Raw genomic sequence first — 115,343 nt, forward strand, 5'->3', positions numbered from 1 at the left:
CTATGTGGAACAGTTGCTCGACTACCACAACTATCGGATGCGCTTCGATGGCAGCCAGCCCAGGGACGAACTCCGGCATGTGCTGACCCTGCAGCTCACCAGGCTGCTCATGAACCAGAATCTGGAGCTTTCCCTTTCCGGCTACTGGTCGCCAAGCGACCAGGACGCCTACCTGCGTCCGAAAATCCTCTACAAGTGGACCGACCACATCAACCAGGAGGTTGGGGCAAATGTCTTCCTCGGGCAGCGCGACGATACCATGTTCGGCCAATACAAGGCCAATACCAATATCTACATGGCTCTGCGGTACAGTTTTTAATGCAGTCTCTTCGCGCGTTTGCCGCAATGGTGTCCATCATCACTCGTTTTCAACTCTCCAGCCCGTAAAGGAATGATCGTCATGCACCAGTGTCGTCAGGGTGATCCGATCACCGGCAAACGTCGCCATCCGTCAAGCTATGGCATGCAGGACCCGCGAACCGTCTTTGACGCCCTGGACCTCAAACCGGGCGACGTCTTTCTGGATGCCGGCTGCGGCCTGGGCGAGTACGCCCTCAAAGCAGCGCGCCTCGTCGGGCCGACGGGCATGGTCCATGCCTTTGACGTCGCCCCTGGCTGCATAGCCGATCTGTCGAGTCAGGCCGCCGCGCTCGGCCTGCCCCAACTGCGCGCCTGGGTAGCGGACATCACCCGGCCGCTGCCCTTGCCCGATGCCTCGGTCACGGTCGGTCTGCTCGGCACGGTGTTGCACATTCCGCCGGTCACCCGGGGCATGGAAGCCGTTATTACGGAGATGCGCCGGGTGCTGCGGCCGGGCGGGCGGCTGGGCGTCATCGAATGCAACCAGCATTCCTTCCATGGTCCGCCGCTCCCGTTGCGGCTGGCCGCAGTGCGGATCACCGGGGAATTGGAGTCGTGCGGCTTTCAGCCCCTCGGGATCACTGACATGGGATACAATTATCTTTCATTGTATCGAAAATCGATGCCATAATCCAAAACCGCTTGCGAAGCGAAGGCCCTGTGACATCCATGAGGAGTGGAATGGTTTTCTAGCACTGGATGACAGAAATTTTGGATAAACTCTGGAGAACAGGCCTACGTAAAGATAGATAGCTGGGTAGGGGGCCGGTGTTGCGTTTTTTTTGATCGGGCTGTGTCGCGCTGGTAAAATTCGCGGCAGCTGGTCCCTGCCTCGATGGTTGGCCGGCAAGTTCATGCCGCAATGCTCCCAACGGTACAGCGGTCGTTAATGGGGAATGATCAGATGGAATTCGACGCCGGGAGAGCGGGACTTGCTGTCCGAACGGGACGGCGTGCGGCAGAAAATGAAACCCTGGTGCGCTTCCACGACGAGCTTGCTGAAGGCGAGGCCAAGTCCGATCCCCCGCCGACCCAGGCCCTCCTCGGTCTGGACCGTGAAGAATTTTTCGAAAATGGTCTCCTGGTAAGCCTCGGGGACGCCAAATCCGGTATCAGAAATGATGATCCAGAGATAACTTCGGGCTGGCACAACCTTCTGGCGGTACGTTTCGGGCAGGCAGGGGCTGAGCCCGAGGGCTCTGCCATTGATGACAGTGGTAGAGATATCGATGCTGCCGCCTATCACGTTGTAGTTGATGGCGTTGGCAAGGATGTTGCTGATAGTCCTTTTTATTCGGAACAGGTCGCAATATAATTTGAGGAACTGTCCTCGTTGCTGGAAGGAGACTGTCAGTTCCTTCTCTTCGGCCAGGAGGGAATATTCTTCTATGCATTGGTTTATGATCTTGTGGATATCGTAATAATTTGCATGGAGTTCGAAACGGCCGCTTTCGTCACGGAAGATGTCGAGAAAGGCGTTGACCATGCTGCTCAACTGGTCGTTGGTATTGATGGCCAGCTTGAGGATTTTTTCCTGATTGCTGCTGACCGGCCCGAGGCGGCCGTTGCACAGCAGTTCCAGGGCCCGGTCGATGGCCAGGATGGGATTGCGCATGTCGTGGGTGAGCATGCCGACCAAGTCTTCCTTCATCTTGGCGATGCGTTTTTCCTCGGTGATATCGCGCAGGATGGCGACGTAGCTGACGGCCTTGCCTGATTCGTCGTTGACGCGCGAGAGGGATATCTGGGCGGGGAAAGGTTTCTTGTGTTGCGTCAGGGCCGTCAATTCAAAACGGAAGTTGTCCTGTACGCCCTGGTCGAGATTCTGCTTGTAGGCGTTGAGGATTTTGTAATCCTGGATGAAATTGAGCAGGGACTGGCCCGTAAAGGCGCTTTGCGGGCAGCCGAACACGTCCGCGCAGCGGTCGTTGTTGATGGCGATAGAGAAATCCGTGTCCACGGAGATGATGCAGTCCGAAACGCTGTTGATGAGTTTGTTCAAATATTCCTTGGATTGCAGGGTCAGCAGGATCTGCTGCAAGGCCATGTCGCTGATGGTCTGCGTGATGACCGACATGAGGTTGACGATCTTGCGAAGCCGCGAGCGTTTCACTCGGGGTATTTTTTTGAGCGCCAGCAGGTAGCCGTCCAGATCCGTGACGCCGATGCTTTTGGCGCGCAGCACGGCTTCTTCCATGGGGATGGCTTCCTCGAGAACCTGGCCGCCGTTGAGGTTCCCGATGTGCTGCCCGGCCACGATGATAGGGGTCGCACAATCGACAAGGCCGGCATTGAGGCAATCGTAGACGTAGGGTTCCTTGTCGTTGAGCGACATCTTGCCGCCATAGGCGTCGCTGGCATAGCACTTCAGCCGTCCTTCCGTGGTCGCCCGGCAGTAATCCTTGCAAAAGGTGCAGAAATTGGATTCGCTGGAAATAGGCCGGCCCTCGGTATCGGCGATGACCGATCCGATGCCGCAGGCTTCGTTGACGGCTTGCAGGATCTCATCGAGTTTTTCTTTGGATATCAGATCCAGAAGTTGGATGGACTGCTTCATGGCGTCGTGTCTCCTGGGCCTGACGCGTTTTGTGCCAGTTCGGACTGGGGATTGCGAGGACGGGTCGGTTCGCGGCCAGGAGCCATGCGGGTGCTGTCAATCGATCAGCTTGGCTTCCCGGGCCGCGATAACGGCTTCGAACCGGTTGTTGACATGGAGTTTTCTGAAAATATGCTTGATGTGCGACTTGACCGTCTCGATGCTCAAGAAAAGCAGCGTCGAGATATCCTTGTTGTTTTTCCCCGCCGCGATGGACCGCAGAATCTGCATCTCGCGATGGGTGAGCGCTTCGACGGGGAGGTCCGGCTGGACATCCTCGGGGGTCAGGTCGACGGAGAGATTGACCAGATAGGGGGAAACGACGGGCTGATCGGCATGGAAGGCCTCGATGAGGCGCGCCAAGTTGTCGATGCCGATGGTCTTGAGCACGTAGCCGTCGGCTCCGGCCTGCATGGCGTTTTTGATGTAATTGGTGTCGTTGTAGGTGGAAAGGGCCAGGATCTTCATGGCCGGCAAGACCTTGCGCAAGACGCGAATGGCCGGGATACCCGAGAGGCCGGGCATGTCGATGTCGATGAGGGCAACGTCGGGAGCAGTCTTTTGGATTTTTTCGATGGTGTCGAAACCGTTGTCCGATTCGCCGACAATCGTGATGGTCTCTATGCTCTCGAAGGCCAGGCGCAGGCCGATGCGCAGCAAGGGGTGATCATCGGCGATAAAGAGCTTGATCGGAGGGTTGCCTGACGTCGGTCCCATGAGCTTCCTCCCTGCCAACGCGTCTTGCCGAGGCGGTTTTCAAAACATGCGATATCCTGCCCTTGCTGGCAAGGGCATGCCTCCTTTGTCGTGTGTCGCCGGGCCATGCATGGAGACCGGATACCCGCCGGCCGGGGCCGGTCCTCCCGGACCGTCGTCTCGAAAGGGAAGCGACGGCCCGGGGTGGCGGTTGCGGAGGCCTCGCGTTGCGTTCAGAAAAATATGCCAGTATTTTCAAGGTATAATGTGACGGGTCTGGGGTGTGCCTCCGTGGGCGGAAGGTCCTTGGTCATGACTCGCACGCCTGTGCGCCGTCTTCGCAAAACTCGGCATCGGGGTCTTTGTTCAAGGCGCCCGTGGTCATGTCGTACACGAACGCGCCAAGCGCGCCACCGACCAGGGGACCAAGGATGGGCACAAGCACGATGCTGGTGTCCATCAGGTTGGGCTGGGTGAAGCCGGCCACCAGGGCGAAGAACCGTGGACCGAAGTCGCGGGCGGGGTTGATGGCGTAGCCGTTCATGGCTCCAAGACTCATGCCGATGGCCATGACCAGCATGGCCACGGCTACGGGGCCGATCCAGGGCACCTTGTTCTTGGCGCCGAAGTCGCCGATGGAAAGGATGCCGAAGAGCAGCACGGCGGTGCCGATGACCTGGTCGATGAAACCGGGCCAGAAGCCGGGCACGGCCGGGAAGGTGCAGAAGATGCCGGCCGTTTTGACCAGCGCGGGGTCGGCCAGAAGCCATTTGGCCGTAAAGTCCGCAAAGACGATGGCCGCGCCCAGAAAACCGCCGGCAGTCTGGGCCAGGGCGTAGGGCAGCACCTTGCCCCAGGGGAAGCGCCCCGTAGCGGCCAGAGCCAGGGTCACGGCAGGATTGATGTGCGCGCCGGAACGCAGGCTGGCGAGCACCCCGAAAAACACGCCCAACCCCCAGCCGAAGGTGATCGTATCCCAGGAGATGTTGAGCGCATCGCCAAAAAAGACCTTCATGGCCACGCTCCCGGCTCCGAAGATGATGAGGATCATGGTCCCCAGGAATTCGGAGAACATCTCTTTGCCTAATGACGGCGCACCCATGGTTCCCTCCCTTGCGGCGTTTCGTCCGTTGTTCCTTCCCTCCGGGAGGGAAGGGACTGTTTGCCCGGGCATTCCTGCGACACGGTGCCCGCCCGCCGGACTTTCGGCCCTCCTGCCCGGAAATGCGGGCATCCGGCGGCGGTCGGCACACGGTTCCTCCTTTGCGCGACGGGGCTCGCCCCCGCCGTCGCGACAACACGGCGTCAAGATCCGCCGTCATTCCCCGGCGCACGGCGCAGCGGGATTTTCGCGGTCAACCGCCGATGGTGACCGCGATGGGAAACGGCTGAAGCGACGCCGTGAGCCGCTCGATTTCATCCCGGCCGTGGGGGGCGAGTCCGTGCAGGGCATAGTCCTGGCCCAATTGCCGCCATTTCGGTTCGCCCATGCGATGGTAGGGCAGGATGTCCAGGGCAATCAGATGCTTGAGCTCGGCGGCCAGGGCGGCTGTCCGGCGCAGGTTTTCCGGCGAGTCGTTGCGCCCGGGGATCAGCGGCAGGCGCAGGCGCGTCGGGATGCCCAGGGCGTCGATGGCGCGAAGATTGGCCAGGATGCGTGTATTGGTCGATCCCGTGAGCTCCCGGTGGACCGCCGCGTCCATGTGCTTGACGTCGAAAAGGACCATATCCATGTGGCGCAGGGCCGGCGCCATGGCCTGCCAATCGGCCTGACCGCAGGTTTCGACGGCCGTGCGCAGGCCCCGTTTTTTCGCCTCTTCGGCCAACGCCTCCAGAAAGCGGGGCTGCGCGAAGGGTTCGCCGCCCGAAAAGGTCACGCCGCCGCCGGAGCGGTCGTAGAATTCCCGGTCGAGCTCCACCTCCTCCATGACCTCGGACACGCTCAGGTAGCGGCCGCAGACCGTGAGGGCGTTGGCGTAGCACACGCGCTGGCACAGCCCGCACTGCGGCAGGGCGCAACGCTCCCGGTCCAGGACGATGCCCTCCTCCGGCGTGGCCGTGAGGCAGTGGTTGGGACAGGCGTCCACGCACTTGCCGCACCGGATGCAGTTGGCGGCGATGTACATGAGTTGGGGGGCGGACCGGATGTTTTCCGGGTTCTGGCACCACAGGCAATGGAGCGGGCAGCCCTTGAGGAAGACGATGGTCCGGATGCCGGGGCCGTCGTGGATGGAAAAACGCTGGAAGTCGCTGACCACGCCGGTCGTGTCGTCGGCGTCGACGCCCCGCGGGGAGAAAAGCTGGAATTTCTTGCGCAAGGTCATGGTGGCTCCGTTTGCCATGCCGGGCCGGCCAACCGGGCATGGGTATCGCCCCGTGGCCGGTCTTCGGACGTCCGGGGAGCCGCCGCCTCCCGGGCGAGGCGGCGGCTTTCGGTTTCCGGTTGCGGACGGCTAGAACATCTGCTCGGTGCGCGAGATGATGTCGTCCTGGATGGAGCGGTCAAGGGAGGTGAAAAACGCGCTGTAGCCGGCGACGCGCACGACCAAGCCCCGGTAGTTGTCGGGGTGCATTTGCGCGTCGGTGAGCGTGTCCTTGCTGATGACGTTGTACTGGATGTGCGTGCCGCCGCCGTTAAAGAGCGTCTCGGTCACGGCGATGAGGTTGGAGATGCCCTGGCCGTCCTTGAGGGCGCTCGGGTGGAACTTCATGTTGAGCAGGGTGCCGTTGGAGGCGATGACGTGGTCGAGCTTGGTGACGGACTTGACCGAGGCCGTGGGGCCGGAGTGGTCCATGCCCGACACCGGCGAGACGCCGTCGGCCAGGGGCGTGCCGGCCTTGCGCCCGTCCGGGGTGGCCCCGACGACGGTGCCCAGGGGCACGTTGGCCGAGACCGGGTACAGGCCGGGCTGGAAGCGCCCGCCCCTGGGATTGGCGTACTTCTCGACTTCCTTGCAATAGATCAGGGCGCCTTCGTGGGCGATCTCGTCGGCATAGGGCTCGTCGTTGCCGTACTTGGGCGCGCGGTTGACGAGCATCTGGCGCAGGCTTTCCCCCTCGACGCCGGCGAAGTCCGAGGCCAGGGCCGCTTTGAGCTCGGCGAGGCTGACGGCCTTGTCCTCGTAGACGAGCTTGCGCAGGGCGGCCAGGGAGTCGGCCACGTTGGCCACGCCGACACCCTGCGGCCCGGTGAAGTTGTAGTGCGCGCCGCCTTCCTGGAGGGACTTGCCCTTGGCGATGCAGTCGTCGACCAGGGAGGACAGGAAGGGCAGCGGGGCGCGCTGGCCGTGGGCCACGTCCACGGCGTTGTCGCTGACCACGAGCAGCTTGACGCTGTATTCCATCTGCTTGCGGTAGGCGGCCATGAGGGCGTCGTAGGTGGCAAACGTGGTCAGGTCGCCGGTTTTCGGGCCGAGGCGCTCGCCGGAAAGCGGATCGACGCCGTTGTTGAGCGTCAGCTCGAGGACCTTGGCGATGTTGAAGAAAGCGGCATCGTGCCAACCCTCGGTCTTGCCGCCGACCTGCGGTTCGACGCAGCCGATGATGCCGTAGTCCCGGGCGTCCTCGCGGGTGAGCCCCCGGCTGAGCAGTCCCGGGATGATGAAGCGGTCGTTGTAGTAGGCCGGCATGCCAAGGCCAAGGCGCGTCACTTCGGCCGCTTTCTCGTACAGGGCCCGGGGCGTTTCGCTGTGCACCCGGATGGAGATGGAGGGCTGGTAGAGCCGGGTGTTGGCCGTGGCCTGGAGGCACATGTAGGACAGGGGGTTGGTGGCGTCCTCGCCTTCCCGGTCCACGCCGCCGACGATGAGGTTTTGGAACATGGGGTAGCCGCCAAAGGCCTTGGTCGAGCCTTCGTCGCGCACCTTGTTGATTTCGTTGAACTTGATAAAGAGCAGGTCCAGCAGTTCCTGGGCTTTTTCAATGCCGAGGTCCTTGTCGCGCAGCAGATAGGGGAACAGGTACTGGTCGAAGCGCATGGGCGAGATGGAGTGGCCGTTGGATTCGATCTGCAAGACGAGCTGGATGAACCAGAAGGACTGGAGCGCCTCGGCGAAGGTTTGGGCCGGGGAGGCCGGCACCGCGGCGCAGACCCGGGCGATCTCCAGCAGTTCGGCCTTGCGGGACGGATCGGCTTCCTTTTCGGCCATCCCGGCGGCCAGATCGGAAAAGCGCTTGGCAAAGGCGATGACCGCCTGGTTGGTGATGATCACGGCGTTGAGGAAGGTGATCTTGGCCAGATGCTCGGGGTTGGTCATGTCGAGTTCGGCCAGTTCGGAGCGGGCTTCGGCGATGATGCCGTTGAGCCCCTTGCCCAGGACCTTGGCATAGTCGACGGAGATGTGCCCCACGCCGTTGAAATAGTAGTTGCCGACGGTGAACACGCCGTATTTCTGGGCGTCCTTGGCGGCTTGGGGCATGAGCGCCGTGGCCAGCTCGTTGGTCGTCTTGCCGTTCCAGTAGGGAAAGAGTGCGCGCAGGGCGGCTTTCTTGGCTTCGGAGATCAAAAAGACGTCGCCGGTGCGTTTTTCCAGGCGATCGAGTTCGTCCTCCAGCCATTTGCAGGAAAACTCGGGAAAGACCGGCGCGGCGCGTGGCTTGGTGCACTGGTTGCCGACGATGATTTCGTCGGGCTGGATGAAGATGGTCATCTGGCCGAGGATCTTTTTCAGGGCCTTGGCCCGGCGGATGTGGATGGGCTGGTCCTCTGTCTCCTTGTACGACTCGGTGATGTATTGCGCCCGTTCCACGCAGATTTCAGGAGTCAGGGAGATGAAGCGTTCCCGTATGGCCTCGACACGCGGCGTCGGACCGGGCAAATGCAGTACGTCGATCTTGTTCAACAGCTCTTTCTCAATACTGCTGGTCATGACGCAAGCCTCCTGGCGGTTGAGGTTGACGAAGCGGCCAAGTCTTCATGGCAATGCTACATGCGTATTTTCCCTTTGCTTCCCGTTCAAAATGTCCGTATCGTTGTGCCGTCGCGTTGATGCATCCCCGGCTTTCCCTGGACCGCATCCTTCCTCTACGTTTTCCATGAAAAGCGTGACCTGAAAGATCTTCCCTTGACAATCCCTCAAAGGGGGGATTTGCACCCCCCCTTTGAGGGATAGGCCGGCGTCGGGCGCGCCCGCAGATACAGGCCCGTTCCGCCACCGGGGCGCTCGGGGGCAGGGCGAAGGATTTGTCCGAGGAGAGGGGGACGGCAGGGAGTGGACACGTTGCCCACGTCGCCGTAGGCCATGCTATCAACTCAAACCCGTAAGGGGCCACCATGAAGCGGATCGTCCTGACCCTGGCTTTTTTGTCCCTGGCGGCAGTTGCCTTCGCCCAACAAGACCGGCCCGGGACCGTGTTCATTCCGAACGGCAGCGGCGGCATGGTGGACAACGACGGCCGCACCTACACGGGGCCGGCGATCCTTCAAGGGCCTATCGTTGAGCCGCAAACGGGCACAGCCTACGTCCCGGCAGGGCCTAACGCCCACGTGAACACCAGGACCGGCCAGGTCATCCCGAGGACGGGAGAATGATTTCGTAGAGCAGCGAGGCCATTTGACGCGGCTCCCCTTTTCTGGCGGGAAACCGTCGTCCGCTCCTCCACGATCCTGAGCTTTCCACTCGCCAAGAGCTGATAGACCGACCGGGGCCGCGTCCCGGGTCCCGCGTCCAGTTGCAGCAGCAGCACGGGCGGATACCAGCGCTCCATGACCCGGCAGATGCGTTTCCGGTCCTCCTGTCGGACAAACTGACCGCACCTGAAACCGAACTACGCAGCCCTGACCCCGGACAAGGCCAACTGGTCACGTGCAGCCACCTGTCCCGCGTCCGACATGGCCAGGATGGCTGCGGCGGTCTTGCCGTGAAGGCCAGTGCGGGAACGAGACTGCGGCGTGCAATTCTCGCAAGTCGCTGTTCAGCCTGTTTCTCCGGACCGCGAAGCGGCAGTCGTCGCCGGTTTTTCCCCACGTCCTGGATGTTCGCCCGGCTGGCGGCATTTGCCAGCCAACGCAGGCATGTCTCCCAGGGCGGTGTTCCAAGCTCAACGCGCGTTGAAACGCTGGGAAACCGCCGACGTCAGGTCGTCGATGGCGACCGTTCTCCGAAACCGTATCCCCTCGGGGCTATTGAGAAAGCGCAACACCGTCGCATCAACCCCCACAAGGGAAAAGGCTTGTGGCCCAAGCGGGCCTTGCTGCCGGAACGGCATTTCCCCGCCCACGGGAAGCACGACCCCATATCCATGCTCCCGGGCATAACGGCTTACGAGAGCGCGCACGGCCGTCACCATGGGGACAACCATTGCCTCCATCTGCTGTTCGCGTTCCTGCCTGGAGATCCCCTCCATCTTTGCCAGCCTGCCGACCAGTTCCGGCAACCGATTGCTGTCGAGCACGATTTTTTTGATATCAACTTTTCCGATGCGCGGCGCGCTGTCCCCAGGCGTCGTCATGCGGGCCGGCGGCGGAGCCGTCCGCCCCTCGCCCGAAGGCGAGGTCCCCCGAGCGGCCAGATTTCGGCAGGTTTCAAGCGCACGTGCCGCGGCTCGTTGCACGCACACCTCGCCGTACTTGTCCTTTTCCCGATCCAGGAAGCCAAGGGTGGTTTCCCTGTTGCGGGTGAACAGGCAGGTGTTGACGAAGCTGGCGTAGGCGTAGTCCTCCTGCTTGAGATAGCCGAAAATCTGTCCCAGGACGAACCACGCGGCGCCATAGCCCGGTTTTATCTCGAGGGACTCGACCTCCCTGTCGCGAGCCTGTGCGAACTGCCCGTTGCGAAACAGCGCATAGCCGTAGCTGCCGGTTATTTCGGAGCTCGATTTGTCCTTTGCGTACGCAGCCGCGTAGGCTTCGAGCGCGCCGGCCATATCCCCCTGTTGGTTGAGCAGCATATTGCCCTTGCGGCTGAGCTCGTTGGCCGCGGCCCGATCGTACGCCTCATGGAACACCTTCTTCGGCATCCGCTCCTTCAGAGCGATCGTCGCGTCATAACGCCCATGGAGCGTGTTTTCGAGCATGGCCATGATCGGAGAGGAGGGGCTTGCGGGCGGTGCATGGTCGGATACGGCCCTCCCGGATGGCGCGTCCTGCCGGGGAAGTGGCGGCGCGGCGTTTTTTTCGCCCTGTAGTGGCTGGGAAGGCGCCGTGGCGCGAGGCGGCGTGACGGGAGCCGTTTCGGGTTCGGGTGGCAGGCTTTCGAGCCGGTCGAGGGTTATGGATATTTCCGGCTTGGTATCCCGGACCGCGCTTTCGGAAGCCGCCTTCGTCGAGGATTCTGCCCGGGGCGGGCCGGACGTCGCAGGCTCGTCCGTTCCCGTGGAATAGCCGACCTCGCCTTGTCCCCCGTCCGCAGGGCCTGCATGACAAGGAACTCCCCCGGCCAGCATCAGGGCCACAACGATCGCCAGATGAAGGATCCAGTGGACGCGCATGCCGCCTCCCTTGCCAGGTATTGGCCGTGCCTGGCGTCCTCCCCCTTTTGCCAATCGCCGAAGGAAGCGCAAGGCACCGGCCGTTGCTGTCGTATTCTACGAGTAATCGTCGCTGGGCGTCTTGGGCGTTTTGGGGGCAGGCGTCTTCGCCGGAGCGTCGGACGAAGGCGTCGGCGCATCGGGTTTGAGATCAGGCATATTGATGCGGACCTTGTCCTGGACCGGAATCTTGTCTTCAGGCGCAGTCACGGCTGGCGTCGTCCGGGCCGGGGCACGCGCGGAAGCGGCTTCGACGGGGATGTCCCGGACGGGTTCCAGGGGGGTGGGTTGCATCGCTTCAGGGGATGGTCCGGCCGCAGTGGGTTTGGCGGCAGTCTGCGTTTTTTCCTGCCTGGACGGCTGATTCTTCTGCCGCGCAGCCTGCTGTCGCGCTTGGTGCCTGGTCTTTCGCGCCTGATCCTCTTCCTGCTGCCGCTGCAGCGCCTCCATGCGTGCCTGCGCCACGGCCTGAGTCTGGAGGATGTTGCGTACGCTGGCGATGCGGGCGGGCAACGCCCGGCGCAAATTGATGGGACAACCGCTGAAGCTGATCAAGTCTCGACAGTGGTGGTCATAGACATTGTCATTGTACAGATCGACAGCCCTGTCGTAATATGTCAAAGCAGCTTCATAATAGCCGAGTTGTTCTGCGGCAGCGCCAAGAAAGTAATAGGCTACATCGATCTCATGACCTGTGGTCATGACCAAAATTGCCAGTTGCTTCCATTGGTGGGAGTTGTAAGCAGCCGCCATGCCACGCCAACTTCCAATAAAATAGAAGCTTGCATTGAGATTGTTGCTCACTAGAACCATTTTTCCTTCTTGCAGATCCCGCAGCATCTGTGCTTCAAGATCAGGCGTGACGACCTTGTGCACCGGAGCGCCGCACCCGCCAAGGAAAAGCGTCAAGGATAGAAAAAAACTGGCGAATGCGGCGCAAACAACATGGTTATTCTTTTTGTCCGACATGGGTTCTCCTTGCTGCAATCGACTGCTTCTTGCGTCTCAAACGGATCCTCACCCTTTTCTGGCGACGATCAGGCCGTTTCCGTCTTTTCCTCGAGAACAGGCGACTGTGTACCGAGCGCGGCAACGCACTCTTCAAGGGATGGCGTCATGGTCTCTGTTGCCAACAGACCGCGCAGAAACTGCGTGCCTACTTTGAGGAAGAACCCCGGCACAAGCACGATGAGTGTTGCCATAAGGTAACAGGCAAATGACTCCGCCCAATGCAATATTCCGTTGACAAGGCTGAGATTCTTCCCCGGCAGCAGAACATTGCAGGCATAGAGCAGTGAAAGCGCAGCACCGAAAAAGAGATAGAGTGCGATCATTCCGCTATAAATTGTCGATACGATCTCCAGGCGTTTTACGCTTTTCTTGAGAGAAACGGCTTTTTGCAACACGGACAAAGCCTCTTCTCTCTCCGCCACAGCTTGCCGCAACATGGCGGTCCCGTTCGCAACGACCCCGGAAAAATAGTCCTGCGCAAGCTTGTTGAGGACGAAGTGCTCCTCCTTGAAGGCCGCACCACCGGGTTCCCCCACAATGGACAGCAGGATAAGCGTTTCGATGGCTTGTTCCTCGGTCAGGCTCTTCGGCTCGTTCGTGAGGAAATCGCGAAACAGGCGATCGAGCTCAGGAATCAGCGCTCGCCGTACCAGTTTGACATCCGGTTCCGGACCGGCCAGTTCATGTTGTGCAAAAAGGACTGGCGCCGGAATGGTTTCGAAGCCCTTGAGGGCCTGCGCGGAAAAAGCCGTCGCCACGCCGTGCAGGTCAAAGGATTCGTTGGGCAGGCGCAGATCGGCGATGCTTTGCGGCGCGTTGGCGAAAACATGTCCAAGGAGCTTGTAAAACGCCGGCTTATCTTTCTGAAAAAGGACGATGAGCAGGCCATTGGCCAGGGAGGTTTTCTTGGCGAAATAGTCCTCGAAGGCCTTTATCTGTTGCGGTGTCAATACCGTGACCAGCGACAGGAACAACTTGTCATTCCGATTATATTTGAAATCAGTGCCCATGTCGTATGTAAATACGGATTCCGCGAAGGCTTCGGGCTTTTCTCCCATCAGGCCGGCGGCCTCGAGAACATCACCTTTTATATAAGGGACATTGGACTCCACGACGGCGCGAGCAAGCGCATTTACAATATCGCCATTGCCATTTTTGTTGTATTTTGCAGTTAATTCGGCAAAGAGTCGCAACACAGTTGAATCGCGAAAAACAAGATCTCCGGCATCGTGCCCGATGCTGTTGTAGGCAACGCCGGCCAATGCGGTGTCAACGCTGTCAAGAAGACTCGTAATCTGGACACGAAGCGAATTTGGCAGTTGTTGAAGAGATTTATACAGGCTGTCGGTATCGTAAATCGGTCGAAACGCCGCGACGCCGGATAACTCCTGCATCAACTCGACCAATTTTTGCGTCAAAATGGGCTGCTCCATGAATTTGCGGAAATCAAATCGAATATCGTTGAACAATTTCCGTGACATATCCTTGTCGATGCGGAAGTAGACCCGGGCGGCATACACCGTGTCGGAAAAAGAAAGACGGCTGGGAATGGTTTTCAGGACCTTGGCCGTGGGTTCGCGCAAGGTTTCAAAGGCGTCGTTGGCTACGGCCAGTCCGACAAGGGCATCGAGCCCTTCCAGGTCACGGATCTGGCTGACGGCCTTTGCCAAAAAGGTTTTGACCAAGCCATTGGCAAAAAGCCGGTTGTCGCTTCCAGCCAAGGCGGCAAGCAGCATCTTGAAACGATCGATGGACACCATCACCTGCCGGCGCCCTTGATCGCAAATGCTATCGATTACTTTTTCGGCGGCGGCCTGAACCGCATCCTTGGGCAATTGAACCAACAACTCGAAAACCATCCGTCGCTGCGCCTCGTTGTCTGCCCTGTCGTAGAGCCAAGCGAATTCGCCTGCGGAAGCGGAAAGATGCAGCCCGATCAGATGGGCAATCATGTCATACGCACGCTCAAAGCCGGGACCGGGCTGCTTGATGACCGGAGTATTGTTTACGGCCGTATAGTCAAGGGTGAATGGTTCTTTTGAATACTTGCACAGTAAATATCCTTTTTCGAACTGATTTCCTGTATAGTACATGTTCATGTCTTGTAATACATTTGTCTTTGCCTTGGCAGTTGTGGCCGATCCCAGAAGAAGAGCTATGACAAGCAACGGCAGCACGCCATTTTGGCGCAATATCTTTTTCTTGAGAAAAGAGAATGTCCTAAACGATGTTGAAAGAATCCATCTGTTGGGATGATATTTTTTCAAATAAACGATATACAATATTGAGACAAGCAAGCTGATTGCCATGGCTATATATATAACTGTTTCACCCCCGAGAAAGACTAAGGCGTATTCTTTTAATATGTTGATTACTTCATTGCCAAGATTCCCATTATACAGAGACGGCCCAAGTCTCTCTAGCATGTTAACTGCTTCACCTGCGAGTTCCTTTTTCTGGCTTTCTATATTGCTGTTCGTGATGGAAATTTTGTCCTCAAGGGTTTTTCGTTCATTAACGTACTGCTTAAATACATCAGTTTGCATCAAGGATTGTCCGACTACTTCCGCGTGCGCGACCAGGCTGCAGCAAAGAAACTCTGTCGCAATACAAAGGACATAAAAAATTTTTTTCATTTTTAAAATTACCACCATTTTGCTGTTGCGCTTTGAAGTACGCCCCGCTTCTTCAAAGCAGACAAGCGAAGTCAACTTTATCGTCACAAAAAGATGCTATCGTAGGTGAGGTTCAAGGTAAAGAGCAGTTTCTCAATGCGCGTTATCGTGTGGCCGTCATTTCGTGTATCATTACCATTTTGCGATTCCCATTGCAGACAACCAGAATCGAGACCGGTGCGCGCTTCTTGTCGGCAGGCGATTTTTCCTTCTCCAAGCAGCCACCAAGAGAGTCGGGACAACACGCAAGGTCTTCCGGCACAAGCCGCAAGGCACATTTCATCACACTGAATCTTCTGGGCTGTCCGGCTAAAACGACCCAAGCCCGGTCCCTGGCGGTTATGCAGAGGTGAGCCACTGGGCGGTAATCCAGCCCTGGAGAACCAGATTTTCAGCAGGCCGCGGTGGGATCTTGTCGCAGAGGGGAGGGCGCGGAGGGACGCATCATTTCTGATGAAGAAAGGCACGGGACATGGCCCCGCAAGAGCAGCAAGAGTAATTCCTCAAAGTACTCACCGCCCTTGGCGGTCCCGCCGCTATTGTGCGACTTCTCAAGAGCTTCGCTCGCCACGGCGTGGATGTTCCTGTGGCCTCCAACCGGCATATTCGGGAATTTTCCCCATCCCGCAGGACCTATTGCGGCAGCTTGAACTTGCACATCTTGCGATACAGGGTCTTGCGGCCGATACCGAGCATCTTGGCGGCCACGGTCCGGTTGCCGCCCACATGGTTGAGAACCCGCATGATGAGCTGGCGTTCGCTTTGTTCGAGAGTCGGGAGAATCCCTCTTTTTTCGGCGCCGTCCAGGGCTCCGACGATCTCTTGCGGCAGCGTCCCCGCCGTGACCAGGTCGTTTTCGGACAGGATGATGGCCCGCTCGAGAACGTTGCGCATCTCCCGGACGTTGCCCGGCCAGTGGTAGGACAGGAAGCAGGCCTCGGCCGTGGGAGCGATCTTGTAGGGCGGTCGGTCCGGATAGATATGGCCGAGGAAATGGGTCGTGAGGGCCGGGATGTCCTCTATTCTTTCCCGCAACGGCGGCACCTCGATGCGAAAGATGTTCAGACGATGGAAAAGGGCCTCGTGAAAACGTCCGGCCTCGACCTCCTTGGCCAGATCGCGGTTGGTGGCGAACAGAAAACGGATGTTGACCTTGCGCTCTTCGGTCTCGCCCACCCGCCGGTAGGTCTGGGACTCCAAAAGACGCAGCAGCATGGACTGGAGTTCCAGGGACAGTTCGCCGACCTCGTCGAGGAAAAGCGTTCCGTTGTTGGCCAGGGCCAGCAAGCCATCCCGGGATTCGGTCGCCCCCGTGAAAGCCCCCTTGCGGTAGCCGAAAAGCTCGCTGCGCAACAACTCCTTGTTGAAGGTGCCGCAGTTCTTAATGACCAGCGGCCTGTCCGCGCAGGCGCTCTGGTTGTGGATGTTGTGGGCCACCACATCCTTGCCCACGCCTGATTCGCCGGTAATCAGTACCGGTGTCCGGGTCGGCGCCACCTTGCTGATGAGAAACAGGATCTGTTTGATGGCCAGGGAATGGCCAACGAGCTTGCAGTCGGGCCTGGGCGTCCCCGTCCGGCGCAAAATCCGGTTTTCCCGTTGCAGCACGGAACGCTGGTAGGCCTTCTCGATCACCAACTTGATCCGTTCCAGGGAAAACGGCTTGGTGATGTAGTCGTAGGCCCCGATCTTCATGGCCTCGACCGCGCTCGCCACCTCGGCGTAGGCGGTGATCATGATCACCTCCACGTCGGGAAGGCGCTCCCGGAACCGTTCGAGCAGGCCGAGGCCATTGCTGTCGGGCAGGCGGATGTCCAGGAGGACGACGTCGAAGTCCTGTTCGAGGGTGAGACGGATGGCCTTTTCGGCCGACTCGGCCGTGGTCACCACCCGGTCGGGCGCGGCCAGGGCCTTTTGGGCCAGGCGGCGGATGGACTGCTCGTCATCGACCACCAAAAGGTTGATGGCTCCGGTTTTATACATGCGTTGCGGCCTATTGCGACAGGTAGGGCAGGATGACCTCGAAGACCGCGCCCTTGCCCGGCTCGCTTTCCACGCTGATCTCCCCGCCATGCTTGCGGATGATGTTGTAACAGGTGGACAGGCCGATGCCGATGCCCTGTCCCGGGGGCTTGGTGGTGAAAAAGGGTTCGAAGAGCTTGCCGATATGCTCCGGCGCGATGCCGTCCCCGGTGTCGGCCACTTCGAGCGCCACCATGTTGTCCCTGACCCCGGTCCTGATCCTGATCCTGCCCGAGGCCCGTACGGCGTACAGGGCGTTGCCCACGAGATTGAGCATGACCTGCATCAGTTCCCCGGGATGCCCGAGCACCACGGGGGCGTCCTCCCCCCCGGTCTCCAGGGCGATGATGTCCTTGGGCAGGCGGCTGAGCCTGGGGCCGAGCAGCTTGAGGCAATTGGCCACGACGTCGTTAAGGTCGACGGTGGTCAGTTGCCGGACCTCGCGGTGGCCGAAGGTCAGGAGGTTCTGGACGATGCCCGAACAACGGCTGCATTCCATGAGGATGGTGTCCAGAAACTCGTGAAAGTCCTCGAAAAGGGCCGCCGCCTTTTCGCTCGCCGGCGTCAGGGCCTCGAGTTCGCCCAGGTGCAGGGCCAGGGTTTCGGCGAAGCCGCTGATGCTCGTGAGGGGGTTGTTGATCTCGTGGGCCACGCCCTCGGCCAAGACGCCCACCGTGGCCATGCGCTCGGCCAGGAAATACTTGGCCTGGAACTGCTTCTCCAGGGTGACGTCGCGCTGCAGCAGCAAGATCCGGTTCGGCTTGCTTGTGCCGTCCAGCATGACCGAGGCCGTGCACTCGATTTGCCGGTTCTCGCCGCCACGGTTCAGGATTTGCAGACTGCGCGAAACCCGGGTCGGGCTTTCCATGGCCAGTTCGATGGAACAGGGGGAGCATGGCGCGTCGCACCCCTTGAAGATCTTGTGGCAGGTCAGGCCCGCCGGCGCGAGCCCGGGGTAGGTGTCGTCAAAGGACTTGTTGACCGACAGCACTTTTTTCTCCCGGGAAATCACGGCCATGACGTCGGGAATACCGTCCAGGATGGCCTGGATGTCCCGGCGTTTCTGTTCGAGCTCCTGGTTCGATGCCTCAAGTTCGCGGATCTTGCGTTTGACCTCCTTGAAAAACCCCAGCTTGACGGTCTCGATGCCGCTGATGTCCGCGAGCTTGGTGTCGCGCGTCATCACCACGCTCCGTAGTAGATGTTCAGGATGTCCTTCCATCCGGCCGGCCGGGGGTTGGTGAGCAGGCAGATGTCCTTGGCGGCGTTGCGGCTCATCTTGGGCAGCATGGTGTTGTCGGGCAGGACCTCGCGCAGCCGCGCCGGCAGGCCGATCTCCTCGCGAAAGCGCTCCAGGGCCGCGATGCCGCCCGCGGCCGTGGCCGCGTCGCTCTCCAGGCGCTCGCCGAGGAGGATGCGACCGATCACGGCCATCTTCGCCTCGCATTCCGGCTGATTGTACCGCATGACGCTCGGCAGGAGCAGGGCGTGGGAAACGCCGTGCACCACGTCGTACATGCCGCCCAGGGCATGGGCCAGGGCGTGTCCCAGCCCCACGCTGGCGTTGGTGAAGGCGATGCCGGAGGAAAGTCCGGCCACGGCCAGTTGCTCCAGTTCGTCGAGGGCCAGGGTCGCCAAGGCCGGCCGGCTGTGACGCCAGAGCAGGTCGAGTCCCTTGAGGCTTTGCACCTCGGTCAGGGGATTGGCCAGGGGCGACAGGTAGGACTCCACCGCATGGGCCAGGGCGTCGAACAGGGGGGCCAGGAGCAGTTCGCGGCTCAGCGTGCCGAGCAGGTTCGGGTCGGTGATGGAGATATTGGGAACAAGAGTCCGGCTGATGATGGTCATCTTGATGCGCCGCGCCACGTCGGTGATCACCGCGAACTGGGAAATGTTGGATTCGCTGCCCATGGTCGTGGGGATGAAGACCATGGGCGGCAGGGGATCCTTGACCTGATTGGCTCCCTCGTAGTCCTTGATTTCCCCGCCGTTGCTGGCCACCAGGGCAATGCCCTTGGCCGCGTCCATGACGCTGCCCCCGCCAAGGGCCAAAACCACATCCGCACCGCTTTGGCGGTACAGCTCCACTCCCTTTTTGACCTGATGGTCCTTGGGATTTTGGGCCACGTCGTTGCAATAGACGGACTCCAGGCCCTCGCGCCTGAGGATGGCTATGAGCCTGTCCAGCCAGCCGGCCGCCTCCACCCCCGGATCGGATACGACGAAAATCTTCGAGGCCCCGAGCTGTTTGGCGCACACGCCGGCATAGTCGAAGCTGCCGCGGCCGAAAATGATTTCCGGAATGGTGAACTTGTGAATGCCCATGGCTCTCGCGCCCCCGGTCTTGAAGCGGCTCCCCGCGTGTGACCGTCCGCGGCGGCGGGCGGTCTGCGGCCAGGCGTCGCCGGCGGCAGACACCCGTTTGAGAATCCTTTTGATCTTGCCTAGTTGTTCACCCCATTTCTGTCAATGCCGGGCAACCATAAGCACATGGATCCGCTCCGATTTCGCCCTTCGGGGCAGTGTGACCCGAATCCTACGCCTCCCTTCTTCCAACCGTGATAACGCCGCCGCAGGATGGCGGCATAGCCGACGAAGCCCCCTGGCCGACCCTTTATAGGTGCTCTTGGTCTCACTGGCCGTATCTTTAGCCAACGCCCCGCTCAGGCCGTGCGGGCATGCCTGTCCCCCAGCAGGCGCCTGAGGCGGAAATAGTCGTCGTCCAGGCCGATGGCGCACATCTGTTCGTAGACCTCGGGGCAGACCCCCCTGGCCAGTCGGATTTGCAGCTGGATCAGGTCGTCCACGTCGTATTCGCCGGTGTACAGCGGAGGCGCCGCGTCCGACCGCCAATAGGCGTCGCTGATGAGTCCCTGTCGCTTGGAAAGTTCGTACTGCCTGGTCCCCGGCAGGATGGTGGTGATGCCGACGATGGGGGAGGTGGCCGGCCGGATCTCCCGGATGAGCGCGATGGTCTCGTCTATGGTCTCCGGGGTCTCGCCGGGGTTGCCGACCATGAGGAAGCAGCTGGGCTCGATGCCGGCCCTATGCGTCAGGGCGAAAGCCCTGGCCACCTGCTCCACGGTGAAGCCCTTGTTGACGGACTTGAGGATGCGCGGGCTGCCGGACTCCACGCCGTAGTAGACCCGGTAGCACCCGGCCTTGCGCATCCAGGCCAGCATCTCCTCGTTGACGCAGTCCACCCGGGTCTCGGCCATCCAGACGAGGTTCAGCTTTCGGTCCAGGATCTCCCTGCAGATGCCGATGGTCCGCTGGTGGTTCAGGGAGAACAGGTCGTCCGAGAAATACACGTGGCGCACGCCGCGGTCGGCCACCAGCTTCTCCAGTTCGTCGGCCACGTTGCCCGGCGAGCGGAAGGCCCACTTGCCGTTGAAAAACTTGTTCACCGAGCAGAATTCGCAGTGGAACGGGCAGCCCCTGGAGGTCATGACATGGGTTCCGGTCAGCTCCTGGTATTGAGGCGGGATCTCCGGGGACTTGTACTGGGTCAGGTCGAAGGCGTCGTAGGCCGGGAAGGGGAACACGTCCAGGTCGGTGACGCTCTCCCGGGGCGGGGTCAGGCGCACGTGGCCGTCCCTGAGAAAGGCGATGCCCCGGACGTCGTCCGGGGCCCGGCCCTGGGCCAGACGTCGGGCCAGTTGCACGATGGTGTTCTCCCCCTCGCCCAGGACCACCACGTCCACGTTGCCGGAAGCGAGCACCTGGTCCGGGAAGAAGGTGGCGTGGGGGCCGCCCATGACCACCGGTACCTCCGGGAAGAGGCGCTTGGACAGCTCGGCCAGGCGCATGGCGTTGGCCCGGCCGAAGGTGAAGCAGCTGATGCCCACCAGGCCGGGTGCGCTTTCGGAGAGCATGGCCTCGACCAGGGGCCAGTCGCGGTCGTGCAGGTCGTGGAACTCCACGTCGAAGTTGCCGGAGCGCAGGGCCGAGGCCAGGGAGGCTATGCCCAGGGGAACCCAGGTCTTGGGCGGCAGCAGGTCCGCGCTGAAGGTGACCGGATTCATGAGCCGCACCGCGGGAGGGGTCAGGAGCACGATTTTTTTCATGATGCTGGTCAGCACGCAGGCCGCGACGGCGCGGCCCGCCATGCGCGTTGCGTGCTCCCCCCCTCCCGGAGGGCTGGCGTCTCCAGGAGGGCGGAGAGCACTGTTCTTGAGGGGTGGCAGCCTTGCTCAAGAACCATTGTCGACTAGCTGGGCAACTGGAACGCCTGGGCCTCGAAGGAGGCGAGCACGTCGTCCATGTGCAGCTTCTTGAGCAAGCTGCGGGTCGGCAGTCCGGTTTTCACGTCCCACCCCATGAGCTTGTAGTACTCTGTCTTGGTGGCCTCGAAGTGCTCGCGAACCAGGGGCGGGTGCGGCGGGTCGGACGGGGGGAAGGAGGGCAGGAGCCGGGTATCCACCGGAGCGAAGAAGTGGTCCGGGATCTGGTCGTGCTCCTCGCGCATGTTCACCGGCTTGCCGTCGTTCCACTCCAAGACCGTCAGGAGCCGGTGCAGCGTCCAGGTCCTGGCGGCCTGCTCGTTGAGCTTTTCCTGGGTCATGTTTTCTCCGGTGACATACCCCAAGAGCTTGTACTCCACCGAGATGTCTCCGGCGTAGCCCCGGTCCTCGCGGCCGCTGACCATGACGGGATAGACCCAGTCACAGCCCGTCATGCTGTCCTTGATGCAGCCCCGATAATGAATGAATTGGCTCAGATAGGCGTTGGCCTTGGCAGACTTCTCGCCGTTCCAGGTCAGGGGGGTGTCGCGGCTGCGGTGGATGTCGTTGAGCCCGTTTTCCGCGACGTCCTTTCCCCAGTGCTTGACGGCCACGGGCATGGCCTGCTTGAAGGAAAGCCCTGTCCATTCGATCAGGTTGGTCATGGAGTGGCGCATGGGGTCGCAGTTCTCCATGGCGAAGTTCACGGCCCAGTAGTAGCCGAAAGTCCTGGGGTCGTAGTGGGCGGACATGCCCCAGCCGCCGTTGCCGCCGACCACGCCGCCCATGATGCCTTCCATTTTTATGAATTTCATGACCGCCTTGGCGACCTCGGGCATCTTGCGCTTCGTAAACTCGTCCGAGATGATGTCCATGGCCCGGCGGAAGCCCTCGCCCAAGGCGTCGCCCAGGAAATCTTCACGATAGGCCATCAGCGACAACATACCCTCCAGGCCGGCGGAGCCCAGGTTCCCGCCCTCGCGGGGATAGTGGGCGGCCTCCAGGGCCTCGAGGTTCTTCTTGCTGACCAGCTTCTGGTCGTACATGTGCCGGAGCACGCTCTTGCCATCCACTTTTTCGTCTTGCAGATGCCAGATGAACTGGATCATGGGGAACATCTCGAAAGAGTCCAGACCCAGCTTGTTGACCAACTGGCTGGCCTGGAAGGTGCCCTCGTCCTTGTTTCCCATCCATGCGTAAAACCACTGGGTGCAGCTCACCGCGCCAGTGCCCATCTTGGGCACCTTCATGTACGTGTAGCAGCCCTGGGGACAGGAGTAACAGGACTGGGTCTTGAGGTGGTATTTCTTCAGCCAGGGCGCATTGCTCTCGGTCTGGTCGAAGCGCTGGGCCTGATGGTTGATGTCTTTCGGATCCAGATGCTTCCCGGTCCAGCTCAGGGGACCCTTGGACAGCGGGGTGGCGCCCAGGGGGGCCGGCTGGAACTCGCGGACGCTCTGGACGTATTCGATCAGGCCCTTCTTGTCCGCCACGTCGACGCCCTTGGTGCCCCGCACGGCAATGGCCTTGAGGTTCTTGGAGCCCATGACGGCGCCGAAGCCGCCCTGTCTGGCCACGTTGCCGAGCCGGTGGATGATGGGCGCGATGCGGACCATCCTTTCGCCGGCGGGACCGATGGCGGCGATCTGGATATCGTTGTCCTTCTGCTTCTCCTTGATGGCTTCCTGGGCGGCGATGCCGTCCAGGCCCCACACTCCCGAGGCGTCCTCGATGGTCACCTTGTCGTTGTTGATGTTGATGTACGCCGGCTTGGGGGACTTGCCCTGGACGATGATCGCGTCGTAGCCCGCAAACTTCAGCTCCGCGCCCCAGTAGCCGCCGAAGTTGCTCCGCGAGGCCAGGGAGTGCTTGGACTGCGTCGCGAAGGAGTGCGGCGAAATGCTGATGACTTCCGGCCGTGAGGTAGAGGGCGCCAGGGTGCCGGTCAGGGGACCCACGGCGAAGATCAGCCGGTTTTCAGGGTCAAAGGGGCCCGCCTTGGGCGCTTCGTCAAAGATGATCTTGTACCCGAAGCCGAGGCCGCCTGTGTAGTCCAGGTACTTCTTGGTCTCTTCCGTGGTGATGGAACCATTGCTCAGGTCCACCCGCAATATCTTTCCAGCCCATCCATACATTGTCGCAGCTCCTTTCAAAGGGGGTTATCCCAATTCAACGAACTTGATCGCGTCGGCCGGGCAATATTTCACGCATAACGGGTCGCCGCCGCACAGGTCGCACTTGGAGTAGATGTTTTTTGCCTCGTTGAAGACCACCATGTTCCACGGGCAGGCCGCTAAACATTCGCCGCACCCCTGGCATTTCTTGGGATCGATGATCCGGGCGCCGGTCTTCTTGTCCAGGACCAGGGCGTCGTACTGGCAGGCCAGGTAGCAGTCGGCCATGTTGCACTGCTTGCACGCCTCGGTCATGGCACAGAGCTTGTTCAGGGAGTGCAGGGGATCGTACAGGGTGTGGATGCGGGCGATGGTCGGCTGACAGGTGTCGTCGTGCGACAGGGAGCAGACGATCTCGCAGGTCCGGCAGCCGACGCAGGCGGTCGGGTCCGTGACGAGCCAAGCCCGGGCATTGGGCAGTTGGGCCGGGGTGATGCCGCGGTTGGTGCATTCCGGCTTGAAGTTCTTGGGCGCGGCCATGACATTGGTGACGGCCAGTGCGCCGGCGGCGAGCTGAACGCCCAAAAAACCGAGCATCCTTCTGCGGCTGAGGAGTAACTTCTTCTCGGGCGGTTGTGCCTCCTCCCGGTGCTCGTCGGGAAGACGCGTCTCCACGGCTTCGGGCAGGGTTGGGGTCGCATTTTCGCTCATGGGGGCCTCCTTCGTATGGGCCGATTTAAGGAAACACTGATTCATGGGGATAACCTGAGCCTTTTTCCGCAATTTTTGTTAAATGCAGCGCGCTGTGTCCCTTTTTGCCAAATTGTCTTCTGCTTTTGATGCTATTTTGCTTGAAAAGCGCGGTTTCAACCAGAAAAGTGCGCACTTTTCCTCATATTGGCAGCGGCTAGCCTCCCTGATGCCCCTCTGGAATCAGAACTTGGCCCTATTGAGCAAAATGAAGGCCAGCGATGCGGTGCATGCGGTCGCGACACGCACCACCCTGTGTGCGTGTGGCGATAATGTTCCAATGTTGCTGGCAAGTTGGTTATGTCTTGCGTGGCATGAAAAACGGTCCGCAAAACCCTGGAAAGGCCTTGAAGAGGACGTTGGTGTGTTTGGGAAATCGGGTCGGAATGACCCGGGAAGTCACTTTTTAGTGAGTCAAAGGAGCTCACTACAGAAATCTTTCATACCCTCAAGCGGCGTGAGCCAAGGCCGTGGCCCAACTGGGCAGCGGGTTGAAGACCTTCTGGGCTTGCCCCGGAAATCGTAACTAACTAGTGCAGGGGAATTTTTCGGTTTTTCTGCGGCCTGACATGGCCGGGCCTGGCACTGGGGGCGCTGGTGGGGTCAAAGGATGTTGCGGACGGCGGCGGCCATGAAAACGGCCAAGGTCACCTTGACCCGACCGCGCCGGCGGCTTCTTTCCAGTCCCTTCATCTTCTTGAGGATCGCCATGGGCGATTGTTCCGGGACAAGCCGGCCGGGCTCGTTGTCGATTACATCGGCAGCGGCCAGAGCCAGGGCCGGGCAGGGAGCAAACCACGCCCCCGCCCAACGGCTTCACTTTTGTACCCCAGGTTGTACCCCGAAAATTTCCCACAAAAAAAGGGCCTGCGACTGACTCGCAAGCCCTTGAAATATGGTCGGGGCGAGGTGATTTGAACACCCGGCATCCTGCTCCCAAAGGCGCACTGGCCGCCTGCATCCTTTGATATTATTGGATATTTTGTGCAGTTGGAGAAGCCCGGCCGGACAAAATCGATCCTTTCTGGGCCAATCCCGGTTCTCCGGCGTTAATCCAAAACGCCCCTCTCCCTCCCAACGCCCTGATGTCGCAGCGTGTCCATCGTCTTCTCTCCATCGCCGCCGGGACTTTCCCCGCCCTTTGGTCCGCCGCGCGGCCACCATGGCCTCCGGGCAAAACTTCTTGACCCGGCAGCCTCTCTGGCGGGGCGTGATGCCCGGATCCCCGGCCACCCGGCGCCGGATGCTCCCGGCCCGGCGCAGGGCCTCCCTGTTCAGACAGCTTCGCGCCGCATCATCCAGCGAGACTCCCGCTCCGGGCTTGGCTCACACCAGCGCATCCGGCGACGCCACCTCCGCCCGCTCGGACGCGTACTCCGCGTCTCCGGGCAGGATGCTCGGCCGTCGCCGCAGGTCGTCGCACTCCCGGTCCCAAAGCCCCTCCAGGCCGCCCTCGTCCGGCGTGAGGAGCTTTTGCATGCGGAAGGCGAAGGACACGGGCATGTTGTCGGCCAGGCCGCTGTCGGTGACGCCCTGGCCCTTGAGCCAGAAGGGGTCGCGCCTGGCCACCAGATTGTGGCGCAGGGGGTCGACGAGCAGGAAGTGGCCGAGTTCTTTTTTATTGTCGCAGAGATACGACACATGCAGATTGTTGTGCCAGCGGAAGATGGTGGCCTGGAAGGGATTGTCCAGGCCAAAGCGCATAAAGAGCCCCCGGGCCGCGAGACAGCCCGCCTCCACGCGATGCACCCAAAAGACGCACCGGTTCACGAAGTCGGCGATGGGCAACACGTAGTGGGCACGGTACACGCCGCCAAGCAGTGCGAAGAGCTTCTCCAGGTAGTGCGGGGAATTAAAGGCCGGATATTCGTCGTGGAAGGCAGGGCCGAAGCCCGGGGCCACCACGGGCAGGCTCGACTTCCGGACACGGCCGGCGGTCCCCAGCAGGGCGGCCAGGTCCGTGTCCGGCGACAGGAGCGCCCCCGGCGACAGCCCCAGGCAGCAGGCGTAGGCGGCCAGGCGTTCCTCGGGGACGCCCTGGCGGATGTCCGCGTCGATGGTGGTGGTGCTCCGGGGCAGTCCCTGGGCGGTCCAGGCCTCCCAGTTGAGGACGTGCTCCGGGTCCTGGGTGTTCTTGCGCCAGTTCTTGCCGAGCATCTTCAAGGCGCGGCGCAGATGGCCCCCGGCCACGGGGTGGCGCGGCTTGGCGGGTCTGCCGGAACGTGAGGAATTGTCCATGAAGCGCTGCCATGTGTCGGTGTGAAGATATCCGTCCTGTCTGACGGCTTTTTCCGGTCATGTCCAGGACGCGCCGGGCGGTTCCCGGGCTGGGCGGCTCCAGGGACAGCCGGGAATTATCCGGGTTTTTTGTGGTTTTTTTGTGGCGAAAAAACCAGGGAAACCATCTTGTTCTTTTCGGCGTCCGCCGGCCATAGATTTCACCATGGACCGACAGCGGCACACAAGGAGTCTGCACATGCGTCGTGAACTTCATGCCATCCCCCTTTCCGGGGCCTGCACACGAACCGCCCCCCGGCTCCCGGCCGCCCTGGCGGCCGTGCTGCTCGCTCTCGCCTGCCTGTGGACCGGTCGGGCTGATGCCGAAATATGCTGGGGGAAGGTTTGCAGCAACTCTACGAACGTCGTCTGCTGCTCCGGCCATGGGAGTTGCGTGGCGTTTAACACCTGCGAGTGCCAAGCCGGATACGCCGGGAAGGAATGCGGGCAACCACCCGTGACACCGGACAAGAACTCCCTCGATTTCGGCGCTGTGGCCACGGGCAGCGCCACGAGTCAATCCCTGATCTTGTCCGTCCTGGCCGGCACGAGCGGGATTTCCGCCACGCTTTCCGGCGAGGGCAGCGGCGACTATGCCGTCACCTCCTCATGCTCCGCCACGTTCACAGAGGCGGGGTCGTGCGGCCTGATCATCGGTTTCTCGCCCACCGTCGCCGGCAGCCGCCCTGCCACCCTGTCCCTGGCCTCCACGTATACGGACAGCACCGGGACTTACAGCACCGCATGGCCTGTGAGCCTGAGCGGCACGGGAAGCGCTGCGGTCCGGGCCATCGCCGCCGATCCGGTCGCGGCTTCGAAGCTCTATGCCGCCGTCGCCGGCTCGGGGGTCTATGCCAGCGCCGACGGCGGCGCGACGTGGACGGCGGCCACCGTGCAGCCCTCCGACACCCGGCTGACGGCCCTGGCCATCAAACCGGACGACACCGCGACGCTCTTCGCCGCCACCAACGGCGGCGGGGTGTTCATCAGCCGGGACAGCGGCCTGACCTGGAACGCCTGCACCGATACGGGCCTTGATTCCCCGGAGGTCCTCTCGCTCATCGTCACCGGGGCCGGGCAGCTTTTCGCCGGGACCGGGGCAGGGGTGTTCACCAGCGGCAACGACTGCGTCTCATGGACGGCGCAAAACACCGGCCTGCCCGAATGAGGCCGCGCCAGGAGGACACTATGCCCGGCCACGCCATGCCAAGCCCCTCCGAACGCCTCGGGCCGGGGCGGCGGCGTTCACGCAGGCGGGCTTTTTTGTGGGTCGCGTGCGCCGCCGTGGCGGCGCTGTTGAGCGCGGCCGGCGTCCTGTACGCCGCCTACGGGGAATGGGTGGGCACGGGCTCCCTGGCAACCGGCCAGGGCAACCGGGTGGTCACGGCCCTGGCCGTGTCCGCGGCCGACCCGAACGTCCTCTACGCCGGAACCGGCAGCGCCACGGTCTTTCGCAGCGCCCAGCCGACCACCCGGCCCATGGTTCCCGGAATACTGTTTTTGCTGCAGTAGGAAAAGCGCGACGAGTCTGAAACCATCTCCTCTCGGAAAGTCTCCCCAACAGGGGTGATTCGCCCCGGCGGTGAAGCAAAACGGCAGAAATGCGGCGAACGCATCGGTCAAACGAGTTTTGTCTGCGTCGGCAGATGGAAGCGAAAAAGGCCCAGGCGGCCCCAGCGTTGTAGATGATCATAGTCACTACCAAGTCAATTGGGGCCTGCTGATCCCATCGCACAGGGCCTTGGGTGGGACACCCCGCAGCAAATCCGTTTGCAGCCCGCAGCCTGCCCGAATGTTGTTCAAAATTCCCTCGTTATCCTGTCGGGTTGGGCAACAGACTGTCCAGTCAGGTTATCCAAAAGCGAAAGGGGACAGGCCGAATACGGTCTGTCCCCTTGAAATATATTGGTCGGGGCGAGGTGATTTGAACACCCGGCATCCTGCTCCCAAAGCAGGCGCGCTACCAGTCTGCGCCACGCCCCGACGAAGACCGCACTGGTTACTGCAACTTCCCGCCCATGGCAAGAAGGCGCGACGGCCTCAGGGCAGGCCGCGCCCGGCGATGGCCGCGCCGCAGGCGTCGCAGGCGCCTCCGTGCGTGTGCGACGCCGCGAGCCCCATGCCCGCCCGCGCCAGGACCACGGCCCCGCAGGACGGGCACAGCGTCGCATTGTGCCGGTCGTCGTGCACGTTGCCCACGTAGACGTAGCGCAGTCCCGCCTCCCGGCCGATGGCGTAGGCGCGCTCCAGGCGTTCCGGCGGCGTCGGCGGCACGTCGCGCATGGCGAAATCCGGATGGAAGCGCGAAATGTGCCAGGGCGTGTCCACACCGAGTTCGTTGGCCAAAAACTGCGCCAGCCGCGTCAGTTGTGCGTCGTCGTCGTTGCGGCCGGGAATGAGCAGCGTCGTCACCTCCAGCCACCAGCCCAGGCGGCGGATGTGCACGAGGTTTTTGAGCACCGGCGCGAGCTTGGCCCCGCACACCTGCTCGTAGAATGCCGGGTCCATGGCCTTGAGGTCGATGTTGGCCGCGTCGATGAGACCGGCAAGGGCGTCCAGGCAGGCCCGGCTCGAAAAGCCGTTGGAGACCATGATGTTGCCAAGCCCTGCCTCGTGGGCCAGGACGGCCGTGTCGGCCATGAGCTCGAAAAAGACCGTGGGTTCGGAGTACGTGTAGGAGATGGAGGTCGCGCCGCTGCGTTTGGCCGCGGCCACGAGGTCGGCCGGGGTCGCCCGTTCGCCGGTTACGGCCTTGCCCTGGCGCGGCGGTTGGGACAGGCTGTAGTTCTGGCAGAAAGCGCAGGAGAGGTTGCAGCCCATGGTGCCGAAAGAGAAAGTCCGGCTGCCCGGGTGGAAGTGGTAGAGCGGCTTTTTCTCCACCGGGTCGAGGTTGGCCGCGGCAACCCGCTCGTAGGCCAGGGTGAAAAGCGCCCCGCCCTTGTTGACGCGCACCCCGCACAGGCCGCGCGAGCCGTCGGCGATGCGGCAGAAGTGCGCGCACAGTCGGCAGGACACGCGCCCGTCGGGCAGCTTTTTCCAAAGCCGTGCCGGATGCATGGCGTCCCTCCTTTGTTACGGCGTTTGGGAACCGGTTCCCGGCTGCGCGCCCGTTTGCTGGCCGAAGCCGGCCTGCCCCGCGCCGCCTTGCCCCTGCGGCAGCGAACCCTGCCGCGACATGCCGCCTTGCCCGGCCTGGCCGGAGGGACCGGCCTGCCCACCCTGGCCGCTTTGGCCGCCAGCCGGCAGGCCTTGCCGGGCCTGCCCCGCGCCCTGGCCGTACTGCCCGCCCGGGGCCATGTTGCCGGTGCCGTATCCGCCTTGCCCGGTCCCGGGTTGCCCCATGCCTTGCCCTGCGCCCATGGGCATGGCCCCGGGCAGGCCGACCTGCGGATAGATGTAAAAGGGGCCGGCCTGCGGCTGGTTCTGGTCGGGCTTGGGGCGCGGCCGGATTTCCATGATCTCGTTGCCTTCCTCGTCGCGGCCCATGCGCATGTGGTCCACCGTGCCCATGTGGATGTCCTTGCGCGGCGTGTCGTCGCCGGATTGCGAGCCGGGCGGCAGCTCCGGCGGCGGGCCGTAGCGCGAGGGGCCGTCCATGCCGTCAGCCGCCGCGGGCCGGCAGGGAAGGGCCAGGAAGGCCGTGGCGACGAGCGCGAAGGCCGGAAGCGCCGCGCGCAGGGCCGCCGCGAGCGGGGGGACAGGCTTCCCTTGAATTCGGGCCGCAAAAACACTATGAAAAAATGTTTTCATGTCGCAGTCCTCGCAAGGAGCAACCCATGGCCGACAGATCGGCAGCCTACAAGGCCGCGGGCGTTGACATCGACGCCGGCAACTCCCTGGTTTCGCGCATCAAGTCCATCGTGGCCGGTACCTACGGCAAGGGCGTGGTCTCCGACATCGGCGGCTTCGGCGGCCTGTTCAAGCTCGAGGCCGGAGCCTATGCCGAGCCGGTGCTGGTGTCCTCCACCGACGGCGTCGGCACCAAGCTCAAGCTCGCCCATGACTTCGATCGCCACGATACCGTGGGTATCGATCTTGTGGCCATGTGTGTCAACGATATTCTGGTTCAGGGAGCCAAGCCGCTTTTCTTCCTGGATTATTTCGCCACGGGCAAGCTCTCGGTCGATCTGGCCGCGCGCGTGGTCGCCGGCATCGCCGAAGGCTGCAAGGAGTCCGGCTGCGCCCTGCTCGGCGGCGAGACCGCCGAGATGCCCGGCTTTTATCCCGACGGCGTCTACGACCTGGCCGGCTTTTGCGTGGGTATCGTGGACAACGCCAAAATCGTGGACGGCTCGAGCATCGGCGTCGGCGACGTGGTCATCGGCATCGAATCCTCCGGCCCGCATTCCAACGGCTATTCGCTGATCCGAAAGATCCTGGACGCCTCGGGACTCGGGCCCGACGACCCCATGCCCTTGGCCGGAAAGACCGTGGCCGAGGCGCTTTGCGCGCCCACGCGCATCTACGTCAAGACGGTGCTCAACCTGCTGCGCGACTTCGAGATCAAGGGCATGGTCCACATCACGGGCGGCGGCTTCTACGACAACGTCAATCGCATCCTGCCCCGGGGCGTGGCCGCGCATCTTCGTTTCGGCTCCTGGGAAGTGTCGCCGGTCTTCGACTGGCTGCGCGAACAGGGCGGGCTCAGCTGGCCGGAGATGCTGCAGATCTTCAACTGCGGCATCGGCTTCATGCTGGTGGTCGCCCCGGAGGTCGCCGGCGACGTCATGCAGCGCCTCAAGGCCCTGCACGAATACGCCCGCATCATCGGTTCCATCGAGATCCGCAAGGAAGGGGACGAGCAGGTGGTCGTCGCCTTTCCCGAAGACCGCGCCTGAGCCGGCGCGGCCCTGGGCTGCGTCCCGCGTGACGGCCGCTTTCGCGGAGACGGTGCGGGCAGGCCGCCGGGACGTGGCGGCGCGTGGCCGCTTGTCGCCGCCGGCATCCGCACGCACGCGGGCGCGAAGGCCTGCCGCTCTTTCGCGTCGGCGCGCGGCCTGACCGCGCGCCCGCCGCACGCCTTCCCCTTTCCCGTGGCATTCCTGACGCCTTCCGGCACTACCGCGCCGGCCCGTCCCCCGCACAAGGCGGGTCGGGTTGCCCTGGCCACGCGCGGCAGGGCAAGGGCGCTACGCCGGCTCCCACTGCTTGCCGTCGGCGGCCGGTTTGAAGGACATGGTCTTCCGTGCGCCGCAGTAGCGACAGAAGAGTTCGACCGTCACGGCATCGCCGTTCCTGGCGGCTTCCGAAGAACGCAGGGCCTGCTTCCGGCAGAAGATGCAGTCGCATTCCGGGAGCGCGTCCAGAGGCGCGGGGTGTCGCAGCTCGAAACTCATGGCGTTTCTCCTTTTCGTCGCGGCCGGCGGCCGCTTTGATGCAAGATCCGAACGTATCGGCCGGGGCTACTGGTCGAGGACGTGCTTTTCCAGGACGAAGCAGGTGAACGCGCCCTGGAACACGTCCGTTTCGCCCCGGCGGACCGTGACGGCCACGCGGCGTTTGCGCCCGGCGTCGGTTTCGGCCACGGCTTCGGCTTCGAGGGTTTCCCCCGCGGCCGTCGGGGACAGGAAACGGACTTCGGCCGCGCCGAGCACCACGAACGGGTCGTTGACGGCGAGCATGGCGGCGTAGTCGGCCAGGCCGAACACGAAGCCGCCGTGCACGAGGCCGCGCGCGTCAACGGCCATGGCCGGGTCGAGCGTCAGGCGCACGACGGCCCGGCCCGGCGCAAGGGACACGGGCGATCCGCACAGGGACGGGGCGATGGCGGTGTGGGTGGCTGGCTGCATGGAAGGCTCCTTATTGGGACCATGCCAAAAGGGGCGAGGCGAGGCAAGACGGCGGCGCGCAAATGCAAAGGCCGCCTCCGTTTCCGGGGGCGGCCCTGGCATGCTGTGCGAAAGCCCTCTGGGCGGCCTGGTTAGTTGACCTTGATCTGGCCGGCGATGCTGTTGAAGACGGCGCTCAGGTTCGTGCCCAGGGTGGTGACGACGCCGATGATGACGGCGGCGATGAGAGCGGCCATGAGTCCGTATTCAACCGCGGTGGCCCCTTCCTCGTCGCGAATGAAAGTGGTGATGGTGCGCAGCATGGTCTTTCTCCCCTTCGATATATGTTTCTGGTCGTTGCTTCCGTTGCCGTTCCTGACACACGGAATTAGCAGAGAGCGTGCCAATCGAACCGCCTGGGGGAACATGGCGTAGGGATTGAAGAAGGGTGTTTTTTTTAACGACACGTTCGAGAAATCGTGGGGCATCGGCATGCTGTTCCCGTATTCGTGGAACCGGAGCGGGGAATCGGGAAGGAGCCTAAGGCCATGGGCATGGGTGCGCCTGTTCCATTGGCATGCTCCCGAGGTGACCGTTACTATCCAGAAGAAAGCATGTGCTCGCGCATGGGTAACCGCGTGAACGACGTGCAAATGCAAAGGCCGCCTCCGTTTCCGGGGGCGGCCCAGCATGTTGCGCGAAAGTTCTGATGGGCGGTCGGCTAGTTGACCTTGATCTGACCGGCGATCTTGTTGAAGACGGCGCTCAGGTTCGTGCCCAGGGTGGTGACGACGCCGATGATGACGGCGGCGATGAGAGCGGCCATGAGCCCGTATTCCACCGCGGTGGCCCCTTCCTCGTCACGAATGAAAGTGGTGATGGTGCGCAGCATGGTTTTTCTCCCCTTCGATATATGTTTCTGGTCTTTGCTTCCGTTGCCGTTCTTGCCTGAGGGAAAAGCAGGGGGCGTGCCAAACGGAAGGGGTTTGGCATCCTATTGAAATCACAGTGAAAAGAATTCTTAGGCGCGCGGACGTTCGAGGAAACGTGGATTTGCGGCGCGGCGATCCCGCGTTTGTGGAACCTGGCCTCAGGGCAGGGGGGAGAGGCTTGCGCCGAGCAGGCCGAAGCGCTTGGGGGAGGCGTTTCCCGGGGGCAGGGCGGCGAGCGTCAGGCGGGTTTCCCCGGGCGGCAGCGTCAGGTCCAGGGTCATGGGTGTGGCAAGGCCCGAGGAGGCGATCTCCCGGGACATGCCCGGACCTGTTACGGCCAGGCGCACCGGGGCCAGGGCGATCAGCGTGCAGGCGAGGCGGGCGCGCAGGGGGGCGTCGCCGTCCTGGCGCAGGCGCAGTTCTCCGGCCTCCCCGGCCCAAACGATGTCGCCGGTGATGGCGCGCTCGGGCGCGGAAAAGCCCGGGCCGAAGCGCAGAAGCGCCCGGGACGGTGCGCTCGGGGTGAAGCCGCGCGCCGGGACCAGGGCCACGGAATCCAGGGCGATGCCGCCGCCCGTGGCGGCAAGGGACGTTTCCGCAAGCCCGGCCCGGCCCACGGTGTCGGCCGGCGTAAGCCGGAAGCGCCCGCCGTCCTGGTAGAGCAGGTCGCAGTAGCGGTTGCCGGCGTCGGCCGTGACCGTGGCCTTGTCCGCGAAAAGCGTGGGCGCGTCGGGATGCGGCGCGTACGGGTCGGCGTTTGGCGGGCCAAGGCGCGCGACCTTGCCCAGGAGCACGGCGGTAACTGTGTCGGTCGGCCCCGACAGCCGGCGCAGGGCGAACACGGGCGCATCCGCCGGCAAGGGGGCGGGCGCGACGGCGACGACGCGCAGCCGCTTGCCGCTGCGGTGGGCAAACCAGTCCTCCCAGTAGCCCTGGCGCGGTTTTTCCTCGCTTATGGCCACGAAAAGATCCGGGGCCACGAGCAGCGCGCCATCCGGCACGGCGGCAAAGGCCGGGCTTTTTGCGGCGAGCGTCGCGGCGCGCCAGCGCGCGCCGGCCGCGACCTTGCTTTCCCGCACCGAGGCGTTGACCGCGGCGGTCGCCAGCGTGACACCGGCCACGATCACGGCGAGCGCGCCGGCGGTCAGGCGCTTCGCCGCCGGTTTGCCGCCCAGGCGGCCGCAGAGCCACAGCGCGGCGGCGGCGAGGCCCACCGCCGCGGCGTAGCCCGAAAAGCCCGAGGTCACATACCACGCCAGGCCGCCGGCCGCCGGAGTCTGGTACTTGGGCGACAGGGCGATGAGAAGGTTCGGGCACACGAACGCGTAGGCGCACAGGCACGCGGGCACAAGCCGCAGGCGCAGGGCCGGGCCTGTTTCGCGGGCGAGGAGATGGTAGGTCAGGCCGCCGCTCACGAGAGCCAGGGCGAGCCAGGACGGGGCCAGCCGCGCCGCGTGGTTCGCGAGCTGCGCCAGGAACTGCGGCAGGGACAGGACCAGGGCGCTTGTCACGGTGGGAAAGCGGTTGATCCAGTCGCAGCTCAAGGGAAACGCGCCGAGCGGCAGGGCGCTGCTGCTGTAGGCCCAGACGGTGCGGACAAGGACGACCGGGTCGGAGACGGCCAGGGCGTTGCCCGCGTACTGGCTGGGGTGCAGGGCGCGGTAGGCGAGGCTTGCGGCTACGAAGGCGATAAATCCCAGGCAGGAGACGGCCATGGTTCCCCAGCGCGCGCGCGGCGTGCCGCGCGCGGCAAGCCAGAGGAGGGCGCAAAAAAGCGGCGCGTAGGCGAGGAAGGCCTCGAAATGGCAGCAGGCGACAAAGGAAAGGAGCACGGCGGCGGCGAGAAAGCCGCGTGCGCCGCCCCGGCCGTAGCGCCACAGCCCGCAAGCGGCCAGAGTCAGGCAGAGCAGCCCCGAATCGAAGACCAGCGGATAGGCCGTCAGGATGTTGTGGTGCCAGTTGTCCTGGTAGAAGGCCAGGGCAAAAAGCGTGGCCAGGGCGCCGAGCCAGGGCGCGCCGACGACGCTTCCGGCGAAGAGGCAAAAGCCGGCCATGGCCGCGAGAAAAACCGGCAGCGACAGGGCGTGGCGCGCGGCGGGGCTGTCCAGGAAGTACGGCAGCGAGGTCAGGGCGACGTGGAGGTAGTGGTGGAAGCGGCCCGAGCCCGTGGCCAGTTCGCTGGTCAGCGCGCCCAGGCGGCCGGCGACGACGTTCTGCTCGTAGTACAGGTCGTCGCTCGTGGCCGGGCCGGCCTCGAGGTAGCCCCACAGGACCAGGACGGCCGTGACAGCGAGGCAAAGCGCCGTGAAATACGCGGTGGTCCTCGTCGCGTCCTTGGGCATGCCGCCCCGTTACACGCCGAGCACGTAGTAGCGCAAGTAGATGTAGAGCATGGAGATGACGATGGTGCCGAGGGTCACGGGCGCGCCGTACTTGAGGAAGCGGCCGAAGGAGATATGCTGGCCGGCCTTGCCCGCGAGCCCGACCACGATGACGTTGGCCGACGCGCCGATGGCCGTGCCGTTGCCGCCGAGGCACGCCCCGAGCGCCAGCGACCACCACACCGGCAGCATGGTCGGGTGGGTGTAGAGCGCGCTGCCCGTGAGTCCCGTCGATGGTCCGAGCACCTTGTCGGCCAGTTCGGCCAGCAGCGGATTCATGGTGGCGACGAAGGGAATGTTGTCCACGATGGCCGAGGCGATGCCCGAGAACCAGACCATGACCATGGACAGCACGAGCATGGAGTCCTTGGTCGGGTGGGTCAGCGCGATGACCTTCTGGGAAAAGTACTCGATGAGTCCTGCTTTGACCGTGCCGCCGATGATGATGAAAAGGCCCATGAAGAAAAAGATGGTGGGCCATTCCACTTCCTCGAACACCTTTTGCGGGTCCTCGCCGGAAATGAGCAGCAGGGTCGAAGCGCCGAGCAGGGCCACGGTGGCCGGCTCGTAGCCGAGGAAGCCGTGGAGCATGAAGCCGAGGATGGTCAGGACGAGGACGACGAGGCTTTTGGTCAAAAGCTTCGCGTCCTTGATGAGGGCGTTTTCGTTCATGCCCAGGATGCGGGCCTTCTGCTTTTCGCCCACGTGCAGCCGCTTGCCGAAGACGATTTTCCAGCACAGCATCCAGGCGATCATGATGACCACGATGGCCGGGGCGAGGTGGATCAGGAAATCCACGAAATCGAGGCCGGCCTTGGAGGCGATCATGATGTTGGGCGGATCGCCGATAAGCGTGGCCGTGCCGCCGATGTTGGAGGCCAGTGCCTCGGTGATGAGGTAGGGCACGGGGTCGATTTCCAGCTCCTTGGCCACGAGCAGGGTGACGGGGGCCAGAAGCAGCACCGTGGTGACGTTGTCGAGAAAGGCCGAGGACACGGCCGTGACCACGGCGAAGATGGCCATGATGGCGAAGGGCTCGCCGCGTCCGAGCTTGGCCGCCTTGACGGCCACGTACTGGAACACGCCCGTCTTGGTCATGATGTTGACGATGATCATCATGGAGATGAGCAGGAAGATGACGTTCCAGTCCACGCCGAGGTCCACGTCGTGCAGGGCGTCGTGCTGCGTGAGCACCTTGAGCGCGAGCGTCAACGCGGCGCCGAAAAGCGCCACCTTGGTCTTGTTGATCTTCTCCGAAACGATGACGGCGTAGGCGCAGACGAAAATGGCCGTGGCGGTCCAGAACATGGCCTCTTACTCCCCGGCGTCCAGGCCGCAGTGCGCGGCCAGGTATTTGAGGATCGCCCGGCGGCTCACCTCGCCCACAAGCTTGCCCTGGTCGTCGAGCACAGGCAGCACGTTGACCCCCCGTTCGGCGATGAGCGCCTCGGCCTCCAGGAAGAGGTCGTCGGGGCCGACGGCCACAAAGTCCGTGGTCATGATCTCGGACACGGGCTGGCCCTTGCAGCCGGAAAAGGCCTGTCGGATGACGGATGCGTCGTCGGGCAGGGCCTTGACCAGGTTGGAATCGAGATAGAACGGGAACAGGGCCCGCAGGATGTCGTAGCTGCTGACCACGCCGAGGAGCTTGCCTTCGGGGCTTACGACGTACACGAGGCGGGAGTCGGTGTCGCGGTAGGCGAGCAGCAGCTCGGAGAACGTGACGTCGGGTCCGACGATGGCCAGGGAGTCGTGCATCATGTTGCGTATGCGCATGTTCGCTCCTTGCGTCGTGGCTGCGGGGCCGGGGAAGGGTTACGGCAGGAGGCAATGCGCCTTTTTGCCGAAAATTGTCAAGACCGGCCCGGCGCGGCGGCGAGAACCTGCGGATTGAGGCAGGTGGGAGGCGAGTCCCCGGCCAGCATGGCGAGCAGGTTGCGCGCGGCCAAGGTGGCCATGCCGTCGCGGGCCGTCTGCGTCGCCGAGCCGATGTGCGGGGCGACGACCACGTTCGGAAGCGCGGCCAGACCCTCGGCCATGCGCGGCTCGCTTTCGTAGACGTCGAGGCCCGCGCCGGCCGGGCGGCCCGCCTTGAGGGCATTGACCAGCGCCTGCTCGTCGATGATGGGGCCGCGGCCGGTGTTGACCACAATGGCGGTCGGCTTCATGCGCGAAAGGGCTACGGCGTCGAAGGCGTGGCGGGTCTCGGGCGTCAGCGGCGCATGGATGCTCACGATGTCGGCGGTTTCCAGGAATTCCTCGAAAGGCAGCTTTTTCGCGCCCAGTTCCGTCTCCAGGGCGGTGTTGGGCCGCCGGCCGCCGGTGTAGACCACGGGCATGGAAAACCCCCGCGACATGCGGGCCATGGCCGTGCCGATGCGGCCCGGGCCGAAGATGCCGAGCGTCCGGCCGCTTATCTCCTGGCCAATGAATTGCAGCGGCCCCCAGCCGGGCCAGTTCCCGGAGCGCATGACCGCGTCGGCGGCGACCAGACGGCGGGCCACGGCGAAGACCAGCGCCCAGGCCAGTTCCGCCGTGGCGGTGGTGAGCACGTCCGGGGTGTTGGAAACGGGGAGTCCCCGCCGCGTGGCCTCGGGCACGTCGATGTTGTCGAAGCCCACGGCGTAGTTGGCGTAGCCGCGCAGCCTGGGCGCGGCGTCGAAAAAGCCCGCGTCGATGCGGTCGGTGAGCAGGCCGATGACGCCGTCGGCGTCGGCGGCCCGGGAAAGAAGCTCCGCGCGCGTCAGCGGCCGGTCGTCGGGGTTGACCCAGACGTCGCAATTCTCGCGCAACAGGGCCAGTCCGGCTTCGGGAATGCGCCGCGTCACCACGACCTTGGGGCGTGCGTCCATGCTGCACCTCCTCTTGAAAACGATGCGCTGCCGCCGCTCCCGTTTCCGGGCCGGCGTCACAGGCCCGGCAGGGAGAGGACACGCCGGTATAACGCCGCTCCCGCGGCGCTGTCGAGCCAGCGCTTGTCCGGGCGTGGCGCGCGCTCGGCGACGAGAAGGGCCGCGATGGGCGTAAACGGCGGCAGGGGCGTGACCGTCGAGGCGCGCACGCGCCTTGCGGCCATGCCCCGGGCCTCGACGAGGCCCATGGTGAAAAAGCCGTAGGGCTTCATGGCCGCGTCGGGGTTGGCGATGTGCAGGAAGGCAAGCTCGGTGGGGGCGGGCAGGGCGCAGTTGAGGAAAAAGGCGTCGTCCCCTTCGCGGGTAAGCGACACGGCCACGTCCGGCACTTTTTCCACCAGGGAGAAAAAGAGGATCGTCGCCAGGGCCAGGACCTGGAGGGTGGCGCCCGGCCAGGCCCGACGCAGGCGCGCGGCCAGGATCTGGCCCGCGGCGAAACAGCCGAGCACGGCCGCGACGCCGAGCCCGCGCCCGAGGGAAGCATTCAAGCCCGCGCCCTCGTGGTCCAGGAAGTCGTAGGGGAGCAGGTAGCCCAGGTGCAGGTGCGGCAGGAGCGTGAAGAGCTTTTCGTAGGGCACCGGGGCGTTGCGGCTGTCGAGAAAGGCGTTCGGCCAGCGCACGAGCACGCACAGCAGGCAAAAGGAGAGCAGGAAAAAGGGCAGGGCCAGGAACTTCTCGCGGGTCCCGGGCGCGGCCAGCCAGCGGGCCAGCCCATAGGCCACGAAGGGCATGGCCGCCATCCAGTTGCGCGCGGCATAGGCCTCGCTGCCGTTGGCCCAGAGCATGGTGCAGAAGTAGGCGGCGAGAAGCGCCAGGACAATGCGGCCGGCCGCGTCGCCATCGCGCCAGACGTAAAAAAGCCCGACCAGGGCGAGCAGCAGGTGCGGGGCGTTTGGCAAAAGGCCATGGCGCATGTCGAGCAGGTTGACCACGATGCGGTCGGGCACGGCCGCGAGCGTCACGGGAAAGGCCGGGTTGCCGCCGCCGATGGCCGCGCCGAAGAGCGTGGAGTTATAGAGGAGAAAGAGCCCGAACATGAGAGCGGCGACAAGGCCCATGGCGCACTGGCGCGCCAGGGACAGGCGCGGGCGCAGGGTGAAGAAGACGATGGCGCAGGCGATGGCCGCCTCGAGCGAGAGCTTCACGTGGACAAAGGGCAGCAGGCACAGGCCGAAGACGGCGGGCACGGCGTTCCCCGGCTCGCGGCGAGCGTCCGAAACGAAAAAGAGCAACACCAGGGCGTTGACGGTAAAAAGCAGGATCTCGGCGAAAAAAAGGCGCAGGTAGAGCAGCACCGGGCAGGCGAAGGCCACGGCGGCCACGGCGGCGAGGGACGCCTGGCGGGAGAAGCGGCGCACCAGGGCCGCATACAGCACGCAAAGCCCTGCCGCGCCCACGGCGAAGGACAGCCAGCGCGCGCCGTCAAGCCCCGCGAAAAAAAGCGCCGGGGAGCCGAGGACAGGGTAGACCACGGAATGGATGAGCCGCCCGGCGTGGCCGGCCGGGCTTTCGGCCAGGGGCGAGAGCACATCGGTTGCGGCGAGCATCTCGCGCCACAGCGCGTCCGAGGGGTGGAAGCCCTGGCCGTGGAAGAGCCCCAGGCCGTAGGCGACGTAGCGGACCTCGTCGCCGGTGAAGGCGAGGTTGCCGAGCAGCAGGGCGTGCACGGCCCACAGCGCGCAGACGAGGCAGCACAGGGGCAGGGCGGCCGATGCGCGGGCGTTTGGGTCCTTTGTCATGGTCGGTCGGGCCTTTGCCGGTCGCGGCGGGTCGCCTCCCGCCGCGAACGCGGCCGGCGGCATGCGGGCGCAAGGTGGCCCAGGGCGGCGGGGCTTGTCAATGCCATGGGGGGCGCGAGGGCGCGGGCAAAATGCCGTGATTGCGGGGGGAAGGCGAAAGTGACCTTTTTTTGAAGATTCCGCTTTACAAATGTGGCGGAACGATTATTTCTAGAATCAACGGCAACCTCATAAGAGGTGAAACCCGAGCAGGAGGGGAACGCCGCGACGGAGGCCATCTCCCATACCCGGCGAAGCGAGTCGCCCCGGAAAATTGGCGGAAAACGACAAAAGTCGTAAGCCAACAAGGCGAGAGGACTTCCCCGATCGCCAGAGGGACGGATCAGAACGGTGCAGGCCTGCGGGCAGGCACGAAACGTCGAACATCTTGGGTGAGAGGCACTGGTTTTTCCAACGCGAAAGGCAACCCGAGCCGGAGGTCAGGCCGATGGGCTACGAACCATCATATCCGGCGAAGCGAGTCGCCCTGAAGTGACGGCCGAAAGCGGCCGTAAGCGCGGGGGCCCTTCCACCCCCGCCGGGAAGAGGCGCCCCCGGACGCAAGCGTCCGGGATGAAAAGCGCAAACCCACGGAACAGGGAACCTGGACTGAACAACGCGAAAGGTCATTCAAGCCGGAGGACGCAGCCAACGGGCAGTGAACTTCCATATCCGGCGAGAAGAGTCGCCCTGATACAGACGGCTGCCTGAGGGCCGTAACGGCGAAAGGACTTCCCCGATCGCGGGAGAAGAGGCCGCGAAAGCGCCAAGACGGCGCAAGGCCACTTCGGAAAGGACAAGGATCAGGATTCCGGAAACTTCGGAAAGTACAACGTGCCGGAAACGGCGCAAAGAAGATAGCAGCAAGTTCCTTCCCGGCGAGATGTCTCGCCGCGCAACGCGGAACCGGAGGTTCTCTCCGGAACCCGCTCGGCGAAGGCAACCACGCCTTCGCCGGCGACAGGGCCCGGACCCGGTTGCAACGACCGGAAACGTCCCAAGGCCGTAATGGAAGGGTAACGGCAACAAGGTAACGCAACGCGCAACATGACCGATACGACCTCGCCTGGCCCGACCGAGGACCGGGCGAGGTTTTTTGTATTCCCAAGAGACACGGAGGACCACACGCATCATGAGCAGCCAGATCAAGACAGCCCTGCTCCTCGGACTGTTGACCGCGCTCATCCTCGTCGTCGGCCAGGCCATGGGCGGCCGGCAAGGCCTCGTCATCGCCTTTTTCATGGCCATGGTCATGAACCTCGGCAGCTACTGGTTTTCGGACAAGATCGTGCTGTCCATGTACGGCGCGCGGGAACTCTCCCCGGCCGACGCCCCGGGCCTGCACGCCATGGTCGAGGAACTGGCGCACAATGCCGGCATTCCCAAGCCCCGCGTCATGATCGTGCCCCAGGAGGCCCCCAACGCCTTCGCCACGGGCCGCAACCCCGAACACGGCGTGGTCTGCGTGACCGACGGCATCATGCGCCTGCTCTCGCCCGAGGAACTGCGCGGCGTGCTCGCCCATGAGCTCGGCCACATCAAAAACCGCGACATCCTCGTCCAGTCCATCGCCGCCGTGCTCGGCGGGGCCGTGGTCATGATGGCCAACATGCTGCAATGGGGGGCGATTTTCGGCATGGGCCGGGGTGACGACGAGGAAGGGGGGCACGGGCTGTTAAGCGGCCTGCTCATGGCCATCCTCGCGCCCATCGCGGCATCGCTGATCCAGATGGCCATCTCGCGCTCGCGGGAATACCTGGCCGACGCCACGGGCGCGCGCATCTCCGGCACGCCCCTGGCCCTGGCAGGCGCCCTCGGCAAGCTCGAGACCTACGCCCAGCGCATCCCCATGAACGCCAATCCGGCCACGGAGAACATGTTCATCGTCAATCCCTTCGCCGGCATGTCCATGGCGTCGCTCTTCTCCACCCATCCGCCCACCGAGGAACGCATCCGCCGCCTGCGCGAAATGGCCGGGCGGTAGCCTGGGCGCGGCGTATCGCTACTCCTCTTCAACGGCTCAGATCGTCCGAAGGGAAAGGGCAGGTTACCGCCTGCCCTTTCTTTTTGGGTGCAGGTGAAGTCCGCCAGCCGGCAAGACCGGTAAGCGGTTGAAGCCGAGCACGTCTGTTGCCCATGTCCGATGGGCGGAATATGCTTTATATTTTATGTGGTTGCGGATGGTGCGAAACCGCATTCCAGGCGCGAAGAATGCTTCACGATTTGGTTCGGAGGGCGTGAGGAAAGTGAAAAATAAATTGACAAATAAATATGTATATAATTATATTTTAGTCGAGTATATGTACCGAGCTCTTGGCCGGGGCATTTCGCTTACCGGTTCAAAAGGGAAGTCGCATATTGGGAGGCCATCATGGACAGCTTCAGGAAGTGGGTGGCTGTGGTGAGCTTTTTGGGTGGCTTAATGTGGGTTTTGTTAGAATATTCCGGGATCTTGAGTTCAATATTCTCTTCGGATGTTCTCAATCATATACTTGTGGTGCGGAATAATGCGGGCAATATTGCAAAGGTAGAAATACATACCCCAGCATACCAGGAACCCGGGGTACAGGAAGTAGCTGCCAATGCAAGCGACATTCAAAATAAGGATATTGCCCCTGTTGTTCAGGATTCAGGGGGTCGCAAGAAAAATATACCCGTACACCCTAAGGAACAGGTTATGAAACCCCCTGCGCCTTCCAAGGTGTTTGGGGACAAGCAGAATAAAGCCGATCGGCAATCCCGGTTGAAAGGGAATGCGCAAAAGGCTCAGTCAGGGCGGACAAGCAAGATCGCCGCTGGGCAAGTGCCGACGCCCCGTGTCGATATATCTCGGCGAACGGAGGATATCGTGCCAGTGCCGATGCGGCGCCCATTGATTGCCCCTGCGCCGCAACAACTGGCCACTCCTGCGCCGCAACCGCTGCCCATCCCTGCGCCGCGAGTCGCGGTCTCCCACGTGTCGAAGGAATTACGGCAGTTCCTGCAGGAGACGGCGTTGCCAGGCGAGCCTGCGGGAGGGCTATCTCCATCGCAACAGTACCAGGCCTTCCGGTATTTCGAGGAGGGCTTGCCGTTGTTTAAGCGCGCCGTCCTGGACTACAAGCACTATGTGTCAGGACCATCTGGCTATGCCAGTGCGACCGCTGTGGAGGCGAGGAAATCCATGCGGCAGTTCCTCGCTCTGTACGACAAACATGCACCCTACCTTAGCAGCTATGCCAGCAGCAACGATCTCGTTGAGCAGTATGCAGTATATATCAAAGTCGGCAGGCGCATCGTTGAAAGTGAATAGAGGCAATCCATGAAACGACTCACCGTTATCTTGTGCGCCTGTCTGCTATGCGCGTGCGTAAAGAACCGGCAACCGGGAGAAATCACGCCTGACGTGGCCGACCTCCCGGTTACTGTCAAGGCTGCGCCTCCGAGCCGGCAGGAAGATATCGGGACCAGCATCGTATTGGCGGCGACCCATCCCACTAAGGTTGCAGCCGGCATGGTATACCGCGTCGTTGTCCAGGGAAAGGCCGTGGCCACCGCTTTTGTGGTGGCCACGGCGAATCCCAAGCTGTCAGGCTTCACCGTGCTGGTCACTGCATCCCATGCCCTGGCCGATGTGCAGAGTGATTCCTCGGCAGGATTGACCGTGGAAGGGCCTGGGAAAATGGTGCTCCCCGTCGTGCGCCACGTGGTTTCCAAGGATATCGACGCCGCCGCTCTGATCGTCAAGGCGTCATTGCCAGCGGTACCCGCCGGCAGGGGCGCCTCCGTGGGGGCAGTCTGCAGCAGTGAGAACTATTCCTTTTTTCCTCCCATGACCACGCGCCCGCGCATCCTCTCGAAGGGATATATCATAGAAGCTACGGACAACGATATCTGGGCCTTTCTCATGCCTTTCGCCCAAGGGGGGAGCGGCGCGCCCCTCATGGTAGGTGGCGGAGCAGTCGGTCTCGTCAATCAGAAAGTGCTTGATGAAAACAAAAACTTCACAGGAATTGTCCATGCTCTCACTATGCAGTCGGTCATGCGTTTTGTTGATGCTCTTCGCTAGCATGTTTCTTGATGGCTGTAGTTCACTGGAAATAGCAAAACCTGAGCCACCAGACGCCCCGCCGCTGACGAGAGTTTGTCCCCGGCTCAGTGATATCGCAGCACACATCGAAAAAAGGGAGTATGTAGAACTCAGTGAGGGACTTCGCGGATGTGTCAACGATGAGCAGATCCGCACAACCTACAATAATGCTTTTACAGATGGTTATAAATATAAGTTTTTCGTGGAGGCGTTGGCAGCCTACGCCTCCTATCAAGACTTTCAGACGGTTCTTAACTTGCGCGACCGCCTTCCGTTCCTGTCGCCCGAGGCAAAACATCTTTTTGACGACTATGTGATATTGGCGGGAGACCGCGACTCTTTTGCCCTTTTTAAGGAGGTGATGCAGTGCGTGCTGACCCTGCCGGATACGGCCCAGCCTTCGGCTTGCCTCGCCAGATATGATGATGCGATCAGGCAGTCACAGGTTGTAGCCGTGTACCAAAGGGCTTTCGGCGACGGAGGGTCTGATTTTCAGACTACACCAGGCAGAGTTTCCCGTAATCATCTGCAATAAGGGCGTAAGAAGAAAGCCCCCCGCGACGCCGTCGCGGGGGGCTTTTTCCGTTGCTGCGGACGACTAGCGGGCCACGTCCTGGGCGAAGTCGTCGATCCAGTAGATGCGGTCCGCCCGGCATTGCAGGTCGGTGGACACGCCGTTTTTGAACACGAGCAGTTCGAACCGCTTGTTTTTCTCCGTGAGGTACTCCACGGCGTCGAGCAGGTCGCTGTCGCCGGAGGAGAGGATGAGCGTGTCGTAGTTCTCGATGTGGGTGAGGGCCAACGTGGCCAGACCCACGTCCACGCCTTTCTGCTGTTCGCGGCTCAGGCGATGCTTGTGGTCGTTGGGGCAGGACACCGACACCTTGCGGCGGCACTGCTCGCAGTAGAGTTCGCTGATTTCGCTGGAGCGCAGTTCGTAGAGCTTGGTGATGATTTTCGGGCCAAGCGGCGGGGCGCTACGCATCCAGTTGTAGAAGGAGACTTGCGCATCAGGAGTCGGAGTCGGCACGGAATTGAGATAGTACGCCCGCCAAAGCGGCCTTTCAACTTCCAGCTTGTTTCTCAGTTTGACATAATCAATGCTGTAATCGCGACTGTAGATGGATTGTCCCCGATACATGTAGCCGGCATCGATCAGCCAGAGTTTGCGTTCTTCCATAGGCGTTCCTTTTACGTTTATTGTATGGCTTCGCGGAAAGGGAGGAATTGCGGCAAACAACCATTGCGCCGCTCCTCGTACTCTACATGAAATGCGGGGATGCGGAAGAAAAAAAGTCGAGAAATTTGTGAAATTCTTTATTTTCAGGAGATTAGGTGTTTTCTGGCGAGAGTGCCCGACGCCACGCCGGCGTGCGGCGGAGAAAGGCGGCGCGCCGGCCGCGGCGGAAATGCTGGGCCGGCGCGTCGCCCGAAGGGGGACGGATCAGGCTTTGCGCAACGTCACCCAGACGCCGTAGGCGTCCATGGTCACGATGGCGTCGGCGATGCCGGCCTCGGCCAGGACACGGGGCAGGTAGCCCTCGGCCTTCCAGTTGTTGCGCGTGTCCTTTTCGCCGTCATCGGTCCATTTGGGCCGCATGGCGCGCACTTCCTCAAGGGTCTGGTAGCGGCTGAAACCGCAGCCGACCATGCCTGCGCCCCCCGGGGCCAGTACCCGGTAAAGCTCGGCGAAGGCGGCCACGTGGTCGTCCCAGAACGGCACCGAACCGCGGCTGATGAGCAGGTCCACCGACCCGCTTTCCAGGGGGATGGCGGTCACGTCGGCTTCGAGGAAGCGGAAGCGCTGCTCCGGCAGGCCGTGGCGCGCGACGTTTTCCCGGGCCAGTTCCAGGACTTCGGGCTTGGCGTCGAGGCCGACCATGGCCATCGGCGTGATCTTGGCCAGTTCGATGATGACGGCGGCGCTGCCCGTGCCGACGTCCAGGCACAGGCCCTGGGATACGCCCAAATCCTCCACGATCTGCCGGGCCAGCAGCGGATACATGGGCGCGAAGCGGTGGTTGGCGTCGTAGACGTAGAAATCCCGGTCGAATGTCGATTCGCTCATGGCGGCTCCTTGTTTGCGCGCGGCATGTCAGGGCGCGACGGACTTGCCCGAAAGCAGTGCTGCGGCCTTTGCGTCGGTCAGGTCTACCTGGAGGAAGAGTTTGTAGAACGCTTTGGTCTCCTTGACCATATCGTAGGGAAAGGTCTCGGGGTAGAGGGCGCTGGCCAGCCATTTGATGCACAGCAGGCGCATGAACGACAGCGGCCGGTCGAACCAGCCGAAGGGCGTGTCCGGCAGCAGCAGCACGCGACCGCTTTTGACCGCCGGGATTTCGCTCCAGGCCGGCGAGGACAGGAGCATGTCGCGGCATTTGGCGTCCTGGGCCAGGATGACCTGGGGAGCGAAACCGGCCACGTCCTCCATGGTCACGCGGTCCATGCCGTACCGGTTGGTCTGCGGCTTGGCGTAGACGTTGACGCCGCCGGCGAGCTTGAGGGCCAGGGTGTGGAAGGAGTCCGCGCCGTCGGTGTAGAGCCCGTCGCCGCCTTCGGCGTAGTAGACGCGCAGGCGCTTGGCTTCGGGAATCGTGGCCAGGCCCTTGCGGATGTCGGCAAGCGTGGCCTCGGCGTAGGCTGCGAGCGCCTCGGCGCGCTCCGTGCGGCCGAGCGCGGCCCCGAGCATGCGCCAGGCCGGGGCGTAGTCCTCGGGCGTCTGGCTGTCGATGGCGAGGACCGGGATGTGGTGTTCCTTGAAAAAGACGTTGAAGGCCGCCTGCGGCTTGGCCATGGAGCCCGTGACCACGAGGTCGGGCTTCGCGGCCAGGATCGCGTCCTTGTCCGGGGTGACGTCCTTGCCGAAGAAACCGCCGAGCACAGGCAGCTTCGCGGCGCAGGGCGGCAGGTAGCCGGCCGTCGGCGGATAGGGCGGATAGTTCCAGCCGGCGAGCAGGCAGGGATCGATGGCGTAGACGAGCAGGGCGTCGGGCGGGGACAGGGCGTAGACGCGCGCGGGCGTGTCCGGCACGGCGACCTTGTGCCCCGCCATGTCGGTGACGGTGCGGGCGAAGGCTCCCACGGGCACGGACAGGACGGCGCACACGGCCAGGGTCTGGGCGAGGCGGAGGCCCCGGGAAACGGTTCGGCGCATGGGCGGGTTCCTTCTTGCGCGAAGGCGCGTTTGGCGGCGGTGCCGCGCGATGGTTGCCGCAAGCATAGCGCGTCCCGAGGATGCGGGGCAACGGGACAGTCGTTTTATTTGTGCTGTTATTTAAGAGTGTTGCGGATTGTCCGGTGACGGTGGACTGTCACGGGAAGTCTTGAACGCGGGTGTTCGCCGCGATGGGGGCGCTTTCTGGGAAGGCGTTGCCGTAAGCCGTCTGTGTTTTTTTGCCGATGCATGGGACGGGTACTGCTCCAGAGGAGGTGCGCACGCGGGTGAGGCCGCTTTGATCATGAGCGATTACGAGAGATTGCGACAAATCGCCGGTGGTTTACATCGGAATTACGATTTTCATTGCTGCGCGATTTATGATTGTTTTGCTCTGTTTTGCACGGATTTTTCATTTAAGAACAACATGTCATGGCAGTTTCTTGTGCAAACACTGTCTATGGCATGAATTATACAAAGGGCGTGACGGCCCTGCGCGCAGTGCTAAAAAGCAACATGCTGAAATAGTAAGGTAAAAAGAGTGTTTTCGGTTTTGCTGTCACAATGACGGTTTTGTAAACTTCCTCGCGAGTCCTATCGCCAGGGGCTCGTCGGCGGCAACGCGCCGTGTGGATGGCGCAGTATCACGCGTGAGGGAGGAAACATGAAAAAACTGATCGTCCTGGCTTTGGCTTGTGCCGCAATCCTGGGGCTCGCCGCGACAGCCCCCGCCGCCACGGAAGTGCGCATGGTGGGGGACGCCCTGGTATACGGCGTGTATTACTCCAACCGCAATTTCACCGGCTGGAACCCCGCGGTCTGGACCTCGGCTGCCGGCGCCTACAAGGGCGCGGGCGCCAAGACAGAGGAAAACTTCCAGATATGGGAGCGCTTCCGCGTGCGCACGGACTTCATCGCCAGCGAGGCCGTGAAGTTCCGCCTGTCGCTCAAGGTGGAGGACACCTGGGGCCACGGCACCTTCACCGCCGCCAACCCGACCACGGCGGTGGTGCCCTACCAGGCCTACCTCCAGTTCAAGATCCCGGGTTGCGCCGCGGAGGCCACGGCCGGCCTGCAACGCGTGGACCTGCCCCAGAGCAAGCTCTTCTACGCCTCGCCGGTCTTCGGCGACAACGCGGCCGCCCTCGTGGTCAAGTCGCCGCTTGTCGACAAGACGCTTTCGGTGGTGGCCGGCTTCGGGCGGCTCATCGACACCAACCGCACCTATGACACCACCACCACGCAGGTGGCCGACGAACTCGACCTCTACTTCCTGGCCCTGCCCATCGCCGTGGAAGGCTTCAAGGCCACGCCCTGGGGCGCGGTGGCCGTCGCCGGCAAGAACGCCAACTACTTCACCAACAAGAGCTCGCAATATGGCTCGGCTTATTACGTCGACGACCTGGCCTCTGCCGGCACCTTCCTTTCGCCAACGCTGTGGAAGAACGACCAGAACGCCTTCTGGTGGGCCGGCGGCGCGTTCGAAGTCACGGCCCTCGATCCGGTCAAGTTCTACGCCGACGTGATCTACGGCACGGGCGCGCAAAGCGACCGCAAGAAGAGCCGCCGCGCAGGCTGGTTCCTCGACGCCGGCGCGGAATACACGGGTTTTGACATGCTCACGCCGCAGGTGTTCGCCTGGTGGTCCACGGGCGAGGACAAGTCGACCGTCAACGGTTCCGAGCGCATGCCCATCGTGCGGCCAAACTGGGGGCCGGGCAACGGCTTCCTCTTCGACGACAGCCAGGCCCTGGTCAAGGACTCCAACGTGGGCATGAGCCCGGTCGGTTCCTGGGGCCTGGGCGCGAGCCTCAACAACATCTCGTTTATCGAGCGGATGACCAACCGCCTGACCTTCATGTATGTGGGCGGCACCAACTCGGCCCGCGCCATCCGCTATCTGAACGACCTCATGGGCAGCAACCCCTACTTCACCATGGGGCGCGACCTGACGGTCAACGAGTATGTCCTGGGCGTCAACTTCGACACCAAGTACATGATCTACGAGAACCTGGCCGCCATCGTGGAAACGGGCTGGGCCCACGGCGAGTTCCAGCAGAGCGTCTGGGGCCACCGCCTGGTCAGCCAGTCCCGCGACGGCGACACCTGGAAGGTGTCCTTCGGCCTGTCGTACAAGTTCTAGGGGCGTGTTCCTTAAACAATACGATCGTATTGTCATGGAACGGATCGGTATTGAAGTGGAGTGCCCTTTGGAAACGCAGACGCGTTCTTCAAGGGCGTAACACGGGATCGTCCCGCCCGGGGGGCGAGGGGACAGCGCGCGTTGCCTGTTGCGGCCGCGGCCTTGGGGTCGCGGCCGCTTTGCGTTCCCGGGGCCGCCGTCCCGGGAACGCAAAGCGGCCGTCTTGACAAAACCGACCAGATGGTTTTTTATGCGGCATGGGCGAAAACCACAAACGCAAGAAGCAGCCGCGGCAGGTCCGGGAGCGGGTGCTCGAGGCCGCGGCGCAGGTCATCGTGGAGCGGGGGCTCGGCGGGCTGACGCTCGAACTCGCGGCCCGGCGCGCCGGCATCAGCAAGGGCGGGCTGATGCACCATTTCCCGAGCAAACAGGCGCTGCTCGACGGCATTTTCCGGATCATCACCACGTCGTTTGAAAGCGCCATCCTCGCCTGCACGGCCCGGGACGACAATCCGCACGGGCGTTTCACCAGGGCCTATGTCGCGGCGACGTTCGCGCCGCGGCTCGGGGAGTACGACAACGCGCTGCTTGGCGCGTGCGGCCTGGCCATGAGCCGCGATGCGGCGCTTTCCGGGGCATGGCACGCCTGGGTCGAGGCGCAGCTGGCGGAGCACGGGGAAGACCCCGAAAACATGCTCGGCCGCATGCTCCGCTATGCCGCGGACGGCATGTGGCTCGAACACTGCGGCGCTTCCTCGGACAGGCTCGCGGCGAAGCGCAAGGCCATGGCCGCGTATTTGATGGAGCTTTCGCAGGAATTGTAGGGCGTACGTGCCCAATAGCGGGGCGCGCGTCACGGCGTTACCCGCGCGCAAACAACGGCTCCCGCGCTCCTGCGGCGCGGCGTGCGAGGGGCATCCCATGTCCAAGACGGTTGTTTTCATTCAAGGCAGCCCGCGCGAGAACGGCAACACGCGGGCGCTGGCGGCACTGGCCAGGGAGACGCTGGCGCTATCGGGCATCGCGTCGGCCGAGATCGACGCGACGCGGCTTAAATGCAGCCATCCCGGCTGCCTCGCCTGCGGCCGCTGCCAGGAGGGGCCGGATTTCCGCTGCCAAGTGGACGACGGGCTGGCCCGGGCCGTGGCCACGTTGCCGGACTACGACGCCGTGGTGCTGTCCACGCCCGTGTTCTGGCTCGGCCCCACGGCCCAGGCGAAAATGTGCATCGACCGCATGGCGAGCCTCGTCAAATGCTCGGATGCGGGCGCGCTCGCCACACCGCTGCGCGGCAAGATCCTGGGGCTTTTCGCCACGGGCGCGACAGAGCGGGACGAGAACCTGGACATCCTGGAGCGGCAGTACCGCGTCATGGCCGAATATCTCGGCATGCCGTTCGTTTCCGCGCTGTTCCCCTTCTGCGACGTTCCTGCCGGGCAGGCGGTTGCCGAACCGGAATTCGCGACCGTGGCCCGGGATTTCGGCGTCCGGCTTACCGCGATGCTCGGCGTCCGCTAGGGGCGCACGGGGCCGTTACGCCCCGTTGTCGGGGGCCGGCGGCCCGAGCGGGCGGCCGTCGGCCAGGGCGACGACGTAGCGCGCGCCGAATCCCAGGCGGTTGTCCAGGTAGCGGATGCGGCTTGGGCGAAAGCTGTGGGGCGCGACGGAAGCCGTTTTTGCCGCCGTCTCCCCCGTGCCCGCGAGCATGGCCGCGGCAAAGGGGAACTTGGCCAGATAGGCGGCCGTGGCCGCGGCTTTGGCCGCAAGCCCGGCCACTGGGCGCGCCTCGCCCTCCAGTTGCAGGCCCCGGATCTCGCGCCAGGTGGCTGCCTCGGGGTGCACGGTCGCGGCGCAGGCGGGGTGCGCGGCCAGGTTGCGGCCGTGGCGCGAGGCCAGCGACGAAAAGAAAATGAGGTCGTAGCCGCGCGGCGCGAAATAGACGTCCGTGGCCCAGGGCCGCCCGTCGGCGCAGGTGGCGAGCGTCATGGCCGCCACGGAAGCGAGCAGTTCGCGCACCGCCGCCGCAAAATCCTCAGGCGTCATGGCCCCAGCGCCTGTACAGGTCGTGGAGGATGCCGAACTGGTCGAGCACCTTGCCCACGGTCTGGTCCACGATGTCCATGACGGTCTTCGGGCCGTGGTAGAAGGCCGGGGCCGGGGGCAGGATGACGCCGCCCATCTCGGTCACGGCCGTCATGTGGCGCAGGTGCCCGAGGTGCAGCGGCGTCTCGCGCGGCACGAGCACGAGCCTGCGCCGCTCCTTGAGCGTGACGTCCGCGGCCCGGACGAGCAGGTTGTCCCCGAGCGACAGGGCGATCTGCGCGAGCGTCTTCATGGAGCAGGGCGCGACGACCATGCCGTGCATGGGAAAGGAGCCGCTGGCGACCGGGGCGGCGAGGTCGCCGTGTTCGTGGACCACGTCGGCCAGGGCGCGTACGTCTTGGGCGCTGCGCTCGGTCTCGAAACCGAGGGTCACGGCCGCGCCTGGGCTTAGGATCAGGTGGCTTTCGACGTCCGGCGCGTCGCGCAAGGCCATAAGCAGGCGGATGCCGTAGACGACGCCGCTTGCGCCCGTGATGCCGACCAGAAGACGCTTCATGCGGGTCCCTCTTGATTACTCTTCCGCATCGCTGCGGTATTCGTACGGTTCGCCCAGTTCCTCGGCGCGCAGGGCGCGGCGCAGGATCTTGCCGCTGCGCGTGCGCGGCAGGGTCTCGCGCAGTTCCACCCCGCGCAGGATGACGATGGGCCCCAGTTCCCGGCGCAGATGGCCGCGCAGGTCCGCCGCCAGGGCGTCGGCGTCGGGAAAGGCCCCGGTCCAGGCCGGGTCGGCGACCACGAACGCCTTGGCCACCTCGCCCTTGATCTTGTCCGGCACGCCGATGACCGCCGCCTCGGCCACGAAGCGGTGCGCGCACAGCGCGGCCTCGATCTCGGCCGTGCCCAGGCGGTGCCCGGCGATGTTGAGCACGTCGTCGGCGCGGCCCTGGATCCAGTAGTAGCCGTCCTCGTCGCGCCGGGCCACGTCGCCGGCGAAGTACGCGCCCGGGATCTTCTCCCAGTACGCCTCGCGGTAGCCTTCCTCGTCCCCGGCCAGGCCCGAGAACATCCCCGGCCAGGGCTTGCGCAGCACCAGAAAGCCGCCCTGGCCCGGGGGCACGGGCGCGCCCGCGGCGTCCACCACGTCGGCGGCGACCCCGGGCAGGGCCTTGCCCACGGAGCCGGGCTTGAGCACGGAGATGGGCATGGGCGAAAGCATGGCCATGCCGGTTTCCGTCTGCCACCAGGTGTCGAGGACCGGACAGTTGGAGCGGCCGATGTGCTTGTAAAACCACATCCAGGCCTCGGGGGAGAGGGGCTCGCCCACGCTGCCGAGGAGGCGCAGGGTCGAGAGGTCGCGTTTTTTGGGATACTGCGGGCCGTAGCGCATGAGCATGCGCACGAGCGTCGGCGTGGCGTAGAAGATCGTGGCCCCGTAGCGCTCGATGATCGCGGGCAGGCGGTCGGCCTGCGGGTAGAGGGGGTGGCCTTCGTAGAGAATGACCGTCGCGCCGGTAAGGAGCGGCCCGTAGACGCCGTAGGTGTGGCCGGTGATCCAGCCGGGGTCGGCGGTGCAGAAGTGGATGTCCGTGGGTTTGATGTCGAACACCGTGCGGAAGGTGTGGTGCGCGCCGACCATGTAGCCGCCGTGGTCGTGGACCACGGACTTGGGCCGGCCGGTGGTGCCGGAGGTCGGCAGCCAGAAGAGCGGTTCCCCGGCCTCCATGATCTCCGTGGCCGCCTCGGGCGATTCCTGGCGCAGCAGATCGTGGTAGTAGAGGTCGCGCGGTTCGCGCATGTCGATGTCGTCGCCCGTGCGCCGCACCACGACCACGGTTTCGGCCGCGTCGCCGCGCACGCCCTCCAGCGCCTCGTCCACCACGGTCTTGAGGTTGATGCAGCGCCCGCCGCGATAGAAGCCGTCGGCCGTGACGAGCACCTTGGCCTCGGCGTCGTTTATGCGTTCGCGCAGGAACTTGGCCGAGTAGCCGGCGAAGACGAAGACGTGCACGGCCCCGATCTTGGCCGTGGCCAGCATGGCGACCACGGTTTCCGGCACAGGCGGCATATAGAGGCACACCCGGTCCCCGCGCGAGACGCCAAGGGCCCGCAGCGCGCAGGCGAAGCGGTTCACCTCGCGGTAGAGCTCGAAATAGGTGAATTTGCGGCAGTCCCCGGCCTCGCCCTCCCAGATGAGCGCGAGCTTGTTCTTCGTCCAGATGTGGACGTGGCGGTCCAGGGCGTTGTGCACGATGTTGCCGCGCGCGCCGGGGAACCAGCGGTAGTGGGGGGCGCGGCTGTCGTCGAGCACGGCGTCCCATTTGCGGTGCCACTCGAGCTCGAGCGCCGCCTGTTCCCAGTAGGCGCACGGGTCGGCCTCGGCCAGGCGGTAGGCCTCGGCCAGCTCCGCCGGCTTGACGTTGGCCTCGATGACCGTTGCCGGGGCCGGCCGGAAGACCCGCTCCTCCACGAGCAGGGCGTCAAGCGTTGCGGGCGTCGGCATCCGTGTCCTCCTTGCCGGGGCGAAAGGGCGGCCCCGTTACAGTCCGAGAATCTGCTTGAGTTCGCCGATGCGGCGGCGGCCTATGGGCAGCTCGATGCGCGTCTTGCCGGCCGTGCGCAGCATGAAGTTGCCGCCGGGCAGCGTCGCGATTTCCGTCACCTGGTCCAGGTTCACGAGGTATTTGCGGTGCACGCGGAAGAAACGGTGGGGCCGCAGGCGCTCCTCCAGGTTTTTCAGGCGGTAGGACGTTAAGAGCTTCTGGCCTGCCGTGTGCACGAAGGAATAGTCCTCGTAGGCCTCGATGAAAAGAATTTGCGTGTACGGGAGCAGGATCGTGAGCCCGTCCTGGGTGATGGGCAGCTTCTCGATGTCCACGGGCCGATCGTGGCCCATGTCCCAGGCCTGCCTGAGGGCGGAGAGGAAGCGGTCCTCCTCCTCGCCCTCGAGGGGCAGCAGCACCGTCTCCTCGGCCTCGCCGTCCTCGTCCCCGGCGGTCGCGGCCATGCCGGCGGGCCGCCACTGCGCCGGCGGGGCCTCGCGAAAGGCCGGCTTGTAGCGCGACAGCCGCTCCAGGGTCTGGGCGAAGCGCTGGGGCGAAAACGGCCACAGCAGGTAGTCCGCCGCGCCGAGCTCGAAGGCGCGGAAGGCCTTGGCCTCGTCGGCGGCGATGAAGATGAGCCCGGGCTGGCGCTTGGCCGCGCACAGCGCCTCGGCCAGCTCGAAGCCGCCCACCTCGCCCGGCAGGTCCACGCCGCAAAAAAGCAGGCCGTAGGGAATGGCCCGCAAGAGCTCCGACGCCTCGTAGGCGTCCACGGCCTCACCGAGCACCCGGATGAAGTCCGCCTCGGCCAGACGGGCGCGCAGGGCCGTGCGCACCGCCGGGTCGGGATGGACGAGCAGGGCCGGGATGCGGTCCATGGCGCTACCCTTGCTCCGCGCGGAAATAGGACGGCTTGGCCATGGTCGCGCCGCGGGCGGCTCCCAGGCGCGCGGCGGCATCCGCCGTATCGGCTACGGCGAGCACGACGTCCGCGCCCAGGCCAAACGCGGCCAGGGGATCGCCCGTGGCGAACGCGCCGAGCACGATGACGGTCATGGCCTCGCGCGCGCGCCCGGGCAGGGCGGCCACGGCGGTAAGGAGCGCCTGCGCCCGGGCGTCGCCGCCGGCACCTTCCGCCGGGTCCGCGACCAGGACCACGGCCGGGCGGTGGAAGCGCACATCGGCCTCGATCTGGCGCGCATCGTGCGACGCGGGCAGGACGTGCCAGCCGGGTGCGGGAAAGGCCGCGGCCACGGCCCGGACCCAGGGCGTGTCCGGCCCGTCCGGTCCGGCCGGCCCTTCCGAGATATCCGGCAGTGCGGTCAGGACCAGCGCCGCGCCCGGCGGCACGGGCGTCGGCGCGGGCAGGGACGGGGCCTTGGCGACGGGGCGCGCGGGGGGCGGCGATGGGGCCGTGGCGACGTCGTCGAAGGCCACGCCGCTTGCGGTGCGCGTGAATGTGCGGCGCAGTCCGCAGGCCGGACAGGTGAAGGCTGCCTTGGCCCCGAGCGGCGGCTTGTCCGGGGCAAGCCGCAGCGTGTGGCCGCCGCAGGGGCAGGTGACGGCAAGGGTTTCGGCCGCGCTTTGGCTCATGGCGTCTCCCCGGGTTCCGGCGCGGCCGGGCGTTCGAATTCGAGGCCGGTGATGCTGGAAACGGGCTGGCCGCGCCCGGCCTTGATCGCGTCCAGGGCCCGGGACAGGGCGGCCCGGTCCGCGGCGCGCGAAACGGCCGTATCCTCGCTGACCACGCCCGTGGCGTAGAGCGCGGCCGTGGCCGCGTCGAAGGAGACCATGCCGTGGGGCTGGCCCTGTTCGATGATGTCGGCAAACCCGGCGGCGTCGCTTTCGCCGGAAAGGATGCGGTCGCGCACGCGAAGCGTGGCCGCGAGCACCTCCACGGAGGCGGCGCGGCCGCCGCCGATGCGCGGCAGCAGGCGCTGGGCCGCGACGTAGCGCAGGCTCGCGGCCAGGCGCTGGCGGGCCAGGCGCTGCTCGCCCGGCGCGAAAAAGGCCAGCAGCCGCTCCACCGCGCCGGCGCAGTCGGCCGTGTGCAACGTGGCGAACACGAGGTGGCCGGTTTCGGCCGCGCCAAGGGCCGCGTCCACGGTTTCCCGGTCGCGCGCCTCGCCGACGAGGATGACGTGGGGGGCCTGGCGCAGGGCCGAGCGGATGCCGTCGGCGAAATTGGGGAAGTCCGTGCCGAGCTCGCGCTGGCTGACGATGCCCCGGCCCGGCGCAAACAGGCATTCGACCGGGTCTTCCAGGGTGACCACGTGCACGGCGCGCGCGGCGAGGATGGCGTCGATCACGGCGGCAAGGGTCGTGGACTTGCCCGAGCCCGTGGCCCCGACCACGAGCACGAGCCCTTCGGCAAGCGCGGTCATGCGCGAAAAAACCGGCGGCAGCCCGAGTGCCGCCAGCGCGGGCGGCGCGTCCGGCAGGCGGCGCAGCACCAGTTCCAGGCTGTCGGCGGCGCGGCAGACGTTGACCCGGAAGCGCGCGCCCGACGGGTGGGCGAGGCTCACGTCGCATCCGCCGCGCGCGCGCAGGTCGGCAACGAGGCGCGCGTCCGCGCCGGCCACGCCCCGGGCGAGGGCTTCGGTCTGGGCGGGGGTCAGCCGGCCGTCGCAGTGCGGCAGGGCCAGCGGGATCGCGCCGCCGTCCACCAGGGCCATGGGCGCGGCGCCGGCGGCGAAGATGTAGTCCGAGGCCGACGGCGCGGCGGCAAGGGCCGCGCCGAGGAGGGTGTCGAGGACCAGGCGCGACATGGGGCCTACGCCGCCCGCTCGGGGTTGGCCGGAGCCGCGTCGGCGAAGCGCGTCTTGTTGACCGCGTTGCGCCAGGCGTCGGCCGGGGCGATGCGCCCGGCGGCGAGGAGTTCGAGCAGGGATTCGTCCAGGGTCTTCATGCCGCTGCCTTTCCCTGTCTCCATCACGGAAAAAATCTGGAATACCTTGTTTTCGCGGATGAGGTTGCGCACGGCCGTGTTGGCCAGGAGGATCTCCTGGGCGAGCACCCGGCCCGGCGCGTCGACGCGGGAAAAGAGCATCTGGGAAATCACGGCGCACAGCGATTCGGACAACGCCGAGCGGATCTGCGCCTGCCGGTCGCCGGGAAAGACGTCGATGATACGGTCGATGGTCTTGGCCGCCGAGACCGTGTGCAGGGTGGACAGCACCAGATGGCCGGTCTCGGCCGCCTCCAGGGCCAGTTCGATGGTTTCCAGGTCGCGCATTTCGCCGACGAGGATGATGTCCGGGTCCTCGCGCAACGCCCCGCGCAGGGCGGCTGCGAAGGAGCGTGTGTCGCGCCCGACCTCGCGCTGGTTGACCAGGCAGCCCGTTGTGGCGTGCACGAACTCGATGGGGTCCTCGATGGTGATGATGTGGTCGCGGCGGTTGTCCGCGGCGTGGCGCACCATGGCGGCGAGCGTGGTGGACTTGCCCGAGCCCGTGGGGCCGGTGACGAGCACGAGCCCCTTGGGGCGCATGGCAAGTTCGGCCAGGCTCTCGGGCAGGCCCAGGTCGGCCAGGGTGGGCACGGTTTCGGGGATGGCGCGAAACGCGGCCGACACGCCGCGCTCCTGGCGGAAGTAGTTGGCGCGCATGCGGCCGATGCCCGGCGCGGCATAGGCGAAATCCAGATCCCCGGTCTCCTCGAAGGTCTTGATCAGCCGCTCGGGCGCGATCTCGTAGAGCAGCGCCTTGAGTTCCTCGATTTCCAGCACCTTGTATTTGATGCGCTCCAGCCGGCCGTTTAAGCGCAGCATGGGCTGGGAGCCGCTGGCTAGATGCAGGTCTGAGGCTCCGGTATCCTTGAGCATTTTGAAAAAGGCGTCGATCTGGGCCATGGGACCGCCGGGGAGGTTGGGGGTTGCCGACGCCTTCCTCCTAGCACGGAGGCGGGGGGTTTTGGAATCGCCGGCCCGGCATCCGGCCGTTTTGGGCACGGCTTTTGTAAACCCCGGAGTGCGTTCCCCCCGGCGTCGCGCGTACATGCCGCGAATCGGGGAAATATCGGGGCGCGCGGCGATGGGCAGGATCGCCGGGAGTTTAACGAAATGAAACGGTCGACGTCACAACTTGAAAAAATGAAACGCCAACGGGGCGTTCGGATTCCTGGCCGGGTTTTTTTTTGGCCGAAGCCGACCGTAAATATCGTTAAAGAGCGATAAGGAGCGAAGGGCGATGCGGGACGATTCCACAGAGGTCAAGGAGACCTATACGGTGCAGGAAGTGGCCAGGCTGCTCAAATGCAGCGACCAGACGGTGCGCAAGTTCATCAGGGGCCGGTCGCTGCGCGGGGTCAAGGTCGGGCGCGGCTGGCGCATCAGCCATGAAGAAGTGGTGCGCCTGACGCGGTTGCAGGGCTAGACGGCGAAACGGTCGAAAACGGGAACGACGCATGGGCAAGGAAGCCGACATCACGCCGAACCAGCGGCTCCTGGAGCTGATCCGCAAGCCGGACGCGGCTGCGGCGGCGTCCGTGGGTGCGGCCTCAGGGCCTGTCAAGGCCGCTGCCGCCCGGCGTCGCGGACTGCTTTCCGGTTTGTTGCCCCGGGGCAAGGCTGTGAGCGTGGGCGTGGACATTTCCCAGACCCAGCTCGTGTGCGTGAAAATCCGGGGTCGCGATGCCGCGTTCGAGTTGCTCGGCAAGGCGGTGGTGCCCGTGCCCGAGGGCGTCGCCCCGGGCTCTCCGGAATTCGTGGCCCTGTTGCGCCAGACCCTGTCCGGGCTGTGCGGCGCGGACCCGCTGCCGCAGCTTTGGGCCGCGGCGCAAAGCTCCCGGGCCAACCTCCAGTTCGTCACCATTCCCAAAGTGCCGTCGCGGCAGGTCAACAACGCCGTGTTCTGGACGGCCAAGAAGGAACTGGGGTTCGACGAGGCTGCGGTGGTGTTCGATTTCGAACCCCGCGGCGAGGTGGCGGAAAAGGGCGCGACGAAGCTCGGGGCCATGGCCTACACCGCCCCCCGCGACGCCGTAAGCGTGGTGCGCGGCGACTTCGCCAAGGCCGGCTTCCCCCTGGCCGGGCTCACCCTGGAGCCGTTCTCCCACCAGAACCTCTTCCGCCGCAAGCTCGTCCCCGAGGCCGGCGCGGCCACGGCCAACCTGCACGTGGGCGCGAATTGGTCCCGCCTGGAGATTTTCAACAACGGCGACCTGATGTTCGTGCGCGTCATCAAGACATCCATGTCGGGCATGATCCAGGCCGTGCAGGAGGCCCTGGACGCCTACCGGCATTCCTCGCCCCAGGCCGCGGCGTCGCCGGCGGAGCCGGAATCGGAGCCGGTGACGGCCGCGGACGCGCGCGAGGAGGCAGGGCTCAGCCTGTCGCCGGAACTCGCCGGCCCGATGCTGCTCGACCTGGACAACAACGATGTCCCGGGCGGCCTCGTGCTCGACCTCGACGCCGGACCGGCCGCTCCGCCCGAGCCGGCGCAGCCGAGCCGGCCGCTGGTCTCCCCGGAGCAGGCCCGGGAAGCGTTCGAGGGCGTCATTTACGGCTGCGGCGACCTGCCCGACGACCATCCCGGCGCGGGGCTGGGGCCGGACGAGATCATGGTCATGCTGGAGCCCGTGGCCTCGCGCCTGGTGCGCCAGGTGGAGATGACGCTCAAGCATTACCGGGAATCCCTCGGCTACGACGCGGTCACGCGCCTGACGGTCTCGGGACCGCTCGGGGCGAGCGATGCGTTCGTGCGCTACATCGGCGAGCAGACCGGGTTGCCGTGCGTGGCGCTCGACCCCATGGGCGACCGCGTGCCCGCGGTCTGCGCCCCGGGAGGGCGGGAAGTGCCCGGACCGGCCTGGACGCAGGCCCTGGGCCTGGCGTTTTCCGAGCGGGCCATCACGCCGAACGTCCTTTTCACCTACATCGCCAAGGCGGCACAACGCGCCTCGCGTCTGGTGGAGCAAGGGAGCCTCGTCGCCCTGGCGGTGGTGCTTGCGGCCATGGCCTACTTTTCCTTCGACGCCGCGGCCCGGGTCCGGGCGCTGACAGGCGAGCGCGACGCGATCACGCGGGAGATGACCGCCCTCGGCGCGGCCGTCGATCCCGACGGCCTGTCGCGCATGACCGCCGAACTGCGCGCCAAGCGCACGGCCCTGCGGGCATTCGCAGGCCGCAACAAGGCGGTGGGGCTTTTCGAACAGGCTTTGGCCCTGGCCCCGGACGGCGTGTCCCTGGGGTCCGTCACGGGCGAGTTCGGCCCGCCCGCCATCCCGTCCAAGCCCGGCGCGCCGCAGCCGGCGTCGCAAACGCCCGGCCGGCTGGTGCTCGAGGGCATGGTGACGGGCGATGCCAGGCTTTTCGATTCGATGCTGGCCAGCTACGTGGTGGCGCTCGAAGGCTCGCCGGTCTTCGACGGCGTGTCGGTGAAAAAAAGCGAACTCGAAAGCCTCGAAGGCGGCGCGACCGGACTGCGGTTCGTCATCGGGTGTTCGTTCGCGGGGGACTAGGCCATGACGCTTGCCGATCTCAAAAGACGCCTGCCCCCCCGCACGCTGGGCTATCTGGTCGTCGGCGCACTGCTCGCCGGCGCGTTCCTGGCGCTTTTCATCATCCCCGACAGCCACAAGGCCAAGGAATTGGCCGTGGAGATCGGGCAGTTGCGGGCGGCGCTCGAAGTGCGCCGCCAGATGCTGCCCGTGTTGCAGTCCCTGAACAAGGCCCGCGCCTCCCTGCCGGCCGTGGACGCGACGGAGAAGCCGGGGCGGCTGCCGCTGTCCGACGTGGGGCGGCTGGCGGCGATCATGGACGACTTGGCCGCGCCGAGCGGTGTGCGCATGACCCGGGTGTCGCCGGACCCGGCTTCCGTGACGCGGGGGGGGCTGCTGGCGGTACGGCTCGGGATGCTGGGCGAACCCGACAAATTTCGCGAGTTTCTGCTGGCGCTTGGCCGTTTTGCACCCTTGGTGCGCATCGAGTCCGTCTCCACGGTGGTAGGCGGCGACGGTCGCGAGTACGCGGTGAAATGCTGGTTGGGCGTGCAATGAACGGAAGCGTCGAAAAGCGGGGGCAGGGATGACCCGTCGGGAAAAGATCATTCTGGCCTTAACGGGCGTGGTTGCCGTGGCCGGGCTTTGGATGGGCCTTGGCGGCGACGCGCCGCCGCCGCCGGCAGTGCCCGCCGCGCGCCAGGAGACGGCCCAGGCCGGCAGCATGCTGGCGGCCATCAAGGACGCGGCGCTGACCCCGGCCGAAGAGGCCATGGTCGCCGCCATCGGGGCTTCCTGGCCGCAGAGGGCGTTCTACGACAAGCCCTTTGCCGGGCAGACGGCGGCCAAGCCGGTGTCGCGGCCGCGTTTCACCGGCTATGTGGAACTGGGTTCGGGCCGCCTCGCCGTGGTGGACGGCATGGAATACCAGGTCGGCGACACGCTCGAGAGCGGCGGCTACAAGGTCGTGGCCATCGCGCCGGAGCAGGTGGCGTTGGAAAGCTTGGCCAACGGGCAGCGGATCGAGATCCCCTACGAGGGGCGGGACGCCGCCCAGTAGGGCAGGGCGCGCGGGTGGCCGTGCGCGGGGAGCAAGCGTATGCGAGGTCGTTTCATGCAGGGAAATCGATATGGCCGGGCTGTGATCGCCGCCCTCGTCGCGGCGTCGCTGGCCGCCCCGGGGTGCGTGAAAAAGCCGCAGCAGGACGCCTTCATCAAGCACTGGGACACCATGGCCAACAAGTCGGAGGGCTATACGCCGACGGCCCATCCGCGCAAGATCGAGAAGGAACAGGCCGCCATCACCGCGAAGAAGCAGGTGCGGGAGGAGGCCAAGCCGGCCAGGCGGCTGCCCACGCAACGGGTGACCCTGCGCATGTACGACACGGACCTCGTGGCCGTGGTGCGGGCCATGGCCCGCGCGGCCAACCAGAACGTGGTGCTTTCCTCCTCCATCCCCGGCTCCGCGAACGGCGGCCAGGGGGGCCTTCGCATCAACGTCAACGTGGCCGATGCGCCGTGGGACGAGACGTTCAAAAGCATCCTGGTTTCCAACGGCCTGACCTACGCCATCGACGGCGACATCATCCGCGTCATGACCCTGGCCGACATGGAGCAGCAAAACAAGCTCAGGGAAGCCGACAACAAGCTCGCGGCCGAGGCGGCCCGGGCCAAGGCCATGGAGCCCTACGAGACCTGGAAGGTCGAGGTGAACTTCGCGGACCTCGACGAACTGGCCGTAACGCTCAATTCGCTGTGCGGCAACACCACGGCCATGCCCGGCCTCGGGAAGGGAAGCCTCACCGAGAACACAAAGATTACCGGCGGCGCTTCCCCCAACGATGCGACCAAAACGACGAACATCGCCGTCTCCGACCCGGTAAAAGGGCCTACGCCGGCCCTGCCGGCCCTGGGCGACTACAAGCTCGGCCTGCTCAAGGGCTTCGTCATCCCCGACCACTACAGCAACTCCCTGGTCATCCAGGCGTCCAACGCCGACGCGGAAAAGATCATCCAGCTCATCGAGAAGCTCGACCAGCCGCGTCCGCAGATCCGCCTCAAGGCCTTCATCGTGCAGACCGACCGGACCACGGCGCAACAGCTGGGCATCCAGTGGGGTGGATTGCTCAAAAATTCAAACTTCCAGATGTCGCCGGCCCAGGCGGGCACGATCAGCGGGACGAACAGTTCCACCAACACCGGGACGACCACCGCGACGAGCACGACCACCGGCGGCACGGCGGGTTCGACCCTGGCGACCAGTTCCACCGGCACGAACACCACCACCGGCGGCTCGAACCTCACCAACGCCTTGTCGCCCATTTTCGGCGGCGGCACCTCGGGCCAAGGCTTCGCCATCAACAACCCGGCTTCTTTGACCTCGACCACCACGGGCCTTGGCGCGGCCGGCACCGGCATCAACTTCCTGTTCGGCAAGATCGGCGAAAACGTGCTCGAGGCCCAGCTCACCGCCCTGGCGGAGGACAACAAGGTCAAGATCCTTTCGAGCCCGACCATCACGACCATGGAGAACAAGGAAGCCTACACCGAAAACGGCAAGAAGATTCCCTACGTTTCCACGTCCCAAAACGGCACCAACGTGCAGTTCGCCGACGCGCTCCTGCGCCTGGAAATGCTGCCCCACGTGATCGACGGCAGCAACCTGCGCATGAAGATCGTGGTCAAGGACGACCAGGTGGACGAGAACCAGGGCAACTGGGTGCAGGGCAACCCGCCCATCTACAAGCGGGAGACCCGCTCGACCCTGGTGGTCGAGGACGGTGACACCATCGTCATCTCGGGGCTTACGCGCGACACCGTCAGTGACGGCCAGTCCGGCGTGCCCCTCCTGCGCGACATCCCAGGCCTTGGCTGGGCGTTCAAATCGAAAAACAACTCCGTCGAACGGGAACAGATCCTCATCTTCGTCACGCCGAAGATCCTCAAGGAAAAGCCCGTGGCCCCGGTGCCGCCCGTCGCCGACCGGGTGGACCCGCAGGCCCTGGCGCGCGGGCCCGTGGCCGCGGCCGAAGTCGTGAAGCCCTAAGGAGGACGACCATGAGCTATTATCTCGCCTTGGGCCTGGAACGGGAACCGTTCTCCAATTCCCCGGACCCGGACCTGTTGTACCGGGCCAAGTCCCACCTGGAATGCCTGCAACACATGGAGATCGCCGTGCGCTTGCGCCGGGGCTTGAACGTCGTCCTCGGCGAGGTCGGCACCGGCAAGACCACGCTCGGCCGCGAGCTCACGCGCATCCTCGCCGCCGACCCCGACATCGAGGTCTATTTCCTCGACGATCCCTACCATCCCACGCCCGTGGAGTTCCTCCTCGCCCTGTGCCGGCTGTTCGGCGTGGACACGGCCGGGCTCGGCCGCGACGCCGGCCCCATAAAGGACGCGCTCAAGGCCTCGCTTCTGGCCAAAAGCGCCGCAGGCAGCCGCATCGTGGCCCTGATCGTGGACGAAGGGCAAAAGATCACCCCGGAATGCCTGGAGCTTTTGCGCGAGCTGCTCAATTTCGAGACCAACACCCACAAGCTTCTGCAAATCGTCATGTTCGCCCAAAACGAGTTCGAGGACGTGCTGGCCGCGCGGCCCAACCTCGACGACCGGGTGAATTTCCGCTATCGGCTGCTGCCGCTCGACCGCAGGCAGACCCGGCGCATGATCGAGACGCGCCTGGCCCGCTGCGCGCCGGAGGGTGCGGTTCCGATCCTCTTCACGGGCCTGGCCATGCGCCGCATCCATCGCCTGACCAGGGGCTATCCGCGCAAGATCGTGCGGCTGTGCCACCTGTCCATGCTGCTGGCCGTCGGGTTCGGCAAACGGCGCATCGGCTGGGGCCTGGTCGGCCGCGCCGCGCGCGAGTCCGCGGGCGGAGCGGGGCGGTGGCTGCGCCGCGCGGCCGCGGCCTGCGCCTGCGCCGCCCTTGTCGGCGCGGCCGGCTACGGCATCTTTGGCCAGGAATTTTCCGCCCTGCCGCAAACCCTGCTCGAGTTCGCCCGAAAGGGCCGGGCCTCCCTGGCGGGACCGGCCGTGGCCACGGCCGTCGCACCGCAGGCCGCCACGATGCCCCAGGCCGAGGCCGCGCCGGCCACTACGCCTGCGGCGGCAGCGGACGAAGCGCCCGAAGTCGTGACCGCCGCCGCGCCCGGGACGCAGGAACCTGCCGCGCAGCCGGCCGTTGCCGCCGCCGCGCCGCAACGCGCCGTTTCGCCCGAACCTGCCGCCGCGCCGGAAGCCGTGGCCGCAACGGCCGTAGCCGCGCCCGCACCGCAGCCCGTCGCCGCCCACGCGGCCTCGGCCGGCGTGCCGGCGGCCGTTGCCGCGCCTGCCGCGCCGGCAGCCACGCCCGCGCCCGGCAACGGCCTGGGCGCGGCCATGGACCTGGCCGACGCGGCCCGGTCGCAGGGAGCCGGCGAGCAGATCATCGTCGTGACCAGCGAGGACGGCCTGCCGGCCCTGCCGCAGCCGACCGGCATGCTGGCCGCGCCGCCGGCCCTGCCAGTCGCGCCGCCTGCGCCGGTCAAGACCGTTGCCGCCGCAGGAACCACGCAGAATGCCGTCGCCGAACTCGGCGAGTCCGTGGTGCGCCCCGGCTGGTCGGTCAGCAGGCTGGCGGCCCGGGTCTACGGCAACGGAGGGCGGGCCGTGCTCGCGCGCCTGGCCAAGGCCAACCCCGGCGTCGACTTCGGCCATATCCGCGCCGGCGAGTCCCTGGTCTATCCGGTCATCGAGGCCAAGGCACCGCCGGTCGGGGCGTATCTCGTGAAGGTGGGCAGCGTGGACAGCCTGGAAAAGGGCTTCGCCTTCATCTCCCGCGTCAGGGACCGCGAGAACCTGTCGCTGTCGCTTTTCTGCACGCGCCATCCCGAGAACGGGTTCCGCTTCGACGTTGTGGTGGCGGCCCTGTACCCGGACCAGTCCCGGGCGCAGACGGCCCTGGCCGCGCTGCCGCCGGAACTCGCCGCGCGGGCCGTGCTGCTCGGCGGCTTCCCTGAGGGGACAGCCTATTACACGGACCTCGGCGAAGCGGACGGCATGGTCGCGCAGGCGTTTCGCCCACTCGGGCGGCAGGTCGCCGAAAGCCGGCCCGCACGCCGTGTCGCGCCGCGCGCCGCCCTCGGCGCGGGCGAACTGCACGCCGGCGAGTAGCCGCGAAAGGACCGGAAATCGCCCATGGAGCCCAGAAAACGCCTGCGCCTCGGCGAGATGCTCGTCGCCGCCGGACTCGTCAGCGAGGACAAGCTGCGCCAGGCCCTGGCCGCGGGCAAGCGCGGCGGACTGCGGCTCGGCCAGCAGCTCGTTCGCGACGGGACCGTCAAGGAATCCGACATCGTCGACCTGATCAGCCGCCAGATGGGGCTGGCCAAGTACACTCCGGAGCGCTTCCCGGTGGACAGCCACCTGGCGGGCGTCATCCCGGCGGAAATGGCGCTGCGCTCCAAACTCGTGCCGCTGTCCAAGACCGGGAACCTCATCCGCGTGGCCATGCCCGATCCGCTGGACATCAGCGCCATCGAAGACATCGAGATCTACAAGAACTGCGAGGTGGAGCCGATCATCTGCACCGAGCGCGAGCTCGGCTACCTGACCAGCGCCATCTACGGCATGGGGCTCGGCATCGAGGGCGTCCTCGACAGCATCGAGGACATGCGCGACGACGGCGTCAAGGCCGAGGACGGCTCCGGCGACGTGCAGGTCAGCTCGCTGGAGGACATGGCCGGCGAAGCGCCGGTGGTGCGTTTCGTCAATTCGCTGCTCTCCCAGGCCGTGCGCGAGGGGGCCAGCGACGTGCATATCAGCCCCGAGCGCGACCAGGTGCAGATCCGCATGCGCATCGACGGCAAGCTCAAGGCCGTGCCCTCGCCGCCCAAGCCCATGATCCTGCCCATCGTCTCGCGCATCAAGATTCTCGCCAACCTGGACATCGCCATAAGCCGCGTGCCCCAGGACGGCCGTTTCACCGTGGCCATCGACAAGCGCGAGATCAACATCCGCGTCTCGACCATGCCCACCATCCACGGCGAGAACCTCGTCCTGCGCCTGCTCGACATGAGCGCCGGCGGCATGCTGTTGTCCGACCTCGGGCTGTCCGCCGAGGATCTGGCCAAGATCCGCCTGGTGGTGGACAAGCCCTACGGCATGTTCCTGGCCACGGGTCCCACGGGCTCGGGCAAATCGACCACGCTTTTCGCGCTCTTGCGCGAAATCAGCCGGCCCGACATCAACGTCATCACCCTGGAGGATCCGGTCGAATACCGCATGGAGGGCGTGCGCCAGGTGCAGCTCAACCGCCGCGCCGGCATGACGTTCGCCAGCGCCCTGCGTTCCACGCTGCGCCAGGACCCGGACGTGGTCCTCGTGGGCGAGATCCGCGACCCCGAAACCGCGGCCATCGCCGTGCAGGCGGCGCTCACCGGCCACAAGGTGCTCTCCACCGTGCACACCAACGACGCCGCCGGCGCGGTCATGCGCCTGACGGACATGGGCATCGAACCCTTTCTCGTGTCCTCGGTGCTCAACGTCTCCATCGCCCAGCGCCTGGTGCGCCGCATTTGCCCCAATTGCGCCGAACCCTATACGCCAAAGCCCGAGGTGCTGCGTTTCTGGAACCTCGAAGGCGCGCAAGGGGCCACGTTCATGCGCGGCCGGGGCTGCTACCTCTGCGGCGACTCGGGGTTCAAGGGCCGCGTCGGGCTTTACGAAATCCTGGTCATCGACGAGGACATCCAGGAGATGATCAACAAGCGGGCCACCTCGAGGGAGATCAGTCGCTTCGCCGCGGACACGGGGCGGCTCAAGCTCCTGGAGGACGACGCGCGCCTCAAGATTCTCGAAGGCAAGACCACCTTCGAGGAGGCCTCCTCGGCGGTCATGCTGTAAGCCCCCGCCAGGAAAGGAGCGTTCGTGCCGCAATTCAGCTACGAGGCCATCAACGAGGCCGGCAACACCGTCACCGGGACGCTCGAGGCCGAAGGCTCCGAGGCGGCGAAGAACCGCCTGGCCGCCATGGGCTACATCCCGGTTTCGGTCCAGCGCGGCGGCGGGGCGGCCGGCGGCGGGGGCGGCTCCGCTCCGATGCTGTTTCTTTCCCGCGTCAAGGCCCAGGAACTGATCCTTTTCACCAAACAGTTCCGCACCATGCTCGGCGCGGGGCTGTCCATGCTGGAAATCCTGCGCGTGCTGGAACAGCAGACCGAAAACGCCCTGCTGCGCCATGTCTGCACGCAGATGACCGACGACGTGAAAAAGGGCTCCACCATTTCCGACGCCCTGGCCAAGCACAAGCGCGTCTTTTCCGATCTCTACGTCAGCATGGTGCGCGCGGGCGAGACGGCCGGCGCGCTGCCCGAGGTGCTTGATCGCCTCATCTACATCATTTCCCACGAACACCAGGTGCGCACGGACATCAAGTCGGCCCTGCAATACCCCATCACCGTGGTCATCGCCCTGGGCATCGCCTTCTTCGTGCTGCTCACCTTCGTGATTCCGGTGTTCGCGCAGATTTTCGCCAGCGCCCACGTGGCGCTCCCCTGGCCGACGCGGGTGGCGATCGCACTCAACGTCGCCATCAAGGAGTATTGGTACCTGTTGCTCGGCGGTCTCGCCGCCGTGACGACCGCGCTGTATTTCTGGTTCAAGACGGAAGGGGGCAAGGTCGCCCGCGACGCCTTTTTCCTGCACATCCCCATCATCGGCATGCTGTTTCGCAAGGCGGCCATGTCGCGCTTCGCCTCGATCTTTTCCATTTTGCAGGCCAGCGGCGTGCCGGTGCTGACCACCATCGACATCCTCGTCGGCACCATCGGCAACGCGGCCATCGCCCGGGAGTTTCGGCGCATCCAGGACCTCATCCGCACCGGCCAGGGGCTGGCTGGGCCGCTGGCCCGGGCCAAGTACTTCACGCCCATGGTCGTGACCATGGTGGCCGTTGGCGAGGAGTCGGGCAATCTCGACGAGATGCTTTCGGCCATAAGCGAACACTACGACGCCGAGGTGAGCTATGCGGTCAAGCGCCTTTCCGACGCCCTCGGGCCGATTCTCATCGTCGGCCTTGCCGGCGTTGTGGGCTTTTTCGCCCTGGCCATTTTCCTGCCCATGTGGGACATGTCGCAAGTGGCGCTGCATCATTGACGCGGCGGGAGCGCGGAGCGTCGCATTTGGGAAAAGCGCGTAACCGGATGCCGCCCGCGGCGACGGGTAGTGTGAACGGATTGGCCCCGGTGGGCACGGTGCGAAGCGACTGGCTGCGAGGCGGCATGCGGCGACGATTCGATCCGAGTCTGGCGGTGCTCGTTCCCGTCATCCTGGGCGGGGTGGCGACGCTTGCCGTGCTGTGCGCCGACATGCTCCCCCGGATTTTCCCCGCGATTTTCCTGGCGCAGGGCATCCTCGTGCCCGCCGTTGCCGCCGGATTGGCCGTGGCCACCGTCGCGGCGGTCTTCGTGCTGTTGGCCCTGCGCCCCATCCGCCGGCTCCTCTCCGCCACGCCCCCGGTTCTGCCTGCGACGGCCGCCGCCGCGCCCCGCCCTTTCGGCGAATTCGACCGGTTGGGGCTTGTGGCCGACCAGATGGCCGAAGCCCTCGGCAAGCTCGACGCCAGGGCGCAATTCCCGGAGATGGTGGGCGAGAGCCGGGTCATGCGGGGCGTGTTCTCCCATATCCTCAAGGTTGCGGCCACGGACGCCACAGTGCTGGTCATCGGGGAATCGGGGACGGGCAAGGAGCTTGTGGCCCGGGCCGTGCATGCCAAAAGCGCCCGCAGCAATGGCCCCTTTGTTGCCATCAATTGCGCCGCCATCCCGGAGGGGCTCCTGGAAAGCGAGCTTTTCGGGCATGAAAAGGGCGCGTTCACCGGGGCGCACGCCAGGAAGCGCGGCCGGTTCGAGCAGGCGGACGGCGGCACGCTGCTGCTCGACGAGATCGGCGACATGCCGCTCGAAACCCAGGCCAAGATCCTGCGCGTCATCGAAGCGCGGCAGGTGGAACGCCTCGGCGGCGAGGGGCGGGGCGTGCCTGTGAACGTGCGTCTGATCGCGGCCACGCACCGCGACCTGCCGGCCATGATCGCGGCCGGGCGTTTTCGCGAGGACCTCTATCATCGCCTCAACGTGTTTCCGTTGCGGCTGCCACCCTTGCGGGAACGTCGGGAGGACATCGCGCTATTGGCGGACAGGTTCCTGGATGCGTTGCGGCCCGGGGCCACGCTGTCCGTGGAGGCGCTGCAAGGGCTGCTCGCCTACGATTGGCCGGGCAATGTGCGCGAACTCAAGAATGTCATGGAGCGGGCGGTGGTTCTGGCTTGCGGGAGCCCCGTCGCGCCTGCGCATTTGCGAGGTCTCCTGGCGGCGGACGCGGACCGGGATGCCTGTGTGTCCGGGGCAGGCGACGGCCTCGACGCCCGGGTGGCGGGGTACGAGCGGGCGTTGATCGAGGCGGCGCTCTCGCGCACGGGCGGAGTGCAGGCCCGGGCGGCGTCGCTGCTCGGCATCAAGGAACGCAGCCTGTGGCACCGGGTGAAAAAGCTCGGCATCGATCCGGCACTTTTCAAGGGAACAGGCGGGAAATAGGCTGATCTCCAAAATTTGCTGCCATAAGCAGCAAATTTTGGAGTATAGAGGCAGCGCAGGCGGTGAATAATGTTCGCAAGGGGTTGTGTCGCATGGGGTTACCACGATATGCCTTGGGCGGCATGGTTCCTGCTTGACAACAAAGGTCGCCAGGGGGCGGCAAACCCTTATCGGAGGAGAAAGGAACATGGTTAAGTCGAAACTCGGCGCCCAGGGGCAGCAGGGCTTCACGCTGATCGAAATCATCGCCGTGCTGGTCATCCTCGGCATCCTGGCCGTGGTGGCCGTGCCCAAGTATTTCAACTTGCAAAACGACGCCCGCAAGTCCGCCGCCCAGGGGCTTGTTTCCGCCGCCCAATCGCAGTTGAGCCTTGGCTATGCCAACCAGAAGCTTAACAGTAACTATGGCTTCAATCAGTATGATGATGCTGGATTTAAGAAAGAATGTGATAAAGTCAGCATCACCGGCAATGCCAGCATTGATTGTAAGGCTTCTGGTAACAACGCTACCATTACAGGTACTGTGGAAGGGCAGACAAATACTGGCTCTTGGAACAACCCTGAAGGTTAATATGTTTGTTCCGAAAGCGGCAGATTTGCTTGTTTAGTCTGCCGCTTTCGGATTTTGATTTTGTAGATTTTCTTGGCATGCACAGTCATTTGTCAAAAGACGTATGATCGCTGCGAGGGGTGATGGATCGTTCTCGGGCCGGATTTACAATCATTGAGATTGTAGCAGTGCTTTGCCTGATAGCCATCCTTTTTATCACCGCGGTTCCGAAATACAATTCCATGCTCGACGATTCGCGTCGACAGGCGGCAAAGGGAATGGTTGCCGCCGCGCAGTCGCAGTTGTCCTTGGAATACTCGCGCCGCATCATTACAGGCAACTCCCTTGCTGTAGTCTCTCAAAATGTCTGTGATATGGTTTCTCGGTCCGGCGGCAGCGGCGAAGCAAGCATTACCTGCTCGGGCAATCTCTCCGATACTGAAGTCTCCATTACCGCAACTGTGGAAGGCCAGTCCGTCGATGCCAACTGGGCAAGTCCCCAATCTGGCTCGTAATGCCGTGCGCGGCAAATCGGCGATCTCTCCGCACACTCAGAATCATATCCCGAGTATCTTTTGTTTTGTAGTGCATCTTTTTCTGGAGTCCGCATGACGCGATCACGTTATTTTGTGCAAAACTGGCGTAGATTGTCTATACTTTCGCTTATTATTTCATTAGCTTGGCTTCAATTGCATTTCCCTATCGTCGCTCTTGATTTTGACTTGTGGTATCATCTTCTTGGTGGTTCCTATATCCTTAACAATCATGCTTTGCCTGATACTGCATTTTTTTCCTATTTGAAGTTAAATCCAGGTGGATGGGTGGATTATTATTGGCTGTTTCAGATTATTGTAGAGTCAGTGTATCGCCTGGGTGGATTTGCGGCACTGGTCATTTTACGCAGTGCTCTGTATTTAGCTACGGTATGGATGCTCTATGCATATTTGCGCGACGCTGAAGATGTCGATGATGATGGTGTTTATGTTTTCATTTTGACGCTTTCCTGTATATATGCCCTGGCTCTTGTCCCACGCGATCTTATTTTGCGGCCGCATATCATTACATATCTTTTTATCGTCGTGTATCATTTTATCGTGGACAAGCGTCCGCAATGGCGTTGGGTGTTGCCGGTGTTGGCGCTGGTCTGGACGAACGTGCATGGCGTGGAATACCCTGTGCTTTTGCTTGTCGGCGGGGCGTATCTTGCGGAATTTTTCGTGCCGAAACTGCTGCGGCGGCCGGTGCCGGAAGTCGCACGGTTGCTGCGCTGGCCGCTCATTTTGTCGCTCTATGCCATTTTGGTCACACCGGCCGGGTTTTCACTGCTTGTCAAGCCTTTTTCGCCGCCGCTGTTCCACGAACGGGTGGTTAACGAGCTTATGCCCAGGGAAATCGGGACGTTTCTCCTTTTTTCCTTCAATATGGGGGGGAATTTCGTCGAGACTTCGGGCAATGTGCTCGTGGTGTTTCTTGTAGGCGCGGTGGCGGCATTGGGCTGGATGCGGCGATTGCGCGTCAGCCGGATCGTTCTCTTCGCCGGGGGGCTTTTCCTTTTGCCCCAGTCTCGTCGATTTTCGTATGAATTTATCCTGCTTTGTCTCCCCTTGGCCGGGGATGTGGTCGGGCTTCTGGCCGAGAGGCGACCGCGCGCCATTTCCTGGAAGACCGCGCTTGCCGCGTGCATGATCGTGGTTGCGGCATCCGTCTGGTGTCTGGCGGATTTTATGGGGCACAGGCAGCGTTTTCCGGTCGATCTGGCGCGACTGCCCGTGGGGGTGTGCGATTTCCTCATGAAGGAGGGGCCGGGCGGACGGATTTTCAACGTGCCCAATCCCGGGGGCTACCTGGAGTGGCGGCTTTATCCCAAGTATAAGATATTCATGGATATGCAGACGATGCTCTTTTCGAGCTTCGATCTGTTCACGGGCATTACCGGGTTTGGAGACAAGGAATTGCTGCGGCGTACGATCGCGCAGTACGAGACCGGGTTTCTGGCCGTGGATATCCAGGACAAGGGGTTCGGCAAACGCATCGAAGGCATCGGGCATTTCCAGCCGGTCTTTTTCGACGATGCGCTGGTGTTGTACGCCGACGCGGACCGGTATCCCGATCTTGTTGCGCGGTTCAAGCTCACGGCGCTCGATCCTTTTACGTGCGTCACCGAGAATTACGAGGGCATGGACGCCGGCAAGCGGGAGGCGATGCTTGCCGAGTGCCGGCGGATGCAGGCCGTTTCGCCGGACGGGCTGATCGTGGACACGGTGGTTGCGAAGATTTTGCTCGCCAAGGGGGAGACGGGAGAGGCCGCAAAGGTCGCCGTGCGGCTTATGGAAATTTATCCTAACCGGTACATGGGCTATGCCCTGGCCGGGCTCGCGGCGTTCAAGGAGGAGCGTTACGCCGACGCCCTGGCGCGCAACCAGGAGGCGCTTGCGCGTGCCATGCCTGGCGAGAGGCCCCTGGTCGTGCGCAACCTGTATGCCACGTATGCGCGGCTCAAGGAATTCGGCAAGGCGTATGAGACGTTGTCGTCGGTGATCAATCCCATGTCCACGAGTTCTTCCTTTACGGATCTCTACGACTTGGGCATGGCGGCGGTGGCTGCGGGCAAGGCCCGGGAGGGGAAGCTGCTTTTGACCATGGCGCAGGCCAAGGCGTCGGACAAGGATGTGGAGAAATCCAAGGAGATTGCGTCGCTTTTGGGCATGATGCAAGAGGTGCCCGATTGAATTGCGCTCTTTGCGGCGGGCTTCACGGGGGCTGCGTCTTGGTGTACGCTTCGGGCTAAGGGTGGAAACGGCATGAGGCAATCGGGCGGGCGCACGGTCGCAGCTGGTTTCAGCGTCATCGAGGGGGTTGCGGTCCTCCTGTTGATCGGCATTCTTGCCGTCGCGGCGGCCGTGAAATACGGCAAGACCGGCTCGCGCGCCATTGCCGAAGCCGACGGCCTGCGCTCGGTCCTGCGCTATGCCCAGTCACGGGCCATGGCCGACGTCTACACCTGGGGCGTCTCGTTCGACTCTACGAGCTACACGCTTTTTTCCAACAATCCCAGCCAGTCGGCTCATGCCATTCCCGGCCAGGGCAGCAGCACGCACACGCTGGCGTCCGGCGTGACCTTGAGCGGCACTTCTCCCATCATTTTCGATTGGCGTGGCCAGCCGGTCAAGACCACGATCACGACGGCCGGCGGTTGGGCCGATCCGCAAACCGCTTACCAGTACATCACGGTTTCGGAGTCTGGCGGTTCCGCCAATGTCACTATTACGCCTTATACGGGGTTCGTCCCATGACGCGCCGACACGTCGAACAGGGTTTCACGCTGCTTGAAGTGGTTTTGACATTCGTCATTTTCGCGATCGTCTGCCTTGTCGCGGTGACGGCGTTCAACAGGGGCATGACGCGGACGGACATTCCGGTCAAGCAATTGCAGACGGACGCCAGCCTGCAACTTGTCCTGGAGAACATGATTTCGGCCAAGACCGCGTCCTATTCCAACGATCTTGTCGGGTTCAGCGCCGCCCTTGGCGCCACGAACACCGTGACTTCAAATTATGCGACGGGTGGTGGCGGGAATTATATTATTTCGGAAAAGGATTTTGTCTGCCCGGGGAGCGGGAAGTTCGCTGTCACGGCGAATACGAATCAGTATTTGCTGGTGACGATCAAGCCGAGCAGCAGTTCCGGCGTAAGCCTGACATATTTGTTCAATTCATCGAACAACACGTGCAATGGGCATTGAAATGCTACGGAATATGATTATCCGACACGAGCGCGGTGCAGGGTTTACAATCATCGAAGTTCTTCTTGTCTGTGTGCTTCTGGGATTTCTGGCGCTCTTGAGCACGCGGATGTTTTCCGATGTGATTCGCGGCTACATTCTGGCCCGCAATTCCGATGCCGCGGTGCAGAAGGCGCAAAACGCCATGCAGCGCATGACGCTCGATTTTACCTATTTGAAGCCCAATGATGCGACAGGTTCGGAAAATTCATTGACCTACAACATGACTTTAGCAAATACTTCGCAAGTTACCATTCAGCAATCTGAAAATCAAATTACCTATAGTGTGAACAGTGCCCCATATGTTTTGACCGACGGAGTGAAAGCGGGATCGCTGACCTTTTCTTATTATAATTCATATGATGCCGCTGCGGTAAATTCCATTAGTAGTTCTACGAGTATGATAGGATTGAATTATATCATGGTTGGTGATGATACAAGTCAGGGCCTTTCGCAAAGTTACGCAACACGTATAATGGTGAATAAGGTTAAATAGGAGCTTGTATGCGTACAGGCTGTTGTTGCAAATTAAGCAAAGTGCTGCGGCGGGTGCTTGTGTTCGGGGCGAACGGCTCAAGTTTGCTGTGGGCGATCGGCGCACTTGTGTTGCTCAGTGTCGTTGGAACGACAGTCGCGTTGATGAGCCCTTCTGCTTTGCAATCAAAGTTAGAGCAAGAAGCAGGAATGCGGGCGTATTACAATGCTAATGCCGGACTGAATTATATTTTGGGGCAGCAAGAATCTTCAGTTATGTCGGGTATTTCTTTGACTAATTTTGTAAGTAATATGGGAAATGGTGCTTATGTTAATTACAGTGTTGGTGGGGGAGGGGGCTTTAACTTTGCGCTAGGGAATGTAATATCTTCGAATTCGAATAATACGTATCAAGTTACAAGCCTTGTCGGAACGGTTTCAAAATCATCCGACAAGATTCCTTATGCCTACGTCTTATATGGTGGGGGAAAGGGTGCCAGTTCTGTATTCACATATGGGCATACGCCAATCGGCGCAACAAAATATGTTATCTATGCTGCAAATGCCAAAGTTTCGATACAAGGCGCTGCCACTGTCGTAGGTGACGTATATGCCCAATCTCTCGATGTTAGTATGGCGACGGTTACCGGTGATGTCGTCGCAGTCAACGATGCTGATCTAGGATTCTCCACGACATTAAAAGGAGCTCTCTGTTCTGGTGGCAATGTGACACTTAATCAATCTTCCGTATCGAAGACTGTAAGTGCTGTAGGAGATATAGATTTTAAATTTAAATCACAGGTAGACGGTGATGTTTTCTCGGGTGGTAAAATTACTACAGCGAGTAGTGTGAGTTTGAATAGCGATGTTAGTGCCTTTGAGAATATTTCTCTTGGGTGGAATACAAAGATTGCAAATAATGCATATTCAGGAGGTGTTGGCTGTAAAAAGTGCAATATTGATTTTACCAATTCCGCTATTTCGATTGGGAAAAATGCGTACGCAAATAAAAATATAAATTTGTCGGGGGGGTCAAATATTGGCGGCGTTGCGGTTGCACAAAAAGTCAATGGTGATGCTGTTGGCTCGAAGATCGAAACGACAACGTATCCACCTAATATTCGACCAAAGCCTCCACTCCCTTGTCGTACTGATAAGGTTCCAACATCACCTAGTTATAGCGATGACAGTACAGTCGATGTAAAAATTCCGTGGGCAAGTACGCTATATGATAAAGATCACCCGTTGCCGCCTGGTAAATACAGGGATTTGGCGATGGATTCCTCCGCAGTTATGACTTTTACAGCAGGTGTTTACTATTTTAATTCAGTTTCTACCGGCTGGGCGGATACTATAAATTATGATTTAAGCAAAGGGGATATTACCATATTGGTTGTTGGTGGTATTTCAATCGGCGGGGCTAATTCAATTAATGTGAAAACAAAAGAAAGAGATTATTGTGATATGTCGACAGTCGATAAAAATGAAGCCGCAAAGGTTTACTGGGAAAGTAAAAAGAGTGGCTTCATCGGATGGGGCACGGACTGGTTTGGAACTATGTTCACACAAGTCTCCATTACGTTAGATGGTGCAAATAATCATGTTGTAGGCGCACTTGTAACCGCTGGGACGGTAAGTAATATTGATTGGGCAGTAAATATCTATTATGTGCCGTCGAATTATGCGATGAAGTATTGGAATTAAATAATCTATATATAATTTCTTATTTATAAATGAATTGCTGTAAGCGAGGAATTGATGCTATTCTTTAAAAAAAGGCAGAGAGAGACAATCTCTTTGGCTCTCAGTATGCTTGTTATTCCGCTTCCGGCGAGTGGCTGTCATGCATTCTGCGCGAGATGCTCTGCGGAATATTTTCCCCTCCTCCCGCGACGCCACAGCTGTCGGTTCCTCATTGCTCTACGCCATCATCGCCCTGACGACCCTCTCCGCCATCGCAGCCGCCGCCGCGACCCTCGTCTCCACGACAAGCCAGACCTCCATTACCAGCGCTGACGCACTGCGCGCCCGCTACCTCGCCCTCTCCGGGCTCAATCTCTGGAACCCCGACACCACAGGCTCCTTCACCCTCGGCAACGACATCATCCTGCTCGCCCAATCCGGCCCCGACGCCGCAGGCGGCTACGCCGTCACCAGCACAGGCGTCGTGCGCCCAGGCACAGCCGGCGAAACCCGAAGCACCCTCACCGCCACGCGCGGCGGCTCCGGCGTCACCATCACCTTCGAAGACGACATCGACCACTTCAAAACCCCCGTGGTCGGCAAGACCGGAAACAGCGCCGGCACAGGCCATGTCTACGGCTCGGACGCCGACACCAACGCTCCGGCAACGCTCACCGTCAGCGAATGGACCAGCCTGTGGACGCAAAACGTCTCCCGCTACGCCGGCGGCTGGGTGCGCCTGGGCTGCGGCGAATCCCAAACCACGGGAGCGGTCTGGTACACGGGAACCAAAGGAGCCTGCACCGCCGGAAGCTGCGCGCTCGGCACCGGGTTTCGCGCCTATTTCCGGTTCGCGTTTTCCGATTACGACGACGACGCGCAATCCAAAGCCCACGGCGACGGCTTCACCTTCACCATCGCCACGGCCGCAAACGATCCCGCAACCGCCGCAGGCGGCGCGGCCTCGGGCGGCTGCGGCGAATACCTGGGCTACGCCGGACCAGGGCCGAGCGGAAAAGGCATAGCACCCCCAAAAATGGCCGTGGAAATCGACACCTACCCCAATCGCGGACACGCCTCCCCCGAAAACGCCAACTCCCGCCGCGACGGCAGCAACGCCAACCACGTCGCCGTGGTCTATTGGGGCGACACGGCCACCTCCTACGACGACAACGTCCACGGCCTCGGCTCCGTACCGCAAAACCCGTTGGTGACTTCGACCGGCTATGCGGAAAAGACCGTGGCCCGCGGCCAGCCCCAATGGCTGGAAGACGGCGAGGACCACGGCCTGCGCCTGGAACTGCAACGCGTGGAATCACATGGTGAAAACGTCTACACCCTCAAGGTCTGGGTCGATCCCGCCGGCACAGGCAAAGACGATGTGAGCGCGGACTACGCCGCCGAAACACCCTTGGTCGTCTCCTCGGTTGCCCTCGCGTCGGCGGACAACGCCGGACTCGCCGCCGTGCGCTTCGGCTTCACCGAAGCCACGAGCGCCGGGATAAACCAGGATGTGGCCATACACGATTTCGCCCTGCGCTTCCGGGAATAGCGGCGCGGTTGCAAATTCCGCGCGCGCAAAGCACACTGGCCCCATGCGCCCCCTGGTCCCCTTCCTCCTGCTCGCCGCAACGCTCGCCGCGCCACCCGCACAGGCGGACACCATCTACCAGTTCCGCGACGCCAAAGGCAGCATCCACCTCAGCAACAAGAAACTCGACGACAACTACCAGCCCTTCGACTACATGCGCCTGCCCGCCGGCACGGACGCGAACAAGGTCGTGCCGTTCATCCGCTACTACTGCCGTCGCCACGGCATGGACCCCAACCTCGTGCGGGCCATGGTCGAAGTGGAATCCGGCTTCGAAACCAAGGCCGTCTCGCCCAAGGGCGCGGCCGGACTCATGCAGATCATGCCCGGCACGGGCAAAGGCCTGGGGCTCGTCGACGCCTTCGACGGCGCGACCAACCTGGAAGCCGGTATCCGCTACATGCGCTCGCTGCTCGACGCCTACGGCGACGTGCGCCTCGCCCTGGCCGCCTACAACGCCGGCCCCGGCCGCGTGCCCAAAGGCGGCCCCATCCCCGATATTCCCGAAACCCGCGACTACGTGGCCAAGGTCATGGCCCGCGCCGGCATCCGATAGCGCCACTCCCGCCTTGACCTCGCGCCCGGTTTGGGCGAGCACGGAAAATCCGGGAGCGGATGGGGTCCGCGTTCCCGTAAACGCGGCCGCGACTCGCGGCCACCCAAGGAGGACGGCTCATATGAGTACCGATTGGAAGGGACTGCTTGGCGACGCCATGCAGGATTTCGGCGCGCTGGCCAAAGGCAATCCCAAGATCATGGAAGCCATACAAACGCTCGACAAGGCCGGTGCGGTCCACGGCGCGCTCGACGCCAAGACCAGGGAACTGATCGCCCTGGCCGTCGCCTCGACCACGCGCTGCGACACCTGCATCGCCGTGCACGCCAAAGGCGCGGTCGAAGCCGGAGCCACGCGCGAGGAACTGCTCGAAGCCCTGGGCGTGGCCGTCGGCCTCAACGCCGGCGCGGCCTTCGTCTACTCCTCCCACGTCCTGAGCGCCTTCGACGCCATGGGCAAATAACGTCTCCCCCGCGGCGGGGCCGAACGCCCCGCCGCCATGGACAAAACCGGCGGAACATGATTTTGTCGCCCCCGGTCCGGGGCTTGCTCCGGGCGTGAGAACCCGGAGGCGAAAAATGGCGCTCAAGACGGCGTCGGCACTGCTGGTCATGACCTTCCTGCTCGGCGGCTGCGGCATGTTCGCCGCCAAGCCCCAGGCGTCCCGGAGTGCGCCCGCGGCCATGCCCCTGACCGCGGACAACGTGGACCACGTCCGTGACGCCGTGACCAAGGCCAAAGCCTCCCAGGCCAAACCGCTGGCCCCCGAAGAATACCAGGCCTACGCCCGGCGCGTGTACGTCGCCTCCTGGAGCGGCGAGCATTCCGCCGCCGCCACCACCGACGCCGCGCTGGCCCTGGCCAAGGCCGGCAATGACCCGGCCCGGCAATACCTCACGATCATGGTCTACGACATCCAGCTCCTCTCGGCCATGGAGGCCGCCAGCCTCTCGCCGGAAGACTGGCGCGCCGTCTACGTCGGCTCGGGCATCATGACCGATGCCGCCTTCACCGGCTACATGGCCATGAGCCGCGCCGGCAAGGTCGTGCCCTGAGCCCGCAGGCCCCCGCGACATGAGCCTTTCCCTCGCCAGCCTGCCGCGCGCCGCGCGCGCCGTGGCCATTGACGCCGCAAAAATCTGCCTGGACCTGTTCAAGGTCATGGTGCCGATCCTGATTGGCGTCAAAATCCTCAAGGAACTCGGCTGGATCGTCTATCTGGCCAAGCCGCTCGCGCCGCTGATGGGCTTGGTCGGCCTGCCGCCGGAATGCGGCCTGACCTGGGCCACGGCCATCGCCAACAACCTCTACGCCGCACTGGCCGTGCACGCCGCACTCGTGCCCTCCATGCCGCCCCTGTCCATGGCCCAGGCCACGGTCGTCGCCACGATGATGCTCATTGCCCACAATATCTTCGTGGAAGGGGCCATCGCCAAAAAATGCGGCGTGGGTTTCTGGGGGCAGGCGGCGCTACGCCTTTCCGGCGCGCTGGCCTGCGGCATGTTGCTCCACGCCGTTTTTTCGGGGTTCGGCTTGCTCGCCGCGCCCGCGCCGCTGCTCTTCGCCCCGTCCCAGGGCGAGGAGGGGCTTGCAACCTGGGCCTTCGGGGAAATCAAGAATCTTGGCATGATCTACCTCGTCATCGCCTCCCTGGTCGGGCTCATGCGCGTTCTGGACAAGCTCGGCGTGACGCGACTTTTCGAGACCGCATTGCTGCCTTTTCTGCACCTCATGGGCATCGGCCGCGCGGCCGCGACCATCACCGTCATCGGGCTGGTCATGGGTCTGGCCTACGGCTCGGGGCTGATCCTGCTCGACATCCAGCAGGGCAAGGTGGACAGACGCGACGTCTTTTCGGCCATAAGCCTCATGAGCCTCTCGCACGCGCTGATCGAGGACACGCTCTTAATGTACTTGATCGGCGCGAGCCTGTGGGGCACATTCGTCGGGAGGCTGGCGTTTTCCCTCGCCGTGGTCGCGGTCCTGTCCCGGGTCGCGCCGGCGTTCGCCGGAAGGCCGGCCGTGGTGCGGCAATGAGCATGAAATGGCGCCCCAGGCGGGTGTTTCTCTGGTGCGGCTACGCCCTGGTCGCGGTGGTGGTGGCCGTGGGCGTGGGCGCGGTCGTGGCCGCCTCCACCGTGGACCCGGCCTTCGAGCCGGTCGTGGCGCGGCTGGTGGCCGACGGGTTTCCCGAAGGCAAGCTGCGCAGGCTCTTTTCCCGCGCCGAAATGGTCTTCAGCCAGAAGGCCATGTCCGACAAACTGACCGCGCTTTACATGCGCAAGTACGGCCTGCGCCTGGTCGCGGACACGCAGCAGCGCCTGGCTGCGCTCGGCTGGTATCCCGGCCCGGTGGACGGCCGCCTCGACCGCATGACCAAGTGGGCCATCAAGTCCTACCAGACCGCCGTGGGCCTGGCCCCCAATCCCGTGGCCAGCGAGGCGCTGCTCGCGGAGCTTGACAAGCGGCCCCAGCATGCCCCGGAAGGCATCACGTTTCCCGATTTCAGCGGCCAGGAAGTCCACGACGTGGTCTTAAGCCCCGAACGGCTGGCCGAGGCCCGGGAATTCTACGCCAGAAACCGCGACGCCCTGGCCCGGGTGCGCGAGCGTTACGGCGTGCCCGAGGAATACCTCGTGGCGCTGCTGGCCGTCGAAACGCGGGTGGGGCTCTACCTCGGCGACGTGGTGGCCGTGGTCAATCTGGCGAGTCTGGTCGCGGCCGAGGACCCGGCGCGCACGGCTGCGGCGTTCGCCTACGAGCGGCCGGACGCGACGCGGCAGGCCTGGCTCGAACGCAAGGCCAAGGAAAAGGGCGAGTGGGCGTACGGCGAGCTCAAGGCGCTCTTGCGCTACGCGGACGCCCAGGGCATCGACCCGCTGTCCATGCCGGGCTCCATTTACGGGGCCATCGGCATCTGCCAGTTCATGCCTTCCAACGCCCTCAAATACGCCGTGGACGGCGACGGCGACGGCAAGGCCGACCTTTTCAACGTGGACGACGCGCTCATGAGCCTCGGCAACATCCTGCGCGCCATGGGCTGGAAGCAGCCCATGAGCGAGGAGGCCATGCGCAAGGTGTTCTACGGCTACAATCATAGCCAGGTGTACGTGAACACGATCATGGGGGCGGCCGCGCGTTTGCGTGAGGCAGCCGCTTCTGGTACGCTCAAACCATGACCCGTCGCCCGGTGACGCCGCCGCGTCCCGGGCGAACGCCGCTTTCGGAGGGCGCCCAATGCGCACCGTCAGGCTTCGTGCCGCCGTTTTGGCCGGCTTTTGCCTCTTGCTCCTCACGGCGGCATCCGCCCCCGCGGCGACCATTCTCGTGTATCACCGCTTCGGCGACCACTCTTCCATGTCCATTTCCATGGCCGCATTCGAGGCCCAACTCGATTATCTCGAGCAGACCGGCCACAAGGTCATCTCCATGGAGGATTTGGCGAAGTATGTGGACGAGGGGCGCAACCCGCCGGAAAAATCCGTGGTCATCGCCATCGACGACGGTTGGGCCACGGTCATGCGCGCGTTTCCGGAACTCAAGCGGCGCAACCTGCCTTTCACCCTGTTTCTGCCCATGGCCTACGTCGCCAATCCGTATTGCGGGGCCACGCTTTCCCAGGCGGACATCGACGCGCTCAAGGCCTATCCCAAGGTGACCTTCGCCAACCATTCCTTCAGCCACTCACCGCGCCTGACCCGCGATGAGGCGTTCGCCCGCGAGGACATCCGCAAGAGCGTGGAGCGGTTTCGCCAGGTGATCGGGCACGACACGCCGTATTTCGCCTATCCCTACGGTTCGCGCAGCGACGCCTATACGCGGATGCTCGGCGAGGCGGGGTTCAAGTACCTTTTCCATACCGGCGACGAGCCCGTCTCGGCCAAGACCAAGGCCGGAGCCATCCCGCGCATCGCCGCGCACAACCTGTCCGTGACGGTGCTGGCCTCGGTGCTGCGGGGCCACGAGGCGATGATGGCCAAGGTGCAACCGGCGAAGGAAGCTGCCGGCACGTTGCTGAGCGCCACGCCTCCGGCCGGGACCATTCCACACAACGTGGAGTAGTTTTTCCGCGCCGCGCCAACCGGCCGCAATCACGGGTGTAACCGTTCGCCTGCACGCGCGCCATTCAGGGCTTTTTTCCATCTCCTGTGGAGCGTTTTTATCTCGGTGGCATCTGTTGGCCTTTTAGGTTCCCCTTGCATGAATGGGAAACTTTGGACTTCATCAGTGGGAATTTGGCGGTTTTTGGCTTGCAGATCCGAAATTCTGGATAGTGTGAGCCAGGAACAGGCGTTCTTTGTGTTCTCTGGGGACTGTCGCGCCATGGAAAGTCTGAGCGTTTACAAAGAATTTCTTTTGACATAATAGTCGTGACGACGATGTTTTTGTGTCGGTATGTGGTTAGTCAGTAGATAGCAAATCGGGGTATTGTAAATGCATTATTCCCTGTTGTTTCCAACAGTATGGGGTGCTTGGCGCTTCTTGTTGCCGGCCAGCCTTTCGAAATGTCGATTGTGTTGGTTTGTTACCGTTTCTTTCGCGTCACTTGTGCTCTGGCCGTGTGCCATGCCTGTTCACGCTTCGGCATTGCGTTATAAGATTGTTGACCTTGGTGTTCCGGAAGGATTTTATTGTGGCTCTATCACCGGAAGTGTTTCAAATGGTGTGATTGCGAAATCCGTTAATGATAAAGGACATGTCACGGGATATTTTAATACGTCATACTATAATAGGCATGGTTTTATGTATGACGGATCGGTCAAGGATATCGGATATGTCGTTGATGATTATGGACAGGAAATTTTTGAACCGGTCGGCATTAATGACAGTGATGTCATTGTCGGGGCATATGCTTTCAATACTTCTGATCGTGGTGCGCCGTTGTACGCAGCTGGGAATTTTACATTCATAAAGCAGAGTATTGTTTGTAACGGGGAGACATCCCCTGCTGTTTTTGATCCTGTTGGTATTAATAATTCCGGCCAAGTCGTCGGTAATGCATACTATTGCTACAAAGCGGAAGGGGCGTCTGCCGGCAATGTGTTGACCCGGGGTGCTCTCTATACCGATGCGACGTTGACCTATGTCGGGCCAGCCATCGGGTCGAGGGCCTTTTCCGTAAACGACCAAGGGTCGGTCGTGGGGCAGGCCCTCGATGGAACGGGCTCGTTTGTGTACGCGGATGGGACAAACACGGTGGCGTATCCCTCGAACTCGGCTACAGCGAAGGCAATCAGTAATAATGGATATGTGGTAGGGACTTTTTCGGATCCGGATTTGACAAGCCATGCGTTTCTAAACAAAAACGGGGAACTATCCGTAATACCATTGAGTTCTGCCTATCCGAATAAAACAGTGTCTCCTCAAAGCGTTAATGCTTCTGGTGTTGTCGCTCTGATATTGATGGGAGATGGTGCCGATATCGCAGGCGTGTATGATGGTGAAAAAACGTATGCGTTGTCGGAGCTTGTTGCAGGCGAGAATCCCTTTTCGAGCTTGAGCTCGGCTGTTTCCATCAGCGACACGGGTTACATTACCGGTGTCGGTTATTCTTCTTCCGATGGTAACTACGTGCATTCCTATCTTGCCATCCCCGTTGTGAACAAGGCCATTCCGCAGGTCCTCGACTTGTTGTTGCTCTCGCAATAGTCGCCGTCTCCCCTTTATCGGGGAGGTCCAGGAGGGGATCATCCCCTCCTGGCCGCCGGAGGCATCTTCCTCTTTCTCTCCCTTCTTCTCCTCTCCCTATCCCCCCACATGGCGTGCCAGGGCGGCGTAGTCGCGTGCGCCGGGGGAGCGGGGGGCGTATTCGAAGATGGTCTTGCCCTCGGCCGGGGCCTCGGAGAGCTTCACGTTGTAGCGGATGGGCGGACAGATGCGTCCGGGGTAGAGCGCGGCCAGTTCGTCGTGCAGCGCCGCCGGGCCGCGCACGCGTTTATCGAGGAACGTCGGCACGATATGCGAGAGGGAGAGTTCCGGCCGGTAGCGGGAGACCGCGGCGAAGCTCTGGAGGAATTCGGAAAATCCCTGGAGCGACATGGCCTCGAGCGCCACGGGCACGAGCACCTCGCCGACGTAGAAGAGCACGTTGACCGACAGCGCGTCCCAGCCCGGCGCGCAGTCCACGACGGCCACATCGAAGCGGGCGTCGAGCGGGGCCAGGGCATCGGCCAGGGTGCGCTCGCCGCCGAAATCCTTGCGCGTGATCAGGCGCTTGAGTCCGGCCAGGGCCTTGCCGCCGGCCAGGAGCCAGAGGTTGTCGCGCGCCGGGCACAGCGCCTCGTCGGCGTCGGCCAGGCCTTCGACGAATTCCGTCAGCCCGGCCTGGGGCGAAACGCCCAGGGCATAGGCGGCCTGGCCCTGCGTGTCGGCGTCGATGAGCAGGGTGCGCCTGCCGGCCATGGCCAGGGCGGCGGCGAGGTTGACGGCCGTGGTGGTCTTGCCCACGCCTCCCTTGCTCAGCATGACCCCGATGCGCCGCGCGGTGGGAGCCTCCGGGGTTGGGTCCGGAAGCGGAGCGGGCTGCGCCGCCTGTTGCGCCTGTTGCGCCGGCTGCGGCGGTGTCGCGGCGATCTGGCGGCGGATGGCGGACAGGGCGGCCTGGGCGGCGCGTTCCTCGGCGGCGTCCGGTTCGGCCAGGAGCGGCGGCCCGGGATCGTCCTCGGGCGCGGAATCGGCCCGGGGCAGGGGGGCTGCGGCCGTGGCCACGGCGGCCACGCGTTGCGCGACCACGGCCGGGCGGTCGAACACGCCGTGAGGGCGTTCGATGCGCAGGATGGCCGTTTCGGCGGGTGCGGCGGCAGGTTGGGCCGCGGTGCGTCGCGCGGCGAAACGGCGGTGGCAGCCGATGCAGGTCACGCCGGCGGCCGGGGCGGGATCGGGGACCTCCTGGCGGGCGCGGCAAAACGGGCAGATGGCGAGCATGGGACTCTCCGGTCTGGTTAACGGCTCGGGCGGCCGGCGGACGGCGTCCGGCCCAGGCGGCGGCAAAGCGGACTCCTCTCCCCGTCGGCTTCGAAGGCGTCCAGGGCGAGCTCCAAGGCGGCCTCGACGAGGCCGGACTTGGTCACGCGGCCCTTGCCGGCCGCGCGCAGGCGCGCCTGCGCGGCGTCGAGGCGGGCGGCGGCGGCTTGCGAAAGGTAGTGGGTGGCCTTGCGCTTGGCCCGGGGCGCGGCGGCGCGGGGTGCTGCCGGCGCGGCCGGGGCGGGGCAGGGCGCACGGGGCGGTTCGGGCTTTCGCGTCGGGGCCGGGCCGGGAAGGCGGCGTACGAGGCGCGCCAGCGCGGCCTGGTTGGGGAACGCTTCGGCCCCGGCGGGCGGGGCGGCGGGCGGCGTCGCCAGCAACGCCTCCAGGATATCCACGGTCGCGGCCTTGGCATCGGCGGGCATGGGAGGCTCCTCGGTTGCGGCCCGAAAGGCGGGCCATTCGCCTTGACGCGTAGCAAAAACTTTGCCACAAACCCTATCCCCCGGATGCCCGCCTTTTGCGGGCCGTCCCAACGGGCCCCCAACCAGGGGCCGACGAGGTCACGCCATGAATCGCTGGCAAGGCCCGGGCGGCTACGCCCACGTGTTGCGCGTGGGGCTGCCGCTCCTGGCCGGCATGGGCTCGATCACGGCCATGCACCTGACCGACCGCCTCTTTCTCGGCTGGTATTCCAAGGACGCCCTGGCCGCGGTCATGCCGGCCGGCGCGGCCTTTTTCCTTTTCACTTCCTTTTTCCTCGGCACCGTGGGCTATGTCGGCGTGCTCATCGCCCAGAACGTCGGCGCGGGCCGGCCGCAGGAAATCGGCGCGGTGCTGTGGCAGGGCATCCACTTCTCCCTGGCCTCCTTCGTCGCGCTGCTCGGCATCGCCTGCTTCTCCGAGGCCGTGTTCGCGGCCATGGACCACGCCCCGGAAGTGCGGGAGCTCGAAGTCGTCTATTTCCGCATGCTCATGTGCGGAGCGGGGTTCATGGTGCTCGAGGCGGGGCTGGCCGCCTTTTTCAGCGGCCGGGGGCTGACCCGCGCCGTGATGGTCGTCAATTTCGGCGGCGCGCTGCTTAACATCCCGCTCAACTACGTGCTCATTTTCGGCAAGCTGGGGCTGCCGGAACTCGGCACGGCCGGCTCGGCCCTGGCCACGGTGTTCGCCTGGGTGGTCATGGCCGCGACCTATGCCGCGCTCATCTTCACCCGGGAAAACGACCGTCAGTTCGGCACGCGCCGCGCGTTTCGGCCGGATGGGGCGCTCCTTAAAAAACTCGTGCTGCTCGGCGCGCCGGGCGGGGCACAGATCTTCCTCGACGTGTTCGCGGTCACGGTGTTCATCGCCCTGGCAGGCAGGCTCGGCGTCACCGAGCTTGCGGCGACAAGCCTCGTGCTCTCGGCCAACACCCCGGCGTTCATGCCGCTTTTGGGCCTTTCCTCGGGGCTCGCCGTGGTCGTCGGCCAGGCCATGGGCGCGGGAAAGCCCGAGGACGCGAGGCGCGCCGCTGGCAGCGCCTTTCGCCTCATGGCCGTCTACATGGCGGTCATGGTCGCCTTTTTCCTGGGGATGCCCGAGACCCTGGCCGGGTTTTTCAAGCCGCGCGGGGAGGACCAGGGGTTTGCCGCCGTGGTCGCGCTGTGCCGGCCGCTTTTCGCCTGGGGCGCGTGCCTCGGCGTGTGCGACGTCGTGCTGCACACCTGCTTCGGCGTGCTGCGCGGCGCGGGCGATACGCGCTTCCTCATGCTCTCCGCCGGCGGCGTCTCCTTTTTCGCCCTGGTCGCCCCGGCCTGGCTCGCCGTGCATTACTTCCATGTCGGCATCGTGCCGCTGTGGGGCTTTTTCGCGCTCTACGGCCTGACGCTCGCCGTGGTCCTGGCCTTGCGCTACAAGGGCGGGGCGTGGCAGAAACTGCGGTTGGTGGGACCGGCCGCGAAGACGGCCTGAACCCGAGGAGCCCCTCATGCGCGACGTGCTGGTGCGGCGGATGTTCGAGGACATCGCCTTTTCCTATGATTTCCAAAATAGCGCCCTGTCGCTTGGCGTGGACATCTACTGGCGCAAGCGCCTCGTGGACATGATCGAACCGGGCTACGGGCTCGTGCTCGACGCGGCCACGGGCACGGGCGAGGTCGCCCTGGCCATTCGCCGCCGCAGGCCGGGGCTTACGGTCCTCGGGCTCGACTTCTCCCCGGCCATGCTGGAAAAGGCCGTCGCAAAGACCAAACGGCGCGGCGTGGCCGGCTACCGCCTGGCCGTGGCCGACTGCCGGGACATCCCGGTCAGGGCGGGGAGCGTCGCCGCCGTGACCATGGCCTTCGGCATCCGCAACATCGCCGAACGGGTCGCGGTCATGCGGGAATTCCACCGCGTGCTCGTCCCCGGCGGGCGCATGCACGTCATGGAATTCGGCATGCCGCGCACGGGCCTTGGCAAGGCGCTCTACCGCTTCTATTTCGAACGCTTTCTGCCGCCCATCGGCAACTTCCTCTCGCGCACGGATTACGCCTACAGCTACCTCGTGGAGTCCGTGGACGCCTTCCCGGGCGACGCGGCCTTTACCGCGCAAATGGCCGAGGCGGGCTTTGCCGAATGCGCGGTCACGGACCTGACGTTCGGCCTGGCGCGGATATTTACCGGACGCAAGCGCTAGTCGCGCATAGAGATTTCCCTTGACAGCGCCCCCGCCTGTCTGGTGCAACATGGAAGACTGACATCCCAAGGATGCAGGAAAGGGGAGGGGGCATGGAAGTCAACTGGCCGGAACGGTTTTATTGCCGCAGCTTCGTGCGCAAGATCGCCCAGTGGCGCGAAGTCCGCTATTTCCGGGCCACGCGGCCCATCCCGGCCGGTGGGAAAGTGCTCGAGATCGGCTGCGGCGACGGCGGCGGGGCGGGGATTTTCGCCCGCGCCTTCGCCCCGTCCCTCTACCACGGCCTGGACGTGGACCCGGCCATGGTCAGGATCGCGGCGCGGCGGCCGAAAAAAGGCTTTCTCGCCAAAAGCGCCTTCGTCCTCGGCGACGCCGAGCGCCTGCCGTATCCCGACGCCGCCTTCGACGCCGTGGTCAACTTCGGCATCATCCACCACCTGCCCGACTGGCGGCGGGGCGTGGAGGAGGTCGCGCGCGTGCTGCGCCCCGGCGGCACGTTCTATTTCGAGGAGATCTACCCGCCGCTCTACGCCAACCCGGTCTTCCGCGTCATGCTCGCCCATCCGCGCGAGAACCGCTTCCACGGCCCCGAATTCCGCGAGGCCCTGGACGCGGCGGGCCTGTCCCTGCTGCCGGGCTTCCACGAATCCTCGCTTTTCATCCTGGCCGTCGCCGTCAAGACAGCGCGCCCCTGACGGGGCCAAGGAGGCGCATGGTGGACTTCCTGACCGACCCGGTTTTCCTCTCCCGCGTGCAGTTCGCCCTGACCACCGCGTTCCACATCACGTTCCCCACGCTCACCATCGGGCTGGCGCTTTTCCTCGTCGTGCTCGAGTGGCTGTGGCTGCGCACGCACGATCTCGTCTACTACCGCCAGTTCCGCTTCTGGGCCGGGCTGTTCGCGGTCAATTTCGCCGTGGGCGTGGTCTCGGGCATTCCGCTGGAGTTCCAGTTCGGCGCGAACTGGGGGCCGTTTTCCGCCACGGTCGGCAACTTCTTCGGCCAGATCCTCGGCTTCGAGGGCACCATGGCCTTCATGCTCGAATCCGCCTTCCTCTACATCATGCTCTTCGGCTGGAAGCGGGTGGGGCCGAAGATGCACTTTTTTGCCACCATCATGGTCGCCTTCGGCTCGTCGCTCTCCGCGTTCTGGATTCTCGTCGCCAACTCCTGGATGCAGACGCCCTCGGGCGGGCATATCGAAAACGGCATCTTCGTCGTCACCGACTACCTCGCCGCCGTGTTCTCGCCGGACCTGCCCCTGGCCTTTTCCCACATGTACCTGGCGTGCGTGGAGCTGACGCTGTTCGTCATCGGCGCGGTTTCGGGCGTCAACATCCTGCTGCGGCGCAACGTCCCCTTCTACCTCACGTCGTTCAAGCTCGCGGCCGCGGCGGTCGTGGTCATCGCGCCGCTCCAGGCCCTGGTCGGCGATTCCAACGGCCAGGAGATCGGCCGCCTCCAGCCGGCCAAGGTCGCGGCCATCGAGGCCCACTGGGACACCAACAAGCCCGGCACCGGAGCGCCCTGGAACATGCTCGCCTGGCCCGATCCCGACGCCGAGGACAATGTCTTCCAGATCCAGATTCCCTATGCCCTGAGCCTGCTCATCACCCATTCGCCCACGGGAATCGTGCCGGGGCTCAAGGATTTTCCCAAAAATGACCGCCCGCCCATCGTGTTGCCGTTCTACGCGTTCCGGCTCATGGTCGGCGTCGGGTTCGCCATGATCGCGGTCATGGCCTGGACGCTGTGGGCCTGGCGGCGCGGCGCACTCACCCCCGAGCGCGCGCCGGGGCAGGGCAAGCTCTTTTACGCCTGGACGCTCATGGCCGGCGGGGCCTACCTCGCCGTGCTCATGGGCTGGATCACGCGCGAGGTGGGCCGCCAGCCCTGGCTGGCCTACGGGCTCATCCGCACGGGCGAGGGGCATTCGCCCCTTGGCGCTGGCGAGGTCGGGCTGTCCCTGGCCGGCTTCATTCTCGCCTATGCCGTGCTCTTCTCGCTCTTTCTGTTCTTCATGGCCAAGCTCGTGCGCAAAGGCCCGGACATGGACGCGCTGCCGCCCGCGGCCCATGCGGCCAAATAGTCCTGCGGACAAGGACGGACCCTTATGGATATCGCCGACGTCTGGTACTGGATCATGGCCTTTCTGCTGTGGCTGTACGTCTTCACCGACGGTTTCGACCTCGGGGTCGGCATCCTGTGCCTGCACACCGACGACGAGGCCTGGCGCGACCGCATGACCGCGTCCATCGGCAGCGTCTGGCACGCCAACCAGACCTGGCTCGTGATGCTCGGCGGCGTGCTCTTCGGCGCGTTTCCGCTGGTCTACGGCACGGTGCTCGCCGCGCTCTACCTGCCGGCCGGGTTCCTGCTCTTCGCGCTCATGGCCCGGGGCATCGGCCTGGAATACCGCGCCGAGGCCGACGGCAAGCGCCCCTGGACGAAGCTTTTCGGCTGGGGCAGCGTGGCCGTGACGCTCGCCCACGGCTTTCTCCTCGGCGGCATCCTCCAGGGCATGGCCTTTGCCGACGGCCGGTTCGTCGGCGGCCGGTTCGACTGGTTCTCGCCCTTCACCATCCTGGTCGGCGTCACGCTCCTGTGCCTCTACGCCATGATCGGCGCGGCCTGGCTCGTGCTCAAAACCGACGGCGAACTGCAAACCCAGGCGCGGCTGTGGGGCATCCGCTACGGCTCGGCCACGGTGGCCATGCTCGTGCTCGTCATCGGCTACATCGCCCTGGACGGCCGGCTGGGCTTCCTCGTGGGCCGGCCGGGACAGGCCGGGTTTTCGCCTTCCTTCATCCTGGCCATCGTCGCCGCGGTGCTGTGCGCGGCGCTTTATTTCCGCGCGCTCGGCAAGGGCTGGGAGCGGCGGCCGCTCATGTACTGCGCCGTGATGCTGGCCTTCGTCTTCGCGGCCTTCGGCGGCAGCTTGTCCCCGGTCATCGTGCCGCCGGGCATAACGGCCGCCATGGCCGCCGCGCCCGCGCCGATGCTGCGCATCATGCTGGCCGTGGTCGGCGGGCTCTTGCCCGTGCTGCTTTTCTACAACGCCTACCAGTACCGTGTTTTCAGCGGCAAGACCGCGCCGCACGACGAGGTGCAGTAGTTTGCCCGCATCCGCAACGCCGCCCGCCGGCACGCCCGGGCATTTCGCCCTGACCGTCTACCTGGCCCTTTCGCGCACGCCCCACGGCATCCTCGACCTGGCCGGGCCGTTTTGCGCCGCCCTGCTGTGCCGGGGCGGCCTGCCGCCCCTTTCCGTCGTGGTCCTCGGCTGCGTCACCGTCTTTGCCGGCTATACCGCCGTCTATGCCCTCAACGACATCGTGGACTACCGCTCTGACAAGCGGCAGGTGGAAAAAAGCGGCCGCGACGCCCGCTGCAACTACCTCGACGCGGCGTTCATCCGCCATCCCCTGGCCCACGGCTGTCTGTCCCTGCCGGCCGCCATCGCCTGGTTCCTCTGCTGGGTCGCGGTCGCCTTTGTCGGGGCCTACGCCCTCAATCCCGTGTGCGCCTGGTTGCTCGTCGCCGGCTGCCTGCTGGAGACGGCCTACTGCCTGCTCCTGACTGTCACCCACCTGCGCGCGCTCATAAACGGCGTGGTCAAGTCCCTGGGCCCCCTGGCCGCGGCCTATGCCGTTTCGCCCGACCCCGCGCCGTGGTTTCTCGTCCTGCTTTTCGCCTGGGTCTTCACCTGGGAGATCGGCGGCCAGAACATCCCTGCGGACTGGCACGACGCCGTCCGCGACGCCGTCACCGGCGCGCGCACCGTGCCCGTGGTCGTGGGCTATCGCCAGGCAAGCCGCCTGGCCGTGGCCTGCCTTGGCGCAAGCCTCGCCATTTCCGCGCCGCTGCTCGCCGCCTCGCCCCTCGCCGTGGCCGCGCCGCTGTGGCTTGTCGCGCTGTTGGGCGGGGCCTGGCTGCTGTTGCCGCCTGCCCTCCGCCTGGCCGCGACCCGTGAGGACGAGGCCGCCTCGGCGCTTTTCAACCGGGCGAGCTTCTATCCCGCCCTGGTCCTGACCGTTCTCGTGATCGAACTGCTCGTCCGTTAAGTCGCGATTGACGCCTTCCTGGCTTTGGGCAATGGTCGTGACGGCGCAAGGGGTTCCCCCGCAACCAACACGTCCTGGATGACACATGGCGTCCTGTCCGCGACCCGTTCCATCCTCCCTCCCCTGGCGTGCCGGGCTGCGCGAGCTGTTGCCGGGCAGCGAGACCTGGCTCATGGAGCGCGTGCTCGCCTACGCCAAGGCGCAGGGCTATGCCGCGTATACCTCCACCCTGGTCGAACCCTGGCGGGTTTCCATCGCGGGGCTGACCGCCGCCATCCTGGGGGCGCTCGACAGCCGTGACGGCATCCCCTGGGAATATCCCCTGGAATGCGAAGCCCCGGGCGACCCCATCGCCGTCTTCGCCGACATCGAGGCCACGCGGCACCGCGCGCGCGGCATCACCCTGGCCATGTTCTGGGGGCTGCTCAAATACTATGAGCGCGCCTACCTGGATTGCATCGAGGCGGGTTTTCCCAAGGGGGAGGGGGCCGTTTGCGCCGCATTTTTCATCGCCGCCTGCTTCGCGCGCATGGAGTACGTCTTCGTGTTGCGCTGGGCCGAGCTTTCCGGGCAGGAGCAGACCGACGCCCTGGCCCGGGAGAACCGGGATCTGGCCAACGAGAAAAACAAATACCTCACGGTGTTCGAATCCATCTCCCAAGGCCTCTTCCTGCTCGACGCCGAAAACCGCCTGGACAACTGCAACGCCGCGGGTCTGGCGATGCTCGGCTGCGGCGGCGTCACCGGCGGGATGTATTACGCCGCGACGGAGGAAGCGGGCGGTGGCGGCCTCGGGGAGCTTCGGGGAAAGCCGCTGGCGATTCTTCTGCCCTGGCTCGAAGCGGCGCTCGCCCGACCGGAATCGCACGGCCGCGTCGAACTGGAAGCCGCGGTCTCCGAAGCCGGGGAAAACCGCATTTTTCAGGCCGCCGTCGAAGCCATAGCGGACATCTCCGGCAAATTCGCCGGCAAGCTCGTGTTGTGCCGCGACGTGACCGAACGCCGCCGCATGGAGTCGGCCCTGGCCCAAAGCGAGGAGCGCTACCGCACGCTCATCGACATCATGCACCAGGGTTTGGCCATCCTTTCGCCCGAGGGCCGCATCGATTTCGCCAACGAAACGCTCGGCGAGCTGCTCGGCGTCCCGCTTGCCTCCCTGATCGGCCGTCCGTTCGCCGCGTTCGTGTGCGTCGATGACCGGGAGCGCTTTCGGGAAGCCCAGGCAGGGCGGCGGCAGGGGCTGGCCGATCCGTACGAGATGGGCCTTTGCCGCGAGGACGGGAGCCCGGTGTGCGTCATGGCCTCGCCGTCGCCCATCGTCGGCCGGGACGGTGATTTCCAGGGCAGCCTCGAAGTCTTTACCGACGTCACGCGCCTGCGCCAGCTCGAAGCCCGGCTGGCCACGGCCAAGCGCCTGGAGGCCATTGGCCACCTGGCCGGCGGCGTGGCCCACGAGATCAACACGCCGCTGCAATACGTCTCCGGCAACTTGGAGTTCGCCAAAAAGAACCTGCCGCATCTCCTGGCGCTGCTTGGGATGTACGAGGCCGCGCTGCGCCTGGCCCCGGAGAACCCGGAACTTGCGGCGAAGCTGCGCGAGATCGAGGCCTTCCGGCAGGACAACGACCTGGAAACGGTGCTGGCCGAACTGCCCCCTGCCCTGGAGGAAAGTCTGGCCGGGACCGAGCGGGTGGCCGGCTTCGTGCGCTCCATCAAGCGCTTCGCCCGCACCGAGAGCATGGGCCGGCAGGCCATCGACGTCAACGAGGCCATCCTGGCCACGGTGGAGATGGCCAGAAGCGCCCAGGAATTCCCGGTCTGCCTGGAGACGGAATTGGCCGAGGAATTGCCGCCCCTTTGCTGCGTGCCCGGCGATTTCAACCAGTTGCTTTTGTGCCTGCTTCTCAACGCGGCCCAGGCCACGGAAAAGACCGGCCGGAGCGATGCCTGCGTGCGGGTGCAAAGCCGTCTGGAGGGCGGCAACGTGATCGTGTCGGTGAGCGACCATGGACCAGGCATTCCGCCGGAGATCCAGGACAAGATCTTCAATCCGTTTTTCACCACCCACGACGTGGGCAAGGGCGGCGGCCAGGGGCTCAGCATCGCCCTGGCCATCGCCGAAAAGCACAAGGGTTCCATCCGCTTCGTCACCACGCCCGGCCTGGGTTCCACCTTCCTCGTGAGCTTTCCCCTGGAGTAGGCGCGCAAAGAAAACGGCCCGCCGTCTTCGGGACGGCGGGCCGTTTCTGTATCGGGGTTGCCCCGGCCTAATCGTCGTGGGGCGGGAAGGTCAGGGCCGCGCCGAACCAGCCGACGAGCGACACCAGCGGGAAAAGCGCGAGGATGAGGACGATAAGCCCCAGGTGGTCGCCGGGATGGGCCAGGAAATCCGGCGCGCGAAGCCGCGCCGCAAAGGCCCAGAGCACGGCCAGGAACAGCACCGGCGTGGCGAGCAGCTTGATGACCACCGGCTTGATGCGCGCCGCGGCGTAGTTGAGCCACCACGTGAAAAGCCCGGTGACGATGGCCACGGGCGTGAAGACGACCGCCGCGCCGAGCAGCACCAGCATGGCCGCGTCGAAGCCGGCCCAGCCCGTGACCAGGGCCAGAACCAGGCACAGCGGGATCAGCACGCAAAAGGCGATGGGGAAATGCACCGTCATGGGATGGGGATGGCGCTTGAGCATGGGGTAGCGCTTCATGAAGCGCGAAAGCCACGCCGGCACGCGGTCGGCCACGGGCTCGGGGGCCAGGGCCGTGGCTTCGAGCGTGCCCACGCGCGGGAAGCGCGCGAGCACGTCCGGGCTGTGCGGGGCCTGGGCCAGGTCGAGGCCCATGTCCGCGCCGGCATGGTGGCGGTTCATGTGCTTGCCGGCCTTCCACAGGCGGCTGCCTGAAATGTCGTAGACGATGCCCTTGTGGGCCACGTAGGCGGGCCTGCCCTCGGCACCGTCGAAACCGGCCAACTCCTGGGGCGTGAAGCGCTTTTCCGGCGTCTGGCTCATGCTTCGCTCCTTGCGGCGGCAGGCGTGCGCCGCCCGATGATGTCGAATCTGCGCAGTTCGTCGAGCACGGCGTCGCAGGTGAAGGGCTTGGCCAGGAAGGTCAGGGCCTGTCCCTGGAAAAAGGCGCGGTAGACGTTGCGCGTGTCGTCCAGGGCCGAGATCATGATGACCTTGGCCGCGTCCGACGAGGAAACGCCGCGCTCGTGCTCCAGGTGGCGCATGCCCTCCAGTGCCTGGTGCCCGTCCATGCCGGGCATCATGACATCGACGAAGATGACGTCGTAGGGCTTGCCGGCGCCAAGCGCCCGGCCAAAGGCGTCCAGCCCCTCGCGGCCGTTGCCGGCGGTGTCGCAGGCGGCGTAGGGGGACAGGATTTCCAGCAGGAACCGGCTGTTGACCGGATCGTCGTCAACGATGAGTGCTCGCAGCATGGCATACCCGGCGGGGGGCGCGCCCCCCGGCTCGCGGGGAACCTAACACAACAACCTGCCGCGTCAACACATTCCCGCCACAGTCGGGAATAGCGGCGACTTTTGTCCCCGCGCGGCGGCTCAGTTTTTCGCGGCGAGTCCCTCGGGCCTGCCGGCCAGGCCGCAGTAGCCGGCGTCGGGGCCGGCCGCGCGCCACATCATGCACATGGTTCCCTGGCAGAACTTGAGCTTGTCGTCGTGGGTGGTCAGGAGCGGACAATACCTGAACTTCGCTTCCTTTTCCGAAACGGGCATGGCGGTTCCTCCTTAAGCGTCGAGTCGCAGCACGACCAGGGTCACGTCGTCCTCCAGGGGCCTGTCCCCGCGGAAGGCGTCCAGGGCGGCGAACAGGGCGTCGCACACGGCCCGCGGGCCGGCGGCGGCGGATTCCGCCAGGATGTCCCGGGTGCGGGCCTTGCCGAACATTTCCCCTGCCGGGTTTTCGGCCTCCCACAGGCCGTCCGTGCCGATGAGCACGGTCTGACCCGGGGCCAGGGCGGCGACGCCGGTTTCGTAGCGCGCCTCCTCGGCCACGCCAAGGGCCATGCCCCGGGTGGTCAGCTCGTCCACCTGGCCCGTGGCGGGGTCGTAACGCAGGGCCGGATCGTGGCCGCCGCGGGCAAAAGCGGCCTTGCGCGTCGCCGGGTCCGCCTCCAGGTAAAAAAGCGTCATGAACCGGCCCGTGCCGTAGACGTCGCGCACGAGCTCCCGGTTGACGTCGGCGACGATTTCGCCGGGCGTGCCCGGACGCGCGGCGCGCGGCCGCAGCAGCGCCCGCGCCGTGGCCATGAGCAGCGCGGCCGGGAGGCCATGCCCCGAGACGTCGCCCAGGGCAACGCCGAGGATGCCGGACTTGTCGCCGTCAAAGGTCAGGAAGTCGAAATAGTCGCCGCCGGTTTCGTCGCAGTAGCGGCTGGCCCCGGCAAGCGTCAGGCCGGGAAAGGGCGGGGGACTCGCCGGCAGGAGGCTGCGCTGGATTTCGCCGGCCAGGGACGCGGATTCGCAAAGGCGCATGTGCGCGTCCAGGCGCGGGGCGAGTTCGTTGAAGACGCGCCCGAGCGCGGCGAGCTCGTCCCCGCCCGCGGCCGCGACCCGGGTGGAGAAGTCGCCGTCGGCAAGCCGCCGCGCCGCGCTTGTCAGCGCCAACACGGGCCGCGTCACCGCCCGGGAGGCCGAAAGGGAGACGATCACGAGCAGCAGCATGACCGCGACGACGATGGCCGTGCCGACGAGGGTGAGACGCCGGATGCCCGCTTCCACCTCGGCGGCCACGGCCCTGGAGGTGGCCAGCAGCTCGGCCACGGGCGCGACCTGCAAAAGCGCCTCGCCCTTGGCCGTGGGCGCATAGGCGGCCAGGCAGTCCCGGCCGGCGTAGCGCAAGCGGCGCACGCCGGAAACGCCCGAGGCGACGTCCGCCGTCAGGGCGGCGAGGGTCGCCGCGTCCGGGGAGACCAGGGGCGCGGGCGTGACGAAGGCGTGCCAGCCGTGGCCGCGTTCGTGGCGGAGCTCCCCGGCCTGGGCCATGAGGCGCGGCGCGCCGGCCGTGTCGGGCGCGACCACGACGAGCATGGTCTCGACCTCGCCGGGAAGGTGTTTTGGCGGCGTGACCGAGGCGAGCAGATCGTCCAGGGGCGTGAGGATGGCCGTGCCCCCGAGCGTCTGGCCGGACGCGCCGGCAAGGCGCATGGACACGGCCACGCAGACGCGCCCGGTGCCGGGTTCCGCCTGCGCCGAGGACCAGACCGGGCCGGGCGCGCTCATGGCCGCCAGATACCAGGGCGCGCGCAAGGGCTCGTAGCGCCGGGGCGCGCCGGGCGTGGCCGGGGCGCTTGCGCTCAGGCCGTCGGCCAGGGTCGTCAGCTGGAAATGGGCCAGGGGGCCGGCCAGGGCCGCGACCTCGCGCAGGGGACCGACGGTCGCGCCCAGGGCGGCGATGCGCGGGTCCTCGCGGGAAACGCCCTGGGGCAGGCGCACGGTCAGGCGGGCGGGGTCCACGGGCAGGGGCGCTGCCGCGCCATCAGGCGAAAGGCGGAAATAGCCCGGACGTTCGCCAAATCCCTCCGGGGCCGGCGTGGCGCCGCGCATGCCCATGCCCGGCGCGTCCATCGCCAGGACCACGGCGTTCGAAACGGCGGCGGGCACGGAAGAAGGCGATTGCCCGAGCGCGTCCGTCACGTCCCGGGCCTGCAGGGCCACGGCCAGGGAGAGCGCCTGGCGCTTGGCGTCGAAAAGCCTTGCGTGGTCCTCGACCAGGCGCAGCAGCCGTTTTTGCGCTTCCTCGACCAGATGCGCGGCCACATGGGCGGAAAGCCGCTCGGACAGGCGGTCGAGCGCGAACTGGCTGTTGACGCGAAGCAGCAACAGCGGCGCAAGCGAGATGGCGGCGAGCAGCCAGAAGAGCTTCCAGCGGATGCGCATGGAACAAGTCCCCGGGCTTGACGGTCAACGGATCAAGATGCCTGGGAAGCATCCTCCATTTCCAGGTACGCGGCAAGGATGACCTTGGGGCCGAAATCCGGGAAATTGACCCGGACCTTGCCGTCGTCCAGGGCGGCGATGATCTTGCCGCGGCCGAAAATCTTGTGCCGGCAGTAGCCGAGCGCGCCCGGCGCGACCGATCGGGCCGAGGCCGTCGGGGCAGTTTCCGGCTGCGTCGCGACGGGGCGGGGCGGACACGGCGCGGGGCGCGGCGCGCCGGAAGCGGCAAGGCCCGATGCCGTGCAGGCGGCCAGGCTCGACGTGGCGCGCCCGCCCAGGCGCTCGCGGCGCTCGATGAGCTGCCCGGCCGGCAGCTCGCGCAGGAAGATGCTCGGCAGGGCCGGGGCGCAGCCGCCGCCCTGGCGCTGGTACACGGTTTCCGGCGCGAAAAGCGAGAGCGCGTCGCGGGCGCGCGTGCAGGCGACGTAGAGCAGCCGCCGCTCCTCCTCCATGTCCTCGGTGCGCGAGAGCGCATGGCGCGAGGGGAAGCGCTCGTCCACGAGGTCGATCACGAGCACCGCCGCCCATTCCAGGCCCTTGGCCGAGTGGACCGTGGACAGCACCACATGGTCCTCGCGGGTCTTCTTGCGATCCTCGTCCGGGTTTTCGATGACGAGGTCGGCCAGGAACGCGTCGAGGTCGGCGTAGCTGGCGGCGATCTGCTGGAGCTGCTCGAGGCCCGCCTGGCGGCGCGGGTAGTCGTCGGGGAATTTCTCGGCCAGAAGCGGCGCGTAGGCCTCGATGACGCGTTCGAGCAGGTCGGCCGGGGAGGGCGGCGAGGAGCGCAGGACATCGAGGAATTCGATCAATGCCCGGAATTCCTCGGATTTTTTCGTCATCTTGCCGAGCACGGCGCGATCGCCTTCCTGGATGGCGGCGAAGATCTTGGCCGCGGTCTTGGCCCCGATGCCCGGCACGAAGGCGAGTACGCGGTTCCAGGCCGGGAAATCGGCGGTGTTGCGCGCCAGACGCAGGTAGGACAGCACGTCCTTGACGTGGGCGGCGTCGGAAAAGCGCAGGCCGCCGAACTTCTGGAAGGGGATGCCGGCTTTGCCGAGCTCCACTTCCAGGGCGTAGGACTGGTAGCCGGCGCGAAACAGCACCGCGATCTCGTGCAGGGGGTAGCGGCCGGACAGCTCGCGGATGCGCGCCGTGACCATGGCCGCCTGGGTCAGGTCGGAAAAGGGCCGGATGAGCTCGGGTTCCGGACCGTCCTCGCGGGTGGAGAAGAGATTTTTCTCGAACTTGCGGCCGGCGTTTTTGAGGATGGCGTTGGTCAGCGTCAGGATGGGCTGGGTGGAGCGGTAGTTCTGCTCCAGCTTCACAACCAGCGTCCCCGGGAACAGGTTGGGGAAATCCAGGATGTTGTCCACCGTAGCCCCGCGGAAGGCGTAGATGGACTGGGCGTCGTCGCCGACGGCCATGACGTTGCCCGTACCCGGGGCGAGCAGGCGCGTGAGCCGTGCCTGGACGCGGTTGGTGTCCTGGTACTCGTCCACCATGACGTAGCGGTGGCGCTCGCGCAGGTAGTCCGCGAGGTCCGCGTGCTCGGTGAGCATGCGCTCCAGGGAAAAGAGCAGGTCGTCGTAGTCGAGGAGGTTGTGCTCGGCCTTGAACGCCGTATAGCCCTCGCCCAGGCGCGCGATGTCACTTGCGTGGGGCAGCAGGTGGAAGGCCTCGCGGGAGATGACGTCGCCGACGTCGAGCTCCTTGTTGCGGGCCTTGGAGAGCATGCCGAGGACGGCGCTCTTGCGCGGGAAGGAGCGGTCGCCCTTGCCGACGCCCAGGCTGTCCTTGACCTGCCCCAGGATGTCCTCGCAGTCCGCGGCGTCGAGCACGGTGAACCCGTCGGGGTAGCCGGCGGCGGCGTGGAAGCGCCGCAGCGTCGCAAAGGCGAAGGCGTGGAACGTGCCGCCCGAGACGCCGGACACGCCGTCCGGGCCCATGGCCAGCAGCATGCCGGCCCGGGTCAGCATCTCCTGGGCGGCCTTGCGGGTGAAGGTCAAAAGGAGAATGGACGCCGGGTCCACGCCGCCCGAGACCAGATGGGCCAGGCGGTAGACGATGGTGCGGGTCTTGCCGGAACCGGCGCCGGCGATGACGAGGACGGGGCCTTCGGTCGTCATGACCGCCTGGCGCTGGGCGGGATTCAGGTCGCGGTCGAAATCCATGCGGGCTCGTTTTGTTCGGGCAGGTCGAAATAGGCCGCGACCTCGCGCCCGGCTTCGGTGGTGGTGGCCGGGCGGGCGGCGGCGGTGTCGCAGTAGAGGGCGTCGTGGGGGCTGTGGCAGCCGGCGCGTCCGTGGCGGCCGAAGATGGCCTCGCGGTCGTACTTGGCCGTGAGGCTCATGCCGGGCCGGCCGACGCAGACGAGGTTGGGCGCGCGGCGCAGTTGCGGCCCTTCATAGATCTCCTCGGCCAGGTGCACCGCTTCCATGACCGGCACGCCTTCGTAGCTGAGGGTGAGGAGCTCTTCGCGCAGTTCGCGGGCGAGCTTTTCGGCCACGTGCTCGTGGAAGACGCCGCGCGCGAAGCGCTCCTTGATGTTGATGTAGATGCGCCCGGGGTCCAGGCCGAAGGCGGCGGTCTGGTGCGGGGCGATGCGCGCGTCCCATTCGTTTTGCGCGCCGGGGCGCGTGAAGAGCAGGCCTTTTTGCGCCAGCCACGCGTTGAGGTCCACTTCGGTGACGAGTTCCACGAAGCCGTGGTCGGCCAGGGCGATCAGGCGCTTGGGGCCGTCCAGGGCATCGTAGCGGTCGAGGACGAGGCCGATGACGCGGTCCCAGTCGGCAAGGAGGTCGAGGACCGCGCCGTGGAGCGCATGTTCGGGGTGGGCCACGGCTGGAAAGAAGAAATGGAAGAGCCGGTCCGTTTCGGTGAGCACGAGCATGAAGCAGTCGAAGTCGCCGCCGGCCCAGAGCATCTCCAGGGCGGCGCGGCGCGAGGCCAGCGTGCGGCGCAGTTCCCGGGCCAGAAAGTCGAAATCCGCCGCGCCCCGGGAGGTGTCGGCCTCGATGCGGTAGCCGGCGAGGCGCAGGTTGGCGGCGAATTGCGGCGGATACGCGGCGCGGTCGAGGTCCGTTTCGGGAAAGCCGGCGACGATGGCCCCGGTCAGCGGCTTGACGGGCGCGGCGCAGGGCAGGTTGACGATTTTCGCGCAGCGTCCGGCGGCGGTCATGCGGTCCATCAGCGTGGGCACGCGGATACTCGTCGCATCGATGGGCCCCAGGGCGTAGCTGGCGGGGTCGATGCCGACGAAGCCGAAGACGCCGTGGCGGCCGGGATTGGCGGCGGTGAGAAACGAGGTCCAGTTGACCGGCGAGAGTTCGGGCAGTTCGGCCTCGATGCCCGTGGCGTTTTGGGCCAGGAGGCGTTCGAGGTTGGGGAGCCGGCCGGAGGCGGCCAGGGCGCGCGCGAGGGAAAGCGGCAGCCCGTCGAGGCCGAGGACGACGAGGCGTTTTCGGGAGTGCGGCATGGGCGGGCTTGTTAACAGAAACGGCCCGGGAAGGCTACGCGCCAGATTGACGCGCCGGGGCGCGTTGGGGCATGAGAAACGTCTGCGTGCCCGAGTGGCGGAATTGGTAGACGCCAGGGACTTAAAATCCCTTGCTCCGTGAGGGGCGTGCCGGTTCGATTCCGGCCTCGGGTACCAGATTTCAAGAGGTTGTGACGGCTGGTGATGGCGCGGGCGCGACCTTTTGTTTTTTGGAAAAACCGCTGATCCCGCTCAAATACATGACGCACGGGGAAACAGGGTGAGGATTGCCGAGGTACGGGGCCTCTGTGCGCCCTGCCCGTCCTGCCCCAGCGAGTTGGCGCAGGATCAACTTGCCCACCCGCCACGGGAAAGAATCTTTCACTCTCAGCCTGCCGGGGCTTCGCCAAAACCGGCGGGAACCTCCCCGGCCACGTTCAGGCCAACCGCATTAACGCCTGATACACCTTTCTCTCGGCAGACGATACAAAGGTCATGGGGACGGGGAAAACGCAACAGTTAAGCGCTACAGAGGCATTCGGGCGTCGTGGCGTTATTCCGGTGTCTGACTCCGCAGGATTGCGGCGTCCTTATCCTGCCGGGCGACCAACGCAGAATTGCAGACGTCGAAATTGCAATCCCGGGTTGCATTATCCTCTTCCGCCGAAGCCGTGCTTTCAAAACGCACCTTGACCCGGCAAAGGGCAGAATCGTGCCCGCTGGGTAAATGGGGTTCCGATCCACCTTTTCAAAGTTGATGATGATCAACTGTGCCCCACGCGCCATGTCCGCCCCAGGACCGACGCCAGCCCCGCCTATGACACTTTGCCCGGACAGACTCTCTGACCGCGATGTGGGGGGAGCTACGGGTCTCGGCGCTCCCGGCTAGACTCCCACCAGGGATTGACACTATCAAGAACCGTTGTTGTCGTAAGCTGTACCCCCGGCCGGCGCTGGTGGCGCGCGTCGGATTGGTCCATGGTGGTCCTGAGGGGCTGCTTACTCCCGCCACATCGGCGCAACGCCGCTTCCGCGCCACACGAATGACCACGCCTTCGACTGACGCACATTGCCGACTAGTGCCGGGCGGAAACAGGCAAGACAGGTGCCGCCCGGGGCGCGCACGCTCGGATAGACGATGCCGAGGGAGCCGGCCGTCAACAACTCCATGGCCAATCCCTGCGAGGCAAAGTAGCTAGCGGGGGCCAGGCAGGGCGCGAAAGCCGCGTCGTCCCGTATGTCGTGAAAGTCGGCATCGAAGTTCGCCACGTAGTCGTCGTAAGTGACGACATCCTCTTTTTCCCAGCCGACCTCGAGGTAGCAGCGGCTCTTGCGGAAGCCCACTTCGGTCTGGCTGGTTTCCAGTTCGAAGCCGGCGTACCAAGCGCCCCGATCCGGATCATTGAAGCGACTGCCCTCGGGTGGGGCGTGGCAGAATGAAGCGTTGATGATTGACGCATAGGGGATGCCGGCAACAAGTTCGTCCCGGCCGATTCCCGGTAACAGGTCCCTCTCTCCTTGCAGCCGGTCGTTGGTGGCGTCATCCAGGTCGAACAGGTCTTCTAGGTGGGCTCCAGTGTCGGCAATGCGCATGAGCGCCATCTTGCCTGAATATTCCGAAGGGATGAGGCGATGCGTGTCCTGGACTCGCAGAGAAGAGCAACCGGGTCGCGTCACGCCAGCCCCCCGCGTCGGGCATCAAGCAGCCGGCGCACGGTCTGGAAGGCCGGCAGGCCGCCACGGATCATATAGGCAAGCGGAACCGCTCCCCCGAAAATCCGGTTCTGATTCGGCAGTTGCACCCAGGCGTCGGCCAGTTCTTCCCCGAAAAGGATGTTCAGGGCCTTGAAGATGCCCACCAGGAACGACACGCGCTGCAATTCGTCCTGGTCGAGCACGGCTCCCTCGGGGGCCTTCTTCATGGCGTAGAATCGGCCATTGGAGACGCCGCCGAGCAGGCCCATGGCGTCAACGTCCCGGACATTCCACTTGGCCATGATGTTCAGGAAACCCTTCACGGCGGACGGGCTCAGGCGGTCGCGGTCGGCCTTCACGGACAAGTCCACGACGGGGGAGGCGGCATACCGAGAGACGGGCGCTTGGGCTTCGCAGGTGGCGGGCATGGTGTCCACTTCTTTTCAGGAGTAAATAGGATTCAATTTAGGAGTGAACAAGTCTTTTTCGGCAAAGGGTCGAGCAGCCTTGCTGGAGGACGGCTATCCCCCCCTCGGCCTTGCCGCCAGGGAACGGCACCACCTTGCCCTTGTCCTCCATGAACGCACTGGCCAGCTCCTTCATAGCCTGCCGTTGCACGTCCCCTTCAGGCGGCTTCAATCGCCGCTTTGCGCGGCTCGCGACTACGAGTCACCTGTTTTGCCGGGGAGATCTGACTCCCTGAACTGGCGCGAATCGACCGAGGCCTTGCGCTCGAGCTTCGACCAGCCCATCTCCCTGCCGCGAAGCGAAGCCAGAAACGTACGAAGCGCGACGACATACATGAGCTGGCGGTAAAAGAAGCGTTGCGGCACAAGCCAGGCGAGCAGCCGCTTGTCCTCGTTGCGTTCCAGAAGAAAGGCGACCACACCGGCCAGGATGTCGGCAACCATGAACAGGGCATAATAAAAAACCACTTTGAGCAGTGCGTCCGGGCTCCAGCTCGACGGATGCCACATCCACATGATCCCCGAGACCAGGCAGGTGTAGGCGAGCCACAAATCCATGACCGGCGAAATGAGCTGGAAGAATATCTGGTAAACCCAGATGTTCGGCAGGCCGCAGAAGCCGAGCAGGCCGTAGCGTGGGTGCAGCAGGGCGTCCTTGTGTTTCCAGGCCACTTGAAGGGTGCCGAACATCCAACGGAAGCGCTGGCGCAGGAAACCGCGCATGGTGTCCGGCGCTTCCGTGAGCGCCACGGCCCGCTCTTCATAGGCGACCACATGTCCCATGCGCTCGATGCGGATGGTCAGGTCGGCGTCTTCGGCCAGCGTGTCGTCCGAGAATCCACCCGCGGCCTCCAACACATCCCGCCGCCAGGCCCCCACGGCGCCGGGCACCACGGTGACGCTGTCCAGGATGGTCAGGGCACGCCGGTCCAGGTTCTGGCTGGTCACATATTCCAGAGCCTGGCAACGGGTCAGAAAATTGATGCGATTGCCGACCTTTGCGTTGCCGGCCACGGCGCCGATCCTTGGATCGGCGAACCAGGCAGCCAGACGGATGATGGTGTCCCGGGTGAAGATCGTGTCCGCGTCCAAGGTTACCACAATGTCCGCCTTGGTAAGGGAAATCCCGTGGTTGAGGGCCGCGGGCTTGCCGCTGTTCGGTTGGGTGACGACGGTGACGAGCTTTTCGTCGGCAAAGGCTTCGCGCAGCATCGCATACGTGTTGTCGCTGGAACCGTCGTCCACCACGATGATTTCGAAGGCGGCAGGGTGCTGGCAGGCCAGAAGCGATTGTACGGTCTGGAGGACGACCATGTCCTCGTTGTAGGCCGGAACCACGACGGCCACGGAGAGGGCCGAGGCCTGGCCCGCGACCGGTCTGCGCCGGCCCCGTGCCTTTTCCGCCACCGCCAGGACGATGAGAATGCACAAGCGGCCGAGGCCGAGGAACGTACCGATGACGAAGAGCCATTGCAGCCCCGCCGACCAGGCGAAGAGCAGGAAAAAGCCGATGCGCTTGCCAAGCGCCATGAGCGGGTTTTCCCCCTTGACCTCGGGCATGATGGTGTCGCGGGTCTGGCCGAGGAGATCGGAAACCGTCGCAAAGCGGTAGCCTCTGGCCTGGAGCGCTTCGATAATCCGGGGGAGGGCGGCAACGGTCTGGGAGCGGTCGCCGCCGCCGTCATGCAGCAAAATGACGTTGCCTTCGTCGGATTGGGCCTGGCGCAAGGTCTCGTCGACGATGGCGTCCACGCCCGGCCGGCTCCAATCGCTGGGATCGATGTGCATGCCGACGAAAACGTAGCCCTGTTTGCCGAGGTACTCGAGGGGCCTGACCTGGTCCTGGGTTTCCGGTTCGCTGTCCTCGCCATACGGGGAGCGGAAAAGATGGGTCTGGCAGCCAAGTATGCTTTCGAAAAGGCGCTGCGTCGCCGAGACCTCCAGCCCCAGTTGGGTGAGGGAAATGTCGGCGATGTTGGGATGGGTGAACGTATGGTTGCCGATGTCGTGGCCCTCGGCGAAAATGCGACGGAGCAGTTCCGGGTTCTTTTCGGCGTTGTTGCCGATGACGAAAAAGGTGGCTTTGACACCTGCCCGATGCAGGATGTCCAGGATTTTCGGCGTATACGTCACGTCAGGTCCGTCGTCGAAGGTCAACGCCACGGTCTTTGGGGTGAAGCCATGGCGTTCGATGACATAGGGTGAAGGGTACTCTTCGAAGCGTTCGCCGGAAATGAGTCCCAACCTGGCATCGTAGTTCACGATTCGCCGGCCGAGGCTCGGCGTCTGGGCGATGCGCAGGATTTCCCCCTTGCCCTCGTAGTCCAGGTCGTAATCGAACCGGATGACCTCCATGCGCTTGGCGGCTTCTGCGCCGAGCTTCCAGTCCACGCCGAAGAAGGTCCAGATGGAGGGGTCTTCGCCGCCGAGCCGCCACAGGGCGAAGCCGGCGGGAGAGAGCGGCATGGCCGAAACCATGGCGTTGAAAACCGTTGTCGCGTCCATGAGCCAGACCGCGTGGTCGATGTCCTTCTCGTCCTGATAGTGAAAAGACGGATTGAGCGAAGCCGGGTCCATGCTGATGGTCGATTCGGATTCCTTGGCCGTCAGCACCGCCTCCTCGAAGGTGTCCTCTTCGGCCGGCTTTCCCTTGGGCCAGTCGTAGGCGTAGCTGCCAAGGGCCACCACCAGTTTCCCGGCCGGTATATCGGCCGCCCGCGCACGCAGGGCCTTGAGGTACCAGGGAAGGCTCGCGATGGGGCCTGGCTTGCCGGCGGCCCAATGCTCGTCATAGGCCATGACGATGACCTGATCGACCTGCCCGGCGACGGCACGATAGGGGAAGGCCGGGTCCGCGGCGGGGACGTTGACGGAGACGGCGAGCTTTTCGGCGTGGAAGGCGGCCGCGAGTTCGGTGACGAAACGCAGGTAATTTTTCAGGGCCGTGGGCGGAATGTCCTCGAAGTCGAGGCTTACGCCGGCCAGATTGTTGCCGCGGACATACTCGAGCAGCGCCCGCGTGAGCCGGGTCCGGACCTGGGGGGTGGCCACCGCATGCGCCACGAGGTCGCCTCGCCACGTCATGTCGATGAAGTTGTTGACGAGCGGCATGACGGGCAAGCCGGGTTGTGTGGCCTTGATGAAGCGCAGGACTTCGCGGGCCTTGTCCGGGTTGTCCTCGCGAATGGCGCCGTCGCCGTCCACGAGATGCAGCCATTCGGGAATGAGGATGTCGAGGTTGCCGATATTTTTCTTGAGTGAACTGAAGCTCGCGTCGTCCCAGTTGACGAAAAAGCCGATGGCCTTGTTGGCATAGGGTTGCGCCGGGACGGTATGGTCGGCCGGAGGGTGGCGATGGGAGGATTTGATCTCTTTGGCCAGTTTGTGCTTGAGGTTGGCAAGCCGGGCATCCATTGCCGTCGTCGTTTTCAGGGACAGCGGAGGGCTCGTGTGGTTGGGGTGCGGCAGGAACCGGGCCGAGGGCAGGGAGAGGGATTCCAGGGCCGGATTGAGCAACACGGTGGCAACGAGCACGAAGAGCGCGGCGGAAACCAGTCCCGCCGCCAGGAACGCCCCGGCCTTGATTTTGGGCCAGCGCTTTTTGTTGGGGTCGAAAAAGACCGGACGTTTTGTGGGAATGGGCAACGTGGGCTCGGTTGGTTGAATGGCCGGGATGCGCGGGCGGGGGTGCTCTGCGGCCCCAATCATAATCCCGAAGTGCGAAAGCGCAAGGCCGCCGCAGGGAAGTCTTGCCCTCTCGCATGCCGCGTTACGGCCGGAATCCGGCTGCGCATGGTCGCACGGGAGGCCATGGACGAAGGACGGGCGCCAAGGTGGGAAACGGCAACCAAAACAAAGCCCCGGCGGGGGAGCCGGGGCTTCCGGGAGGCAGGAGAATCCATGTCATAACGTCGTCATGCGGGTGGTCGCCGGCCGGGGGTGGGCAGTTACAAGTGGGATGCCGGGCAGGGCTCGGGCACGCGGGGGAAATGGGCCGGGATATGAGGGCGCGGCGCGGCGCTACAGGATGCACGGATGCCTGCGCGTGCGAAAGTTTCCAGGCAGTGGCAAGGCCGGTGCCAAGTGCCGAAGTATTGCTTCCCAATATGTTACGAATTCTCTGCGGTGTTTTTTTTCAGGCAGGATGGGCCCTGGTGGAACATGGCGGCAAGGGATGTCCGCTGTCGGGAACATAATGGCAGGGGCACCCGGGCAGTCCGGCCGGGCCGGAGGAACGTTTTCGGGGGGCGCAAGGAGTCGCCGCCCGGTGGCCCGGCAGGCCGGCATCGGTTTCGGCGCTGTGGCGCTTTACATATCTCTTTACATGCAAGGTGACTGCACATGCTTTACATGTTTCGTCGCCTGTACTGGTGAGAAATTTTCAAGAGATATCAATGTGGTAACATTGAAGCCATTGTGGCATGCCGTTTGCTTTGACTACGAAAAACAATGGAGCAAACGGCATGGGTCAAATCGAGCAAAAGATACTTATCGTCAATGGTGTTGAGAAAAACATAATAGCCGACAGCGATGCATTCCTCTCCGGTGTCTTGCGGGAGCAGTTGCATTTGACGGGAACAAAAGTCGGTTGCGGGCAAGGGCAGTGCGGCGCGTGCTCCGTCATCATCGACGGGAAGGTGACGCGCTCCTGCATCACCAAGATGAGCCGCATTCCCGACAAAGCCCTTGTCACCACCATCGAAGGCCTCGGACAGCCCGGATACCTCCATCCCCTGCAACGGTCCTGGGTCAAGCACGGTGCCGCGCAGTGCGGGTTTTGCACCCCTGGCTTCATCATGTCGGCCAAGGGGCTGCTGGACGAGAACCCGAGCCCCAGCCGCGGGGAGGTGCGCGACTGGTTCCAGAAGCACCGTAATGCCTGCCGCTGCACCGGGTACAAGCCGATTGTGGATGCGGTCATGGAAGCGGCGGGCGTCATGCGCGGCGAAGCCCCGGAGACGAGCCTCGATTTCGTCATGCCCGCCGATCGGCGCATCTGGGGCTCGTCCTACCCGCGTCCCACGGCCGAGGCCAAGGTCACGGGAACCCTGGATTACGGCGCGGACCTCGGCATCAAGATGCCGGACAACACCCTGCACCTGGCCCTGGTCCAGGCCACGGCCCACCATGCCATGATCCGGGGCATCGATACCGCCGAGGCGGAAAGGATGCCCGGCGTGTACCGGGTCCTCACGGCCAAGGATGTCAAGGGCAAGAACCGCATTTTCGGCCTGGTCAACCATCCGAATCACAAGGGCGACGGCTGGGAGCGGCCCATCCTGTGCGACGCCAAGATCTTCCAGTTCGGCGACGCCGTGGCCATCGTCTGCGCCGACACCGACGAGCAGGCCCGGGCGGCCGCGGCCAAGGTGCGCCTCGACCTGGAGGACTTGCCGGCCTACCTGACCGTGGCCGAGGCCATGGCCCCGGACGCCATCGAGATCCACCCCGGGACCCCCAACGTCTATTTCACCCAGCCCCTGGTCAAGGGCGAGGAGACCGCGCCGTTTTTCGCCCGTGACGACGTGGCCGTGGTCGAAGGGGAGTTCCGGACCAGCCGCCAGCCCCACATGCCCATCGAGCCGGACGTCGGCTTCGCCTACCTGGGCGAGGACGGGCTGCTGCACATCCACAGCAAGTCCATCGCCGTGCACCTGCACGCCTTCATGATCGCCGAGGGGCTGGGACTGACGCCGGACAAGATCGCCCTGGCCTCAAACCCCATGGGCGGCACCTTCGGCTACAAGCTGAGCCCCACCATGGAGGCGTTGCTCGGCGTCGCCGTCCTGGCCACGGGACGTCCGGCGTACCTGCGCTACGACTATTTCCAGCAGATGACCTACACCGGCAAGCGCTCGCCGTTTTACATCAAGGGCAGGATGGCTGCGGACAAGAAAACCGGCCGCATCGTGGCCCTGGAACACGACTATTCCGTGGACCACGGCCCGTATTGCGAGATGGGCGACGTGCTGACCTTCCGCGGCATCGAATTCCTCGGCGCGGGCTACGACATCCCCAATATCCGGGGCCTGGGGCGCACCGTGGCCACCAACCATGCCTGGGGCGCGGCCTTTCGCGGCTTCGGCGGCCCGCAGGCCTTTTTCGCCGGCGAATCCCTGGTGGACGAACTGGCCCTGAAGCTCGGCCAGGACCCGCTGGAGTTCAGGCTGGCCAACTGCTACCGGCCCGGCTCCACCACCCCGACCGGCCAGGAACCCGACGTTTACCCCCTGCCGGAGATGTTCGAGGCCTTGCGGCCCCTCTACCAGGAAGCGCGGCAAAGGACGCAAAAGGAATCCACCCCGGCCGTCAAAAAGGGCGTGGGCATCGCGGTCGGCGTCTACGGCTCCGGCGGCGACGGCGTGGAACGGGCCGAAGTTTTCGTGCGGCTCGATTCCGATGACGGCGTCACGGTCGGCGCATCCTGGGAAGACCACGGCCAGGGCGCGGACATCGGGGCCGTGGGCACGGCCCACGAGGCCTTGCTGCCCATGGGCGTCCCGCCGGAAAAACTCCGCTTCAGCTGGCCTGATTCGGCCAAGCAGCCGCCGGCCGGGCCGGCCGGGGCCTCGCGCTCCCAGGTGGTGGTGGGCGGCGCCATCCGCGTGGCCTGCGAAGCGCTCCTGGCCGCGGCCAAAAAGGCCGACGGCACGTTCATGACCCACGCCGAAATGACCGCCGCCGGCAAGCCCACGCGCTACGACGGCGTCTACACCATTCCCGGCGTGCCGTGCGACGCCCGGACCGGCCTGGGCAGCCCTTTCCTGGTCTACATGTACGTCATCCACATGTCCGAGGTGTCGGTGGACGTCGCCACAGGCAAGGTGACCGTGGACCGCATGCGCTGCATGGCCGACATCGGAAAGATCAATAACAAGCTGGCCGTCGACGGCCAGATCTACGGCTGCATGGAGCTTGGCGTGGGGCTGGCCCTGTCCGAGGACTACGAGGACATCAAGAAGCACTCCACCATGGCCGGAGCCGGCTTCCCCTACATCGGGTCCGTCCCGGACGACATGGAAATCGTCTACTTCCAGGACAACCCGCGGCAGTGGGGACCCTTTGGCGCGGCCGGAGCCGGCGAAGGCCCCATGGCCAGCCCCCATGTGGCCATCATCAATGCCATCCGTCACGCCTGCGGCGCTCGCGTGACGCGCCTGCCGGCCAGGCCGGAGACGGTGTTGGCCGCCATGGCGGCTGCGCAATAAGGCGTGCGGTCCACCCCTCCTCCGGACCGCGCCCTGCAAACGCCGGGAGCTGGCAGACAAGGCTCCCGGCGGCTCGGGGGAGGGGATGATCCGGGCGCGGACTGTCACACCAGGAACACTCGCGGAGGCGCGCACAGCCGCGCCGCCCACGACAACCAAGCCAAAAGGAGGCTTTCATGTCCACTGTCACCGCTTTTCAACTGGCCGACATCTTGTACACCGGCGCGGGCGCCCTGGGGAAAACCCCCGAGTCCCTGAAGGCGGCGGGGTTGAAAAAGCCGCTCATCGTCACGGACAAGGGCATCGTCAAAGTCGGCTTGGCCAAGCGGCTGGAAGACGTCCTGTCCGCCGCCGGCCTCTCCTACGCGCTCTATGACGGCACCGTGCCCAATCCCACCGACGACAACGTCGGCGAGGCCTTTGCCCTCTACGCCAAGGAAGGCTGTGATTGCCTGATCGGCATGGGCGGCGGCAGCTCCATGGACACGGCCAAGGGCTGCGGCGTGCTGGCCACGAGCGGGGGGACCATCGACGCCTACCGCGGCATGGGCCTGCTCAAGGCCCGCCTGCCGTACTTCATCGCCATCCCCACCACGGCCGGCACGGGCTCGGAATCCACCTGCGCCGCGGTCATCACCAACACCAAGGGCGACCACCATTGGAAGATGGTCCTGCTCGACGGACGGCTTCTGCCCGATGCGGCGGTCATCGATCCCCTGCTTATGACCGGCCTGCCGCCCTTCATCACGGCGGCCACGGGCATGGACGCCATGACCCACGCCATCGAGGCCTACATCTCCGTGGCGGCCATGGAATACACCGACGCCCTGGCCATCGGCGCCATAAAGCTCATCTTCAAGTACCTGCGCCGGGCCGTGGCCAACGGCAACGACATCGAGGCCCGGGAAAAGATGGCCTACGCCCAGACCATGGCCGGCATCGCCTTCAGCAATGCGGGTCTGGGGCTGGTCCACTCCCTGGCCCACCCCCTGAGCGCCTTTTACGGCATCTCCCACGGCGACGCCAACGCCCTCGTCCTGCCCCGCGTGCTCGACTTCAACAAGATCGCCTGCCGGGAAAAAATGGCCGAGATCGCCAGGGCCGCCGGCCTGGCCGACCTCGGGCCCTATCCCGAGGATACGGCCGTGGAGGCCCTGCGGCGCTTGAGCGCCGATGTGCGCATTCCCGCCACCATCACCGAGGCCGCCGCCCGCATCGGCGTCAAGATCGATCCCAAGGACATCGGTCCCATGTCCAAGGACGCGCTCAACGAGGTCTCGACGCCCACCAACCCCAGAGTGCCAACCCTGGCGGATATCGAGGCCCTGTACAACCTGTGCTGGTAGCTCCCGGCACAGGGAGCGAACGAACCCGAGGAAAGCCGCCTCCTGCCTTCTCTACAGGGGGGGGCGGCGCTTCGAAACAGTGGGCGGACAGGGGAGATCCCTTGCGCCGTTTCGCAATGAGGCTGCGGGGAGGCCGTCACATGAAGACAGCGGACATGATGGTCACAGTCGTCGTGGCCCTGGTGCTTGCCATTTTCGCCTATGTGCCAGGGGTGTTCGGAGGATTCAACGCACTGACGCACGAGCATGACTTCCTGATGAGTTTCATCAAATTCGGCATTCTTTGTACGTTTGGGGAGAGCATCGCCCTGCGCATTACCGCGAAACGCTACAGCCAGCCCGGATTCGGCGTTCTGCCGCGGTTTCTCCTGTGGGGGCTGATCGGGCTGCTCATCAATGCCGCCTTCATCATCTACGCCATGGGCGTGCCCCACCTGGTGGCGGCCCTGGGACTGCCCCTTCCGGCCGATTCCCTGGCCGGGGGAAACCTGTTGCACAAGGTCGGCATGGCGTTTTGCATCAGCGTGGCCATCAATTTCCTTTTCGCGCCGCTTTTCATGATGGCCCACACCGTGGCGGCCATCCATATCGAGGAAACCGGCGGCACGTTGGCCGGCTTTTTCTCGCCCGTGGACGTGAGCCGGACCCTGGGCAAGATCGACTGGGATCTGCTTTACGGCTTCGTCTTCAAAAAGACCCTGCTTTTTTTCTGGGTGCCGTGCCACACCATCACGTTTCTCTTGCCGATGGAACTGCGGGTGCTTTTCGCCGCCGCCCTGGGCGTGGCCCTCGGCATCATCCTGGCTTTCGCCAACCGCAAAGGCGACAGCCCGGTTCCGGCCTGACGGCGACGCAGACCGGACGACCGCCTGGAACAGCGGTCGCGGCCAGCGCATGGCCTGCGGCGATGCGCACAACACCATAGCTTCACACGTGGGGACGGTTATGAACAAGATCTTGCTGCTCGGAGCCCTTTGCCTGTGCCTTGTGCATCCCGGACACGCCCTGGCAGGCACGACCAATGCCCGGGACTATGTGCCCCTGCCGCCCGGCACCAACATCATCAACCTCTATTACTCGCACGGATTCGGCAACGAACTTTACGCCAGGGACAAAAAAGTCAGCGACAACGCCAACCTGACCACAAACGTCAGCCTGTTGCGTCCCATCCACTACATGGAGCTCGGGCCGTTCACCATCGATCCACAGGCGGTCATCCCCTTCGGCGAGGTGGAGCTCAACGGAGAGCGTTCCGGCGGAGTCGGCGACATCACGTTGCTTTCCACCATCTGGTTCGTCAACAACATGGAAAAAGGGTACTTCTTCGCCTACAGTCCCTATGTCACCATTCCTTCCGGTCCCTACCGCCGCGAGAGCCCGGTCAACCTGGGCTCCAACCGCTGGTCCTTCAAGCAGGAGCTGGCCGTGGGAAAGCGTCTCGCCGACAAGGCCTGGCTCGAGCTCATCGCCAACGCGGAGTTCTATACCAACAACATCGACGCCCCGGACGCGGACAACAAGCCCGTGACCTCGTCGAAGGATCCGCTCTACGGCGTGGAGTTCCACGCCAGCTACGACCTGACCAAGGAACTCTTCGTGGCCGGCGACTACTACTTCTCCTACGGCGGGGAGACGACCCTGGACGGCGCGCGGCTCAACGATCGCACCTCTACGCATACGGTCGGGCTGAGTTTTTTCTACATGCTCAACCAGCACCTCCAGCTCATGGCCGACTACAAGCTGCCGGTGGCGGTGCAAAACGGCATCAAGACCAACAGTTTCACCGTCCGACTGGCCTACGTTTTCTGAGCGCGGGAGCGGGAGCCGGCCTGCCGGCTGCCGCCGCGGGAGGGCGGCGTCGCCTTGCGCAAGGGCGGGCGCGCCACCCGGGGGAACGTATGTTTCGTCGTCGCACGGCATGGAGGGCATATGCATCTGCCAGACAGGAACGCCAGCATCTGGAACGAGATCGTGACCGGAAAAAAGACCTGTCAGCTCAAATTCCTCGCCGCCAAGATATTGCTTGGCAGACTGACGCGGTCGGTGAAGGAAGACGGTTCCGAGGAGAATATCACGGCCGGCATCGACCAGCTGTATGCTCTTTATGCGAACAACAGGAACATGCCCAGCGCCAGGGATGATCTCGCTGCGCTTTCCCGCTAGCGCGGTCTTCGCGAGATGCGTTGCCGCGTCTGTCCGAGGCCGCGTTTGGGGGCTGCGTAACGCAACGCGCCGTCGCGCTTTTCGCCTGCCTTGCGGGGGTGGGCCAGGACGCATGCCCCCCTCCACGGCTTTCGTTTCCTTCCGTTCCCGGACTTTTGGGAATCGGGCACGCCGACTGCCAAGCACGCGGAGGGCTTCCCTGTAACGCGTGCGAACCCGGCAGGCGCTCCCGCTGCCGGCGGCCTGACGCGCCTGGTGTCTCGTGCCGGGCAGGCCATGACGGACGCCCCCGCGCCTGGTCGACGCGGGGGCGTCCGGTTGTTTCCCTCGCCTCATGCCAGATCGTTCCCTCTTGCCCGGGGCGTCGCAGCACCGGCATGGAGGAGGGAGGGCGCACTTTCTGTGTGCCTGTAGATAATATTATGAAATATAATGATAAATTTGGCATGTGGGGGACGCGGGGAGTCGTCGGCAGTCACGGAATGCCTTGCGCGCGTGCTCCCTGGAGCGTATGATGGATTTGCACTTTATACATGATGAAACGGCAAGCGGCTCCGGGCAGGGCCAGGGACCTCGCGATGATGGTGCGACGGTTCTTTTCGGGTGGGAGATGCGCCAGGAGGAGTAACGATGCAGGTATGCGCTTCCTCGGGTTTGCCCCAGTATATGGACGACATGATACTGTCCGAGTATAAAGAGCCGACCATAACCAATTATTATGGTCCTTTTTCCATCCAAAACGGGCTCAATTCACTGTTTTGGGACAAGATAGGCAAGATCCGCGACCGGTT

The 115,343-nt window shown here is 64.4% G+C and carries 97 protein-coding genes and 2 tRNA genes (2 of these 99 cut by a window edge); 51 read left to right on the plus strand and 48 right to left on the minus strand.

Annotated features, from left to right (window positions below; translation table 11 throughout):
* A protein-coding gene (locus tag Q368_RS0112425) for a hypothetical protein (protein WP_029459393.1) crosses the window boundary here: on the plus strand, positions 1–319 show its 3' portion. The gene continues 971 nt to the left of window position 1, outside the view; the window shows 319 of its 1,290 coding nt (coding positions 972–1,290); its start codon lies off the left edge, out of view; its stop codon occupies positions 317–319.
* An 81-nt stretch (positions 320–400) separates the two neighbouring features.
* Positions 401–991 (plus strand): class I SAM-dependent methyltransferase, encoded by a 591-nt coding sequence (locus Q368_RS0112430; protein WP_043785856.1) that lies wholly within the window; start codon positions 401–403, stop codon positions 989–991.
* A 255-nt stretch (positions 992–1,246) separates the two neighbouring features.
* Here the strand turns inward: Q368_RS0112430 and Q368_RS0112435 are convergent, their stop codons facing one another.
* From Q368_RS0112435 to Q368_RS0112455, 5 genes are all read right to left on the minus strand, one after another.
* Positions 1,247–2,917: a PocR ligand-binding domain-containing protein gene (locus Q368_RS0112435; protein WP_029459395.1), complete on the minus strand. Its 1,671-nt coding sequence runs from the start codon at positions 2,915–2,917 to the stop codon at positions 1,247–1,249.
* Positions 2,918–3,013: 96 nt separating this feature from the next.
* Positions 3,014–3,673 carry a response regulator transcription factor gene (locus Q368_RS0112440; RefSeq protein ID WP_029459396.1) on the minus strand — a complete coding sequence of 220 codons (660 nt, stop codon included), beginning with the start codon at positions 3,671–3,673 and terminating at the stop codon, positions 3,014–3,016.
* 289 nt (positions 3,674–3,962) lie between these two features.
* Positions 3,963–4,754 (minus strand): MIP/aquaporin family protein, encoded by a 792-nt coding sequence (locus Q368_RS0112445; RefSeq protein ID WP_029459397.1) that lies wholly within the window; start codon positions 4,752–4,754, stop codon positions 3,963–3,965.
* Positions 4,755–5,007: 253 nt separating this feature from the next.
* A complete protein-coding gene (locus Q368_RS0112450) occupies positions 5,008–5,976 on the minus strand; it encodes a glycyl-radical enzyme activating protein (protein WP_029459398.1) in 969 nt (322 codons plus the stop codon).
* A 129-nt stretch (positions 5,977–6,105) separates the two neighbouring features.
* Entirely contained in the window at positions 6,106–8,520 is a 2,415-nt protein-coding gene (locus Q368_RS0112455; RefSeq protein WP_052360147.1) for a glycyl radical protein, read from the minus strand.
* Between the two features lie 404 nt (positions 8,521–8,924).
* On the opposite strand from Q368_RS0112455, the gene Q368_RS0112460 reads away from it, so the two are divergent.
* Complete coding sequence (locus Q368_RS0112460; RefSeq protein WP_029459400.1) at positions 8,925–9,182, plus strand: hypothetical protein; 258 nt, start codon at positions 8,925–8,927, stop codon at positions 9,180–9,182.
* 509 nt (positions 9,183–9,691) lie between these two features.
* Here the strand turns inward: Q368_RS0112460 and Q368_RS0112465 are convergent.
* The 10 genes from Q368_RS0112465 to Q368_RS0112515 form a co-directional block, all read right to left on the minus strand.
* Entirely contained in the window at positions 9,692–11,080 is a 1,389-nt protein-coding gene (locus tag Q368_RS0112465) for a tetratricopeptide repeat protein (RefSeq protein ID WP_029459401.1), read from the minus strand.
* Positions 11,081–11,176: 96 nt separating this feature from the next.
* The gene (locus Q368_RS0112470) at positions 11,177–12,088 is read right to left on the minus strand and encodes a hypothetical protein (protein ID WP_029459402.1); all 912 of its coding nucleotides are present in this window, start codon (positions 12,086–12,088) and stop codon (positions 11,177–11,179) included.
* A gap of 68 nt (positions 12,089–12,156) precedes the next feature.
* On the minus strand, positions 12,157–14,853 hold the full coding sequence (locus tag Q368_RS0112475; RefSeq protein ID WP_156955701.1) for a hypothetical protein: 2,697 nt from the start codon (positions 14,851–14,853) through the stop codon (positions 12,157–12,159).
* A gap of 585 nt (positions 14,854–15,438) precedes the next feature.
* The gene (locus Q368_RS0112480; protein WP_029459404.1) at positions 15,439–16,788 is read right to left on the minus strand and encodes a sigma-54-dependent transcriptional regulator; all 1,350 of its coding nucleotides are present in this window, start codon (positions 16,786–16,788) and stop codon (positions 15,439–15,441) included.
* 10 nt (positions 16,789–16,798) lie between these two features.
* Positions 16,799–18,010 (minus strand): PAS domain-containing sensor histidine kinase, encoded by a 1,212-nt coding sequence (locus tag Q368_RS0112485; RefSeq protein WP_029459405.1) that lies wholly within the window; start codon positions 18,008–18,010, stop codon positions 16,799–16,801.
* On the minus strand, positions 18,010–19,152 hold the full coding sequence (locus Q368_RS0112490) for an iron-containing alcohol dehydrogenase (protein WP_029459406.1): 1,143 nt from the start codon (positions 19,150–19,152) through the stop codon (positions 18,010–18,012). The genes Q368_RS0112485 and Q368_RS0112490 overlap by 1 nt, the downstream gene beginning before the upstream one ends.
* Before the next feature lie 338 nt (positions 19,153–19,490).
* Entirely contained in the window at positions 19,491–20,936 is a 1,446-nt protein-coding gene (locus Q368_RS0112495; protein WP_052360148.1) for a B12-binding domain-containing radical SAM protein, read from the minus strand.
* Positions 20,937–21,037: 101 nt separating this feature from the next.
* Positions 21,038–23,185, minus strand: a complete 2,148-nt coding sequence (locus Q368_RS23890) for an aldehyde ferredoxin oxidoreductase N-terminal domain-containing protein (RefSeq protein WP_084158763.1) — start codon at positions 23,183–23,185, stop codon at positions 21,038–21,040.
* Between the two features lie 24 nt (positions 23,186–23,209).
* A complete protein-coding gene (locus Q368_RS23895) occupies positions 23,210–23,875 on the minus strand; it encodes a 4Fe-4S dicluster domain-containing protein (protein ID WP_052360150.1) in 666 nt (221 codons plus the stop codon).
* A 1,365-nt stretch (positions 23,876–25,240) separates the two neighbouring features.
* On the minus strand, positions 25,241–26,152 hold the full coding sequence (locus tag Q368_RS0112515; protein ID WP_029459410.1) for a hypothetical protein: 912 nt from the start codon (positions 26,150–26,152) through the stop codon (positions 25,241–25,243).
* Between the two features lie 238 nt (positions 26,153–26,390).
* Here Q368_RS0112515 and Q368_RS0112520 point away from each other — a divergent pair, with 238 nt between their 5' ends.
* Both Q368_RS0112520 and Q368_RS0112525 read left to right on the plus strand, forming a co-directional pair.
* A complete protein-coding gene (locus Q368_RS0112520) occupies positions 26,391–27,359 on the plus strand; it encodes a choice-of-anchor D domain-containing protein (RefSeq protein ID WP_162179641.1) in 969 nt (322 codons plus the stop codon).
* A gap of 20 nt (positions 27,360–27,379) precedes the next feature.
* The gene (locus Q368_RS0112525; RefSeq protein WP_029459412.1) at positions 27,380–27,703 is read left to right on the plus strand and encodes a hypothetical protein; all 324 of its coding nucleotides are present in this window, start codon (positions 27,380–27,382) and stop codon (positions 27,701–27,703) included.
* A gap of 394 nt (positions 27,704–28,097) precedes the next feature.
* On the opposite strand, the gene Q368_RS0112530 is transcribed toward Q368_RS0112525, so the two are convergent.
* The 3 genes from Q368_RS0112530 to Q368_RS24550 all read right to left on the minus strand — a co-directional run bounded on the left by Q368_RS0112530 (position 28,098) and on the right by Q368_RS24550 (position 29,941).
* Positions 28,098–28,174: transfer RNA gene (locus Q368_RS0112530), tRNA-Pro, on the minus strand.
* 57 nt (positions 28,175–28,231) lie between these two features.
* Positions 28,232–29,248: an AmmeMemoRadiSam system radical SAM enzyme gene (amrS, locus tag Q368_RS0112535; protein ID WP_029459413.1), complete on the minus strand. Its 1,017-nt coding sequence runs from the start codon at positions 29,246–29,248 to the stop codon at positions 28,232–28,234.
* A gap of 15 nt (positions 29,249–29,263) precedes the next feature.
* A complete protein-coding gene (locus tag Q368_RS24550) occupies positions 29,264–29,941 on the minus strand; it encodes a hypothetical protein (protein WP_156955703.1) in 678 nt (225 codons plus the stop codon).
* Positions 29,942–29,967: 26 nt separating this feature from the next.
* Here Q368_RS24550 and purM point away from each other — a divergent pair, with 26 nt between their 5' ends.
* A complete protein-coding gene (gene purM, locus Q368_RS0112550; RefSeq protein WP_029459415.1) occupies positions 29,968–31,029 on the plus strand; it encodes a phosphoribosylformylglycinamidine cyclo-ligase in 1,062 nt (353 codons plus the stop codon).
* A 291-nt stretch (positions 31,030–31,320) separates the two neighbouring features.
* Here the strand turns inward: purM and Q368_RS0112555 are convergent, their stop codons facing one another.
* The 9 genes from Q368_RS0112555 to Q368_RS0112595 form a co-directional block, all read right to left on the minus strand.
* Positions 31,321–31,527: a hypothetical protein gene (locus Q368_RS0112555; protein ID WP_029459416.1), complete on the minus strand. Its 207-nt coding sequence runs from the start codon at positions 31,525–31,527 to the stop codon at positions 31,321–31,323.
* A gap of 66 nt (positions 31,528–31,593) precedes the next feature.
* Positions 31,594–31,980, minus strand: coding sequence for a PaaI family thioesterase (locus Q368_RS0112560; protein ID WP_029459417.1), 387 nt, complete (start codon positions 31,978–31,980; stop codon positions 31,594–31,596).
* A 131-nt stretch (positions 31,981–32,111) separates the two neighbouring features.
* Positions 32,112–32,282, minus strand: a complete 171-nt coding sequence (locus Q368_RS0112565; RefSeq protein ID WP_029459418.1) for a Flp family type IVb pilin — start codon at positions 32,280–32,282, stop codon at positions 32,112–32,114.
* A gap of 398 nt (positions 32,283–32,680) precedes the next feature.
* Entirely contained in the window at positions 32,681–32,851 is a 171-nt protein-coding gene (locus tag Q368_RS0112570; RefSeq protein WP_029459419.1) for a Flp family type IVb pilin, read from the minus strand.
* Positions 32,852–33,049: 198 nt separating this feature from the next.
* Positions 33,050–35,233, minus strand: coding sequence for a hypothetical protein (locus Q368_RS0112575; RefSeq protein ID WP_043785859.1), 2,184 nt, complete (start codon positions 35,231–35,233; stop codon positions 33,050–33,052).
* A 9-nt stretch (positions 35,234–35,242) separates the two neighbouring features.
* Positions 35,243–36,580 carry an ArsB/NhaD family transporter gene (locus Q368_RS0112580; protein ID WP_029459421.1) on the minus strand — a complete coding sequence of 446 codons (1,338 nt, stop codon included), beginning with the start codon at positions 36,578–36,580 and terminating at the stop codon, positions 35,243–35,245.
* 6 nt (positions 36,581–36,586) lie between these two features.
* A complete protein-coding gene (locus Q368_RS0112585; protein WP_029459422.1) occupies positions 36,587–37,048 on the minus strand; it encodes a CBS domain-containing protein in 462 nt (153 codons plus the stop codon).
* A 77-nt stretch (positions 37,049–37,125) separates the two neighbouring features.
* Entirely contained in the window at positions 37,126–38,124 is a 999-nt protein-coding gene (locus Q368_RS0112590; RefSeq protein ID WP_029459423.1) for a 2-hydroxyacid dehydrogenase, read from the minus strand.
* Positions 38,125–38,180: 56 nt separating this feature from the next.
* Complete coding sequence (locus tag Q368_RS0112595; RefSeq protein WP_029459424.1) at positions 38,181–39,923, minus strand: hypothetical protein; 1,743 nt, start codon at positions 39,921–39,923, stop codon at positions 38,181–38,183.
* Positions 39,924–41,094: 1,171 nt separating this feature from the next.
* Between Q368_RS0112595 and htpX the strand changes: the two genes are divergently transcribed.
* From htpX to Q368_RS25655, 4 genes are all read left to right on the plus strand, one after another.
* Positions 41,095–41,946, plus strand: coding sequence for a zinc metalloprotease HtpX (gene htpX / locus Q368_RS0112600; RefSeq protein WP_029459425.1), 852 nt, complete (start codon positions 41,095–41,097; stop codon positions 41,944–41,946).
* A gap of 387 nt (positions 41,947–42,333) precedes the next feature.
* Positions 42,334–43,254, plus strand: coding sequence for a hypothetical protein (locus Q368_RS0112605; RefSeq protein WP_156955704.1), 921 nt, complete (start codon positions 42,334–42,336; stop codon positions 43,252–43,254).
* A gap of 9 nt (positions 43,255–43,263) precedes the next feature.
* On the plus strand, positions 43,264–44,010 hold the full coding sequence (locus Q368_RS0112610; protein ID WP_029459427.1) for a hypothetical protein: 747 nt from the start codon (positions 43,264–43,266) through the stop codon (positions 44,008–44,010).
* The gene (locus Q368_RS25655; RefSeq protein WP_156955705.1) at positions 43,997–44,566 is read left to right on the plus strand and encodes a hypothetical protein; all 570 of its coding nucleotides are present in this window, start codon (positions 43,997–43,999) and stop codon (positions 44,564–44,566) included. Before Q368_RS0112610 ends, Q368_RS25655 begins: the two co-directional genes overlap by 14 nt.
* Positions 44,567–44,629: 63 nt before the next feature.
* On the opposite strand, the gene Q368_RS0112620 is transcribed toward Q368_RS25655, so the two are convergent.
* From Q368_RS0112620 to Q368_RS0112630, 3 genes are all read right to left on the minus strand, one after another.
* Positions 44,630–45,211, minus strand: a complete 582-nt coding sequence (locus Q368_RS0112620) for an NYN domain-containing protein (RefSeq protein WP_029459429.1) — start codon at positions 45,209–45,211, stop codon at positions 44,630–44,632.
* 264 nt (positions 45,212–45,475) lie between these two features.
* Positions 45,476–46,099 carry a class I SAM-dependent methyltransferase gene (locus Q368_RS0112625; RefSeq protein ID WP_029459430.1) on the minus strand — a complete coding sequence of 208 codons (624 nt, stop codon included), beginning with the start codon at positions 46,097–46,099 and terminating at the stop codon, positions 45,476–45,478.
* A gap of 27 nt (positions 46,100–46,126) precedes the next feature.
* The gene (locus Q368_RS0112630; protein ID WP_043785863.1) at positions 46,127–47,185 is read right to left on the minus strand and encodes an ABC transporter substrate-binding protein; all 1,059 of its coding nucleotides are present in this window, start codon (positions 47,183–47,185) and stop codon (positions 46,127–46,129) included.
* Between the two features lie 664 nt (positions 47,186–47,849).
* Here Q368_RS0112630 and Q368_RS0112635 point away from each other — a divergent pair.
* From Q368_RS0112635 to Q368_RS23900, 3 genes are all read left to right on the plus strand, one after another.
* Entirely contained in the window at positions 47,850–49,328 is a 1,479-nt protein-coding gene (locus tag Q368_RS0112635) for an outer membrane homotrimeric porin (protein WP_029459432.1), read from the plus strand.
* Between the two features lie 257 nt (positions 49,329–49,585).
* A complete protein-coding gene (locus tag Q368_RS0112640) occupies positions 49,586–50,152 on the plus strand; it encodes a TetR/AcrR family transcriptional regulator (RefSeq protein WP_052360151.1) in 567 nt (188 codons plus the stop codon).
* A 97-nt stretch (positions 50,153–50,249) separates the two neighbouring features.
* On the plus strand, positions 50,250–50,846 hold the full coding sequence (locus Q368_RS23900; protein ID WP_029459434.1) for a flavodoxin family protein: 597 nt from the start codon (positions 50,250–50,252) through the stop codon (positions 50,844–50,846).
* 15 nt (positions 50,847–50,861) lie between these two features.
* Here Q368_RS23900 and Q368_RS0112650 read toward each other — a convergent pair whose 3' ends face one another.
* The 7 genes from Q368_RS0112650 to Q368_RS0112680 are packed head-to-tail and all read right to left on the minus strand — an operon-like array spanning position 50,862 to position 57,761.
* On the minus strand, positions 50,862–51,371 hold the full coding sequence (locus tag Q368_RS0112650) for a pyridoxamine 5'-phosphate oxidase family protein (RefSeq protein ID WP_029459435.1): 510 nt from the start codon (positions 51,369–51,371) through the stop codon (positions 50,862–50,864).
* Positions 51,361–51,927: a UbiX family flavin prenyltransferase gene (locus Q368_RS0112655; RefSeq protein ID WP_029459436.1), complete on the minus strand. Its 567-nt coding sequence runs from the start codon at positions 51,925–51,927 to the stop codon at positions 51,361–51,363. The genes Q368_RS0112650 and Q368_RS0112655 overlap by 11 nt, the downstream gene beginning before the upstream one ends.
* Before the next feature lie 15 nt (positions 51,928–51,942).
* Positions 51,943–53,871 carry an acetate--CoA ligase gene (acs, locus tag Q368_RS0112660; protein ID WP_029459437.1) on the minus strand — a complete coding sequence of 643 codons (1,929 nt, stop codon included), beginning with the start codon at positions 53,869–53,871 and terminating at the stop codon, positions 51,943–51,945.
* Positions 53,872–53,907: 36 nt separating this feature from the next.
* The gene (locus tag Q368_RS0112665; RefSeq protein WP_029459438.1) at positions 53,908–54,789 is read right to left on the minus strand and encodes a LytR/AlgR family response regulator transcription factor; all 882 of its coding nucleotides are present in this window, start codon (positions 54,787–54,789) and stop codon (positions 53,908–53,910) included.
* 4 nt (positions 54,790–54,793) lie between these two features.
* On the minus strand, positions 54,794–55,504 hold the full coding sequence (locus Q368_RS0112670) for a hypothetical protein (protein WP_052360152.1): 711 nt from the start codon (positions 55,502–55,504) through the stop codon (positions 54,794–54,796).
* Positions 55,501–56,679, minus strand: a complete 1,179-nt coding sequence (locus Q368_RS0112675) for a type IV pilus twitching motility protein PilT (RefSeq protein WP_029459440.1) — start codon at positions 56,677–56,679, stop codon at positions 55,501–55,503. The genes Q368_RS0112670 and Q368_RS0112675 overlap by 4 nt, the downstream gene beginning before the upstream one ends.
* Positions 56,680–56,684: 5 nt before the next feature.
* Complete coding sequence (locus Q368_RS0112680) at positions 56,685–57,761, minus strand: type IV pilus twitching motility protein PilT (protein WP_029459441.1); 1,077 nt, start codon at positions 57,759–57,761, stop codon at positions 56,685–56,687.
* A gap of 337 nt (positions 57,762–58,098) precedes the next feature.
* Between Q368_RS0112680 and Q368_RS0112685 the strand changes: the two genes are divergently transcribed.
* The 24 genes from Q368_RS0112685 (at position 58,099) to Q368_RS24560 (ending at position 84,208) form a co-directional block, all read left to right on the plus strand.
* Positions 58,099–58,284: a helix-turn-helix domain-containing protein gene (locus tag Q368_RS0112685; RefSeq protein WP_029459442.1), complete on the plus strand. Its 186-nt coding sequence runs from the start codon at positions 58,099–58,101 to the stop codon at positions 58,282–58,284.
* Between the two features lie 31 nt (positions 58,285–58,315).
* Complete coding sequence (locus Q368_RS0112690; RefSeq protein ID WP_029459443.1) at positions 58,316–60,370, plus strand: type IV pilus biogenesis protein PilM; 2,055 nt, start codon at positions 58,316–58,318, stop codon at positions 60,368–60,370.
* A 3-nt stretch (positions 60,371–60,373) separates the two neighbouring features.
* Entirely contained in the window at positions 60,374–60,907 is a 534-nt protein-coding gene (locus Q368_RS0112695) for a hypothetical protein (protein ID WP_029459444.1), read from the plus strand.
* A 28-nt stretch (positions 60,908–60,935) separates the two neighbouring features.
* The gene (locus Q368_RS0112700; RefSeq protein ID WP_029459445.1) at positions 60,936–61,409 is read left to right on the plus strand and encodes a hypothetical protein; all 474 of its coding nucleotides are present in this window, start codon (positions 60,936–60,938) and stop codon (positions 61,407–61,409) included.
* Positions 61,410–61,448: 39 nt separating this feature from the next.
* A complete protein-coding gene (locus Q368_RS0112705; RefSeq protein ID WP_245611337.1) occupies positions 61,449–63,395 on the plus strand; it encodes a type IV pilus secretin PilQ in 1,947 nt (648 codons plus the stop codon).
* Positions 63,396–63,406: 11 nt separating this feature from the next.
* Entirely contained in the window at positions 63,407–65,506 is a 2,100-nt protein-coding gene (locus Q368_RS0112710; protein WP_052360153.1) for an ExeA family protein, read from the plus strand.
* 24 nt (positions 65,507–65,530) lie between these two features.
* Complete coding sequence (locus tag Q368_RS0112715) at positions 65,531–67,237, plus strand: GspE/PulE family protein (RefSeq protein ID WP_029459448.1); 1,707 nt, start codon at positions 65,531–65,533, stop codon at positions 67,235–67,237.
* A 24-nt stretch (positions 67,238–67,261) separates the two neighbouring features.
* A complete protein-coding gene (locus Q368_RS0112720) occupies positions 67,262–68,488 on the plus strand; it encodes a type II secretion system F family protein (RefSeq protein WP_029459449.1) in 1,227 nt (408 codons plus the stop codon).
* Between the two features lie 71 nt (positions 68,489–68,559).
* Positions 68,560–69,924 carry a sigma-54 interaction domain-containing protein gene (locus Q368_RS0112725; protein ID WP_245611338.1) on the plus strand — a complete coding sequence of 455 codons (1,365 nt, stop codon included), beginning with the start codon at positions 68,560–68,562 and terminating at the stop codon, positions 69,922–69,924.
* 187 nt (positions 69,925–70,111) lie between these two features.
* Positions 70,112–70,495, plus strand: coding sequence for a type II secretion system protein (locus Q368_RS27285; RefSeq protein ID WP_029459451.1), 384 nt, complete (start codon positions 70,112–70,114; stop codon positions 70,493–70,495).
* Positions 70,496–70,617: 122 nt separating this feature from the next.
* Positions 70,618–70,989: a hypothetical protein gene (locus tag Q368_RS24555; protein ID WP_084158764.1), complete on the plus strand. Its 372-nt coding sequence runs from the start codon at positions 70,618–70,620 to the stop codon at positions 70,987–70,989.
* Between the two features lie 93 nt (positions 70,990–71,082).
* Positions 71,083–73,203 (plus strand): pilus assembly protein TadD, encoded by a 2,121-nt coding sequence (locus Q368_RS0112740; protein WP_029459453.1) that lies wholly within the window; start codon positions 71,083–71,085, stop codon positions 73,201–73,203.
* 72 nt (positions 73,204–73,275) lie between these two features.
* Complete coding sequence (locus tag Q368_RS0112745) at positions 73,276–73,767, plus strand: pilus assembly FimT family protein (RefSeq protein WP_029459454.1); 492 nt, start codon at positions 73,276–73,278, stop codon at positions 73,765–73,767.
* On the plus strand, positions 73,764–74,216 hold the full coding sequence (locus tag Q368_RS0112750; RefSeq protein ID WP_029459455.1) for a PulJ/GspJ family protein: 453 nt from the start codon (positions 73,764–73,766) through the stop codon (positions 74,214–74,216). The genes Q368_RS0112745 and Q368_RS0112750 overlap by 4 nt, the downstream gene beginning before the upstream one ends.
* Positions 74,206–74,751: a PulJ/GspJ family protein gene (locus Q368_RS25660; RefSeq protein WP_156955706.1), complete on the plus strand. Its 546-nt coding sequence runs from the start codon at positions 74,206–74,208 to the stop codon at positions 74,749–74,751. The genes Q368_RS0112750 and Q368_RS25660 overlap by 11 nt, the downstream gene beginning before the upstream one ends.
* Before the next feature lie 8 nt (positions 74,752–74,759).
* Positions 74,760–76,433, plus strand: a complete 1,674-nt coding sequence (locus Q368_RS25665) for a hypothetical protein (protein WP_156955707.1) — start codon at positions 74,760–74,762, stop codon at positions 76,431–76,433.
* 139 nt (positions 76,434–76,572) lie between these two features.
* A complete protein-coding gene (locus tag Q368_RS0112755) occupies positions 76,573–77,964 on the plus strand; it encodes an L-type lectin family protein (RefSeq protein ID WP_245611339.1) in 1,392 nt (463 codons plus the stop codon).
* Positions 77,965–78,007: 43 nt separating this feature from the next.
* Entirely contained in the window at positions 78,008–78,559 is a 552-nt protein-coding gene (locus Q368_RS0112760; protein ID WP_029459457.1) for a lytic transglycosylase domain-containing protein, read from the plus strand.
* A 121-nt stretch (positions 78,560–78,680) separates the two neighbouring features.
* On the plus strand, positions 78,681–79,022 hold the full coding sequence (locus tag Q368_RS0112765; RefSeq protein WP_029459458.1) for a carboxymuconolactone decarboxylase family protein: 342 nt from the start codon (positions 78,681–78,683) through the stop codon (positions 79,020–79,022).
* A gap of 115 nt (positions 79,023–79,137) precedes the next feature.
* Complete coding sequence (locus Q368_RS0112770; RefSeq protein ID WP_029459459.1) at positions 79,138–79,614, plus strand: hypothetical protein; 477 nt, start codon at positions 79,138–79,140, stop codon at positions 79,612–79,614.
* Between the two features lie 19 nt (positions 79,615–79,633).
* On the plus strand, positions 79,634–80,596 hold the full coding sequence (locus tag Q368_RS0112775; RefSeq protein WP_029459460.1) for a nucleoside recognition domain-containing protein: 963 nt from the start codon (positions 79,634–79,636) through the stop codon (positions 80,594–80,596).
* Positions 80,593–81,738: a lytic murein transglycosylase gene (locus Q368_RS0112780; protein ID WP_052360154.1), complete on the plus strand. Its 1,146-nt coding sequence runs from the start codon at positions 80,593–80,595 to the stop codon at positions 81,736–81,738. The genes Q368_RS0112775 and Q368_RS0112780 overlap by 4 nt, the downstream gene beginning before the upstream one ends.
* A 58-nt stretch (positions 81,739–81,796) precedes the next feature.
* The gene (locus Q368_RS0112785; RefSeq protein ID WP_029459462.1) at positions 81,797–82,621 is read left to right on the plus strand and encodes a polysaccharide deacetylase family protein; all 825 of its coding nucleotides are present in this window, start codon (positions 81,797–81,799) and stop codon (positions 82,619–82,621) included.
* Between the two features lie 372 nt (positions 82,622–82,993).
* On the plus strand, positions 82,994–84,208 hold the full coding sequence (locus tag Q368_RS24560) for a hypothetical protein (RefSeq protein WP_084158765.1): 1,215 nt from the start codon (positions 82,994–82,996) through the stop codon (positions 84,206–84,208).
* A gap of 96 nt (positions 84,209–84,304) precedes the next feature.
* Here Q368_RS24560 and Q368_RS0112795 read toward each other — a convergent pair whose 3' ends face one another.
* Both Q368_RS0112795 and Q368_RS0112800 read right to left on the minus strand, forming a co-directional pair.
* A complete protein-coding gene (locus tag Q368_RS0112795) occupies positions 84,305–85,483 on the minus strand; it encodes a ParA family protein (protein WP_029459463.1) in 1,179 nt (392 codons plus the stop codon).
* A gap of 17 nt (positions 85,484–85,500) precedes the next feature.
* The gene (locus tag Q368_RS0112800) at positions 85,501–85,947 is read right to left on the minus strand and encodes a hypothetical protein (RefSeq protein WP_029459464.1); all 447 of its coding nucleotides are present in this window, start codon (positions 85,945–85,947) and stop codon (positions 85,501–85,503) included.
* A 145-nt stretch (positions 85,948–86,092) separates the two neighbouring features.
* Between Q368_RS0112800 and Q368_RS0112805 the strand changes: the two genes are divergently transcribed.
* The 7 genes from Q368_RS0112805 to Q368_RS0112835 all read left to right on the plus strand — a co-directional run bounded on the left by Q368_RS0112805 (position 86,093) and on the right by Q368_RS0112835 (position 94,445).
* Positions 86,093–87,475, plus strand: a complete 1,383-nt coding sequence (locus Q368_RS0112805) for an MATE family efflux transporter (protein ID WP_029459465.1) — start codon at positions 86,093–86,095, stop codon at positions 87,473–87,475.
* A gap of 16 nt (positions 87,476–87,491) precedes the next feature.
* Positions 87,492–88,181 carry a ubiquinone/menaquinone biosynthesis methyltransferase gene (locus Q368_RS0112810; RefSeq protein ID WP_029459466.1) on the plus strand — a complete coding sequence of 230 codons (690 nt, stop codon included), beginning with the start codon at positions 87,492–87,494 and terminating at the stop codon, positions 88,179–88,181.
* A 92-nt stretch (positions 88,182–88,273) separates the two neighbouring features.
* Positions 88,274–88,876, plus strand: a complete 603-nt coding sequence (locus Q368_RS0112815; protein ID WP_029459467.1) for a class I SAM-dependent methyltransferase — start codon at positions 88,274–88,276, stop codon at positions 88,874–88,876.
* Between the two features lie 20 nt (positions 88,877–88,896).
* Complete coding sequence (locus Q368_RS0112820) at positions 88,897–90,270, plus strand: cytochrome ubiquinol oxidase subunit I (RefSeq protein WP_029459468.1); 1,374 nt, start codon at positions 88,897–88,899, stop codon at positions 90,268–90,270.
* Positions 90,271–90,294: 24 nt separating this feature from the next.
* A complete protein-coding gene (gene cydB / locus Q368_RS0112825; RefSeq protein WP_029459469.1) occupies positions 90,295–91,296 on the plus strand; it encodes a cytochrome d ubiquinol oxidase subunit II in 1,002 nt (333 codons plus the stop codon).
* Between the two features lies 1 nt (position 91,297).
* Entirely contained in the window at positions 91,298–92,245 is a 948-nt protein-coding gene (locus tag Q368_RS0112830; RefSeq protein ID WP_043785868.1) for a UbiA family prenyltransferase, read from the plus strand.
* An 85-nt stretch (positions 92,246–92,330) separates the two neighbouring features.
* The gene (locus Q368_RS0112835) at positions 92,331–94,445 is read left to right on the plus strand and encodes a PAS domain-containing sensor histidine kinase (RefSeq protein WP_052360155.1); all 2,115 of its coding nucleotides are present in this window, start codon (positions 92,331–92,333) and stop codon (positions 94,443–94,445) included.
* Positions 94,446–94,512: 67 nt separating this feature from the next.
* Here the strand turns inward: Q368_RS0112835 and Q368_RS0112840 are convergent, their stop codons facing one another.
* The 6 genes from Q368_RS0112840 to Q368_RS0112865 form a co-directional block, all read right to left on the minus strand.
* Positions 94,513–95,250, minus strand: coding sequence for a DUF2231 domain-containing protein (locus Q368_RS0112840; RefSeq protein WP_029459472.1), 738 nt, complete (start codon positions 95,248–95,250; stop codon positions 94,513–94,515).
* Positions 95,247–95,681 (minus strand): response regulator, encoded by a 435-nt coding sequence (locus tag Q368_RS0112845; protein WP_029459473.1) that lies wholly within the window; start codon positions 95,679–95,681, stop codon positions 95,247–95,249. The genes Q368_RS0112840 and Q368_RS0112845 overlap by 4 nt, the downstream gene beginning before the upstream one ends.
* A 120-nt stretch (positions 95,682–95,801) precedes the next feature.
* Complete coding sequence (locus Q368_RS26625; protein ID WP_169740596.1) at positions 95,802–95,975, minus strand: hypothetical protein; 174 nt, start codon at positions 95,973–95,975, stop codon at positions 95,802–95,804.
* 12 nt (positions 95,976–95,987) lie between these two features.
* Positions 95,988–98,138 carry a SpoIIE family protein phosphatase gene (locus Q368_RS0112855; RefSeq protein ID WP_029459474.1) on the minus strand — a complete coding sequence of 717 codons (2,151 nt, stop codon included), beginning with the start codon at positions 98,136–98,138 and terminating at the stop codon, positions 95,988–95,990.
* A gap of 32 nt (positions 98,139–98,170) precedes the next feature.
* Positions 98,171–100,369, minus strand: a complete 2,199-nt coding sequence (locus tag Q368_RS0112860; protein WP_029459475.1) for an ATP-dependent helicase — start codon at positions 100,367–100,369, stop codon at positions 98,171–98,173.
* Positions 100,348–101,673, minus strand: coding sequence for an alkaline phosphatase family protein (locus Q368_RS0112865; protein WP_029459476.1), 1,326 nt, complete (start codon positions 101,671–101,673; stop codon positions 100,348–100,350). The genes Q368_RS0112860 and Q368_RS0112865 overlap by 22 nt, the downstream gene beginning before the upstream one ends.
* A gap of 88 nt (positions 101,674–101,761) precedes the next feature.
* On the opposite strand from Q368_RS0112865, the gene Q368_RS0112870 reads away from it, so the two are divergent.
* A tRNA-Leu gene (locus tag Q368_RS0112870) sits at positions 101,762–101,850 on the plus strand.
* Positions 101,851–102,672: 822 nt separating this feature from the next.
* Here the strand turns inward: Q368_RS0112870 and Q368_RS0112875 are convergent.
* The 3 genes from Q368_RS0112875 to Q368_RS0112890 all read right to left on the minus strand — a co-directional run bounded on the left by Q368_RS0112875 (position 102,673) and on the right by Q368_RS0112890 (position 107,480).
* Positions 102,673–103,266, minus strand: coding sequence for an RES family NAD+ phosphorylase (locus Q368_RS0112875; protein ID WP_245611340.1), 594 nt, complete (start codon positions 103,264–103,266; stop codon positions 102,673–102,675).
* 80 nt (positions 103,267–103,346) lie between these two features.
* Positions 103,347–103,796 (minus strand): MbcA/ParS/Xre antitoxin family protein, encoded by a 450-nt coding sequence (locus tag Q368_RS0112880; protein WP_029459478.1) that lies wholly within the window; start codon positions 103,794–103,796, stop codon positions 103,347–103,349.
* Between the two features lie 234 nt (positions 103,797–104,030).
* Positions 104,031–107,480 carry a trifunctional glycoside hydrolase family 18/polysaccharide deacetylase/glycosyltransferase family 2 protein gene (locus Q368_RS0112890; RefSeq protein WP_043785871.1) on the minus strand — a complete coding sequence of 1,150 codons (3,450 nt, stop codon included), beginning with the start codon at positions 107,478–107,480 and terminating at the stop codon, positions 104,031–104,033.
* Positions 107,481–108,298: 818 nt separating this feature from the next.
* Between Q368_RS0112890 and Q368_RS0112895 the strand changes: the two genes are divergently transcribed.
* The 6 genes from Q368_RS0112895 to Q368_RS0112925 form a co-directional block, all read left to right on the plus strand.
* The gene (locus tag Q368_RS0112895; protein WP_156955708.1) at positions 108,299–111,043 is read left to right on the plus strand and encodes a molybdopterin-dependent aldehyde oxidoreductase; all 2,745 of its coding nucleotides are present in this window, start codon (positions 108,299–108,301) and stop codon (positions 111,041–111,043) included.
* Positions 111,044–111,219: 176 nt separating this feature from the next.
* Positions 111,220–112,389: an iron-containing alcohol dehydrogenase gene (locus tag Q368_RS0112900; RefSeq protein ID WP_052360156.1), complete on the plus strand. Its 1,170-nt coding sequence runs from the start codon at positions 111,220–111,222 to the stop codon at positions 112,387–112,389.
* 140 nt (positions 112,390–112,529) lie between these two features.
* Positions 112,530–113,234: an Mpv17/PMP22 family protein gene (locus Q368_RS0112905; protein WP_029459482.1), complete on the plus strand. Its 705-nt coding sequence runs from the start codon at positions 112,530–112,532 to the stop codon at positions 113,232–113,234.
* Positions 113,235–113,334: 100 nt separating this feature from the next.
* Entirely contained in the window at positions 113,335–114,198 is an 864-nt protein-coding gene (locus Q368_RS0112910) for a transporter (protein WP_029459483.1), read from the plus strand.
* A gap of 120 nt (positions 114,199–114,318) precedes the next feature.
* Positions 114,319–114,552 (plus strand): hypothetical protein, encoded by a 234-nt coding sequence (locus Q368_RS0112915; RefSeq protein WP_029459484.1) that lies wholly within the window; start codon positions 114,319–114,321, stop codon positions 114,550–114,552.
* A gap of 630 nt (positions 114,553–115,182) precedes the next feature.
* Positions 115,183–115,343, plus strand: the start of a protein-coding gene (locus Q368_RS0112925; RefSeq protein WP_052360157.1) for a sigma-54-dependent Fis family transcriptional regulator. The gene runs 1,930 nt beyond the window's last position; only the first 161 of its 2,091 coding nucleotides appear in the window; its start codon is at positions 115,183–115,185; its stop codon lies off the right edge, out of view.

The sequence above is a fragment of the Solidesulfovibrio alcoholivorans DSM 5433 genome (genome assembly GCF_000702665.1).
Classification (GTDB): Bacteria; Desulfobacterota; Desulfovibrionia; order Desulfovibrionales; family Desulfovibrionaceae; genus Solidesulfovibrio; species Solidesulfovibrio alcoholivorans.

Bases quoted from the DNA above. Each gene is read 5' to 3' on its own strand.
- Q368_RS23890 (WP_084158763.1), bottom strand. From the start codon at position 23,185: ATGTATGGATGGGCTGGAAAGATATTGCGGGTGGACCTGAGCAATGGT.
- Q368_RS0112460 (WP_029459400.1), top strand. From the start codon at position 8,925: ATGAAGCGGATCGTCCTGACCCTGGCTTTTTTGTCCCTGGCGGCAGTT.
- Q368_RS0112430 (WP_043785856.1), top strand. From the start codon at position 401: ATGCACCAGTGTCGTCAGGGTGATCCGATCACCGGCAAACGTCGCCAT.
- Q368_RS0112570 (WP_029459419.1), bottom strand. From the start codon at position 32,851: ATGCTGCGCACCATCACCACTTTCATTCGTGACGAGGAAGGGGCCACC.
- Q368_RS0112575 (WP_043785859.1), bottom strand. From the start codon at position 35,233: ATGCCCAAGGACGCGACGAGGACCACCGCGTATTTCACGGCGCTTTGC.
- Q368_RS0112740 (WP_029459453.1), top strand. From the start codon at position 71,083: ATGACGCGATCACGTTATTTTGTGCAAAACTGGCGTAGATTGTCTATA.
- Q368_RS0112565 (WP_029459418.1), bottom strand. From the start codon at position 32,282: ATGCTGCGCACCATCACCACTTTCATTCGCGACGAGGAAGGGGCCACC.
- Q368_RS0112910 (WP_029459483.1), top strand. From the start codon at position 113,335: ATGAACAAGATCTTGCTGCTCGGAGCCCTTTGCCTGTGCCTTGTGCAT.
- Q368_RS0112595 (WP_029459424.1), bottom strand. From the start codon at position 39,923: ATGACAAAGGACCCAAACGCCCGCGCATCGGCCGCCCTGCCCCTGTGC.
- Q368_RS26625 (WP_169740596.1), bottom strand. From the start codon at position 95,975: ATGCCCGTTTCGGAAAAGGAAGCGAAGTTCAGGTATTGTCCGCTCCTG.
- Q368_RS0112715 (WP_029459448.1), top strand. From the start codon at position 65,531: ATGGAGCCCAGAAAACGCCTGCGCCTCGGCGAGATGCTCGTCGCCGCC.
- Q368_RS0112670 (WP_052360152.1), bottom strand. From the start codon at position 55,504: ATGAGCCAAAGCGCGGCCGAAACCCTTGCCGTCACCTGCCCCTGCGGC.
- Q368_RS0112810 (WP_029459466.1), top strand. From the start codon at position 87,492: ATGCGCGACGTGCTGGTGCGGCGGATGTTCGAGGACATCGCCTTTTCC.
- Q368_RS0112470 (WP_029459402.1), bottom strand. From the start codon at position 12,088: ATGTCGGACAAAAAGAATAACCATGTTGTTTGCGCCGCATTCGCCAGT.
- Q368_RS25655 (WP_156955705.1), top strand. From the start codon at position 43,997: ATGCTCTTCGCTAGCATGTTTCTTGATGGCTGTAGTTCACTGGAAATA.
- Q368_RS0112555 (WP_029459416.1), bottom strand. From the start codon at position 31,527: ATGAGTTTCGAGCTGCGACACCCCGCGCCTCTGGACGCGCTCCCGGAA.
- Q368_RS25665 (WP_156955707.1), top strand. From the start codon at position 74,760: ATGCGTACAGGCTGTTGTTGCAAATTAAGCAAAGTGCTGCGGCGGGTG.
- Q368_RS0112695 (WP_029459444.1), top strand. From the start codon at position 60,374: ATGACGCTTGCCGATCTCAAAAGACGCCTGCCCCCCCGCACGCTGGGC.
- Q368_RS0112800 (WP_029459464.1), bottom strand. From the start codon at position 85,947: ATGCCCGCCGATGCCAAGGCCGCGACCGTGGATATCCTGGAGGCGTTG.
- Q368_RS0112765 (WP_029459458.1), top strand. From the start codon at position 78,681: ATGAGTACCGATTGGAAGGGACTGCTTGGCGACGCCATGCAGGATTTC.
- Q368_RS0112865 (WP_029459476.1), bottom strand. From the start codon at position 101,673: ATGCCGCACTCCCGAAAACGCCTCGTCGTCCTCGGCCTCGACGGGCTG.
- Q368_RS0112875 (WP_245611340.1), bottom strand. From the start codon at position 103,266: ATGCGCATTGCCGACACTGGAGCCCACCTAGAAGACCTGTTCGACCTG.
- Q368_RS0112750 (WP_029459455.1), top strand. From the start codon at position 73,764: ATGACGCGCCGACACGTCGAACAGGGTTTCACGCTGCTTGAAGTGGTT.
- Q368_RS0112525 (WP_029459412.1), top strand. From the start codon at position 27,380: ATGCCCGGCCACGCCATGCCAAGCCCCTCCGAACGCCTCGGGCCGGGG.
- Q368_RS0112450 (WP_029459398.1), bottom strand. From the start codon at position 5,976: ATGACCTTGCGCAAGAAATTCCAGCTTTTCTCCCCGCGGGGCGTCGAC.
- Q368_RS0112700 (WP_029459445.1), top strand. From the start codon at position 60,936: ATGACCCGTCGGGAAAAGATCATTCTGGCCTTAACGGGCGTGGTTGCC.
- Q368_RS0112650 (WP_029459435.1), bottom strand. From the start codon at position 51,371: ATGACGCCTGAGGATTTTGCGGCGGCGGTGCGCGAACTGCTCGCTTCC.
- cydB (WP_029459469.1), top strand. From the start codon at position 90,295: ATGGATATCGCCGACGTCTGGTACTGGATCATGGCCTTTCTGCTGTGG.
- Q368_RS24560 (WP_084158765.1), top strand. From the start codon at position 82,994: ATGCATTATTCCCTGTTGTTTCCAACAGTATGGGGTGCTTGGCGCTTC.
- Q368_RS0112435 (WP_029459395.1), bottom strand. From the start codon at position 2,917: ATGAAGCAGTCCATCCAACTTCTGGATCTGATATCCAAAGAAAAACTC.
- Q368_RS0112705 (WP_245611337.1), top strand. From the start codon at position 61,449: ATGCGAGGTCGTTTCATGCAGGGAAATCGATATGGCCGGGCTGTGATC.
- Q368_RS0112860 (WP_029459475.1), bottom strand. From the start codon at position 100,369: ATGGATTTCGACCGCGACCTGAATCCCGCCCAGCGCCAGGCGGTCATG.
- Q368_RS0112490 (WP_029459406.1), bottom strand. From the start codon at position 19,152: ATGGGCATTCACAAGTTCACCATTCCGGAAATCATTTTCGGCCGCGGC.
- Q368_RS0112685 (WP_029459442.1), top strand. From the start codon at position 58,099: ATGCGGGACGATTCCACAGAGGTCAAGGAGACCTATACGGTGCAGGAA.
- Q368_RS24550 (WP_156955703.1), bottom strand. From the start codon at position 29,941: ATGAAAACATTTTTTCATAGTGTTTTTGCGGCCCGAATTCAAGGGAAG.
- Q368_RS0112690 (WP_029459443.1), top strand. From the start codon at position 58,316: ATGGGCAAGGAAGCCGACATCACGCCGAACCAGCGGCTCCTGGAGCTG.
- Q368_RS0112635 (WP_029459432.1), top strand. From the start codon at position 47,850: ATGAAAAAACTGATCGTCCTGGCTTTGGCTTGTGCCGCAATCCTGGGG.
- Q368_RS0112915 (WP_029459484.1), top strand. From the start codon at position 114,319: ATGCATCTGCCAGACAGGAACGCCAGCATCTGGAACGAGATCGTGACC.
- Q368_RS0112780 (WP_052360154.1), top strand. From the start codon at position 80,593: ATGAGCATGAAATGGCGCCCCAGGCGGGTGTTTCTCTGGTGCGGCTAC.
- Q368_RS0112665 (WP_029459438.1), bottom strand. From the start codon at position 54,789: ATGGACCGCATCCCGGCCCTGCTCGTCCATCCCGACCCGGCGGTGCGC.
- Q368_RS0112795 (WP_029459463.1), bottom strand. From the start codon at position 85,483: ATGCTCGCCATCTGCCCGTTTTGCCGCGCCCGCCAGGAGGTCCCCGAT.
- Q368_RS0112585 (WP_029459422.1), bottom strand. From the start codon at position 37,048: ATGCGCATACGCAACATGATGCACGACTCCCTGGCCATCGTCGGACCC.
- Q368_RS0112580 (WP_029459421.1), bottom strand. From the start codon at position 36,580: ATGTTCTGGACCGCCACGGCCATTTTCGTCTGCGCCTACGCCGTCATC.
- acs (WP_029459437.1), bottom strand. From the start codon at position 53,871: ATGCCGACGCCCGCAACGCTTGACGCCCTGCTCGTGGAGGAGCGGGTC.
- Q368_RS0112605 (WP_156955704.1), top strand. From the start codon at position 42,334: ATGGACAGCTTCAGGAAGTGGGTGGCTGTGGTGAGCTTTTTGGGTGGC.
- Q368_RS0112515 (WP_029459410.1), bottom strand. From the start codon at position 26,152: ATGGACAATTCCTCACGTTCCGGCAGACCCGCCAAGCCGCGCCACCCC.
- Q368_RS0112560 (WP_029459417.1), bottom strand. From the start codon at position 31,980: ATGCAGCCAGCCACCCACACCGCCATCGCCCCGTCCCTGTGCGGATCG.
- Q368_RS0112835 (WP_052360155.1), top strand. From the start codon at position 92,331: ATGGCGTCCTGTCCGCGACCCGTTCCATCCTCCCTCCCCTGGCGTGCC.
- Q368_RS0112610 (WP_029459427.1), top strand. From the start codon at position 43,264: ATGAAACGACTCACCGTTATCTTGTGCGCCTGTCTGCTATGCGCGTGC.
- Q368_RS0112440 (WP_029459396.1), bottom strand. From the start codon at position 3,673: ATGGGACCGACGTCAGGCAACCCTCCGATCAAGCTCTTTATCGCCGAT.
- Q368_RS0112770 (WP_029459459.1), top strand. From the start codon at position 79,138: ATGGCGCTCAAGACGGCGTCGGCACTGCTGGTCATGACCTTCCTGCTC.
- purM (WP_029459415.1), top strand. From the start codon at position 29,968: ATGGCCGACAGATCGGCAGCCTACAAGGCCGCGGGCGTTGACATCGAC.
- Q368_RS0112445 (WP_029459397.1), bottom strand. From the start codon at position 4,754: ATGGGTGCGCCGTCATTAGGCAAAGAGATGTTCTCCGAATTCCTGGGG.
- Q368_RS0112900 (WP_052360156.1), top strand. From the start codon at position 111,220: ATGTCCACTGTCACCGCTTTTCAACTGGCCGACATCTTGTACACCGGC.
- Q368_RS24555 (WP_084158764.1), top strand. From the start codon at position 70,618: ATGGATCGTTCTCGGGCCGGATTTACAATCATTGAGATTGTAGCAGTG.
- Q368_RS0112710 (WP_052360153.1), top strand. From the start codon at position 63,407: ATGAGCTATTATCTCGCCTTGGGCCTGGAACGGGAACCGTTCTCCAAT.
- Q368_RS0112805 (WP_029459465.1), top strand. From the start codon at position 86,093: ATGAATCGCTGGCAAGGCCCGGGCGGCTACGCCCACGTGTTGCGCGTG.
- Q368_RS23895 (WP_052360150.1), bottom strand. From the start codon at position 23,875: ATGAGCGAAAATGCGACCCCAACCCTGCCCGAAGCCGTGGAGACGCGT.
- Q368_RS27285 (WP_029459451.1), top strand. From the start codon at position 70,112: ATGGTTAAGTCGAAACTCGGCGCCCAGGGGCAGCAGGGCTTCACGCTG.
- Q368_RS0112630 (WP_043785863.1), bottom strand. From the start codon at position 47,185: ATGCGCCGAACCGTTTCCCGGGGCCTCCGCCTCGCCCAGACCCTGGCC.
- Q368_RS0112880 (WP_029459478.1), bottom strand. From the start codon at position 103,796: ATGCCCGCCACCTGCGAAGCCCAAGCGCCCGTCTCTCGGTATGCCGCC.
- Q368_RS0112745 (WP_029459454.1), top strand. From the start codon at position 73,276: ATGAGGCAATCGGGCGGGCGCACGGTCGCAGCTGGTTTCAGCGTCATC.
- Q368_RS0112495 (WP_052360148.1), bottom strand. From the start codon at position 20,936: ATGGCGGGCCGCGCCGTCGCGGCCTGCGTGCTGACCAGCATCATGAAA.
- Q368_RS0112905 (WP_029459482.1), top strand. From the start codon at position 112,530: ATGAAGACAGCGGACATGATGGTCACAGTCGTCGTGGCCCTGGTGCTT.
- Q368_RS0112785 (WP_029459462.1), top strand. From the start codon at position 81,797: ATGCGCACCGTCAGGCTTCGTGCCGCCGTTTTGGCCGGCTTTTGCCTC.
- Q368_RS0112590 (WP_029459423.1), bottom strand. From the start codon at position 38,124: ATGGACGCACGCCCCAAGGTCGTGGTGACGCGGCGCATTCCCGAAGCC.
- Q368_RS25660 (WP_156955706.1), top strand. From the start codon at position 74,206: ATGGGCATTGAAATGCTACGGAATATGATTATCCGACACGAGCGCGGT.
- Q368_RS0112680 (WP_029459441.1), bottom strand. From the start codon at position 57,761: ATGGCCCAGATCGACGCCTTTTTCAAAATGCTCAAGGATACCGGAGCC.
- Q368_RS0112640 (WP_052360151.1), top strand. From the start codon at position 49,586: ATGGGCGAAAACCACAAACGCAAGAAGCAGCCGCGGCAGGTCCGGGAG.
- Q368_RS0112815 (WP_029459467.1), top strand. From the start codon at position 88,274: ATGGAAGTCAACTGGCCGGAACGGTTTTATTGCCGCAGCTTCGTGCGC.
- Q368_RS0112480 (WP_029459404.1), bottom strand. From the start codon at position 16,788: ATGTATAAAACCGGAGCCATCAACCTTTTGGTGGTCGATGACGAGCAG.
- Q368_RS0112625 (WP_029459430.1), bottom strand. From the start codon at position 46,099: ATGAGCGAATCGACATTCGACCGGGATTTCTACGTCTACGACGCCAAC.
- Q368_RS0112485 (WP_029459405.1), bottom strand. From the start codon at position 18,010: ATGACGCGCGACACCAAGCTCGCGGACATCAGCGGCATCGAGACCGTC.
- htpX (WP_029459425.1), top strand. From the start codon at position 41,095: ATGAGCAGCCAGATCAAGACAGCCCTGCTCCTCGGACTGTTGACCGCG.
- Q368_RS0112455 (WP_052360147.1), bottom strand. From the start codon at position 8,520: ATGACCAGCAGTATTGAGAAAGAGCTGTTGAACAAGATCGACGTACTG.
- Q368_RS0112855 (WP_029459474.1), bottom strand. From the start codon at position 98,138: ATGCGCATCCGCTGGAAGCTCTTCTGGCTGCTCGCCGCCATCTCGCTT.
- Q368_RS0112655 (WP_029459436.1), bottom strand. From the start codon at position 51,927: ATGAAGCGTCTTCTGGTCGGCATCACGGGCGCAAGCGGCGTCGTCTAC.
- Q368_RS0112775 (WP_029459460.1), top strand. From the start codon at position 79,634: ATGAGCCTTTCCCTCGCCAGCCTGCCGCGCGCCGCGCGCGCCGTGGCC.
- Q368_RS0112845 (WP_029459473.1), bottom strand. From the start codon at position 95,681: ATGCTGCGAGCACTCATCGTTGACGACGATCCGGTCAACAGCCGGTTC.
- Q368_RS0112840 (WP_029459472.1), bottom strand. From the start codon at position 95,250: ATGAGCCAGACGCCGGAAAAGCGCTTCACGCCCCAGGAGTTGGCCGGT.
- Q368_RS0112755 (WP_245611339.1), top strand. From the start codon at position 76,573: ATGCATTCTGCGCGAGATGCTCTGCGGAATATTTTCCCCTCCTCCCGC.
- amrS (WP_029459413.1), bottom strand. From the start codon at position 29,248: ATGCATCCGGCACGGCTTTGGAAAAAGCTGCCCGACGGGCGCGTGTCC.
- Q368_RS0112520 (WP_162179641.1), top strand. From the start codon at position 26,391: ATGCGTCGTGAACTTCATGCCATCCCCCTTTCCGGGGCCTGCACACGA.
- Q368_RS0112675 (WP_029459440.1), bottom strand. From the start codon at position 56,679: ATGTCGCGCCTGGTCCTCGACACCCTCCTCGGCGCGGCCCTTGCCGCC.
- Q368_RS0112760 (WP_029459457.1), top strand. From the start codon at position 78,008: ATGCGCCCCCTGGTCCCCTTCCTCCTGCTCGCCGCAACGCTCGCCGCG.
- Q368_RS0112895 (WP_156955708.1), top strand. From the start codon at position 108,299: ATGGGTCAAATCGAGCAAAAGATACTTATCGTCAATGGTGTTGAGAAA.
- Q368_RS0112465 (WP_029459401.1), bottom strand. From the start codon at position 11,080: ATGCGCGTCCACTGGATCCTTCATCTGGCGATCGTTGTGGCCCTGATG.
- Q368_RS23900 (WP_029459434.1), top strand. From the start codon at position 50,250: ATGTCCAAGACGGTTGTTTTCATTCAAGGCAGCCCGCGCGAGAACGGC.
- Q368_RS0112620 (WP_029459429.1), bottom strand. From the start codon at position 45,211: ATGGAAGAACGCAAACTCTGGCTGATCGATGCCGGCTACATGTATCGG.